We start from the raw sequence: 114882 nt of genomic DNA, 5'->3' as shown, positions 1-114882 counted from the left end.
AAGCTTTCGTTTCCGCGTGCCGCGATGCGATCGGCGCCGATCATGTGCTGACCGACCCGCACGATACCGAACCGTTCCTGACCGACTGGCGCCGCCGTTACAAGGGGGCCGCGTGCGCGGTGCTGAAGCCCGCGAACACGGCCGAAGTCGCCGCGCTCGTCAAGCTGGCCAACGCACACGGCATCGCGCTCGTGCCGCAAGGCGGCAACACCGGCCTCGCCGGCGGCGCCACGCCCGACGCGAGCGGCAGCCAGGCCGTCCTGAGCGTCGCGCGGCTGAACCGCGTGCGCGAACTCGATCCGCACAACAACACGATCACCGTCGAAGCCGGCGTAATCCTCGCCGACGTGCAGGCGCGCGCCCGCGAAGGCGGCCGGCTGTTCGCACTGAGCCTCGCGGCGGAAGGCAGCTGCACGATCGGCGGCAACCTGTCGACCAATGCGGGCGGCACCGCGGTGCTGCGCTACGGCAACGCGCGCGAGCTGTGTCTCGGGCTCGAGGTCGTGACGCCGCAGGGCGAGATCTGGGATGGACTGCGCGGACTGCGCAAGGACAACACCGGCTACGACCTGCGCGACCTGTTCATCGGCGCGGAAGGCACGCTCGGCATCATCACGGCGGCCGTGATGAAGCTGCACCCGCTGCCGGCCGCGCAGGTCACGGCCCTCGCCGCGCTCGAATCGCCGCACGCGGCGCTCGACTTCCTCGCGCTCGCGCAGCGCGCCGCCGGGCCGCTGCTGACCGGCTTCGAGCTGATGTCGGACTTCTGCATGCAGCTCGTCGGCAAGCACTACCCGCAACTACGCTACCCGTTCGCGCAGACGCATGCGCAGACGGTGCTGCTGGAACTGTCCGACAACGAAAGCGAATCGCATGCGCGCGCGCTGTTCGAGAAGCTGATGGAAGAAGCGTTCGAGGCCGGGCTCGTGGTCGACGCGGTGGTCGCGGAGAATCTTGCGCAGTCGCGCGCGTTCTGGGACCTGCGCGAGCACATCCCGCTCGCGCAGGCCGACGAGGGGCTCAACATCAAGCACGACATCGCGGTGCCGATTTCGTCGATCGCACGCTTCATCGACGAGACCGACGCGGCGATCCAGCAGGCCGCGCCGGGCGCGCGGATGGTGACGTTCGGCCACCTCGGCGACGGCAACCTCCACTACAACGTGCAGATGCCCGAAGGCGGCGATCCGAAAGCGTTCCTGGCCGCGTTCCAGGCGCCAATCAACCGGATCGTCTACGACAACGTGCACCGCCACCGCGGCACGATCAGCGCGGAGCACGGGATCGGCCAGTTGAAGATCGACGACGCGCAGCGTTACAAGTCGCCGGTCGAAACGACGCTGATGCGTACGCTGAAGACCGCGCTCGACCCGCGCGGCCTGATGAATCCCGGCAAGGTCCTGCGCTGAAGCCGCCCACTCCGGAGCCAAGCCCGTGAAAATCCGCGTCCTGTCCGACCTGCATCTCGAAAGCAACCTGCCCGACGCGATCCCGCATGCCGATGCGGATCTCGTCGTGCTGGCCGGCGACATCCACAATCACGCGGAAGGCCTGCGCTGGGCCGCCGAAACGTTCGATCCGGGGGTACGCCCAGGCGGCGTGCCGGTGGTCTACGTGCCGGGCAACCACGAGTATTACGACGGGGAATTCGGCGCGCTGGAGACGGCGATGCGCGACGCGGCGCAGGCGCTCGACAACGTGCATTACCTGAACAACGACGTCTACGTCGATCCCGGGCAGCGTTTCCGCGTGCTCGGCACGACGCTCTGGGCCGATTTTTCGCTGTTCGGCGCCGACGAAGCCAGCCTTGCCGGCTCGATCGAGGCCGGGCTGCGCGTGATGCTCGATTTCAAGGGCTTGATCCAGGTGACCTGGCCGCATGACGCGGCGCTGCATGCGGCGCCGGGCACGCCGGAACGGGATTTCTCGCCGGCCGACGCAATCGCGCTGCATCGACGCAGCCGTGCTTGGCTGGAAGCGCAGCTCGCGACGCCATTCGCGGGCCAAACGATCGTCGTCACCCACCATGCGCCGCACCGGCGCTCGCTGGCAGAGCGCTATGCGGAAGATCTGGCGTCGGCGGGATTTGTCACGGATATGGCGGAACTCGTGCGGCCGCCGGTGGATCTGTGGCTCCACGGCCACACGCATACGTCATTCGATTATGTGGCGGACGGCGGCACACGCGTGGTGTGCAATCCGCGCGGCTACATCCACCGGCGCACCGGCGAACTGGAAAATACCGCGTTCGCGTGGGACAAGGTCGTCGAGCTCGGCTGAACGCCGGCCCGCCCGGCCGCATTGCGCGGCCTTGTTTCGACCCGGAGCGTGACCGCGGGTCAGCGGCCCGGGCGACGCGGCTCGCGCACCCGCACCGGCTTCATCTGCGCCTTCGCCTTCATCGCGCGCAGCAGGTCGCGAGTCGCCGCGGCGGCCGCGGCCGCGCCCAGCAGGACTCCAAGGCCGATCATCAGGTGCGTATCCATTGCTGCTCCGGGGTTGCGTATCTCGTTAATTCCCACAGTATCAAACTGTCTGACACGCGTTCGTAAAAAAATGTTGCGTGAAGGACAAATCTCGTCAGATTGCGGTCAACCGCGCCGTCATGTCGCACGCGTGTACTGCTCGAGCGCGGCTTCGTCGGCGGCGAGCGTGGCCGGCAGTTCGTCGCGCAGGAAATCGACCCAGGTGCGAATTTTCGCGTCGAGGTACTGGCGCGACGGATACAGCGCGTAGATGTTCATCACGTGCGACCGGTATTCGGGCATCACGCGCACGATGTGCCCGCTGCGCAACCAGCCGATCGCCGAATAGAGCGGCAACCCGCCAATCCCCATCCCTTCCCGCACGGCCACCGCGAGCGCCTCGGCGACGTTCACGCGAAACGGCGGCGCCGCGATCGGGACGACCTCGTCGCCGTTCGGCCCCGACAGCGCCCATTCGTCGAACTGAAAGCCCGGCGCGGCCATCCCAAGGCAGATGTGCTGGGCGAGATCCGCGGGCCGCTGCGGCACGCCATGCGCATCGACATAGCTGCGCGACGCGCACACCACGCTGTGGCTCTCACCGAGCCGCTGCGACACGAGCCCCGAATCCGGCAGGTCGCGGCCAACGACGATCGCGACGTCATACCCCTCGTCGAGCAGGTCGGGCATCCGCTGCGCGAGTGTCAGCTCGACGTGCACGTCCGGGTAGCGCTCGCGATAGCGCGCGATGGCCGGCACCAGGTAGTGCTGGCCGAGGCTCGTGAAGCAATGAACCTTCAGCTTGCCCGACGGGCGCGCATGCGCGTCGCCCGCCTCGGCTTCGGCCTGGTCGACGTACGCGAGGATCTGCTCGCAGCGTTGCAGGTAGCGCTCGCCGGCTTCGGTCAGCGCGATCCGGCGCGTCGTGCGGTTCAGGAGGCGCGTGCGCAGGTGCGCCTCGAGATCCGAGACCGCGCGCGACGCGTAGGCAGTGGTCGAATTCATCTGCTGGGCCGCTGCGGTAAAGCTTCCCGCATCGACCACGCGGACGAACACCCGCATGTTTTGTAACGTATCCATCCCATTACCCGTTTGAATCCGGACGGATTGTTGCACAGAGGCGAACAAGTATTGTCTCAGGATTCGTAAAAATGACTTGCACCCTTGTCCATTTATTCAGGAATCGCTGAAAAATATAATCGCATCCGACTCATCTATATCCGAAAGGGAGAAAATCGTGCAGTCTCCGGCAAAAAAAGGGACGCTCGCACTGGCGGTTCTTGCAGTCTCATTAATAATGGCCGGATGCGCGAGCATGGGCGACAACAAGCCGCAGTCGGCCCGCATCGAGGCGAACGCGCTCGATGCCGGCGCCGCGATCCGCGCGGCCGACCGTGACGCGGGCTGGCCCGCGGCCGACTGGTGGCGCGCCTACCGCGATCCGCAACTCGACGCCTGGATCGCCAATGCCCAGGCCGGCAACCCGACCCTCGCGGCCGCCGAGGCGCGCGTGCGCGAAGCGCAGGCAATGGCGCGCGTCGCCCGCTCGGCCGAACTGCCGCAAATCAACGGCAACCTGTCGCTGATGCGCGAGCACTGGCCCGACAACGTGTTCTACGGCCCCGGCCCGCTCGCGAACGCCGATACCTGGAACAACACCGGCACGCTCGGCCTGTCGTACCACCTCGATCTGTGGGGCAAGGACAAGAACGCGACCGAGCGCGCGCTCGACACCGCCCACGCGACCGCCGCCGATGCGCGTGCGGCGAAGCTCGAACTCGAAGTCAACGTCGTGCGCGCGTATGTCGGCATGTCGATGAACTACGCACTGCTCGACCTCGCGCACGAAACGTTCGAACGCCAGCGCTCGCTCGCCGATCTCGCACGCAAGCGGCTGCAGGCCGGCCTCGGCACGCAGCTCGAAGTGAGCCAGGCTGAGTCGACGCTGCCCGACTATGAGCGCCAGATCGACAGCTACGAGGAAGCGATCCAGCTCGCGCGGCACCAGCTCGCCGCGCTGGCCGGCAAGGGCCCGGGCGCCGGCGACACGATCAAGCGGCCGCAGCTGGCGCTCGACGCACCGGCCGGCCTGCCGTCGGCGATGCCGGCCGACCTGCTCGGCCGCCGCCCCGACGTCGTCGCGGCGCGCTGGACGGTCGACGCGCAGGCGCGCGGCATCGACGTCGCGAAGGCGTCGTTCTACCCGAACATCGACCTGCTCGCGACGGTCGGCGGCTTCGGCGTGACCGCGCCGTTCACCGACTTCCTGCGCGCGATGAACGGCGGCTGGACGGCCGGCCCCGCGCTGTCGCTGCCGATCTTCGAAGGCGGCCGGCTGCGCGCGCAGCTCGGTGCGGCCAACGCCGGCTACGACCAGGCGGTCGAGCGCTACAACCAGACGATCGTCGGCGCGCTCAAGGACATCGCCGACCAGGTCGTGCGGATCCGTTCGCTCGATACGCAGAAGAAGGACGCCGCACGCTCGGTGGCCGCCAACGACCGCAGCTACCAGCTGTCGCGCGAAGGCTTCCGTCGTGGGCTGACCGACTACGTGAACGTGCTGGTCGCGCAGCAGCAGTTGCTGCGCGCGCAGGAGACGGCCGCCCGCATCGACGCGGAACGCCTCGCCGCGCACGCACAGCTGATGGCCGCGCTCGGCGGCGGCGTCGAGACGGGTACCGATGTGCCTCATGACGAATCCGCCGCGGGCGCAGCCGCGCCTGCCGCCGCGTCGAATGCGAAGCCGGTGGCAGCCGCCGCCCGGCCCGCGCAGGTCGCGGCCGCCGGTGCGTCCGGCGTGCCGGCCGCACGATAACGCGGAGCGACGCCATGTCAGCCTCCTCCCCCGCTTCCACGCACGCCGGCGGCCCGTTCGCGGCCTGGACCGCCGCGTTCGGTGACTGGGCCCGTACCGACGGCGCCGCGTGGCTCTATCTGTTCAAGGCGCTGCTCGCCGCGTTCATCGCGACCGGCGTGTCGATGCGGCTCGACCTGCCCGCGCCGAAGACGGCGATGACCACGGTGTTCATCGTGATGCAGCCGCAAAGCGGCGCGGTGCTCGCGAAGAGCTTCTACCGCGTCGCCGGCACGATCTTCGGGCTGATCGCGACGCTCACGTTCGTCGGGCTGTTCCCGCAGCAGCCGCAGCTGTTCCTGCTGGCCATCGCGCTGTGGATCGCGCTGTGCACGGCCGGCGCCGCACGCAACCGCAACTTTCGCAGCTACGGCTTCCTGCTCGCCGGCTATACGACCGCGCTGATCGGCCTGCCCGCGTCGCAACACCCGGACGGCGCCTTCATGAGCGCGATGACGCGTGTGTCCGAGGTCATCATCGGGATCGTGTCGGCCGGCGTCGTCAGCGCGCTCGTGTTTCCGCAGTACACGGGCGAGCAGATGCGCACGACGGTCCGCAAGCGCTTCGGCAGCTTCGTCGACTATGTCGCGTCGGCGCTGTCGGGCCAGCTCGACCGCGCGCACATCGAGACCATTCATACGCGCTTCGTCGCCGACGTGGTGGGCTTCGAGGCCGCGCGCAGCATGGCGGTGTTCGAGGATCCCGGCACGCGCATGCGCAGCGGCCGGCTCGCGCGGCTGAACAGCGAGTTCATGAGCGCGTCGAGCCGCTTCCACGCGCTGCATCAGCTGATGAACCGGCTGCACGCGGCCGGCGCGCAAGCCGCGATCGACGCGATCGAACCGTATTTCCGTGAAATCGCGCCGCTGCTCACGCGCAACGGCGAACCCGTGCGCACGTCGGTCGACGCCGCGCACGCGGCCGAGCAGCTGCTCGCGTGGCGCGACGCGCTGCCGCGCCGCATCCGCGCGACGCGCGCAGAACTCGAAACGCGCCCGGACTTCCCGCTGCTCGACTTCGATACGGCGGCCGAACTGCTGTACCGCTTCATCACCGACCTGCAGGAATACGCGGCGACCTACGCGTCGCTGTCGAGCGCGACGCACGAGCGTGAACGCTGGATCGAACGCTACGAGCCGCGCACCAACATGACGGCCGCGCTGATCGCGGGCATCCGCACCGCGGTGGTGATCCTCACGCTCGGCTGGTTCTGGATCGAAACGGCCTGGCCGAACGGCGTCACGCTGGTGCTGACGGCGGCGGCAACCTGCGCGCTCGCGTCGTCGACGCCGCGCCCGACCGCGATGTCCGCCCAGATGGGGATGGGCACGGCGCTGGCCGTCTGCACCGGCTTCGTGCTGATGTTCGGCATCTATCCGCGGATCGATGGCTTCGTGCTGCTGTGCGTGGCGCTCGCGCCACTGCTCGCGATCGGCATCTACATGACGCTGAAGCCAAAGCTCGCGGGCTACGGGATGGGCTACCTGATCTTCTTCTGCTTCCTCGCGGGCCCGGACAACATCACGCATTACGATCCGTCGAGCTTCATGAACGACGCGCTCGCACTCGTGCTGTCGATGCTGGTATCGGCGATCGCGTTCGCGGTGCTGTTCCCGCCGACCGCGCCGTGGCTCAAGAAGCGGCTGTTCGCCGACCTGCGCCACCAGGCCGTCGCGGCCGGTCATGCGCGGCTCGCCGGCTTGCGCACGCGCTTCGAGAGCGGCGCGCGCGACCTGATGTACCAGGCGCACACGCTGTCGGCCGATCAGCCCGACGTGCAGCGCGACGCGCTGCGCTGGATGTTCGCGGTGCTCGAGACCGGCAACGCGTCGATCGACCTGCGCCACGAGCTGGCGGCACTGCCGTCCGACCCGCGTTTTGCGCCGACGATGCCGTGGCGACGTGCGATCGAGACGATGCGCACCGCGCTGTCGTCGCTGTTCACCAAGCCCGACGCCGCACGCTTCGACGCGACGCTCGCGGCAGTGAACGACGCGATCGACGCGACCCGGCAGACGCTCGACGCGTTCACGCCGACGCGTGACGAACGCCACCGGCTGCAGCGCATCCTGAGCCACCTGCATTTCGTGCGCACGGCGCTGCTCGATCCCGAATCGCCGCTCGATGCGCTCAACAGAAACCGCGCCACGACCGCGCGCACCCAACCCGGAGCCTCGTCATGATGCCGCGTGAAATCGCCATTCTCGATGCCTACATGCCCACGGTGGTGCTGATGTTCGTCATCGGCGCGCTGGCCACGTGGGCCGTCGATCGCCTGCTCGCCTACACGGGCCTCTACCGTCTCGTCTGGCACCCGTCGCTGTTCCGGGCCTGCCTTCTCGTCTGTATTTGCGGCGGACTGAGTCTTGCCGTTTATCGTTGATCCAGAACAATCATGATGCTCAGAAAACTTTTCGGCTTCGTCGCGACCGCCGTCATTCTCATCGTCGCGATCCTGATCGGGCGCTCGCTGTGGGTGCACTACATGGACGATCCATGGACGCGCGACGGGCGCGTGCGCGCCGAGATCGTCAACGTCGCGCCGGACGTGTCGGGCGCGATCGTCGAGCTGCCCGTGCATGACAACCAGCTCGTCAAGAAAGGCGACCTGATCATGCAGATCGACCCGTCGCACTACCAGATCGCGGTCGAGCAGGCGCAGGCAGCCGTCGCCGCCCGTCGCGCGGAACTGCAGATGCGCCGCGACGACGCGGCCCGCCGCGCGGACCTCGACGCGCTCGTCGTGTCGAAGGAAAACCGCGAGAACGCCGCGCACAGCGCATCGAGCGCCGATGCGCAGTACCAGCAGGCAATCGCCGCGCTCGACGCCGCGAAGCTCAACCTCGAACGCACGCGCGTCGTCGCGCCGGTCGACGGCTACGTCACGAACCTGCAGACCTTCAAGGGCAACTACGCGGTGGCCGGCCAGGCCAAGCTCGCGATCGTCGACAGCCACTCGTTCTGGGTCTACGGCTACTTCGAGGAAACCAAGCTGCCGCGCGTGAAGATCGGCGCGCCGGCCGAGATGCGGCTGATGAGCGGCGGCGTGATGAAGGGCCACGTCGAGAGCATCTCGCGCGGCATCTACGATCGCGACAACCCGCAAAGCCGCGACCTCGTCGCCGACGTGAACCCGACCTTCAACTGGGTGCGCCTCGCGCAGCGCGTGCCGGTGCGCATCAGGATCGACGAAGTCCCGGCCGACGTGGTGCTGTCGGCGGGCACGACCTGCACGGTCATCATCGATCCCGACAAGCAGAAGAAGTCGTAATCCCCGAACGGCCGGGCGCGCTCAGGCCGCGATGCGAAAACGCCCGACCAGCGACTTCAACGCCTGCGCCTGCTCGTCGAGCGCGTTCGCCGCGGCGGCCGCCTGCTCGACGAGTGCCGCGTTCTGCTGGGTGCCGGCGTCCATCTGCGTGACCGCGCGGCCGATCTCGTCGATCCCGGCGCTCTGCTCGTCCGATGCGGCGGAAATCTCGCCGATGATGTCGGTCACGCGCTTGACCGCGCGCACGACGTCACCCATCGTGCGGCCAGCATCGTGCGCGAGCGCCGCACCGTTCGCGACGCGCTCGACCGACGCGCCGATCAGCGCACGAATTTCCTTCGCTGCGGTCGCCGCGCGCTGCGCGAGCAGGCGGACCTCGCCCGCCACCACCGAGAAGCCGCGCCCCTGCTCGCCGGCACGTGCCGCCTCGACCGCCGCGTTCAACGCGAGAATGTTGGTCTGGAACGCGATCCCCTCGATCGTGCCGATGATGTCGCGGATGTTCTTCGCGCTGTCGTCGATCTCGCTCATCGTCGCCACCACACGCCCGACGACTTCCCCACCCGTCTCCGCGACGGCCGACGCATTGGCCGCGAGCGCGCTCGCCTGACGCGCATTCTCGGCGTTCTGCCGTACGGTCGACGTGAGCTGCTCCATGCTGGCCGCGGTGCGCTCGAGCGCGACGGCCTGCTGCTCGGTGCGCTTCGACAGATCGAGGTTGCCGGTGGAGATCTCGCCCGACGCGGCCGCGATCGCCTCGGCGCTGACGGCGATCTCGCCGACGGTCGCCGCGAGCCCCGTCTGCATCTCGGCCAGCGCACGCACCATGCTGTCGCGGTCGTGCCGGCCCAACTTGATCGGTCGCGTCAGGTCGCCGCGCGCGATGTCCGCGGCGATCGCCTTCGCATGCGCGGGCTCGCCGCCGAGCTGCGACGCGAGACGGCGCACCACGCGCTCGGCGATGACGATCGCGAGCACGATCAGCGCAGCCGTCATCGCCGCGATCATCGCGAACGACGACGAGAAAATGGTGGCGGACGCATCGAGCGTGGCCTTCGACTTCGCGCCGCGCGTCTTCACGAGTTCGGCAACGAGTTTCTCGAGCTTGCCGGTTTCGACCAGCAACGACACGTCCTGCGTGCCGACCTGCCAGTTCATCTGCGACAGGTCGAGCGGCTGCGCGCGCACGAGCGCGACGAAATCGCGCAGATGCGTGCTCCACGTGCCGACCGCCGTCGAGAAGGCGCGCAGCCGCGCCGAATCGTCGACGTCGCCCGGATCCGCGTAGCGCTGCAGCGTGCCGAGCGCCTGGCCGATCGACGCGAGCCCCGCGCCGACTTCGGCGCCCAATTCGTCGCGCTCCTTCGCGGTGCTCGCCGTCAGCAGCATCTTCTGGGCACGGCTCGCGCGCAGCACTTCGGCCCGAACCTCCTCGGCCGCGCGGCTCGCGACGTGGCCCTGCTCGTAGACCGACGCGATCGACGCGTTCAGCCGGCTGATCTGCCACAGCGAAAACATGCCGATCGCCAGCGTGCCGGCGAGCAGGATCGCGAATGCGGCGCGCAACGTCGCCTTGACGGTCCACGGCCGGCGCTCGCGACGCGCCGCGCGCAGGCGTCGTGCGGCACGACCGGCGGCAACTTCGGGTGCGGCGGCGGCCGCACCGGGCTGTGGGTGCAAAGATGCTGCTTTCATCGAACTATCCCCGTATTGATCACGCGGCCGGAAAGGTCGGTCCCGGCATTCCCGCGATGGCTGGCCATGCCGCGCGTCCTGCGCCCGCACGGCGGATAGCCGGTGCCGGACGCGGCGCGCCTGTTGTCATTGGGTCGTTCTACGGCCGCCATCACCGTTTCTTGAGTCCGGTAAACCACGCACCGGCCCAGGGCGCGCGCCCCTGCCGACAGGCGGGCGCGCCGCCAGCGTTATACCCGGTCAAAAAAACCGGCATCGGCCGATCCGTCGGATGAATGTCCGATTCACGACAAAACTTGTCCTGACATTCCCAATACGCCACATTACACTTCTTTGACGCAGCAACGATTCAAGACGCGCCGATCCCCAGCAGAGCGCGCCCGCCACCTCAACTCGTTCAGCTCTCACATGGAAACCAGCCTCGACACCGGCTCCGCCGGCGCAGCCGCCACCCAACCGTCCGCGCCACCCGTCGCCCGCACCGTCTACCCGGTGCTCGGCGCGATCAGCTTCTCGCACATGCTCAACGACATGATCCAGTCGTTGATCCTGGCGATCTATCCGATGCTCAAGAGCCAGTTCGCGCTGTCGTTCGCGCAGATCGGCCTGATCACGCTCACCTACCAGATCACCGCATCGCTGCTGCAACCGCTCGTCGGCCTCTATACCGACAAGCGGCCGAAACCGTATTCGCTGCCGGTCGGGATGGGCTTCACGCTCGCGGGGCTGCTGCTGATGTCGACCGCGTCGAATTTCCCGATGCTGCTGGTGGCCGCGGCGCTCGTCGGCTGCGGCTCGTCGGTGTTCCATCCGGAATCGTCGCGGGTCGCGCGGATGGCGTCGGGCGGCCAGCACGGGCTCGCGCAGTCGGTGTTCCAGGTCGGCGGCAATGCGGGTTCCGCGCTTGGGCCGCTGCTCGCCGCGCTCGTGATCATTCCGCACGGCCAGCACAGCATCGCGTGGTTCTCGGCGGCCGCGCTTGTCGCGATGATCGTGCTCACGCAGATCGGCCACTGGTACAAGAAGCATCCGTCGATGAAGAAGAAGGCCGCGGCGGCCGGCCACCCGACGCTGTCGCGCGGCCGCGTACTCGGCGCGATCGGCGTGCTGGTGCTGCTGGTGTTCTCGAAGTACTTCTACCTCGCGAGCATCAACAGCTATTTCACGTTCTACCTGATCGACAAGTTCCACCTGTCGGTGCAGGCCGCGCAGATCCACCTGTTCGTGTTCCTCGCAGCCGTGGCGGCCGGCACGCTGATCGGCGGGCCGGTGGGCGACCGGATCGGCCGCAAGTACGTGATCTGGGTATCGATCCTCGGCGTCGCGCCGTTCACGCTGCTGCTGCCGTACGCGAACCTGCTCTGGACGACCGTGTTGACCGTGATCATCGGCATCGTGCTGGCGTCGGCGTTCGCCGCGATCCTCGTCTACGCGACGGAGCTGATGCCCGGCAAGGTCGGGATGGTCGCGGGGCTGTTCTTCGGCTTCGCGTTCGGCCTCGGCGGGGTCGGCGCGGCCGTGCTCGGCCAGCTCGCCGACGCAACGAACATCACGTTCGTCTACAAGGTGTGCTCGTTCCTGCCGCTGATCGGCGTGCTGACGATCTTCCTGCCGAACCTCGAAAGCAGCCGGCGCAAGAAGGCGTGACGAACGACCGGCCACCGCGTACACGCGGCGGCCGGTCGAACGGCTCGAATGAAGGAATGAAGAGAACGGCGGCGGCTTCAGGCCGCCGTCGTCGCATGCAGCGTCAGGAAACGCTTGAGGATGCCGGACGAATAGCTGCTCGCGATCGCCGACAGGAAGTGCGAGAACGACTGCGTCGCGTGATCGTCGGCCGTATCGGAGATCGTGCGCACGAGTGCGAACGGCACGTCGTGTTCTGCGCACACCTGCGCGATCGCGGCCCCTTCCATTTCGACCGCGAGCGCATCCGGCAGCGCGTCACGCAGCGCGACGACCTCGCGCTCGCTCGACACGAAGCGGTCGCCGCTGATGATGAGCCCCGCGTGCAGCGTCGCACCGGCCAGGCCGAAGCGCGCGGCGAACTGCGCGCCCTCTTCCGCGACGAATTGCGTGCACGCGGCCCGCAAGCGTGCGGTCAGCGCCGCGTCGGTCGCGAAACGCGTGATGCCGAGCAGCGGCACCTCGTAGCGCGGAAAGAGCGGCGAAGCGTCGAGATCATGCTGCAGCAGCGTATCGGCCACGACGACGTCGCCAACGCGCACCGTGCGCGACACGCCGCCTGCCACGCCGGTGAACACGACGCCAGACACGCCGAACACGTGGATCAGCGCGCTGACCGTCGCGGCGGCCGCGACCTTGCCGACCCGTGCGAGCGTCACGACGCAGGCCGCGCCGTGCACGGTGCCGACGTGATAATCGCGGCGGCCGAGCGTGACCGTCTGCATCGCGCCTTCGGCACGCATCGCGGCGATCAGGTCGCCGAGTTCCTCGGGCAGCGCAGCGAGAATGCCGAGCGGACGAGCCGCAGGCGTCACAACCATGTCGATGCCCATCATTCCACCGCCTGCAGTTTCGCGACCGCGAGCGCGAGCCACTTCTCGCCGTGCCGCTTGAATTTCACCTGCGCCTTCGCATCGGTGCCGTTGCCTTCGAGCTTGGTGACCGTGCCTTCGCCGAACTTGGTATGGAACACCTGCTGGCCGACCCGGAAGCCGGCATCGGCCGCGCGCTGCTTGTCCGCGAACGCGGGCAGCGGCGCGGACACGGCCGGGTCGACGATCTGCTCGCGGCTGCCGCCGCCCGGCCGCGCGAACCAGTCGCGCCCGTATCCGGCGTTGTCCGATCGACCGCCCCAGCGCGAACCGGCCTCGACCTTCGGCGTCAGCCACTTGAGCACGTGTTCGGGCAGCTCGTCGAAGAAGCGCGAGCGCACGTTGTAGCGCGTCTGGCCATGCAGCATCCGGCTCTGCGCGAACGACAGGTAGAGCCGCTCCTTCGCGCGCGTGATCGCGACGTACATCAGCCGGCGCTCTTCCTCGAGGCCATCCGATTCGAGCACGCTGTTCTCGTGCGGGAACAATCCTTCCTCGAGGCCCGTGATGAACACGGCCGAGAATTCGAGCCCCTTCGCCGCGTGCACCGTCATCAGCTGCACGGCGTCCTGCCCGGCCTGCGCCTGGTTGTCGCCGGCCTCCAGCGACGCATGCGACAGGAAGCCGGCGAGCGGCGTCATCGTGTCGGGGTTCTGTGCCGGGTCGGCGGGCGATACCGGATCGAGCACGTCGACCGCCGGATCGTCCGTCGCGGTGCCGAGCTCGGGCGCCGCGATCGCGCCCGCGCGCAGCGGGATCGAACGGGCCGGCGTGTCGAGCCCGTAGCCTTCCTCGGCGATGAACGCGGTGGCCGCGTTCACAAGTTCCTGCAAGTTCTCGAGACGGTCCTGGCCTTCGCGCTCGCCCTGGTAGAAATCGGCGAGACCGCTGGCGCGCACGATGTGCTCGACGGTGTCGGGCAGGTTCATCTGCTGCGTATCGGCGCGCATCTTCGCGACCAGGTTCGCGAACCCGCCCAGGCTCGTGCCGGCCTTGCCCGTCACGTACGGAATCGCGGCGGCCATCGAGCAGCCGTACAGGCGCGCGGCGTCGGCGAGCTGCTCGATCGAGCGCGCGCCGATGCCGCGGGTCGGGAAGTTCACGACGCGCACGAATGCGGTGTCGTCGTTCGGGTTGTCGATCAGGCGCAGGTATGCGAGCGCGTGCTTCACTTCCTGGCGTTCGAAGAAGCGCAGGCCGCCGTACACGCGGTACGGAATGCCCGACGACATCAGCGTGTGCTCGATCGAGCGCGACTGCGCGTTGCTGCGGTACAGGACGGCCACTTCGCTGCGCGCCATCCCGGTGTTGATCAGCGAGCGGATCTCCTCGACGATCCAGCCGGCTTCCTGCGAATCGGTGCTCGCCTCGTACACGCGCACGGGTTCGCCATGGCCCGCATCGGTGCGCAGGTTCTTGCCGAGGCGGTGCGCGTTGTTCGAGATCAGCTGGTTCGCCGCGTCGAGGATGTTGCCGTGCGACCGGTAGTTCTGCTCGAGCTTGATCAGGTTGCGCACGCGGAATTCGTCTTCGAAGTCGCGCATGTTGCCGACGTTCGCGCCGCGGAACGCGTAGATCGACTGGTCGTCATCGCCGACCGCGAAAATCGCGTTCTCGCCGCCCGCGAGCATCTTGAGCCACGCGTACTGCAGCTTGTTGGTGTCCTGGAACTCGTCGACCAGGATGTGCTTGAAGCGCGCCTGGTAGTGCGCGCGCAGCGGCGCGTTGTACGCGAGCAGTTCATAGCAGCGCAGCAGCAGCTCGGGGAAGTCGACCACGCCCTCGCGCTGGCACTGCTGGTCGTACGCCTGGTACAGCTCGACGAACTTGCGGTTGAAGTTGTCGGTCGCGTCGACCTTGTCGGGGCGCAGCCCCTGCTCCTTCGCGTTGTTGATGAAGTACTGCACGTTTTTCGGCGGATACTTCTCGTCATCGACGTTCGCCGCCTTCATCAGCCGCTTGATCGCGGACAGCTGGTCGGCGGTATCCAGGATCTGGAAGGTCTGCGGCAGGCCGGCGTCGCGCCAGTGCGTGCGCAGCATCCGGTTGCACAGGCCGTGGAACGTGCCGATCCACATCCCGCGCGTGTCGATCGGCATCATCGCCGACAGGCGCGCCATCATCTCGCGTGCGGCCTTGTTCGTGAAGGTGACGGCGAGCACGGTGGGCGGCGACGCGTAGCCCTGCTGGATCAGCCACGCGATGCGGGTGATCAGCACGCGGGTCTTGCCGCTGCCCGCCCCTGCGAGGATCAGCGCCGGTTCGTTCGGCAACGTGACGGCGGCGAGTTGTTCGGGGTTCAGATTGGCGAGCAGATCGGGCATGGAGGGGCAGCGGACGGGCGAGAAAAATGCGGACCCGACATTATAAGTCGGCCGCGCGATGCCGTTCCCGATCCGTTTGATTACCCGTCACAGGCACGCGGCGATCGCGTCGCGACGGGCCCGTACCGGCAAGGCGATGGCTGGTCGATGTGCATCCATTTATAATTGTCAGATTCGGCATCCAATTCACGCATTTTTCGGCAGATTTCCAACATGAGCGACAACACGCTTGCGAAGAGTTTCGAGCCCCACACCATCGAGTCCCAATGGGGGCCGGAGTGGGAAAAGCGCGGCTACGCGGCCCCGGCATTCGATCCGGCCCGCCCCGATTTCTCGATCCAGTTGCCGCCGCCGAACGTGACGGGCACGCTGCACATGGGCCACGCGTTCAACCAGACGATCATGGACGGCCTCACCCGCTACCACCGGATGCTCGGCGAGAACACCCTGTGGGTGCCCGGCACCGACCACGCGGGGATCGCAACCCAGATCGTCGTCGAGCGCCAGCTCGACGCGCAAGGCGTGTCGCGTCACGACCTCGGCCGCGAGAAGTTCGTCGAGCGCGTATGGGAATGGAAGGAAAAATCGGGTTCGACGATCACCGGCCAGGTGCGTCGCCTCGGCGCGTCGCCCGACTGGTCGCGCGAATATTTCACGATGGACGACAAGATGTCGGCCGCCGTGCGCGACGTGTTCGTCACGCTCCATGAACAGGGCCTGATCTACCGCGGCAAGCGCCTCGTCAACTGGGATCCGGTGCTGCTGACCGCCGTGTCGGACCTCGAAGTCGTGAGCGAAGAAGAAAACGGCCACCTGTGGCACATCCGCTACCCGCTCGTCGACGGCTCGGGCTCGCTGACCGTTGCCACGACGCGTCCGGAAACGATGCTCGGCGACGTCGCGCTGATGGTCCACCCGGAAGACGAGCGCTATGCGCACCTGATCGGCAAGCTCGTCACGCTGCCGCTGACGGGCCGCGAGATCCCGGTGATCGCCGACGACTATGTCGACCGCGAGTTCGGCACGGGCGTCGTGAAGGTCACGCCCGCGCACGACTTCAACGACTACCAGGTCGGCCAGCGCCACAAGCTCGCGCCGATCGAGATCCTGACGCTCGACGCGAAGATCAACGACAACGGCCCCGAGCAGTATCGCGGCCTCGACCGCTTCGACGCGCGCAAGGCGATCGTCGCCGACCTCGACGCAGAAGGCTTCCTCGACTCCGTGAAGCCGCACAAGCTGATGGTGCCGCGCGGCGACCGCACGGGCGTCGTGATCGAGCCGCTCCTGACCGACCAGTGGTTCGTCGCGATGACGAAGCCGGCCCCGGAAGGCACGCTCCATCCGGGCAAGTCGATCACCGAGGTATCGCTCGACGTCGTGCGCGACGGCCAGATCAAGTTCGTCCCGGAAAACTGGACGACCACCTACTACCAGTGGCTCGAGAACATCCAGGACTGGTGCATCTCGCGCCAGCTGTGGTGGGGCCACCAGATCCCCGCGTGGTACGGCGAGAACGGCGAGGTGTTCGTCGCGCGCAGCGAGGAAGACGCGCGCGCGCAGGCTGCCGCGAAGGGTTACACGGGTGCGCTGAAGCGCGACGAAGACGTGCTCGACACGTGGTTCTCGTCGGCGCTCGTGCCGTTCTCGTCGCTCGGCTGGCCGAACGAAACGCCCGAGCTGAAGCACTTCCTGCCGTCGTCGGTGCTCGTCACCGGCTTCGACATCATCTTCTTCTGGGTCGCCCGGATGGTGATGATGACGACGCACTTCACGGGCAAGGTGCCGTTCCACACCGTGTACATGCACGGCCTCGTGCGTGATGCCGAAGGCCAGAAGATGTCGAAGAGCAAGGGCAACACGCTCGATCCGATCGATATCGTCGACGGCGTCGACCTCGAGACGCTGGTCGCGAAGCGCACCACCGGCCTGATGAACCCGAAGCAGGCCGCCACCATCGAGAAGAAGACGCGCAAGGAATTCCCGGACGGCATTCCCGCGTTCGGCGCCGACGCGCTGCGCTTCACGATGGCGTCGATGGCGACGCTCGGCCGCAACGTGAACTTCGACCTCGCGCGCTGCGAAGGCTATCGCAACTTCTGCAACAAGCTGTGGAACGCGACGCGCTTCGTGCTGATGAACTGCGAAGGCCACGACTGCGGCAGCGACAAGCCGGAAGTCTGCGGCGCGGGCGATTGCGGCCCGGGCGGCTACCTCGACTTCTCGGCGGCCGACCGCTGGATCGTGTCGCTTCTGCAGCGCACCGAGGCCGACATCGCAAAGGGCTTCGCCGATTACCGCTTCGACAACATCGCCAGCAGCATCTACAAGTTCGTGTGGGACGAATACTGCGACTGGTATCTCGAACTCGCGAAGGTGCAGATCCAGAACGGCACGCCGGAACAGCAGCGCGCGACGCGCCGCACACTGCTGCGCGTGCTCGAGACGGTGCTGCGCCTCGCGCACCCGATCATCCCGTTCATCACCGAAGCGCTCTGGCAGAAGGTCGCGCCGCTGGCCGGCCGCTACCCGCAAGGCAAGGCCGAAGGCGAAGCGTCGCTGATGACGCAGACGTACCCGATCGCGAACCTGCAGAAGATCGACGAGGCGTCCGAGCAGTGGGCGGCCGACCTGAAGGCGATCGTCGACGCGTGCCGCAACCTGCGCGGCGAGATGAACCTGTCGCCGGCAACCAAGGTGCCGCTGCTTGCAGCCGGCGATGCCGAGCGCCTGCGCTCGTTCGCACCGTACGTTCAGGCGCTTGCACGCCTGTCGGAAGTGCAGATCCTCGCGGATGAAGCAACGCTCGACAAGGAAGCACACGGCGCGCCGATCGCGATCGTCGGGCCGAACAAGCTGGTGCTGAAGGTCGAGATCGACGTCGCAGCCGAACGCGAGCGTCTGTCGAAGGAAATCGCGCGCCTGACGGGCGAGATTGCGAAGTGCAATGCAAAGCTCGGCAACGAGGCATTCGTCGCGAAAGCGCCGCCGGCCGTGGTCGAACAGGAGCAGAAGCGCGTCGCGGAATTCCAGAGCACCCTTGAGAAACTGCGCGCGCAGCTCGATCGGTTGCCTGCGTAACAAACCGTAAGGTCGTTTGCGTTCACTATAATGCGGGCGTGAACATAACCCGTCTGACAAGTCGACTACAGGAATAAAGGTTCGATCATGTTGAAAGTCACCAAGGCGGTATTCCCTGTTGCCGGTCTCGGCACACGCTTCCTCCCGGCAACGAAGGCAAGCCCGAAGGAAATGCTGCCGGTCGTCGACAAGCCGCTGATCCAGTACGCAGTCGAGGAAGCGATTGCCGCCGGCATTACCGAGATGATCTTCGTCACCGGGCGCAGCAAGCGCGCGATCGAGGATCACTTCGACAAGTCGTATGAAATCGAGGCCGAGCTCGAGGCGCGCGGCAAGGAAAAGCTGCTCGAGCTCGTGCGCAGCATCAAGCCGAGCCATGTCGACTGCTTCTACGTACGCCAGCCGGAAGCGCTCGGCCTCGGCCATGCGGTGCTGTGCGCGGAAAAGCTCGTGGCCGACAACCCGTTCGCGGTGATCCTCGCCGACGACCTGCTCGACGGCAACCCGCCTGTGATGAAGCAGATGGTCGACGTGTTCGACCACTATCACAGCTCGGTGATCGGCGTCGAAGAGATCCCGCCGTCGGAAACGAAGTCGTACGGGATCGTCGACGGCAAGGAGTGGGAGGAGTCGATCGTCAAGATGTCGGCGATCGTCGAAAAGCCGGCGCCGGAAGTTGCACCGTCGAACCTCGGCGTGGTCGGCCGCTACATCCTGAAGCCGCGGATCTTCCAGCACCTGCGTGCACTGAAGCCCGGCGCGGGCGGTGAGCTGCAGCTCACCGACGCGATCCAGTCGCTGCTCGCCGATGAGCAAGTGCTGGCCTACAAGTACCAGGGCACGCGCTACGACTGCGGCAGCAAGCTCGGCTACCTGAAGGCGACGGTCGAATTCGCGCTGCGCCACGCGGAAGTCGGTGCGGACTTCGACACGTACCTGCGCACGCGCGACGGCGCACATCACGCCGACTGAACGCGGCAAGGGCACCAGGGCTCACTCCGGCGAGCCCGCCCTCACCTCACCGGCTGCCGCTCAGCGCGCGTTGGCCGGCTTCACCGAGACGACGCCCGGCATCCCGCCCGCGTCGTCTTTTTTCGTCTTGACGAGCCAGCCGCCGCCGTCGCCGAAGGGCACCTTCGCGAGCGCGCTCTTCACGAGCGCCGGCGCGGCCTGCTGCGTGCCGGGATCGCGATCGCGCAGCGCCGCCGATACGCGGTAAACGTCGGCGCCCGATTTCGCGTCGACGAAGCGCAGCGTCAGCACATGGCGATACACGCGGCCCATGAACGGCAGCGCGAACGGCGCCGGCCCGTCGACCGTCACGCATGCACTGCTCGCGGCGCCACACCCGTCGGCGCTCGCCGCGACCGAGGCCGGCTGCGTCGCATACGCGATCGACAGCCGGTAGTGCGCGGCCGCGAGCGGCTTCGCATCGAAACCGCGGTGCGCGAGTTCGTCGCGCACGAGCGTCTCGATCTGCCGGTATTCGGCATCGTCGGCCTGCGCGGCCGTCCGCACGAAATCGTAGCCGTGCGCATCGGCGGCGAACGCGTTCGGCTGCCCGACCGCACTGACGCCGCTCGTCACACCGGCGCAACCCGTCAACAGCGACACCGCCAGCGCGGTCGCTGCCCATTCCTTTCTCATGGCTTTCCCCAAATACCTGCCGTCGCACCCGGCCCTGTCAGGCGGACGGCTCGTCGATTGCAGGCAGCGACACCGTCACCGCGGTGCCGACACCCACCTCGCTGTCGACCGACACGCTGCCCCCATGGCGCGTGACGACCGTCTTCACGAATGCCATGCCGAGCCCGGAACCCGAGATCTCGGGCCGCTCGCCGGCATGGAACCGCTTGAAACGCTCGAACAGATGCCGCTGATCTTCCGGCGCAATGCCGTATCCCTGATCGCGAATCGTACAGAACATCCGTTTCGACGCGTGCTCGACCGCCAGCGTACACGTGATCACGGTATCGGACGGACTGTATTTGACTGCATTGTTCAGCAGGTTCACGAAGGCGCGCGTGATCAGCGAGCGATCCGCGCGCACCCAGCACATGTCGGTGCCGACATCGGTGTCGACGCGGATGTGCTTCGCCTGCGCCTGCGGCCACACCTCGTCGCTTGCATCGATCAGCACGTCGACGAGGCTCGTCACCTCGAGCTGGTACACCTGCGACTCCGCGCGCGCCAGCTGCACGAACTCGTCGGCCAGTGACAGCGCGCGATGCGCATAGCGCTCGATCCGCGCGAGCAGCCCGCGCATCGCGTCGGTCTCGGCGCGGTCGCGCTCGATCTCGACGAGCGCAAGAATCGACGCCTGCGGCGAGCGCATGTCGTGCGACAGCAGATGCAGCGCTTCCTCGCGCTGCCGCTCGGCCGCGTGCAGTTCGGTCACGTCGACGAGGCCGGCGATCCAGCCCGTCACGCGGCCCTGCGCGTTCGTGCAAGCCGCGTAGCGTAGCAGATGGTCGAGCCCGTCGCGATCGCGCACCTCGATGCCGCGCGCCATCGCGTCGTGTTCGGCCTCGAGCGTCGGGTCGAGCACGGCCGGCCAGTGCTCGCGGATCGCCACGTCGTGTTCGACGTTGCCGTCGACGGTCTTCATGAACGTCAGCTCGCCGAGCGCGCTGCGCAGCGGCCGCCCTTCCGGCAGCGGCAGCGCGAGGCGCGACCCGTAGCGCTTGGCCGCATGGTTCGCGATCAGCACGGTGCCGGCCAGGTCGGTCACGAAGATCGGCTCGGGCATGCTGTCGAGGCTGTCCCACACGAAGCGCTTCATGTCCTGCACGCGCTGCGCGGCTTGCGCCATCAGCGTCATCTGCCGCTCGAGCACGTCGCCGCCGACGCTGCGTGTGCGCGGCGCCTCGGGCAGCAGGTGCGGCTCGTCGGCGAGCCGCTGCAGCTCGCGCCGCAAGTACGACATCGTCATTTCGAGCCGCCGCCAGTTCCAGATCGGGTAGACGGCGACCAGCCCGAAGATCGCGGGCGCCGGCGACAGCCAGATGCGCGCCCCGAACAGCAGCGCCATGCTCGCGACGACCGCGAGCGCGGCGAGGCTCAGCGTCAGCAGCAGCGCGCGCCACGGCGACAGCATCAGGAAACCGCCCAGCAGCGCGGCAAGCGGCAGCAGCGACGCGGCGAACAGCCCGGCGCGCGACGCAGGCGAGATCGCGCTGCCGGTTGCCAGCATGTCGAGCACGTTCGCATGGATATACACGCCGGCGAGCGGCCCGAACTCGCCGGACACGGGCGTCGCGAAGCGGTCGTACAGCCCCGACGCCGTCACGCCGACCACGACGATCTTGCCGCGCAGCGCGTCGGGCTTCACGCGCCCTTCGAGCACGTCGTCGAACGACAGCGTCGGATAGGCAGGCGTGTTGCGGCTGAACGGGATCAGGTAGCGGCCCTCGCCGGCCGCGTCGCGCGACAGGTCGTGCGCAGTCGCGCCGGGTACCCCGCCGACCGGGTGCAGCCGGCCACCCTGGATCGCCTGGTACACCGGCACCATCAGCTGCGGCCAGCGCACGCGGCCGTCGCTTTCGAACAGCGCAACGCTGCGTACGATGCCGTCGCGGTCGACTTCAAGATTGATGTGGCCGAGCCCGACCGCGCGCGCCGCGAGCGCGGCCACCGGCGGATCGACCGCACGCGAGCCGTCCGCCTGCTCGGGGCTCAGCAGCACGGGCAGGAAGGTCGGTACGTGGCTCATCGCGTCCGCGAACGCGCGATCCTCCGGCGACGGTTCGGTAAACAGCACGTCGTAGACGACGGCAGCCGGCTGCGCGCGCGCCAGCGTATCGAGCAGCCGCGCATGCACGTCGCGCGGCCACGGCCAGCGGCCGAGCGCGGACACGCTCTGGTTGTCGATGTCGACGACCACCACGTCGGGCGACAGCGGCAGGCTGCGCAGCATCAGCAGCCGGTCGTAGATCAGGCCGTCGACGCTTCCCGACAGGCGGCCGAGCGCGCAGACGAGGATCACCGCGATCCCGAGGCAGCCGATCGCGATCCATTCGATCAGGAAGCGGCGGCCGAGGCCCCGCCGCGGGGAAACGGAGTCGGGTTTCATGCGCCGCGAATCAGCGCGACAGCGTGAACGCGCCGACCGGACTGGTCTTCTCGTAGAACTTGCCGCCTTCGAACTCTTCGACGGTCACGGCCCAGAAATAGTCGCCCGGCGGCAGGTGCGCGACGGTGATCTGGCGCGCATGCAAGCCGACCTGGTCGACGACCGGCGCGCTCAGGTCCTTCGAGCGCGACAGCACGAACCGGTAGCGCGCATCCTTGCTCGAACCGTTCGGCGACCAGCGGAACTCGTAGCCGCCCGCGCCGGGCGATGCGCTCGCGTCGAGCCCCATCACGCGGCGTTCGAACGCGTACGTGCGTGGCCGGCCCTCGAGGCCGTTCGCGTCGATCGCGGCGACCCGCACGAAGTAGTTCCCGTTCGGTACGTCGTGGAAGACTGCACGCGGCGAATCGGTGCGCGTTTCGCTGAACAGGTCGAGCAGCCCCGCGTCGTGCGCGAGCTGCATGCGGTACCCATGCGCCTGTTCGAGCGGGGCGACGTCGAACGCGACGTCGGGCTCGTCCTGCACCTTGTCGGGATGCGCGAGCGCCGGCGCAGGCAGCAGCTCGACGGGCGCGCCGACCGCGCCGGACGACGTCGCGACGCTGCCGAAATTCGCATGCACGAGCGTCGGGCCGGCCGGCTGCCGGTCGCCCGCGACACCGACGGTGCCATCGAGCACTTCGACGCGCGTCGACGCATTGCCGGCCGCGTCGTAATTCACGCGAAAGTGCGTGCCGCGCACGCCGGCCACGACCGACGGCGACCGGATCTGGAAGCGGTCGTCGCGTTTCTTCAGATGGGTGACCTCGCTGTCGACCGAGCCGCGCGTGAGTTCGAACTCACGATCGAGCGTGCCGGTCAGCACCGTGCGGCGCAGCGCCTTCAGGTCGAGCTGGCTGTCGGGCGGCAGGCTCATGTGCGTGCCGTCGGCGAGCTCGAGCGTCACGAAGCCGTTCGGGCCCGTGCGCACGCGGTCGCCCTCGGCGAGGGTCGCATCGTTCGCAAGCGGCACAAAAGCGTCGCCGGACGCGCGTTCGGCCGTGCCCTGCACCGCAATGACGCGCGCGGTCAGCTTTTCCTTGCGCAGGCGTGCGACCGGCAGCTTCAGCGCGACGCCGGGCTGCAGATGCTTCGGTGCGGGCACGCCGTTGATCTGCTGAAGCAGTTGCCAGTCGTCCGCGCCCTGCAGGTAGCGCGCGGCGACGTCGTACAGCGTGTCGCCCCCCTGCGTGCGATAGACGACCATCTTGCCTGCCGCCGCGGGCGGCTGCGCCGCCGCATGCTGCGCGGCAAACGCAAACGCGATCGCACAGGCCGCGTGCAGCGCCACCGTGCGCCGGGTCGCCGTGCGCTGCGAGATTCCCGTGGTCACTCCGGTTCTCCCTGACCGACCCGCTCGAGCCGGTAGCCGTAACCGTAGATCGGCGCGAGGCGATAGCCGTTTTCGGGCCGCAGGCCGAGCTTGGTGCGCAGCATCGAGATGTGCGTATCCATCGTGCGCGACGGGATGTCGGTCGCCTGCTTCCACACGAGATCGAGAATGTGCGCGCGCGACAGCGGCCGGTCGAGATGCTGGAACAGCAGCAGGGCGAGCTCGAATTCCTTCTGCGTGAGGCTCACGGCCTTGTCGCCGACGTAGGCCTGCTTCAGGTTCACGTCGAAACGGAATTGATCGAATTCGCGAACGGTTGCCTCGGCGTTGACCGGATACGCGCGGCGCAGCAGCGAGCCGATGCGCGCACGCAGGATCGGGCCCGACACGGGCTTGACCACGTAATCGTCGGCGCCGGCATTGAGGATCTGCGTGATCCCCGCCTCGTCGTCACGGCTCGTCATGAAGATGATCGGCAGGCTGTGCTCGGTCTGATTGGCACGCACCCACTTCAGCACTTCCTCGCCTGACATGTCGGGCACGTTCCAGTCGAGCACCAGCAGATCGAACGTCTCGCGCTGCAGACGCTTCTTCAGGGCCTTGCCTTCCTTGAACGCATAGCACGTATGGCCAACGGCCGTCAGCGTTTGACTGACGAAATCCGTCTGGGCCGGATCGTCATCCAGTACAGCAATTCTCATAGCACCCCGCAAATCGAAATCGATTCGTCCAGTTCAGCTCCCCGCCCCCATCCAGCCGCGCAGCACGCGCACGGCCCCCGGATACCGGCCGGCGAGCCGTCGTTCGCGCTCGCGCCATCTGCGCAAACCGGCGACCCCGGCTAAATATCTCAAAAACGGGGTACGGACGAACCGGCGATTTCATCATAGTAGTATGAAATTCGCCAATAAATTGCGCGGACTACCGTCTTTTCTTCGAATAATCCTTTCCGCCGCGCAATCGAGCGCCTAGTCGACGCCCGCGATACCGGCCACCTGCTCGGCGACATCGTCGGCCGGCACGCACGGCAACAGCGGTTCCGAACGCGCCGGTTGCACCAGCATCCGCTGCAGTTGGCCGCGCACCCGCTCCCACGCGGTAGCCGCGTAATCCGGTTGGCTCGCCGCCCACGCCTGCGCCAGATCGAACACACGCTCGATCGTCGCACCGCAGTAGGTCAGGCCCGAGCCGTCGTCCTGCGCGGCATCGCGCAGCCGTTCGTCGAGCCACTCGGCCAGCCACGGCATCTCGGCCGCGGCCGAATCCGCGTAGGCCTCCAGCGCGGCACGCGCGTGGCGATCCCGTTGCGGGTCGAGCTCGATACGGCTCAGTCCCGATACGCTGCGTTCCGCTCCGGACGGACTTCGAATGGTCCCTGGTCTGAAGGACATGTCCTCTCCCCGTTGTACGACGGTAGCGTCAGGCATGGCCCCCGTGCCCGCCGTACGACGTACCGTGGCCGGCGCATCCGCTGCGAGCGGACGACCGGCCGGGTCAGTATACGCAGCCGATCACGAAGCGAGGTTTAAGAATTGTCAGAAAGGCGCGGCCGCCGGCACCGTGACGCGGGCCTTCAGCGGCGGCGCATCAGGAACACGAAGGTCTTGTCGTGCGTCGTCGATTCGACGATCTCGTTGCCCGTCTGCTTCGCGAACGCGGCGAAATCGCGCTGCGAGCCCGGATCGGTCGCGAGCACCTTGAGGATCTGCCCGCTTTCCATATCGGCGAGCGCTTTCTTGGCACGCAGGATCGGCAACGGGCAATTGAGCCCGCGCGCGTCCACTTCCTTGTGAATCTGCATCGGCTGTCGACCTTCGAATGACGCGCCATTCAAGGCGCGGAGAGAAGCCGGGATTTTACCGCAGCGCCGCGGTGCCTGCCCGGGCCGCCCGCGGCCCGGCACCCGCGGACACCGGGCTCAGGTGCGTGAAAAGCCGCCCGCGAGCCGTTCGCGCAGGTGCCGCACGAGCGCGCGCACCGCGCTCGGCACGACCGGGCTGTACGGGCGGATCGCGAAGATGTGGTCGCCGAACGCGCCCGATGGCCGCCAGCCGTCGAGCAGCGCGACGAGCCGGCCGGCGTCGAGATCGCGCTGCGCGCTGAAATCCGGCAGCAGCGCGATGCCGAGCCCGCCGAGCGCAGCCTCGCGCATCGCCTCGCTGTTGTTCGCCGCGAAGCTGCCGCGCACCGGCACGCTCACCCGCTCGCGCCGCCGGCCGTGCGGCTCGAAGCTCCATGCGGCCGGCTCGTTGTCGCGCAGGTAGCACAGGCAGCTGTGGTCGACGAGCTCGCTCGGGTGCCGCGGCGCGCCGCGCGCGTCGAGGTAGTCGCGGCTCGCGACGAGCAGCGAGCGCGTGTCGCACAGCTTCCACGCGACGTGGGTCTGCGGCGCGGTGGTCGTATGGCGGATCGCGAGGTCGAAGCCCTCCTGCGTCAGCGAATGCAGCCGGTCCGACAGGTCGAGCTCGATCTGCACGCCCGGATGCTGCCGCAGGAAATCGGGCAGGTGCGGCACGATCTGCTGGCGCCCGAGCGCGACCGGCACCGTCACGCGCAGCAGGCCGCGCGGCTCGCCGGCCAGGTCCTTCACGCGCGCGAAGTGCTGCCCGATCGACTCGAACGCGTCGCGCGTGCTGTCGACGAGCGTCTGGCCCGCGTCGGTGAGCCGCACGCTGCGCGTCGTGCGCCGCACGAGCGGCACGCCGGCCGCCTTTTCGAGATCGGCGATGCGCTGGCTCATCGCGGCCTTGCTGATGCCGAGCCGCTGCGCGGCGGCCGTGAAACTGCCGGCCGCGGCCAGCACCGTCAGCGAATGGATATGCGGCCAGAGCGCCTGGACATTTTGCTGATTCATCCGGTGATTATTCAGAATTCTGAACAGTGAATCAAGCTGCGCGGCCTTCTCCCGCCCTGCTCGTTTGCCTAGACTGGGTGCTGTCCACTCCCACCCGATCCCCAGGAGACACAATGAATCCGGTTCCCGCGTACACGTCCGACGCCGATGTCGGCCACTATGTCGACGGCGCGCCCGTCGCCGGCCGCAGCGGCCGCTTCCAGGACGTTCTCAATCCCGCGCTCGGCCGTGCGGTGCGCCGCGTGGCGCTCGCCGACGACAGCGAAGTGCAACAGGCCGTCGCGTCGGCCCACGCCGCGTTCCCGGCCTGGGCCGCGACGCCGCCGATCCGCCGCGCGCGCGTCATGCACCGCTTCCTGCAACTGATGAACGAGCACCGCGACGCCCTCGCGGCGATCATCACGGCCGAGCACGGCAAGGTGTTCTCCGACGCGCAGGGCGAAGTCGCCCGCGGCATCGACATCATCGAATTCGCCTGCGGCGTGCCGCAGCTCCTGAAGGGCGACTTCACCGACCAGGTCAGCACCGGCATCGACAACTGGACGATGCGCCAGCCGCTCGGCGTCGTCGCGGGCATCACGCCGTTCAACTTCCCGTGCATGGTGCCGTGCTGGATGTTCCCGGTCGCGATCGCGACGGGCAACACGTTCGTGCTGAAGCCGAGCGAGCGCGACCCGTCGGCGGCCTTGTTCATCGCCGACCTGCTCACGCAGGCGGGGCTGCCGGCCGGCGTGTTCAACGTCGTGCAGGGCGACAAGGGCGCGGTCGACGCACTGCTCGACCACCCGGACGTGCAAGCCGTCAGCTTCGTCGGCTCGACGCCGATCGCGGCCTATGTGCAGCAGCGTGCCGTGCAATCCGGCAAGCGCGTGCAGGCACTCGGCGGCGCGAAGAATCACCTCGTCGTGATGCCCGACGCGAACCTCGAGCAGGCCGTCGATGCGCTGATCGGCGCCGCGTACGGTTCGGCCGGCGAACGCTGCATGGCGATCAGCGTCGCGGTGCTGGTCGGCGACATTGCGGACAAGATCGTGCCGCTGGTGGCCGAGCGCGCGCGCAAGCTGGTGATCGGCGACGGCATGTCGCCGGAGGTCGAGATGGGCCCGATCGTCACCGGCGATGCACTCAAGCGCATCGAAGGCTATATCGAGCAAGGCGTGAACGAAGGCGCGCAACTGGTGGTCGACGGCCGCGGGCTGCGCGTGCCGGGCCGCGAGGCAGGCTTCTTCACCGGCGGCACGCTGTTCGACCACGTGACGCCCGATATGCGCATCTACAAGGAAGAAATCTTCGGGCCCGTGCTCGGCTGCGTGCGCGTGAAGGATTTCGGCGAGGCGGTCGACCTGATCAACGCGCATGAATTCGGCAACGGCGTGTCGTGCTTCACGAGCGACGGCGGCATCGCGCGCGAGTTCTCGCGGCGCATCCAGGTCGGCATGGTCGGCATCAACGTGCCGATTCCGGTGCCGATGGCGTGGCATGGTTTCGGCGGCTGGAAGAAGAGCCTGTTCGGCGACATGCACGCATACGGCGAGGAAGGCGTGCGCTTCTATACGCGCCAGAAGTCGGTGATGCAGCGCTGGTCGTCGAGCATCGGCAAGGGCGCCGAATTCGCGATGCCGACCGCCAAGTAAGCGCCTGACGGCACGCCGCCCGCCGATCGGTCGCGCGGGCGGTACGCCGGCAGGATGCGTCAGCCGGCCTGCGTGCCGTGCGCGCCGTCGGCGGTCGGCAAGTACGACAGTTCGAGCCGGTACGCGAGCGCGACGAACAGGCTCTGTGCGAGCCCCATCGTGGCCGTCAGCGCGCGGAAGCCGAACGTCGCGCTGTCCTGCACCATCAGCGTCACCTCGGCCTCCCGCGCCAGCGGGCTCATCCGGCTGTCGGTGATCGCGATCAGCCGCGCGCCGCGCTGCACGGCCTGTTGCGCGACCTGCACGGTTTCCTCCGCGTACGGCATGAACGAGATGACGATCATCACGTCGCCCTCGCGCACCGAGCGGATCTGGCCGAGATGCATGCTGCCGAGCGCGCTGAACAGGCCGATGCGCTTGTCGGTGTGCTGCAGCGCATAGTCGAGGTACACGGCGATCGGAAACGCGCGCCGCGAGCCCGCGATCCAGATCGCCTGCGTGTCGGCGAGCAGGTCGACGGCCTGCGCGAGCGCCTGCGAATCGAGCGTCTGCCGCAGCTGCTGCATCCCGGCAATACTGCCCTTGATGAACTCGTCGGCGATCTGCTCGGGCTGCAGGCTCGACGAGCCCGATTCGATCACATCGCGCAGCCGCAGGTTGTACGCGCGCCCCGGCGCGATCTGTTGCGCGAGCCCCTCGCGGAACAGCTTCTGCATCTCGGAGAAACCGGAAAAGCCGAAATGCTTCGCGAAGCGCACGACGGCCGACGGCTGGACGCCGCACGCTTCCGCGAGCGACTGGATGCCTTCCAGGCCAAGCTGGTCCCGATGCGTTTCCACGTGGCGCGCAATCACCTTCAGGCGATTGCTGAGGCCGTCGTACTCCTGCGTCAGATGCTGCAGGAACTGCTCGACGGTGGCGGGAGGTTTCTCGGATGAACTCATCGGATAGCGCGAAGTTGACGGCCCCGACGTGCGCGCGATACTGGCGGGCGCGGCCCGGGACTCACCTGGATACATGCATGAAGGGCGAATTTAATCACGTTTGCGGCGCGGCCCGCGCCGCGTGCTCGCTCCCACGCGCTCGATCATCACTTGCCTACGCTCCACGGCAATGCTGGAAGCGATTGTCCAACGCTCTCGCGGCGTCGTAAAGATTAGGGTGTCTACCAAGGCCGGCCGTCGGTGCAAAGCCTTGCACGACGGGCGCGCAGCGCGCCGCAGCCGGCCCGTCGCGCGCCGTTCAACGATAGTCGACCCACACGCCGCCCGCATCGGCCGAGCGCACGCAGTTCTCGACCCAGCGCACGCCTTCCACGCCCGCATGAACGTCCGGATAGCGGATGTTCTTCAACGCCGCGGCGTCGCCGCGATCGGCCGCATCCATCGCGAGTGCGAAGCGCGCATAGAGATTCGACCAGGCCTCGAACAACCCCTCCGGATGCCCGGCGCCGATGCGATCCTCGCGCAATGCGTGCGGATGCAGATAGCCCATCCCGCGATCGAGCACCTGCGCGGGCTGCCCCTGCACTTCGTAGCGCAACTGGTTCGGATGCTCGTCCCACCACTCGACGCTCGCCTTCGAGCCGATCACGCGCACCTTCTGGCCGTGCATCGAGCCCGCGTTCACCGCGCTCGACCACACGTAGCCAACCGCGCCCGTGTCGTATTCCATGATCGTGAACGCATTGTCTTCCAGCGGCGCGCGGCTCTTCACGAAGCTCTGCCGCGAACACATCAGCCGCCGGATCTTCAGCTCGGGCGCCATCACTTCCGAGATGTACAGCGGATGCGTGCCGATGTCGCCGAGCACGTAGCTCGGGCCCGCGAACTTCGGGTCGACGCGCCAGCGCGCAGCCGCGCTCGCGGCCTCGACGCCCTCGCTGTGGAACCCGTGCGCGAACTGCATCTGCACGATGCGGATCTCGCCGAGATCGCCGCGCGCGATCATCTCGCGCGCCTGTTCGATCATCTGGTGTCCGGAGTAGCCGTACGCGACGCCGACGATCCGGTTCTTCTCGACCGACAGCCGCTGCAGCGTTTCGGCCTCCTCGGTCGTGAAGCACAGCGGCTTCTCGCAGACCACGTGCAGCCCCGCGTTCAGCGCCGCACGGCAGATCTCGAAGTGCGTGTTGTTCGGCGTCGCGATCGACACCGCGCGAATGCCGTCAGGGCGGCGCGCCTCGGCGTCGAACATCGTCGCGTAGTCGGGATAGCAGCGCTCCGCCGCGACGCCGAGCTTCACGCCGAACTGGCGGCCGCGCTCGGGATCGATGTCGAACGCGCCGGCGACCAGCTGGAAGCTGCCGTCGCGCAACGCGGCCGACCGGTGACTGTAGCCGATCTGGCTGCCGAGCCCGCCGCCGACCATGCCCCAGCGAATCGAATGTCCAAGCAGAATCTGTCCGTCGATCATGATTGTGTCGTTCCTTGTCCGTATTCAGATCATCAAGCGAAACCGGCCGACGCGAGAAACGCGCGGCTCGCGGCCACGTCGCGCAGGCTCGTGCCGGCATTGCGCGGGTCGCGCTCCTGTTCGATCGTGATGTAGCCGGCGTAGCCGATCTCGTCGAGCGCCTGCTTGATCGACCGGTAGTCGAGCATGCCCTTGCCGATCGGGCACATCACGCCGCGCGCGCAAGCCGCGAAGAACGCGATGTGCTCGCCCATCACCGCGTCGTACACGGCCGCGTCGATGTCCTTGAAATGCACGTAGTCGAGACGCGCCGCGTGGCGGCGCAGCCAGGTTTCCGGATCCATGCCCGAGTAGTACAGATGGCCCGTATCGAGACAGAGGCCCGCCGTGTCGGCCGGAATGTCGGCGACGATCCGGTCGATCTCGTCCGCGAACTCGATATAGCCGCCCGCATGCGGATGGATCACCGTGCGCACGCCGAATTCGTCGCGCGCGATCGTCGCGATCTGCCGGATGTGCTCGACCATCGTCGACCAGCTTGCGTCCGACAGCCGTGGCGCGCGATCGGCGTGGCCGGCCGCGTAATCGCGCTCCTCGTGGCCCCAGTCCATCACGACCAGATACGGCGCCGCGTAGCGCTGGCCGTCCTGCGTCGGCAGTTTCGGCAGCCGCGTGATCAGCGCGCAGATCTCGCGCGTCTGGCGTAACAGGTTCGGCAGGTTCTCCGGCGATACGAGATCGTCGAAGATCGTGCCGGCGGTGATGCTCAGGCGCTGCCGCTCGAGCTCCGCGCTCGCCACGTCGAGTTCCAGCGGGATGTAGCCGTATGGCCCAAGCTCGATACCCGAGTAGCCGGCCTCGGCCGCCTCGGCGAGCACCTGCCGCCACGGCGGCAGGTGCGGGTTCTTCACGTCGTCGACGCCCCAGCAGCACGGTGCGCAACCCATCTTCATCGTCATGTCGGTCAGTCCGGCAAGTAGGCGGCTGCGGTTCAGCCGCGATAGAACGCAGGGCGTTCGGCCATCGCGATCGGCTCGACCGCCCCGCTCTTTTGCGCACGCACGCAGGCGTCGGCCGCGACCGCCGCCGCGTAGCCGTCCCAGGCGGACGGCCCGGTCAGCACGCCCTGTCGCACGCCGTCGATGAACGCCTGCAGCTCGACGTCGTACGACGCGATGAAGCGCTCCTTCCAGTCGGTCATGATCTCGACCGACTGCCGCGCCGCATGCTTGAGCCCCACGGCCGGCGGATCGGGCAGCTTCGCGATGCCCTGCTCGCCCACCACCTCGCACTGGATGTCGTAGCCGTACTGGCAGTTCACGAAGATCTCGACGTCGATACGCACGCCGCTCGCGGTTTCCAGCAGCACGATCTGCGGATCGGCGAGATGCGAGGACGCATGGCGCGTCTTCTTCGGATAGACGACCTGCGTACTCACGTAGTCTTCGCCGAGCAGCCAGCGCAGCACGTCGAGTTCGTGGATCAGCGTGTCGGTGATCGCCATGTCGGTCGTGTAGCGCTCGCCGACCGACTGGTTGCGGTGCGCGCAATGCAGCATCAGCGGCGCGCCGATCTCGCCGCTGTCGATCACGCGCTTCAGCGCGCGATAGCCTTCGTCGTACGGACGCATGAAGCCGACCTGCACGAGCCGCTTGCCGTGCGCCGCTTCGGCTTCGACGATCCGCATGCAGCCTTCGGCCGTGACGGCGAGCGGCTTCTCGCAGAACACGGGCTTGCCGTGCGCGATCGCGTCGAGCACGAACGCTTCGTGCGTCGGCCCCCATGACGTGACGAGCACGGCCTGCACGTCGGCGGCCGCGACCACCTCGTGGCCGTCGCCGTAGATCTCGGCGTCGAGCGCGTACTTCGTCACCGCGTCGCGCGCCTGCTGCGGATCGATGTCGTTGACGGCCACGACGCGCGCGCCGGACAGCGTGCGGGTCAGTCTGCGAATATGGTCCTGGCCGATCGCACCGCAGCCGATCACGCCGATTTGCAAGGTCATCTAAGAGTCTCCAGTCGTTCATTGGCGGTGCGGCACGCGCCGCACCGGTCAGTCATTCGTCAGCGCACCGAGCGATCGAAATGACGATCGACGTAGCGCTGGATCGTGTCGCGCATGTAGCGCGACGATGCTTCCGCGCGCTCCTCCCACGCGAACACGCACGACGACATCACGCCGTCGAAGCCTGCCGCGCCGAGCGCCCGGAAGAACACGTCCCAGTCGATCTCGCCCTGCCCGATGTCGAGATGCTGGTGCACGCGAATCTGGTTCGAACCGGGCGGGTTCACGATGTAGCGCAGCTGGCTGCTCTTGCGGTGGTCGAAGGTGTCGGCCACGCGTACGTGCGCGAGGATCGGCGCGGCCTGCGCGATCATCGCGGCCATGTCGTCGCCGTAGTAGAACGTGTGCGGCGCGATGTACGACAGCTTCAGCGACGGCGAGCCGAGGTTCGTGACGATGTCGATCGCGGGCTGCAGCTGCTCGATCCAGTCCTCCGGATGCGGCTCGACCGACAGCACGATGCGTTCGCGTTCGAGGATCGGCAGCAGCTCGTCCATCGAACGGAACCACGCGGCTTCACACAGCTCCTTCGGGTTCGCGCCGGGTCGTTCACCGACCGAGCGCTCCGGCGACGCGCCGCGCCCGAACTCCGACACCATCAGCGCGCACTCCATTTCGACCGCCACCTCGATCGCCTTCTTCCAGCAACGCACGGCCCATTGACGCTCGTCCTCGAACGGGCTCGCCCAGCGGTACATCGGCTGCAGCGACGCAAGGCCGACGCCGCTCGCGCGCATCGCCTGCCGGAACGCGGCCATCCGTTCGCGCGTGGCGCGCGGCATCACCCACCAGTCGAGGAAGTCACCGCGCGGCGACAGCTCGATCTGATCGTAGCCGAGCTCGGCCACCGCGTGCGGCAGGCGGTCGAGCGGCAGGTGGCGAATCATGTAGGGGTCCAGCGCGATCTTCATCGAATGTCCTCGACGGTGGCGGGTACCGGACCCAGGCGGCGGCACGTGCCGCCCGCGTCCGGCGATGCTTGACGGGTCAGCGGCGCTTCTTCTTGTTGCGGTACTGGTCGGCGATCACGGCCGCGACGATGATCGCGCCCTTCACCATCTCCTGGTAATACGCGTCGATGCGGATGAACGTGAAGCCCGACGTCATCACGCCGAGGATCAGCACGCCGATCACGGTGCCCGTCACGCGGCCGAGGCCGCCCGACAGCGACGTGCCGCCGATCACGACGGCCGCGATCGCGTCGAGTTCGTACATCACGCCCATGCCCGACTGGCCCGAGATCGCACGCGCGGCCGTCACGGTGCCGGCGATCCCGCTCAGCAGGCCGGCGATCGCGTAGACGAAGATCAGGTGTCGCGTGACGTTGATACCCGACACGACGGCCGCGTGGCGGTTCGCGCCGATCGCATAGGTGTACTTGCCGAAGCGCGTGTAGCGCAGCACGACGTGGAAGATCGCGGCGATCACGAGAAAGATGATCACCGGATTGGCGCCTGCGCCGATGGCCGCGAACGGGTCGGTCAGCATCGACACCGGCATCCCGTTGGTGAACCACTTCGCGAAGCCGCGCGCGGCCACCATCGTGCCGAGCGTCGCGATGAACGGCGGGATGCCCGTCATCGCGATCAGCGAGCCGTTCAGCAGGCCGACCAGCAGCCCGACGCACACGCCGGCCAGCACCGGCCAGATGATCGGCAGGTCGGTCAGGTGCGGAAACACCGCGCGCGGGAAGTCGGACACCTGCGCGAGACTCGCCGAGACGACCGCCGCGGCGGCCACGACCGAGCCCGACGACAGGTCGATCCCGCTGGTGATGATCACGAGGTTCACGCCGACCGCGATGATGCCGATCACGGCCATCTGCAGCACGATGATCTCGAGCCGTTCGGCATTGAACAGGAAGCTCTGGCCGACGACGATCCAGCCGACGATCTCGAAGAACAGGCTGATGCCGACGAGCACGAGGAAGATGCTCAGTTCGGGCGGCCACTTCGTGTGCCGCGCCTTGAGGGTCATGGTCTGCGCATCCGCGACCGGGTTCAGGTTGCCCATTGCTTTGTCTCCAATCTTGTTTCGGCTCAACGCGACGCGAGATCCATGATGCGGACCTGGTCAGCGTCCTTGCGATCGACGATGCCGGTCATGCGCCCTTCGTGCATCACCATCACGCGATCGCTCATTCCCAGCACTTCCGGCATTTCCGACGAGATCATCAGCACCGCGACGCCCTTGCCGGCGAGCGCGCTGACGAGCCGGTGGATCTCGGCCTTCGCGCCGACGTCGATGCCGCGCGTCGGCTCGTCGAGGATCAGGATGCGCGGCTGCGTGAGCAGCCACCGGCCGATCAGCACCTTCTGCTGGTTGCCGCCCGACAGATTCTGGATTTCCTCGTGCAGCCCGGGCGACTTCACGCGCAGCATCCGGCTCATTTCCTCGCAGTCGCGTTTCAGTTGCGCCTGCTGCACGAAATTGAACTTCACGTAGCGGTTGCTGAGCACCGCTGCTTCCATGTTCGCGAGCAGGTCGAGATTCAGGAAGCAGCCGGTGTCCTTGCGGTCTTCGGTGAGGAAGGCCATCCCGTGCTTCATCGCCTGCGCGGGCGTCGTAATGCGCACCGGCTTGCCGTCGATCCGGATCTCGCCCGTCGTGGCCGGCACGACGCCGAACAGCGCCTCCGCGACGTTCGAGCGCCCCGAGCCGACGAGGCCGGCCACGCCGAGGATCTCGCCCGCGCGCAGCTCGAAGCTCACGTCGCGGAACACGCCGTCGACGCCGAGGTTCTGCACCGACAGCACGACCTCGCCGATCGGCACCTCCTCCTTCGGAAACATCTGCGTGATCTCGCGCCCGACCATCATGCGGATGATGTCGTCGCGCGTGACATCGCTCGACGCATGCGTGCCGATGTACTTGCCGTCGCGGAACACCGAGAACTCGTCGGCAATCTCGAACAGCTCGTTCATCTTGTGCGTGATGTAGACGATGCCCTTGCCCTGCTCGCGCAGCTGGCGAATGATCCGGAACAGGTGCGTGACTTCCTTGTCGGTCAGTGCGGAGGTCGGCTCGTCCATGATCAGCACGTCCGAGTCGAACGACACGGCCTTCGCGATCTCGACCATCTGGCGGCTCGCGACCGTCAGCGTGCGCACGTCGGTTTCCGGATCGATGTCGATCGACAGCCGCTCGAACAACTCGGCCGTCTGGCGGCGCAGCGCCGCGTGATCGATCAGGCCGAAACGGTTCTTCGGTTCGCGGCGGATCCAGATGTTCTCCGCGACCGTCATGTACGGCATCAGGTTGAGTTCCTGGTGGATCATCGCGATGCCGCGATCGAGCGCATCGAGCGGGCCGTTCAGCACGACGGGCTCGCCGTTGATCAGGATCTCGCCCTGGTCCGGTGTGTAGACGCCCGCGATGATCTTCATCAGCGTCGACTTGCCCGCGCCGTTCTCGCCCATCAGCGCATGGACGGTGCCGCGACGCACGCGGAACTGCACGCCGTCGAGCGCGACGACGCCGGGAAAGGACTTGCCGACGCCGCGCACCTCGAGCACGCAGTCGGCCGCGGAAGAAGCCGGCGGGGCCGACGAGCCGGTCGAGCCGGACGAAGCGGCCGGCGCATCGTCGCCGGCCATCGGGCGCGCGATCCTGGCTGTAAACATGGACGTTCCTCGACGAGTCGCGCGCGAACCCGGCCATGCCGGGCCCGCGCAGTTCAACGGTTCACCGGTCAGTGCTTCGCGTACTGGTTCATGTTCTCGGGCGTCACGAGCTCGAACGGCACGTTCACGTAGCGATCGACGGGCTGCTTCTTCGCGAGCTTGAGCGCGGCCGCGACGGCCTGCTGCCCCTGCCCGGCCGCGTTCTGGTAGACCGACACCTTCAGCTCGCCGCTCTTCATCGACGCGAGACCGTCCGGCGTCGCGTCGATGCCGGCGACGATCGTCTTCGGCGTCCACTTGCGCGCAGCCTTCAGCGCGTTGATCGCGCCGATCGCCATCTCGTCGTTGTTGGAGATGATCGCGTCGTACTTCATGCCGGAGCTCAGCCAGTTCATCGTGATGTCCTGACCCTGCGTGCGGCTCCACTTGCCTTCGCGCTTGTCGACGATCTTCATGCCCGCGCAATCCTTCGTCGCGATCACGTCCTCGATGTCCTTGGTGCGGGCGCGCGCCGATTCGTTGGACAGTTCACCCATCAGCACGAGGAGGTCGCCCTTGCCGCCGAGCAGCTTGCACACCTGGCGCGCCTGCAGCGTGCCCGACTGCTTCTCGTCGGACGCGACCACGGCGACGCCGGCCGGCAGCTTGTCGAAATCGACCGGCTTGCGGTTCACGTACACGAGCGGGATCTTCGCGGCCGTCACCATCTTGGTGATCTTCGGCGTCGCGTCGGTATCGACCGCGTTCACGATGATCGCGTCGACCTTCTGCGCAATCATGTTCTGGACCTGGCTCAACTGCTTGCCGACGTCGTTGCCGCCGTCCTCGATCTGTACCGTCGCGCCGTCCTTCTTCGCCGAATCGGCGATGCCGTTGCGCAGGATGGTCAGGAACGTGTCGTCGAACGACGCCATCGTCACGCCGATCTTCTCGGCATGCGCGAGCGGCGCAGCCAGGATCGCGGCGGCCGCGACGGCCATCAGCTTGGTCTTCATGATCAATCTGTCTCCTCATCTCCGGGGGGCGGAAAACGGCGCGTTGCGCGCCGCCGGGCCGAGTCCGATACGGACTGAAGCATCCGGATGAAACTGTAGATCACTTCCTCGAAAATTTGGAAATTTATTTCTACGTGATTTCACCTAGGGAACTAGATTTCCAAAAAGTCTAGACTCCGTTCCGTAGCCCGATTCCTTGCGGCAGGCAGTCCCGCGTCGTGCAGCACACGGTGCGGATCACCGCCAGAGGATCGGTCCCCTAATCCGCCGGCATCGCCGAACGCCGGCCGCGAGCGTGACACGTGATATGAGCCTGCTGAACTTTCCGAGTGACCGCCCCATCGATCTCGCCTGCCTCGGCCGCGTGGCCGTGGATCTCTATGCGCAGCAGTACGGCAGCCGCCTGGAAGACGCGCGCAGTTTCCAGATGTATCTCGGCGGCTCGTCCGGCAACGTCGCGTTCGGCGTGGCCCGGCTCGGGCTGAGGACCGCGATGATCTCGCGCGTCGGCGACGAGCAGATGGGCCGCTTCCTGCGCGAGACGCTCGAGCGCGAAGGCTGCGACACGAGCCAGCTGCAGACCGACCGCGAACGCCTCACCGCGCTGGTGCTGCTCGGGCTGAAGGATCGCGACACGTTCCCGCTGCTGTTCATGCGCGAGAACTGCGCGGACATGGCCGTGCGCGCCGACGAGATCCGCGAGGACTTCATCGCCGGCTGCCGCGCGCTCGCGATCACCGGCACACACCTGTCGACGCCGGGCACGCGCGAAGCGTCGCTGACCGCGCTCGGTTATGCGCGTCGCCATGGTGTCGTGCGAATTCTCGATATCGACTACCGGCCCGTGCTGTGGGGGCTGACCGCGCGCGGCGCGGGCGAAAACCGCTACGTGCCGGATGCGCAGGTGACGCGTCAGTTGCAGCAGGTGCTCGGCGAATTCGACCTGCTGGTCGGCACCGAGGAGGAATTCCTGATCGCGGGCGGCGTGCCGCACGACGTGATCGGCTCGTTGCAGGCGGTGCGCAAGATCACGAACGCGACGCTGGTCGTCAAGCGCGGCGCGCTCGGCTGCTGCGTGATCGAGGGCGACATTCCGGCCCGCCTCGACGATGCGCCGACCTTCCTCGGCGAACGCGTCGAGGTGCTCAACGTGCTCGGCGCGGGTGACGCGTTCCTGTCGGGCCTGCTGTCGGGGCTGCTGCGCGGTCGCGACTGGGCCGAGTCGACACGCATCGCGAACGCGTGCGGCGCGATCGTCGTGTCGCGCCATGCGTGCTCGGCCGCGATGCCGACGCCGGCCGAGCTCGCGCACTGGTTCGACGGCAGCCGCAATCCGGTGGTCGACGCCGACCACACGCTCGCGCACCTGCATCGCGTGACGGTGCCGCGCCGCGAATGGGACGACCTGTGCGTGATGGCGTTCGACCATCGCAGCCAGTTCTACGAACTCGCGGTGCAGGCCGGCGCGGACGAAGCGCGGATCAAGACGCTGAAGCGCCTGCTCGTGCGCGCGGTCGAACAGGTCGAGCGCGATCGTCAAATTGAAGGCCACGTCGGCGTGCTGATCGACGGCGGCGGCTACGGCAGCGACGCGCTTGCGTCGGCCACCGGGCGCGGCTGGTGGGTCGGCCGCCCGGTCGAGCTGCCGGGCTCGCGGCCGCTGCGTTTCGACGAAACGCGCTCGGTCGGCTCGTCGCTCACGCACTGGCCGACCGAGCAGGTCGTGAAGTGCCTCGTTCACTATCACCCCGACGACCAGGTCGACCTGCGCGTCGAACAGGAGCAGCGCGTACTGGAACTGTGGGAAGCCACGCGCGCCAGCGGCAACGAGCTGCTGCTGGAAATGATTCCGCCGCGCGCGGTCACGCCGGCCGGCACCGAGGACGATGCGGTGCTACGCACGATCGCGCGCTTCTACAACCTCGGCGTGATGCCCGAATGGTGGAAGCTCACGCCGCTGAGCGCCGACGGCTGGGCGCGGCTCGAAGCGCTGATCGCCGAGCGCGATCCGCACTGCCGCGGCGCGGTGATCCTCGGGCTGAACCAGCCGCTGGACTATCTCGTCGACAGCTTCCGCTCGGCGACCAACCCGATCGTCAAGGGCTTCATGGTCGGGCGCACGCTGTGGGCCGATGCGTCGCTGAACTGGTTCGCCGGCCGGATCGACGACCAGGCACTGATCGACGAAGTCGCCGGTAATTTCGCGCAGCTCGTGGATGCGTGGCTCGGCCGCCGTGCCGCAGCCGCCCGCGCCGCCGCAGCCTGACGCGACGCCTGCGATGACCCACTCCTCTTCACCGACCGACATGACCTCTACCGTGAGACTGACCGTCAGCCAGGCGCTCGTGCGCTACCTGGCCGCCCTGCGCGCCGAAGTCGTCCAGCCCGACGGCCGCACCGAGATCCTGCCGTACTGCGGCGGCGTGTTCGCGATCTTCGGCCACGGCAACGTGGCCGGGCTCGGCGAGGCGCTGCATGCTGAGAAAGACCGGCTGCCGACCTTCCGCGCCCACAACGAGCAAGGGATGGCCAATGCGGCCGTCGCGTTCGCAAAAGCGAATTTCCGCCAGCGGATGATGGCCGTGACGTCGAGCATCGGCCCCGGCGCGACCAACATGCTGACGTCGGCCGCGCTCGCGCACGTCGGCCGTCTGCCGTTGTTGCTGCTGCCCGGCGACGTGTTCGTGTCGCGGCTGCCCGACCCGGTGCTGCAGCAGGTCGAGGATTTCGAACAGGGCGACGTCAGCGCGAACGACTGCTTCCGGCCGGTGACCCGCTACTTCGACCGGATCACGTCGCCCGAGCAACTGCTCGTCGCGCTGCCGCGCGCGATCCAGGTGATGACCGACCCCGCGCAATGCGGCCCCGTGTGCCTCGCGCTGCCGCAGGACGTGCAGACCTTCGCGTATGACTGGCCCGAGGATTTCTTCGCGCCGCCGGTGATCCGGATGCGCCGGCCGCCGGCCGACGCGCTCGAACTCGCCGATGCGCTCGACGTGCTGAAGGCCGCGAAGAAGCCGCTGATCGTCGCGGGCGGCGGCGTGCTGTACAGCCAGGCATGGGACGCGCTGCGCGCGTTCGCCGACACGCATGGCGTGCCGGTCGCCGAATCGCAGGCCGGCAAGGGCAGCCTCGCGTGGGACCATCCGCTGAATCTCGGCTCGATCGGCGTGACGGGCTCGCCTGCCGCGAACCGCGCGGCCGCGCAGGCCGACGTGGTGTTCGCGGTCGGCACGCGGCTGCAGGACTTCACGACCGGCTCGCATGCGCTCTACGGCAACGCGACGCTATTGAGCCTGAACGTGCAGCCGTTCGACGCGGGCAAGAAACGCGGCCGGCAACTGGTGGCCGATGCGCGCACGGGCCTCGGCCAGCTGTCGGCCGCGCTGGCCGGCTGGCACGCCGATCCCGCGTGGACGGCAGGCAACCGCGACCAGGCCGCCGCGTGGAACGCGCGCGTGACCGAGCTGACGACACGCGTGCCGACCGACACGCTGCCGTACGACGCCGAGGTGATCGGCGCGGTGCGCGATTCCGCAACCGACGCGGGGCGCGACAGCGCGCGCGACGACCTCGTCGTGTGCGCGGCCGGCACGCTGCCGGCCGAACTGCACAAGCTGTGGCGCAGCGGCGTTGCCGGCAACTACCACATGGACTATGCATACTCGTGCATGGGCTACGAGGTCGCGGGCGGCCTCGGCGCGAAGCTCGCGCGGCCGGAGCGCGAAGTGATCGTGATCGTCGGCGACGGCTCGTACATGATGCTTAACGCCGAACTCGCGACGTCGGTGATGCTCGGCCGCAAGATCATCGTCGTGATCCTCGACAACCGCGGCTACGGTTGCATCGAGCGGCTGCAACTGAATTGCGGCGGCGCGAGCTTCAACAACATGCTCGACGACTGCGTGCCGGAGGGCGGCGAGCGCTCGACGATCGATTTCGCGATGCATGCGCGCGCGATGGGCGCCGAAGCCGTGCACGTGCGCGACATCGGCGAGCTGCGCAGCGAAATGAAACGCGCCCGCGCGGCGAAGAAGAGCCAGGTGCTCGTGATCGACACCACGCACCGCCGCACGACCGACGACGGCGGCGCATGGTGGGAAGTCGCCGTGCCGCAAGTATCCGAACGCGCCGGCGTCGAGTCGGCACACCGCGCGTACCTCGATGCGAAGACCCGGCAGCGGCGCTGATGGCGCGCACTGCCCACGAATCCTCCCCCGCGAACAACACATTCGAACCAAGGAAGCACGTCATGAGCTGGAACGTCCGCATCGGTATCAATCCCCTGTCGTGGATGAACGACGACCTGCCGTCGCTCGGCGGCGAGACGCCGCTCGAAACAGCGCTGAAGGAAGGCGCCGAAATCGGCTATGTGGGCTTCGAGCTCGGCAACAAGTTTCCGAAGACGGGCCCCGAGCTGAAAGCGAAGCTCGCCGAGTTCGGCCTCGTGTGCGTGTCGGGCTGGTATTCGGGCTTCCTGGCCGAGGTCGAGCCGGGCATGAGCGACGCCGATGCGGTCGCCGCCGAGATCGAGCGCTGCCGCGCGCACATGACGAAGCTGCAGTACAACGACGTGAAGGTGGTGGTCTACGGCGAATGCGCGGGCACAATCCAGGGCAACATCGACACGCCGGTCGCGAAGCGGCCGCGCTTCGTCGACGATGAAGCCTGGCGGCGCTACGCGGCGCGCCTGGACGCATTCGGCGCGCACCTGCTCGACACGTACGGGATCAAGCTCGCCTACCATCACCACATGGGCGCGTACGTCGAGTCGCCCGACGACGTCGACCGGCTGATGGCGCTGACCGACCCGGCGAAGGTGTTCCTGCTGTTCGATACCGGCCACGCGTATTTCGGCGGCGCGGCCGACCCGGTGACGCTGCTGAAGAAACATGTGTCGCGGGTGGTCCACGTGCATTGCAAGGACGTGCGGCCGCAGGTCGTCACGCAGGCGCGCAACGACGGCTGGAGCTTCCTGAACGGCGTGATCAACGGCACCTTCACGGTGCCGGGCGACGGCGCGCTCGACTACGAGGCAACGCTGCACACGCTGAAGGACGCCGGCTACGAAGGCTGGCTCGTCGTCGAGGCCGAGCAGGATCCGGCCGTCGCACCGAGCTATGCGTATGCAAAGAAGGGTTACGAATCGCTGCGCGCGATCGTCGACCGGTTGAGCACGTGAACGCATGAGCCCTACTCTATTGCGGAGCCCCACCCCATGACGATTTCTCCCCTGCTGGTCAAGGCGTCTGCCGACCGCGAAATCTGCAACGTCACACCCGAGTCGGCCGGCTGGAAGCACGTCGGTTTCCGAGCGCTGCGCCTGAAGCCCGGCGACACCGAAACGCTCGACACCGGCACGCGCGAGCTGTGCGTCGTCGTGCTCACCGGCACGGTGCGCGCGGACGTCGACGGCAACACCTACGATGCGCTCGGCAAGCGCGACAGCGTCTTCGAGGACGTGTCGCCGGACGCGCTGTACGTGCCGGGCGGCAAGACGGTCACGCTGGTCGCGACGCGCGATGCGGAAATCGCGCTGTGCACCGCGCCGTACGCGAGCGGCGACAAGCCCGTGCAACGCCTCGACGGCGAGCGGATGCGCCGCTCGGTACGTGGGCAAGGCACCAACACGCGCTACGTGTGCGACATCCTGATGGGCGACAACCCGGCCGCCGACCGGCTGCTCGTGGTCGAGGTCGTCACGCCGGCCAGCCATTCGAGCAGCTATCCGCCGCACAAGCACGATCGCGACGCGGCGCCCGACGAAACGTCGCTCGAGGAAACCTATTACCACCGGATCGATCCGCCGCAGGGTTTCGCATTCCAGCGCGTGTACACGGACGATCGCAGCCTCGACGAAGCGTGCGCGGTCGAGGACCACGACGTCGTGATGGTGCCGCGCGGCTACCACCCGGTGGTCGCGCCGCACGGCTACAACCTGTACTACCTGAACGTGATGGCCGGGCCGAGCCGCGCGTGGGCGTTCAAGAACGATCCCGCGCACGAATGGATGCTCGACGCACCGAAGCGCTGATGGAAAGACGGGCCCGCGCGCGGCCCGTGACGATGCGACGCCCGGCACGCGCACCCAGAGCCGGCGACGCCACGGAGCCGCCATGGTGACGACCCTCTTTCGCCTCGAACCCCAAGCCTTCGACGACGACGCGTCGAACCCCGCGCTGCCGCGCTTCAATGCGGAGGTCGCTCGTCGGATGGGGGAGATCGCGGTCAACCTTGCATCGCGTCGCGGGCTGCCGATCGCCGTGAGCATCGTCGGCGAGCAGGCGCCGCTGTTCTACTGTGCACTCGACGGCAGCCACGCCGATGACAGCGACGCGATCCGCCGGCGGCAGAACACGGTATTGCGCTTCGGCCTCAGTTCGCTCGCGGTCGGCGAGCGCTTTCGCCGCGCCGGCTGGTCGCTGCAGTCGCAGGGGCTGTCGGACGACGACTATGCGCTCGACGGCGGCGGCGTGCCGTTGCGGATCGCCGGTGCCGGCATCGTCGGCGCGATGACGATCGCGGGACTCGACTCGGAACACAATCACGCGCTCGTCGTCGAGAGCCTGCAGTGGCACGTCGGCCGTTATGCGCTCGCGATGCACGCGTAACGGCACGGGCGGCGCGACCGGCGCGGACGTGCCGATGCTCCGCCCTGCGCGATCAGTTCAACCCGCCGCTCACGACGAGATGCTCGCCGGTCATCCAGCGTGCATCGTCCGATGCGAGGAACACGGCAACCGACGCGATGTCGTCCGGCTCGCCGAGGCGGCCGAGCGGCGTCTCGCTGCGCACCTGCTTGTCGAGATCGGAACCGATGATGCCCGCGCTGTGCGTGCCCTCGGTCACGATCATCCCCGGGTTGATCGCGTTCACGCGAATCTTGCGCGGGCCGAGTTCGAGCGCGAGCACGCCGGTGATCGCGTCGACCGCGCCCTTGGTACCGCTATAGACGGCGCTGGCGGGCGGCGTGATGCTGGTCACCACCGAGCTGATGTTGATGATGCTCGCGCCTTCGCCGAGATGCTTGACGGCTGCCTGCGTCATCAGCAGCACGCCGAACACGTTCGTGTCGAACTGGCGGCGGTAATGTTCTTCCGTGATCGCCTCGATCGCGCCGAATTCGTACACGCCGGAATTGTTGACGAGCACGTCGAGACGGCCGTACGTGTCGATCGCCGTATCGACGATGCGCTGCGCGTCGGCTGCCTTCGACACGTCGCCGCCCACCGCGACCGCGCGGCCGCCGGCTTCGACGATCGCACCGACGACCGCGTCGGCACCCGCCTTGCTGCTCGCATAGTTGACGACGACCGATGCGCCTTCCGCGGCCAGCGCCTTCGCGATCGCCGCGCCGATGCCCTTCGATCCGCCGGTGACGATTGCGACCTTGTTTGCCAGCTTGCTCATGATGTCATTCCTCAGTCCAAGACTTTCGATGGATGGCGCCGGTTGCCGCGCGGGTACCTGGATGCGTGGAGGCGGCGACCGGCATGACTGGCAATTTACTGTGCGGCCGGACGGCGATAAAGCGGCTCGGCACGAATTGACTGGCAGAGTTTGCCGAACAATCGCTCGCGCACCGTCAGCCGGCGCTCAGCCATGCGTTCGCGACCTCGCCGCCCAGGCCGTCGAGCGCGCCGTCGTAGACGATCCGTCCGCGCCCCATCACGGCGACGCGCCGCGCGAGCCGCGGCGCGAACTGCAGCCGCTGTTCGATCAGCACGATCGCGACCCCGTCGGCCTGCAGCGCGGCAAGGCACGCGCCGACTTCGTCGACCGCGAGCGGCGCGAGCCCTTCGGCCGGTTCGTCGACGAGCAGCACGCGCGGGCGGCCGGCCAGCGCCCGCACCAGCGCGAGCACCTGCTGCTCGCCGCCCGATAGCCGCCCCGCTTTCACGTCCGCGCGCGCGGCCAGCAACGGAAAACGGTCGAACAGCCGTTCGAGCGCCGCACGTTCGGCCGCACCGCTGGCGCCGCGCAACCCGAGCCGCAGGTTGTCGCGTACCGTCAGCAGCGGGAACACGTCGCGGCTTTCGGCAACGTAAGCAACGCCGCGCCGCGCGATCTCAAACGTGCGTGCGCCCACGCATTCGGCGCCGGCGATGCGTACCGAGCCGGCCGTGCGCACGAGCCCCATGACCGCCTTCGCAAGCGTCGAGCGCCCCGAGCCGTTGCGGCCGAGCAGCGCGAGCGTCTCGCCCGGCGCCAGCGCGAGATCGACGCCGTCGAGCACCGGTTGCAGCCCGTACCACGCGCGCAGGTCGCGAATCTCGAGCAATGCGCTCATGGATTGCCCTCGCCCAGATAGGCGGCCCGCACGGCCGGATCGGCGCGGATCGCATCCGGCGCGCCGGTCGCGATCACCGTGCCGCGCACGAGCACCGTGATGCGTTCGGCGAAGCCGAACACCGCATCCATGTCGTGCTCGATCAGCAGGACCGTGCGCCCCTGCGTCGTCGCACGAATCAGCGCAATCATCCGCGCCGCCTGCGCACGGCTCATGCCGGCCGTCGGCTCGTCGAGCAGCAGCGTGCGAGCGCCGCTCGCGAGTGCGATCCCGAGATCGAGCGCGCGCTGTTCCGCATAGCCCAGCTCGGCGGCCAGCGTGTCGCGGTGCGCCTCGAGGCCGATGTCGTGCAGCACGCGCGCGGCCGCACGATCGACCGACGCCGATTCGCGCAGCCGGTTCCACCAGCGGCGCCGTTCGGCCGGTGCATGCAGCGCCGCGCAACGCAGGTTGTCGAACACGGTCAACCGCGCGAACGCGCTCGTCTGCTGGAAACTGCGGCCGATGCCGAGCCGGCTCGCGACGACCGGCCCGCGCCCGCGCAGCTCGACGCCGTGCAGCACGACGCGCCCGCGCGTGGGCCGCGTCGCACCCGCGATCACGCCGAACAGCGTCGACTTGCCTGCGCCGTTCGGCCCGATCAGCGCATGGCGCTCGCCGGCCGCGATGCTCAGCTCGACGCCGTCGAGCACCGTCTGCGCGCCGAAACGCTGCACGACGCCGTGAAGCGCGATCGCGTTGCCGTTCATCGTCCGTCCTCCCGCTTGCCGGCCTGCCCGCCCGGCACGAGCCGCGCGCGCCAACCCCACAGCAGCGTGCCGATACCGAACGCGGAGCATGCGACGGCCCACCCGGCCGGCGTGTCGGCGTCGATACCCCACGCGCCGAACGCGAAGCCCGCGCCGTCGTCCTGCGCGAAGCGCCACGCATAGCCGAGTTCGGCCGCGCAGACGATCGCGACGCTCCAGAACAGGCACGCGCCGACCGCGCACAGCATGCGCCACCGCTCGGCCGCCGGCGCGCCGCGCCGCCACGCATGCGCGAGCGCTTGCACGATCCCGGCGATCCCGCGTGGCGCGGCCACGACGATCGCGACGAACAGCACGCCGAGATACAGCGCCCACGCGCGCGATACGCCCGCCACGACGGTGCTCAGCACGGTCAGCACGACGGCCCCGGCCGCCGGCCCGAAGAACGCGCCGGTGCCGCCGATCACCGCGGCGATCAGCACGGTCGCCGAACGCGCCATCGACACGCTGTCGGGCGTCGCGATTTCAACGTCGATCAGCGTCAGCGTGCCGGCGACGCCTGCGAAGAACGATGCGCAGGTGACCATCGCGAGCCGCACGCGGCGCGGATCGGTGCCGAGCGCAGCGACGCGCACGGGGTTGTCGCGCACCGCATTCGCGAGCCGCGCGAGCGGCGTGCGCGTCAGCGCGTGCATGGCCCACGCCGACACGACGCACCATGTCGCGATCACCGCATAAGCCTGGACTGGCGCGCCGAAATGCCAGCCGCCCCACGGCGTGCCGGTCGCGCGGTCGATCGGCACGCCGCCGATCCCGCCGAACCAGGCGGGCACGCTCCACGCGGCGGCCGCAACGCATTCGCCGAGCCCGAGCGTGATCATCGCGAACGCGGTGCCCGAACGGCGCGTCGCGAGCAGCCCGGCGGCGAAGCCGAACCCGGCACCGGCCACGCCGCCGACGAGCGGCAACAGCGGCAGCGGGCCGCCAAAGTGATTGAACCAGTGCGCAGCCGCGAACGCGCCGAGGCCCGCGAACGCGGCGTGCCCGAACGACAGCAGCCCGGTCGTGCCGAGCTGCAGGTTGTACGACAGGGCGAGCACGACGAGCGCGGCCGTCTGCGCGAGATAGCCGAGCACCGCGCCATGCGGCCACAGCCACGCGGGCAGCGCGACGCAGGCGGCAAACAGGGACCAGCGCGCGACGCCGGCGAGCGCGCGGTTACGCATCGGCACGCTCGCCGAACAGCCCGCGCGGCCGCGCGACCAGCACCGCGACGAGCAGCAGGTACGGCACCAGCGGCGCCAGCTGCGCGATCGACACGGCGGCCACGCTGCCAGGCAGCGCGATGCCGGCCCATTCCGTGAGGTCGCGCAGCGACGTATCGCTCGCGGCCGCGAAGGTCTGCGCGAAGCCGACCGCGAGCGACGCCGCGAACGCGCCGCCGAGCGAGCCGAGCCCGCCGATCACGACGACCGCGAACACGACCGACCCGACGGTTTCGGCCAGCGCGGGTTCGATCACCGCGAGCGGCGCGCCGATCACGCCGGCCAGCGCCGCGAGTGCGGTGCCCGCGCCGAACAGCGCCGTCATCATGCGCGGCACGTCGTAGCCGAGCGCCTCGACGGCCGCGCGGTGCGTGAGCGCCGCGCGCACCACGAGCCCGATGCGCGACGCGCGCAGCAGCGCGCCGAGCGCGACGAGCATCGCGGCGGACATCGCCATCATGAACAGCCGGTAGCGCGGCAGCGCGAGGCCGAATACGGACACGGGCGCACCGTCGAACAGCGCCGGCACGGGCGCCGGCAGCGGCGCGAGGCCCCACACGAGTTTCGCGCCCTCGCCGATCAGGTACGCGAGGCCGAAGGTCAGCAGCAGTTCGCTCGCATGGCCGCGCGCCTGCACACGGCGCAGCAGCATGCGTTCGCAGCCGGCGCCGAGCAGCCCGACCGCGAGCGGCGCGAGTAGCAGCGCGGGCCAGAAACCCGCGCGGGCCGCGATGCTGTAGCCGACATACGCGCCGAGCATGTAGAAGCTCGCATGCGCGAAGTTGAGCACGCCCTGCACGCTGAAGATCAGCGTGAGTCCGGCCGACAGCATGAACAGCAGCAAGCCGTAGCTGAGGCCGTTGAAGGCCTGGAGCGCGAACGCGTGCACCGCGCAGTCAGGCGGCGAGCGGCTCGAGCGCGGCGCGCAGCGCGTCGGGCAGCGGCACCGGCCGGCGCGTGCCGCGATCGACGTACACGTGCACGAAGTGCCCCTGTGCGGCAGGCGTGGCATCGCCCTGCGCGAACAGCCCGACCTCGTAGCGCACGCTCGACGTGCCGAGCTTCACGACCCGCAGCCCCGCGTCGACCGACTGCGGAAACACCAGCGGCGCGAAGTAGTTGCACTGCGTCTCGACCACGAGGCCGATCGTCTGCCCGTGCTCGACGTCGAGCACACCGGCGCGGATCAGGTATTCGTTCACGACCGTGTCGAAGTAGCTGTAGTAGACGACGTTGTTCACGTGCCCGTAGACGTCGTTGTCCATCCAGCGGGTCGTGATCGGCAGGAAGTGGCGATAGGCGTCGCGCGGACGCGGTTGCGGCTTGTCGGACATGGCGATGGCGGTCAGGACGAGGGAAGCGAGGTGGGCGAAGCGCGGCGGCCGCATGACGCGGTGCGCCGGCAAGACGCGGAACGCCGCGCCGCGATCGCTCGCGGCACGGCGGATGCAACGCTGCGGGCGGGCCGGCCCGTCACTGCCCCGGCCGATCGACGAACTCGAAATCGAGGCCGCGCGCACGCATCCAGTCGGCGAGCGCGACACCCGTGCCGGCGCGCCACGGGCGCAGCAGCGGCGGATCGACGAGCTTGTATTCGAGCAGTTCCGGCGACAGCGCGACCGTGCCCGACGCACGCACGTGGTACGCGATGATCAGCTCGTTCTTGCGGATGAATTCGTAGACGCCGACGAGCGACACGTGCTCGGCCTTCAGCGCCGTTTCCTCGAACACCTCGCGCGCGATGCCGTCCTCGGGCGTCTCGCCGTTCTCGAGGAAACCGGTGATCAGCGCGAACATCCCTTCGGGCCAGGCCGCGTTGCGCGCAAGCAGGATCTTGCCGTCGAGCTCGACGATCGCGGCGACGACGGGCAGCGGGTTGTTCCAGTGGACATAGCCGCAGTTGTCGTCGGGGCACGCCTGGCGAATGCGGCCGCCTTCATGGTCGGGATCGGCGCGCTCGGTGAGCGGGCTCGCGCAGCGCGGGCAAAAGCGGTAGTCGGCGGTGGTCATCGATGGGGATCTGGCAGGCGCCGGACGGCCGCCAGCCGGCTGCCCGCGCACCCGCTCGGCGCGGGAAAGGCTTTATTCTAGCGAGTTTGCCCGTGCCGCAGACGATCCGTCCCCGTCGATATCAGGGTTGCAGGCGCCCTCGTACGGCGGTCGCCGCGAAGCCGGCGGCGCCCAGCAGCAGCGCGGCCACCGCCACCCACAGCGCGGGAGAAAACGACCCGAAGCGCGCGGCCAGCGGTGCCGCGACGAGTGGCCCGAGAATCTGCCCGACCCCGTACGACGCGGTCGCATAGCCCATCAGCCCGGCTGCCCGCTCGCCGTGCAAACGCCGCGCCTCGCGCATCGCGAACAGCGTGATCGCGGTGAACGGCAGGCCGAGCAGCGCGCTGCCGACCGAGAAGCCGGCCGCGTTCGGCCACACGATCCCGGCGGCAATGCCGAGCGCCTGCGTCGCGCAGCCGGCGGCCAGCAGCAACCGGTTGTCCCAGTGCCCGGGCAGCCGCGCGGCGGTGATCGCGCCGACGATCAGCGCCGCGCCGAACATCGGCCAGAACAGGTCGGGCCACGGCGAACCGGCCGGCAGCGCGGCGCGCGCGATCACGGGCAGGAACGTCGCGGTGATGATGTAGCCGAAGCCCGGCATGCCGTACAGCACGACGAGCCATGCGGCGTCCGCGCGATGGCCGCGCGGTTGGGCCGGCATCGCCGCGGTTGCGGCCGCCGCGTGCGGCGCAGCGCCACCCGGCGCTCCGGCTTGCGCCGGGGCAGCGGCAAACGTGCGCCAGATCGCGACCGACAACACGGCCGACAGCGCCGCGAAACCGAGCCAGCCCGACGCCGCGCGCTGGCCGACCAGTGCGCTGCCGATCAGCCCCGTCACCACGATGCCGACGCCGGGCCCTGCGTAGATCACCCCGCTCCACTCGGGCGCATGCAGTTCGGCCAGCCGCCTCAGCCCCCATTGCGACACGAATACGAACGTCCATGCACTGACGACGCCCGCGACGAAGCGCACCGCGAGCCACACCGGCAACAGATGGCCGACGCCCATCGCGGCGGTGAGCAGCACGGTGGCCACGAGCCCGAAGCGCACCATTCGCGCGGGCGCAATGCGCACCGCCGCGCAACTGACCGCGCCGACGAAGTAGCCCGCGTAGTTCGCCGAGGCGAGCCAGCCGCCGGCCTTCAGGCCGATCGAGCCGTCCGCGAGCATCAGCGGCAATAAGGGCGTGAACGCAAAGCGGCCGACGCCGAGCACGACCGCGAGGCCGACCATGCACGCCAGTGCGGCCGTGCGGGCGCGGCGGTCGGCATCATCGACGGGAGGCGCGCCGGCGGCGGCGGTCGAGGCATCGGAGCGGGACATGGCGGCATGAGCCGGCGTTCAACGCGCCAGCCGGATCGAAAATTGGAATGCTGCCATCCTAGCTTGACCAAACGTTCTCGAAAAATGAATAATTAAGAATCCATTCATCGCTCGGAGAGAATCATGGATCTGGCGGCGCTGGCGATTTTCCGGGCCGTGGTGCGCGAGAACGGCGTGACGCGCGCGGCGGCCAAGCTCAATCGCGTGCAGTCGAACGTCACGACGCGCATCAAGCAGCTCGAGGAAGAACTCGGCGCGGCGCTGTTCGTGCGCGACGGCCGCCGGCTGGTGCTGACGCCGGCCGGGCACACGCTGCTGCCGTATGCGGAGCGCCTGCTCGCGCTCGCCGACGAGGCGCGCGACGCGGTGCGCGAGGACACGCCGCGCGGGCGGCTGCGGCTCGGCACGATGGAGAGCACGGCCGCCAGCCGCCTGCCGACCGTGCTCGCGCGCTACCACCACGCGTGGCCCGACGTGTCGCTCGAACTGCTGACGGGCACGACGGGCTGGCTGATCGACCGCGTGCGCGACTTCGAGATCGACGCCGCGCTGTTCGCCCGCCCGCCCGTGCCGAACATGCTGCCCGACACGTTCGAGACGGTGCCGGTCTTCCGTGAGGACCTGGTGCTGCTCACCCCACGCGGCCATCCGCCGGTGCGCACGCCGCGCGACGTGATCCTGCCGACGCTCATCGCATTCGAGCGCGGCTGCTCGTATCGCAAGTACGTCGAGCAGTGGTACGCAGTGCACGGCGTCAAACCGGCGCGCGTGCTCGAACTCGGGTCGTATCACGCGATCGTCGCGTGCGTCGCGGCGGGTGCCGGCGTCGCGGTCGCGCCGCGTTCGGTGCTCGACCTGCAGCCGGAAACCGGCAACGTCGCCGCGCACGCGATCCCCGAACTGGAGGGCATCGACACGCTGCTCGCGTGGCGTCAGGGTTATGCATCGGCGGCGTTGGCCGCGTTGCGCGACGCGCTCACCGAAGCCGTGCGGCAGCCGGACGGTGCAACGAAGCCGTCGGACACCGTACCGGCCTGAATCGCCGGGCGGCCGGCACGCGTTGTGCCGGCGTACCAACAAAAAGACCCGACCGGCACATGCCGATCGGGTCTTTCTCATTTCAAGCGATGCCGCCACGAGACGGCATCGCATCGGTCGCGACGATCAGAGCCGCTCTTCGACCCAGCCCTTCACGCCAGCCAGCGCGCCCGGCAGGTTCGCCGGCTCGGTGCCGCCAGCCTGCGCCATGTCCGGACGGCCACCGCCCTTGCCGCCGACCTGCTGCGCGACGAAGTTCACGAGCTCGCCGGCCTTGACCTTCTTGCTCGCGTCGGGCGTGACGCCCGCGATCAGGCTGACCTTGCCGCCTTCGACGGCCGCCAGCACGATCGCCGCGCTCTTCAGCTTGTCCTTCAGCTTGTCGACCGTTTCGCGCAACGTCTTCGCGTCGGCGCCATCGAGCGTCGCGGCCAGCACGAACACGCCGCCGATTTCGATGGCCTGCTGCGCGAGCTCGTCGCCCTGGCTCGATGCGAGCTTCGACTTCAGCGCGCCCAGTTCCTTCTCGAGCGACTTCACCTGGTCCTGCACCTGCGCGATACGCTGCGTGAGTTCCGACGGCTGCGCCTTCAGCGCGGCCGCGGCTTCGTTCACGCGGGCATCGAGTTCCTGCACGTAGCGCACCGCGTTGTCGCCGGTGATCGCCTCGACACGGCGGATGCCGGCCGCGACGCCGCCTTCGACGACGATCTTGAAGAAGCCGATGTCGCCGCTGCGGCTCACGTGCGTGCCGCCGCACAGTTCGCGCGAGAAGCCGAGGTCGAGCACGCGCACTTCATCGCCGTACTTCTCGCCGAACAGCGCCATCGCGCCGCCCTTCACCGCTTCGTCGTACGGCATCACGCGCACGATGCCCGGCGCGTTGGCCAGGATCTCGTTGTTGACGATCTGCTCGACGCGACGGATTTCGTCGTCGGTCATCGGTGCGTTGTGCGCGAAGTCGAAGCGGGTCTTTTCCGCGTCGACCAGCGAACCCTTCTGCTGCACGTGCGCGCCGAGCACTTCGCGCAGCGCCTTGTGCATCAGGTGGGTGGCCGAGTGGTTGCGCTGCGTGCGTGCGCGGCGATGCGCGTCGATTTCCGCGCGCATCACGTCGCCGACCTTCAGCGTGCCCTGCTCCAGCGTGCCGTGGTGGCCGATCACGTCGGCCTGCACCTTCAGCGTATCGGCCACCGCGAAGCGCGTCGCGGCGTTCGCGAGCACGCCCTGGTCGCCGACCTGGCCGCCCGATTCCGCGTAGAACGGCGTGTGGTCGAGCACGACGACCGCATCCTGGCCGGTCTTCACTTCGTTGACCGACGAACCGTCGACGTACAGTGCGACGATCTTCGCGTCGTCGAACGCGATTTCTTCATAGCCGTGGAAGGTGGTCTTCGCGCCCGTGTATTCGAGGCCCTGCGTGGCCTTGAACTTGCCGGCCGCACGCGCCTGTTCGCGCTGGCGTGCCATCGCGTCGTCGAACGCCGGTTCGTCGACCGTCATCCCGCGCTCGCGGCACACGTCGGCCGTGAGGTCGAGCGGGAAGCCGTAGGTATCGTGCAGCTTGAACGCGAGCTCGCCGTCGAGCACCTTGCCGCCCTTCGCTTCGACGTCGGCCAGCGCGGCTTCGAGGATCGACATGCCGTGCTCGATCGTCTCGAAGAAACGCTCTTCTTCCTGGCGCAGCACGTCGGTCACGCGCTGTTCGGCTTCCTTCAGCTCCGGATACGCGACGCCCATCTCGGCGACGAGGTCGGCCACCAGCTTGTGGAAGAACGCGCCCTTGCGGCCGAGCTTGTAGCCGTGGCGGATCGCGCGGCGCACGATGCGGCGCAGCACGTAGCCGCGGCCTTCGTTGCCGGGAATCACGCCGTCGACGATCAGGAACGAGCACGCGCGGATGTGATCGGCGATCACCTTCAGCGAGTTGTTCGTGAGGTCGCTGATTTCGGTCACGCGCGCGGCGGCCTTGATCAGGTTCTGGAACAGGTCGATCTCGTAGTTGCTGTGCACGTGCTGCAGCACCGCGGCGAGACGCTCGAGGCCCATGCCGGTGTCGACCGACTGCTTCGGCAGACGCGTCATGTTGCCCTGCGCGTCGCGGTTGAACTGCATGAACACGAGGTTCCAGATCTCGATGTAGCGATCGCCGTCTTCTTCAGGCGATCCCGGCGGGCCGCCCCACACGTCCGGGCCGTGATCGTAGAAGATTTCCGTGCACGGGCCGCACGGGCCCGTGTCGCCCATCGTCCAGAAGTTGTCCGACGCGTAGCGCGCGCCCTTGTTGTCGCCGATGCGGATGATGCGCTCGGTCGGCACGCCGACTTCCTTCGCCCAGATGTCGTACGCTTCGTCGTCTTCCTGGTAGACCGTGACCCACAGCTTTTCCTTCGGCAGCTGGTAGACCGTGGTCAGCAGTTCCCACGCGAACTTGATCGCGTCGTGCTTGAAGTAGTCGCCGAACGAGAAGTTGCCGAGCATCTCGAAGAACGTGTGGTGGCGCGCCGTGTAGCCGACGTTCTCGAGGTCGTTGTGCTTGCCGCCCGCGCGCACGCTGCGCTGCGCCGTCGTGGCGCGCGAGTACGGGCGCGGATCCGTGCCGAGGAACACGTCCTTGAACTGGACCATGCCCGAGTTCGTGAACATCAGCGTGGGGTCGTTACCGGGCACGAGGCTCGACGAGCGGACGATCGTGTGGCCCTTCGATTCGAAGAATTTGAGGAATTTCTCGCGGATTTCGGCAGCTTTCATGGCGTGCGGGGACAGTCTGGCAAAGACGGCTTCAAACGCCGGCGCCCTTGGCGGGACGCGCGGCGGCATGGATTCGGAAACGATCGATTATACGGGATCGGGGCCGGCTTCCGGGCAAAGCGCCGGCAAAGCGGCTCGGCCCTCCCGCCGGCCCGGCTGGGCCACTCGCGCGGCCAATTCGCCTTAAGATGCTCGGCATGCCAACCGGCCTTGCCCGACAAGGCCAGCCATGAAAGGAGACGATTCGACGATGGGTGCCCTGAGCCATATCCGCGTGCTGGACCTCACCCGCGTGCTCGCGGGCCCGTGGTGCGCACAGACGCTTGCCGATTTCGGCGCGGACGTGATCAAGGTCGAGCGCCCCGGCGCCGGCGACGACACGCGCCACTGGGGGCCGCCGTACCTGAAGGACGCGGACGGCGCGGATACCGCCGAGGCCGCGTACTACCTCGCGGCAAACCGCAACAAGCGCTCGGTGACGGTCGACATCGCGACGCCCGAGGGCCAGCAGATCGTGCGCGAACTCGCCGCGCAGAGCGACGTCGTGCTCGAGAACTACAAGGTCGGCCAGTTGAAGAAATACGGGCTCGATTACGAGTCGCTGCGCGCGGTGAAACCCGACCTCGTCTACTGCTCGGTCACCGGCTTCGGCCAGACGGGCCCGTACGCGCACCGCGCAGGCTACGACTTCATCATCCAGGGGATCGGCGGCTTCATGAGCATCACCGGCGAGCGCGACGGCGAGCCGGGCGGCGGCCCGCAGAAGGCCGGTGTCGCGATCGCCGACCTCGCGACCGGCCTCTATTCGACGATCGCGGTGCTCGCCGCCCTCGCGCACCGCGACCGGACCGGCGAAGGTCAGTACATCGACATGGCGCTGCTCGACGTGCAGGTCGCGCTGCTCGCGAACATGAACACCAACTTCCTCGCGAGCGGCAAGCCGCCGGTGCGCTGGGGCAATGCGCATCCGAACATCGTGCCGTACCAGACGTTCCAGACGCGCGACGGGTGGATCATCGTCGCGGTCGGCAACGACGGGCAGTTCCGCAAGTTCGTCGAGGCCGGCGGACAACCCGAGCTGGCCGACGACGAGCGTTTCGCGACGAATCCGTCGCGCGTACGGCACCGCGACACGCTGGTGCCGATCCTCGCGGAGATGGTGAAGGCGCGCGACAAGGCCGACTGGATCGGTGCGCTCGAAGCGGCCGGCGTGCCGTGCGGGCCGATCAACGATCTCGACGAGGTGTTCGACAACGAGCAGGTCGTCGCGCGCGGGATGCAGGTGTCGCTGCCGCACCCGTGCGGCGCGGACGCGAAGCTCGTGCGCAACCCGATCCGGATGAGCGCGACGCCGCCCGACGCACGCACGGCCCCGCCGCTGCTCGGCGCACAGACCGACGACGTGCTGCGCGACATGCTCGGCTACGACGACGCGAAGATCGCCGGATTGCGGGCGAAACAGGCGATCTGAGCGGCGAGCCGGACGGATTGCGCCCGGTTCGTCCGGGCGCAGCGGAGAAGGCGGCTACGGCCGCCCTCCTTCGTGCGCTCGGCTCTCGCGATCGAGCGCGTCGAGCCAGCCGCGCGCGTCGGGCCAGTCGCCGAGCCCGCTGTCCGCATTGATGTGGCCGCGCGGGCCGATCTCGTGGAATGCGCTCCCCCATGCGTTCGCGCAGGTGCGGGCGAACGCGAGCGAGCCGTACGGATCGTCGCTGCTCGCCGCGACGCAGGTCGGAAACGGCAGCCGTTCGTACGGCACGGGCCCGAAGCCATGCGCATCGGCCGGAAACGCGGGGCCGGCCGGATCGGGCAGCGCGACGAGCAGCGCGCCGCGCACCTTCGCGAGCGCGGCCGGGCGCGCATAGCGCGTCGCCCACCACGCGGTGGTCAGCGTGCCGAGGCTGTGCGCGGCGATCAGCACCGGCCCGGGCGCGGCCTCGACCGCGCGGTCGAGTGCAAGACACCAGCCGTTGCGGAACGCACGCTCCCAGTCGGGCATCGCGATGCGCACGAAGCGCGCGTCGGCGCGCTCCCAGCGGCTTTGCCAGTGGAGCGGGCCCGAGTTGGCGTAACCCGGCAGGACGAAAACGGGGGAATGGCTCATGGAAGGCGGCGTCGACGCATGGAGTCGTGATGAAATGTCGACGCAGTGTCGCACACCCGTTCCTCCCTGATGCTGCCTGTCTGAAACCGGAAGGATGTGCGTGGGGTCGGGACGCATTCGGAACCGCGTCGCGACCGGACGGCAAGCCGCCTGGCAGGCGGCTCGCGTCATGTCATTGGTCAGCGCACGTTTGCGCCGACGATACCGCCCGCCGCGGCGCCCGCGACCGTGCCGAGCGGGCCGCCCGTCACCAGGTAGCCGAGCGCGCCGCCCGCGGCCGCGCCGATACCGGCATTGCGCTGCGTATGCGTCATCGCGCATGCGCCGAGTTGCGACAGGGCCGCGACGATCACGGCGGTACGAACGATAAACGTGGTCTTCTTCATCATGATTTTTAGTTTCCTCCCGCCGCGCGGTAACCCGAACGGCGGCATTGAATCGGTGAAGCCATCATAGGCAACGCCAAACGGCCCGAGCAATCCGATTTACGTCGTGTTACAGCCGACACAATATCGAGATAATCGGTCGAAACCCGCGTCTGCCATGCCGCAAGCCGCGCGGGACGGACCCCGGTCAGGTAGAATCACGGGATTAAACCGGCGCGACGCGCCGACACAACCTGACGCCATCCGCATGAGCACCGAACGCAACGACGCCCCCGCGGCTTCCAATTTCATCCGCAACATCATCGACGACGACAACCGCACCGGCAAATGGAGCGGCCGCGTCGAGACGCGCTTCCCGCCCGAGCCGAACGGCTATCTGCACATCGGCCATGCCAAGAGCATCTGCCTGAACTTCAGCGTCGCGCGCGACTACGGCGGCGTGTGCCACCTGCGCTTCGACGACACGAACCCGGAAAAGGAAAGCGTCGAGTACGTCGACTCGATCGTCGACGCGGTGCGCTGGCTCGGCTTCGACTGGCGCAAGGACGCGGTCGATCACCAGTACTTCGCGAGCGACTACTACGACAAGCTGTACGAGTTCGCCGAGCTGCTGATCCAGCGCGGCAAGGCGTATGTCGACAGCCAGAGCGCCGATGAAATGCGCGCGAACCGCGGCTCGCTGACGGAAGGCGGCAAGCCGTCGCCGTTCCGCGAGCGCACGCCGGCAGAAAACCTCGACCTGTTCCGCCGCATGAAGGCCGGCGAGTTCAAGGAAGGCGAGCATGTGCTGCGCGCGAAGATCGACATGGCTTCGCCGAACATGAACATGCGCGACCCGGTGATCTACCGGATCCGCTATGCGCACCACTACCGCACCGGCGACGCGTGGTGCGTGTACCCGATGTACGACTACACGCACTGCATCTCGGACGCGCTCGAAGGCATCACGCATTCGCTGTGCACGCTCGAGTTCGAGGATCACCGCCCGCTGTACGACTGGGTGCTGAACGAACTCGCGGAAGCCGGCATGTTCACGCGCCCGCTGCCGCAACAGATCGAATTCTCGCGACTGAACCTCACGTACGCGATCACCAGCAAGCGCAAGCTGCTGCAGCTCGTCACCGAAGGCCACGTCGACGGCTGGGACGACCCGCGGATGCCGACGATCGTCGGCGTGCGCCGCCGCGGCTTCACGCCGGAGAGCATCCACCTGTTCTGCGAGCGCATCGGCGTGACGAAGATCGACTCGTGGATCGACATGAGCATCTTCGAAGGCGCGCTGCGCGACGACCTCGACGACAAGGCCGCGCGTACCGTCGCGGTGCTCGATCCGCTGAAGCTCGTGATCGACAACTATCCGGAAGATCTCGAAGAGGCGTGCACGGCCCCCGTGCACCCGCATCATCCGGAACGCGGCGTGCGCACGTTCCCGATCTCGCGCGAGCTGTGGATCGAGCGCGAAGACTTCGTCGAAAACCCGCCGAAGGGCTATTTCCGCCTGTTCCCGGGCAACAAGGTGCGCCTGCGCTACGGCTACGTGATCGAATGCACGGGCTTCGACAAGGACGCCGACGGCAACGTGACGGCCGTGCACTGCAACTACTTCCCGGACAGCAAGTCGGGCACCGAAGGCGCGAACACGTACAAGGTCAAGGGCAACATTCACTGGGTCAGCGCGAAGCATGCGCAGCCGGCTGAAGTGCGGATCTACGACCGCCTGTTCAAGGAGCCGCATCCGGACGCGGGCGGCGCGAACTTCCTCGAGGCGCTGAACCCCGATTCGAAGAAGATCGTGCACGCGTACGTCGAGCCGGGCAACGGCGACATCGCACCGGAAACGCGCCTGCAGTTCGAGCGTCACGGCTACTTTGTTGCGGACCGCGTCGATTCGAAGCCGGGCAAGCCGGTGTTCAACCGGATCGTCGGGCTGCGCGACAGCTGGGGCAAGCCGGCGTAACGGCGTGCTTCGCACGCGGCTTCGCAAGCCGCCGTCGCGTGCCCATAAAAAAACCGGCCTCAGGGCCGGTTTTTTTATTGTGTGCTTTGAAGCGAAGCCAGGTCACGTGGCAGCGGAAACCGCCACGCTCGCTCACCCACCGGTCAACCGCCGATGCAACTCCACCAGCGACAGCTTCGTGCGAAACAGCCGCGCGAGGCTGCGGCTCGCATACGCATCGACGTCGGCGGGCGCGGTCCAGCGATACGCATCCATCTCGGGAATCATCGAGCCGTCACGACGGCTTGGAAACAGCGACGTGCACGTACACTGCGCGGGATCGATCTCGCCTTCGGGCACCCGCACCGCGAACAGGTGCAGGTCCTTGTCGTGCCGGTACGCGAAACGGCCGAGATCGAGCAAGCGGGCCGGCGCGAATGCAATGCCGGTTTCCTCGAGCAGTTCACGCAGCGCCGCGTCGGCCGGCGTCTCGCCCGGCTCGCCCTGCCCCTTCGGGATGTCCCAGTGCGTGGTATCCGTCGCGTGCGCGAGGAACACGCGGCCGGCCGCATCGAGGATCACGACGCCGCACGATACCGTGCGCGGCGCACCGCCCCGCTTCATCACGTGCGTACTCAGCGCTTCTGCAACTGCCACTTGCCCGCGTCGGTCTTGCAATAGACGGGCTTGAGCGTCATCGTCTGGCCCTTCGCGGTGATCTCGGTGGCGATTTCACGGCAGGTCTTGCCGTCGGTTTCCGACGTGCTCGGCGTGAGCTTCGCATCGATCTGCGTGCCGCGGCCGCTGCTCTGCCACGTTGTGGTCTCGCCGTCCTTGCCTTCGTCGCGCACCTGCACGACAGCCTTCGAGAGCGACGCACGGTCGGTCTTGCTGAAGTAGCTGAGCGGCGTGTCGTTCAGGAAGTTCAGGTTGTTCTGCGCATGGGCAGGCAGCATCGCGGCTGCGCACGCGGCGCCGGCCAGCACACGCGTGACGACGGAAAGGGATGCACGCATCGACATGTTGTTCTCCTTGGATGTTCGATCGAACGGCGCAGTGTGCATGCCGGCGAACCGGCACGCACACTGCGCCTGTCAGCGAGCGAGGATAGCATGCGTGCCGTCGACGCCGCCTTCTAGTGGCCGGCCGGCGCGGCCGTTTGCTGATATCCGTCAGTCAGCGTACCCAGGAACGCAATCACGTCCTTGATCTCGGCTTCGTTCAGCGCGGGCTGCTCGCCGTGCTTGCGGTCGAACGGCGCCTCGCGATTGATGTTCGGCCAGTAGCGCTTGGGCAGGTCGTCGTAGATCTGCACTTTGCCGTGCACGACCGGATAGAACTTCTCCGGATGGATGTCGCGCTCGACGTAGAAGCGCATCACGTCCTCGAGCGTGTGATACACGCCGTTGTGGAAGAAGGTCTTGCGCAGCGCGACGTTGCGTAGCGACGGCGTACGAAACAGCCCGCAGAATTCGTCGCGACCCTTCAGGTCGGTACGCTCGGGGCCGCACGCGCCGAGATCGTAGAAGCGCGGGTCGCGATTGACGGGCAGCGCGCGGTTGCGCGGCACCGCGACCGCGATCAGCCCGAAATCGCTGAACTGCGGCGGCGTGCCGTCGAGCGCGCGCTGGCTGATGTGGCAGCTCGCGCAATTGCCCTTCTTCTCGTCGTTGAACAACTGCAGCCCGCGCAGTTCAGCCGGCGTGAGCTGCGCATGGCCGGCGAGATACGCGTCGTACTTGCTCGTGTACGGCGAGAACAGTTCGGGTGTCTGCTCGAACGTCTCGAGCGCGCGCAGCACGGCCTTGAACGTGGCCGCGTCGTCGTCGAGCACCTTCACGCCGAACACCGCGCGGAACTCGTCCGCATACGGCGCGGCCTTCACGGCCTGAGCGACCTTCGCGGGCGAGCTGTTCATCTCGAACGGCGACGTGAGCGGAATGCGCGCCTGCTCGGCGCCCGTGTCGACGCGGCCGTCCCACGTGAGGCCGCCCGTCGGGCCCGCATCGACGCTCTCGTCGCCTTCGTCGTCGGAATCGTGGAAGTGTTCGGTGAACTGCGGCACGCCTTGCAGGTACTTGAGCGACGGCACTGCACGAAAGCCCGGACGTTTCATGTCGTCGCCGCCGAATTGCACGGCCAGCGCGTTGGGCGGGCCGAATGCGTGATCGGGGCTGTGGCACGACGCGCACGCGAGCTTGCCGGAACCTGACAGCGTAGGGTCAAAGAAAAGTTGCTTGCCGAGCGCCGTCATCCGGCGCACGCCTTCGTAAACTTGTGCCCGCGTCTGCGGCTGGTTCGTTTCGACCACCGCGCCGCTCGCGGCAACAGTTGCGGACGCAACCACATTGGCGGCGCCCAGTGCACTCGCCGCGCTGGCGGCCTGTACGGTCGGCGCACCCGCCCCCGGCTGTCCGTCACAGCCGGCAAGGGTTGCAAGCGTGGTGGCCAGCGCGAATGCGCCGGTCAGGTGCAGCCACGAACGCGCGAACGCGCCGGCTGTCGGTTGGCGAGGCTTCATCGATTCGTCGGAAAGTGGGTTCAGGAGCGGCCGGAGTTTATGTCAGCCGCATGACCGTTACATGACGACCAATCGACAGCTAATCGAAAGGACGCCTACACCCGGCTGTCAAATCGCACCCTCAAAATGCTTACAGCCGGACATGCCACGGTTACCCTCGCGAACCGGCGGTACACGAATGCTCCGGTTCCCCACGCGACGAGAGAGAGATAGAGAGTACAACGGATGAAAAACCACGCCTGGATTCGCTTTACACCGATCGCCGTTGCCGCGGCCGCCGCCCTCACCGCCTGCGGCGGCGACGACGTGCAGCAGCAAGGCCTGTCGACGGTGAAGAACGTCGTCGTGATCTACGCCGAGAACCGCAGCTTCGATAACCTGTACGGCAACTTCCCGGGCGCGAACGGCCTGCAGAATGTGACTGCGGCAAGCGCGCAGCAGAAGGACCGCAACGGCCAGCCGCTCGCGACGCTGCCGAAGGTCTGGGGCGGCCTGACCGCGAAGGGCGTCACGCCGGCCGTGACCGAAGCGATGACGGCCAACCTGCCGAACGCGCCGTTCGCGATCGACGACCCGAACGGTTTCAATACGTCGATGAGCGTGACGACGCGCGACCTGTATCACCGCTTCTACGAGAACCAGATGCAGATCAACGGCGGCAAGAACGACATGTTCGCCGCCTGGGCCGATTCCGGCGGCCTCGTGATGGGCCACTACACGCCCGACGCGACGAAGCTGCCGCTGTGGAAGATCGCGCAGCAGTTCACGCTGGCCGACAACTTCTTCATGGGCGCGTTCGGCGGCTCGTTCCTGAACCACCAGTACCTGATCTGCGCGTGCGCGCCGTTCTACGCGAACGCGGACAAGAGCCCGGCCGCCGGTTCGATCTCGGCCGTCGCCGCCGACGGCAAGTCGCTGCAGCTCGCGACCAACTCGCCGGCTTCCGCGCTCGACGGCATTCCGAAGTTCGTGAACTCGGGCAACCTGACGCCGGACTTCTACGCGATCAACACGATGCAGCCGCCGTACCAGCCGAGCGGCAACAAGGCGGCTTCGGGCGGCGATCCGAACCTCGCCGACCCGTCGGCCGCATCGACGCTGCCGCCGCAATCGCAGCAGAACATCGGCGACCTGATGACCAACGCCGGCGTGTCGTGGGCCTGGTACAGCGGCGCATGGAACCAGGCGCTGCAGGCGGCGCAAAGCGGCACGGCGAACGTGATCTACGGCCCGAACATGACGGCGCCGAACTTCCAGCCGCACCACCAGCCGTTCAACTACTACGCGGACCAGGCACCGGGCAGCACGAGCCGCGCGCAACACCTGCTCGACGGCGGCACCGACGGCAGCGAGTTCATCAAGGCGATCGACGCGGGCACGCTGCCGCAAGTGGCGTTCTACAAGCCGCAGGGCAACCTGAACGAACACCCGGGCTACACCGACGTCGCCAGCGGCGACCAGCACATCGCGAACGTGCTCGCCCACCTGCAGGCCAGCCCGCAGTGGAAGAACATGGTCGTGGTCGTCACGTACGACGAAAACGGCGGCTTCTGGGATCACGTGTCGCCGCCGAAGGGCGACCGCTGGGGCCCGGGCACGCGGATTCCGGCACTCATCGTGTCGCCGTTCTCGAAGAAGGGCTTCGTCGACCACACGCAGTACGACACCGCGTCGATCCTGCGCTTCATCACGCGCCGCTTCTCGCTGCCGCGCCTCGCGGGCCTGCAACAGCGCGACGACGCGCTGAAGGCCAACGGCGGCCAGCCGATGGGTGACCTGACGAACGCGCTCGCACTGTCGCCGAACCTGTAACGGCGCTGCGGCACGGCAATGCACCGGCCGGCGTCATGCCGGCCGCATACGACAAAGGGCGGCTTCGGCCGCCCTTTGTCGTTGCGCGCGCAAGCACCGCGCGCCGCGTCACCAGCCGTGCTTCAGCCCGGCGCCATCGAGCGCGACCGCCAGAATCATCGCGCGAGCATTCGGCGGCGTCGGCCGTCCGCTCGGGCGGAACACATCGTCGCCGCACGCGATCCGCGCGCCCGACAGCACGCAGAAACCGGCCTGCCGTGCGCGCCCGGGTTTCCAGTGCTGCTCGCCGAAGTGCGCACGCCCCGGTTCGACCCAGCGCACGACCAGCAGCTGCGCCGAGCGCTCGAGCACCTGTACGTGCGGGCGAACCGTCGACGCGCGCGGCCGGTCAAGCGCCGCCGCCAGGATCATGGCTTTCGGTTCGAACGGCGCCCGCCCGCGGGCGCTGAAGACGGCGTCGCCACAGACGATCTTCTCGCCGGACAGCGCGCACTGGCCCGAGCGCAGCGCGCGCCCGGGTGCCCAGCGCTGCTCCGCGCCGCCCGGCGCAAGCCAGCGCACGATCAGCATCTCGTCCGAATACACGAGCACCTGCACGCGCGCATTCATCCAACACCTCGCATCGGGCAACCCATCGCCGGCGAACGCGCCCCGGCACGCGTGCTACCACCCATACTTCAGCTCGACCCCGACATAGTCGGCGTTATGCCCGCCCGCCTGGCGGATCGCATCGCCGACCTGGAAATGCACGGCCTCGACCGCACCGATCAGGTTCGCGGCGATCGTCCAGTCCGCACGCAGCTGCACGTACATCCCCGTCCACAACCCGCCCTTGCCTGCCGTACCCGGCACCACCGCGTTGCCCTGCTGGTAGACCGCATCGCCGGTCGTCTCGCGCCACTGGAACCCGAGCGCCCCGAGCAGCGACAGGTTCGGCGACGGCTTCAACGTCACCGAAGGCTTCACGTGGATCAGGTTCGAATACCCGGTGAAGCCCGCCAGCGTGAAGTAATAGCCGTTCGGGAACAGCGGATTGAAGGTTTCGACGCGGCCGTCGTGCGGATGCCGGTCGCCCGATGCCGCGTCGAGCTGCAGCGCGATGCGCGGCGACCACGGCGCGTCGAGCCGATAGCCGGCAATCGAGCCGACCGCCCACGCGCGGATCGTGCTGCTGCCGACCGTCCCCGTCTGCAGCATCGTTTCGAGATCCCAGTCGAAACGGCCTTGCGTACCGGAGTAACGCAGGTCCCACACGTCACGGCGCTCCGCGCCGCTCGCATCGAGAAAGCGCGCGTTGCTGCGGTTGTAGCGCGACCAGTAGCCCGACAGGTCGCCGGGCCCGACCGCCTTCCGCTCGAAACGCACACCGCTGAACGTGAGGTCGCGGTTCGACACGTCGTCGAACGTGGACGCGCTGCGGTTCTGCACCGGCTGCGTCGCATACCCGATGAAACGCCATTGCTGGTATTCGTAGTCGGCCCACACCGCATCGAACGCCTGCCGCACGTTCGGGCCATCGCGTGCGGCGATGAAGCGCTGCAGGTCGAACGCCATCTCCTGCCGGCCGACGCGGAACTTGAACGTGCCGCCGCCGAGCGCGCCCGTATAGGTCGCGAATGCCTGCTCGAGATCGAGCGGGTTCTTGTCGACCGGCGAGATCGTGTTCTTGCCGTATGCGCGATCGTCCTGCAACTGCACGAAGAACTGCCAGTGCTGACCGAGATGCGCATCGGCATGCACTTCGACGCGCTGGATCAGGTACGTGTCCGATTGCGCGGAACCGATGCCGAACAGCGGCGCGTCGACGGTCTCGAGACGCTCACGCAGGTTCACGCCGAGCGACAGATAGGAAGCCGGATCGTTGCCGAGCGGAATGTACTTGAGGCCGTCGAGCGGTGCGCGCGGCACGCACGGATTCGCGAGCACCGACCAGTCTTCCTGCCAGCGATTGAACAGCACGGTCGGCCGCTTGGCCGTGCACGTCGATGCGGCGCCGTCAGCGGCCGGCGCCGATGCCGGCGACGTTTCCGCGAACGCGGCGCCGCGCCCGGCGAACAGCAGCCCCGCAACGACGGACACGCGCGCGGCACGATCGAAGCGGCGGCCGCGATGCGCCTGTTCCCGATACCCGTTCATGCGCGCTCCTTCGTGATGACGCCCGCCGATTGGGCCGCGCACAGCGCGAGCGCCGCCAGCGCGCAAACGGGCGCCAGCAGCGCCAGAAAGCCGATATAGCGAAACCCGAGCGCCCCGCACGCCGCGCCGAGCGCGAACGCGACGATCGCCGGCAGCATCTTCGCGAAACGCGCGCGTGCCGCCGCGCGCACGCTGTCGGACGTGCCGGCGGACAGCATGTCGACGACGTCGAGGATCGCCTGCGTCACGTTGCCGGTCATCACGGTGTTCGGCACGCCGCCGGCACGCGGGATCACGCGCGGATGCGCGTTCTGCACGCCCATCGCGAATGCGCCGACGATGCCGGCCACGAGCGCCGGCAGGCTGTCGGGCTGCGTGACGGGTGTCGCCCACACGCCGGCCGCGCAAAAGCCGAGCAGCAGCACGGCCTGCACCGCGTGCAGCGCGCGCGTGCCCTGCCATGCGGGCCGTGCGGACATCGAGCGTGCGATCAGGCTGCTCGCGATCACGCCGCACACGAACGCCGGAAACACGCTCAGCTTCAGCACGACGCCCTGGCCGAAGCCCGCGATGCCCGCGCCGATCAACACGAAGTTGCCGGTCACGTGCGCGGTGAACAGCCCGAACAGCGCGACGAAGCTCAGCGTGTCGACGAAGCCGGCCACCGCGGCAAGGATCGTGTCCTCGTGCTTCATCGCGCCGCGCTCGCGTGGATCTCTGCGACGTAGCCGCCCGGGAACTGCACGAGCGCCGCGTCGCGGCCGTCCGACGTGAACGGCGGCACGAGCACCGTCACGCCCGCGGCCTGCGCCTTCTTCAGCGTCGCGGCGAGATCGGGCACTTCGTAGCCGGTCATCTCGCGACCAAACGGGTAAGGCAGGTGGCCGTCGGTCACGAGCACGGTCATCTTGCCGAAGCCCGATTCGATGCGGATGCGACGGTAGGTCTCGTTCGGCCGGCCGATCTCGATGCCCGGTGCCTTGAGGGTGTCGGATACCACCTTGCCGTTCGAGAACTTGACGAAATCGTGGACCAGCTTGCGCACGCTTTCCGGCGATACGTACACGCGGTTCTCGGGCACCGTCTCCAGCGCATCGTAGTGCGGTGCTTCGGTATGCCAATAGAGTTGCATGTTCAGCCCGCCGGTCCAGCGGATGATCGCGTCGCGGCCGATCGGATCGGGGAACGTGTCGACGATCACGTCCGCGCCGTGCGCACGCGCCGTCTTCATCGCGACGTCGAGATCGGTGACGAGGTAGCCGGTGCGCTCCGCGCAGAACGGATACGGGATCGGCGTCTTGAAGCCGAACACCGAGACCGTGCCGACCGGCGTGAGCACGAGCTGCGACATCGTCTGGCTCGGCGTGGGCGTGACCTGGAACACACCCTGCTTCGACTTCTTGCCGCCGAAGGTCGCGACGAAGCTGTCGGTGAAGCGGTCGAAATCGTCCGGCGACACGCACACGTGGGTCGTATCGTACTGCGGCCCGACGGCCAGCACCGGCACCGGCGCAGCGACGACCGGCGGCTTCGCGAACACGACCGGCGCGACGGCAAGACCGCCCGCGATCATCGCGGAGAGCAATACGGAACGAAGGGTTTTCATGACAGGATTTCCTGGTTGTTTCATCGTCATCGAGTAGTGCGGCCGTCGCCGGCCAGGTGCTTCGCATCGGCGAGCATGGTCGCGAGCACGAGTGCGGCGATCAGCCCGAGATGCTCGAAAAAGCTGTTGAGCGCCATGAAATGCTCGGCGCCCGTGCGGTTCCAGAAATCGTTCGCGACCGCCATCGCGACCAGCGTCAGCATGCCGAGGCTGCCGGCGCCGAGCCACGTGAAGCGGCCCAGCACGATGCACAGCGAGCCGGCGATCTCGACCGCGATCGCCAGCGCCGCCCATAACGCCGCCGGCTGCAGCCCGAAATGCGCCTGCTCCGCGACCGCGCCGTCGAAGTCCAGCGCCTTCGCGACCCCGCCGATCAGGTACGCGGACACCAATGCCAGACGCGCAAGCGGCAGGACCCACGGCTGCGCGAGCAGCGCGCGAATCCACGCCGGGTTGCCGACACCGCCTCGATCGGTCGGGGCCGCCATGTCAGACCGCCCAGCACGAACAGCCGAACGCGCCCCAGAAGCCCTTCGCGTCCGACGTCGGCAACGTGCGGCCCCATGCGCCCGCATGCGCGTGCCCGTGCACGTTGCATGCGCTCGCGCAGCCGCACATCGCGGCGGCCGCCGCGCGCTGCAGCGGCGCGCCGTTGCGCTGCGTCGCGCCCCAGCCGCCGTAGCCGCCGTACTCGCGCACGGGCGACCAGTCGGGCATCGCGGGCGGAATCGGCGCATCGTGCGACGCGAACGGCCCCGCGCCCCACACGATGCGGCCGCCGACCACCGTCAGCAACGCCGTCGTATCGACGATATCGTCCTCCGCGCACGTGAAGAAATCGCGATCCGGAACCATCAGGTCGGCAAGCTGGCCCACCGCGATACGCCCCTTCTTCCCCTCCTCGTTCGAGAACCACGTCACGTACTCGGTCCACATGCGCAGCGCGGTCTCGCGATCGAGCAGGTTGCGCTGCGGATACATCCGCAGGCCGCCGACCGTCTTGCCCGTCACGAGCCACGCGAGCGACACCCACGGGTTGTACGACGCCACCCGCGTCGCGTCGGTGCCGGCCGACACCTTGATTCCCTTGTCGAGCATCTTCGCGACGGGCGGCGTCGCCTCGGCCGCGCGCGCGCCGTAGCGCTCGACGAAATATTCACCCTGGTACGCCATCCGGTGCTGCACCGCAATACCGCCGCCCAGCGCGGCAATGCGATCCATCGATTTTTCGGAAACGGTTTCCGCGTGATCGAAGAACCAGTTCAGACCGGCAAGCGGAATGTCCTTGTCGACCTTTTCGAACACGTCGAGCGCGCGGCTGATCGTTTCATCGTAGGTCGCATGCATGCGCCACGGCCAGCGATTCTGGGCGAGCACGCGCACGACGCCTTCGAGATCGTCCTCCATCTGCGCCGGCAGGTCCGGACGCGCGACGCGAAAATCCTCGAAATCGGCCGCCGAGAACACCAGCATCTCGCCCGCGCCGTTGTGGCGGAAATAGTCGGTGCCGTCGTGGTACTTGACGCTCTTCGTCCAGTTCACGAAGTCTTCCTTCTCCGCATTCGGCTTCTGCGTGAACAGGTTGTACGCGATCCGCACCGTCATCTCGTTGGCATCGTGCAGCTTGCGGATCACCTCGTAATCGTCGGGATAATTCTGCGAGCCGCCGCCTGCGTCGATCACGCCCGTCACGCCCAGGCGATTGAGTTCGCGCATGAAGTGGCGGGTCGAGTTGTACTGGTACTCGAACGGCAGCTTCGGGCCTTTCGCGAGCGTTGCATAGAGGATCGTCGCGTTCGGGTTGGCGAGCAGCAGGCCGGTCGGGTTGCCCGCGTCATCGCGCAGGATCGTGCCGCCCGGCGGCTCGGGTGTGTCCTTGGTGTAGCCGACCACCCGCAGCGCGGCCGCGTTCAGCAGCGCGCGGTCGTACAGGTGCAGGATGAATACCGGCGTATCGGGTGCGACCGCATTGAGCTCGTCGATCGTCGGCAGGCGCTTCTCGACGAACTGGTGTTCGGTGAAGCCGCCGACCACACGCACCCATTGCGGCGCAGGCGTGATCGCGACCTGGTGCTTCAGCATTTCCATCGCGACCGCGAGCGAACGCACGCCATCCCAGCGCAGCTCGAGGTTGTAGTTCAGACCGCCGCGAATCACGTGCGTGTGGTTGTCGATCAGCCCCGGCAGCACGGTGCGGCAGTCGAGATCGACGACCTTCGTCGCGCGGCCCGCGAGCGGCATGATGTCCGAGTCGGCACCGACCGCGACGAAGCGGCCGTCCTTGATCGCCACGGCGGTTGCGACAGGGTTCGCACGATCGAGCGTCGTGATGCGCCCGTTGTGCAGGATGAGATCGGGTTGAGTAGCGTTAGCGCTCATGAAGTGTCCTCGATGCGGTCAGAAGCCGAGCCAGTGACGGACCGGCGCGATGGCCTGGGCGCCGATCAGCATGCCGGCCAGGCCGACCAGCGCGATCAGCGGCGGTGCCGGCGAGCGCACCTTGATCACGCTGTACACGACGCCGATCAACACGCCGGCGCCCAACGAAAGTAGATAAGATTCCATAACGATATTTCTCCCGGCCGGATTAGAATCATCGGCATCGCGCGGCCGCCTTCGCGGTGCGCCGCATCCGTTCCGCTTCCCTGCCATTCGTTCCGACCATGCAACACCTTCCTGATCTCGAAGCCTGGGCCATCTTTGCGCGCGTCGCGGAGACCGGTTCGTTCGCGAAAGCCGCCGACCTGCTCGGCGTATCGCAACCGACCGTGTCGAAGGCGATCGCGCGCCTCGAAAAGCGCCTCGGCGCGATGCTGCTGTACCGCACGTCGCGCAAGCTGTCGCTCACGCCGACCGGCGAACTGCTGCGCGACCGTGCGATCCGCCTGCTCGCCGATGCGGACCTGATCGAGAGCGAAGCGTCCGCGCAGGCGCTCGAACCGCACGGCCTCGTGCGCGTGAACGCGCCGATGTCGTTCGGGCTGCGCCATCTGTCGCCGGTGCTGCCCGCGTTTCTCGAACGCTATCCGCGCGTCGACATCGACCTCGTACTCACCGACCACATCGTCGACATCGTGTCCGGCGGCTTCGACGTCGCGATCCGCATCGCCGAGCTGAGCGATTCGTCGCTGCGCTCGCGCCGGCTCTGCGCGGTACGCCGCCCGCTCGTCGCGTCGCCCTCTTACCTCGACCGGCGCGGCCGCCCGACGCATCCGAGCGACATCGAACAGCACGTGTGCCTCACCTACACGAACCTGCCGACGCCGGAGTACTGGCGCTTCCGCCAACCGGCTTCGGGCGACGAGTTCGGCGTATCCGTGCACGGCCGCATTCGCACCAACAACGCGGACGTGATCCTCCCCGCGCTCGTCGCCGGTCACGGCCTCGCCCTTCAGCCCGAGTTCCTGGTGTGGGACGCGATGCAGCGCGGCGAGCTCGAGGAAGTGATGTCCGACTGGAAGATCGCCGACATCAACGTCAACCTCGTCACGCCGCCCGGCATGCTGCGCGCCGCGCGCGTGACGGTGCTGCTCGACTTCCTCGCGGAACGCTTCGTGCACGCACCGTGGGCGCTGCCCGTCAGCTGAACGCGCGACGGCCCCTGGCAGGCGATCGTCGCGACCATCGCGACGATCGCGGCCGGCGGCCCGTTACTTCGCCGGGACCGCCGCGAGCGACTCGTGCGGCGTCGCGGTGCGTTGCGGTGCCTTGTGGACCATCGTGTACGCGTAGTCGACACCCATCCCGTAGGCGCCCGAGTGCTCGCGCACGACGGCCATCACCGCGTCGTACGTATCGCGGCGCGCCCAGTCGCGCTGCCACTCGAGCACGACCTGCTGCCACGTGACGGGCACCGCACCGGCCTGCACCATCCGTTGCATCGCGAAGTCGTGCGCGTCCTTCGACGTACCGCCCGACGCGTCGGCCACCATGTAGATCTCGTATTCGCCTTCAAGCATCGCGCACAGCGCGAACGTCGTATTGCAGACCTCGGTCCACAGGCCCGACACGATCACCTTCTTGCGGCCATTCGCGGCCAGCGCATCGCGCACCTTCTGGTCGTCCCACGAGTTCATCGACGTACGCTCCAGCAGCGGCTGGTTCGGGAACACGTCGAGCAATTCGGGGTACGTGTGGCCGGAGAAACTTTCGGTCTCGACCGTCGTGATCGTGGTCGGGATGTTGAATGCCTTCGCGGCCTTCGCGAGACCGACGACGTTGTTCTTCAGCGTCTGGCGATCGATCGACTGCACGCCGAACGCCATTTGCGGCTGCTGGTCGATGAAGATCAGCTGGCTGTTCTGCGGAGTAAGTACTTCAAGTTTCGGATTGCTCATGGCGCAAGTCGTCCTGTGAACGAAAAAAGGGGGGCCTGCCTCGACCGCGACAGCGGGAGGAGCCTGGGGTGCATCGGTGCCGGGTCTTCTTCCGGCTCTAAATATTTAAGCCGCAAACGCGCGGCACGAACATCCAAGAAACGGAATCGATCCGATTCCGGAATCGACGCCTGTTCGGGGCGATCCGGCCTTTTTTTCTTCACGCAAACCCGATACGCTTTCAAGACCTTGACGGCGCGCACCGCGCCACTCGTCTGCCATCACGGGGCTCGCCATGAAACCGTATTTCCTGTCGCTATGCGCCGGCATCCTCGCCGGCGTCATCTACGGCGCGCTCGGCGTGAATTCGCCGGCTCCGCCGATCATCGCGCTCACCGGCCTGCTCGGCATGCTGGCCGGAGAACAGATCCTGCCCGTCGCGAAACGGATGTTCGCGGGCCATCGCCTGAACACCGCATGGCGCGATGCACAATGCAGCCAGCACATGTTCGGCGCACTGCCGGGCGGCACCGCGAACGACCGCAAGCCGTCGTGATGGCCCTCGTCGCACACGGCCACGCATGACCAACGTCGAGCTGTTTCATTACCTGCTGCTGTTGATTTGCGGTGCGGGCGCGCTCACGTGGCTCGCCGAGCGGATTTCGATTCCGCCGGCCGTCGTGCTGCTGCTCGGCGGCTGCGTGGTCGCGGTCGCCGGCAAGCGCGTGCCCGACATGGACCCGGCGCTGCTGCTCGCGGCCGTGCTGCCGCCGCTGCTGATGTCGAGCGGGTTCTACACCGCGTGGAAGGAATTCCGGCAGGAGCTTGCATCGATCGCGTCGCTCGCGCTCGGCGCGGTGGTGTTCACGACCGTCGCAGTCGCGCTCGCCGTGCATGCCGCGAACCCGGCGTTGCCGTGGGCCGCATGCTTCACGCTCGGCGCGATCGTGTCGCCGCCGGACGCGGTCGCCGCGAAGGCGATCCTGCAGCGCCACCCGCTGCCCGCGCGGCTCGTCGCGGTGCTCGAAGGGGAAAGCCTCGTCAACGATGCATCGGGCCTGCTGCTGTACCAGATGGCCGTGTCGGCCGCGCTTGCCGTGTCGATCACGGCCACGAGCGCCACCGGGCTGTTCTTCTCGCTCACGCTGATCGGCATCGCAGTCGGCCTCGCGTGCGGCCACGCGATGAGCTGGGTGCTGCCGCGCCTGCGCGATCCGATGCTCGGTATCGTCGTGACCTTCGCGATGGCGTGGGGCAGCTACGGGATCGCCGAAGCCGTCGACGGCTCGGGCGTGCTGTCGGTCGTCACCTGCGGCCTCGTGCTCGGCGTGCGCCAGCATCGCGTGTTCGACGCCGACATGCGGATCAAGGCGAAGGCGACCTGGGAAGCGATCGTGTTCGTGCTCGATGCGCTCGTCTTCATCCTGATCGGCCTCGCGTTGCACGCGATCCTCGCGCGCGTGAACCACGAAGGCGCGGTGCTGATGGCCGGCCTGCGCGTCGCGCTGCCCGCCACCGCCGCTGCGATCGCCGCGCGCATCGTCTGGGTGTTCGTCGCGATGTGGCTGCCGGGCCGCCTGCGCGCGCCGCGTGCCGGCCATGCCCCGTGGTCGTGGCGCGAGGCTATCGTGCTAGGCTGGTCGGGCATGCGCGGTGTCGTGAGCCTCGCGGCCGCGATCGCACTGCCCGCCAACTTCCCCGGCCGCGACCTGATCCTGTTCAGCACGTTCCTGCTGATCATCGCCACGCTCGTCGTGCAGGGCGGCACGCTCGCGCCGCTGATCCGCGTGCTGAAACTGCGCCCGGCCGCGCGGCACACAATGTCCGAGCATGCGGTGCGCGCGTATGCGTTCGGCGCGGCGCTCGCCGAACTCGACGCGCTCGAACAACGCGGGTCGAGCCTCGAGCGGCCGTCGCTCGACCGCCTGCTCGACGAATACCGGAACCGCGTTACCTTCAACGAACGCGCGCATCGCCACGGCGCCGAGCCGGCCAATGTGCGCTCGCGCATGCTGCGCGTCGAACTCGAGCTCGTCGGCGTGTCGCGCCGCGCGCTGCTCGACCTGCATCGCGACGGCAAGGTCGACGACACCGTGCTGCACCGGATCGAATCGGAACTCGATTTCGAGGAACTGCGGCTGCAACGGCTGCTCGAACCGTAACGCCCGGCCAAGCCGCCGGCCTCCCCCTTTTCCCATGGAATTGCAATGAGCGAACTGTCCGTCGAAGCGAGCATCGGCTCCGTCGATTACCTCGTCCACTTCAGCGATGGCGTCCACCAGTGGCGCGCCGACGAACCGGCGCCGCTCGGCGGCGGCGATGCCGCGCCGACGCCCGTCGCACTGCTGCTGTCGAGCCTCGGCGCATGCACCGCGATCACGCTGAAGATGTACGCGCAACGCAAGGGCTGGCCGCTCGCCGAAGTGCACGTGAAGCTCGCACACGAATCCGGCAGCGCGGGCAGCACGATCGTGCGCCGCATCACGCTCGACGGCGACCTGTCCGACGAACAGCGCGAACGCCTGCTGCAGATCGCGAACGCGTGCCCGGTGCACAAGATCCTCACGCATCCGATCACCATCGACACGGCGATCGCCTGACGCGTCCCGCCTCGACCACGAGATCCCCACCATGTCCGCCTCGATCAAGACCCTGCTTACGCCGCGCGAAAGCGACATCGGCAACCTCGTCGTGCGCCGCGTGCTGCCCGCGCGTGCCGCGCGCCTCGTCGGCCCGTTCATCTTCTTCGACGAGATGGGGCCGGCCGTATTGCCGGCCGGCCGCGGCATCGACGTGCTGCCGCATCCGCACATCGGCCTCGCGACCGTCACCTACCTGTTCGACGGCTCGCTGATGCATCACGACAGCCTCGGCTTCCGGCAGAAGATCGTGCCGGGCGACGTGAACTGGATGACGGCCGGTCGCGGCATCGTGCATTCGGAGCGCTCGCCCGACGAAGACCGGCCGCGCGAGCAGCCGGTCCACGGGATCCAGACCTGGGTCGCGCTGCCGGTCGAGCATGAAGACACCGCACCCGCGTTCGTCCACCATCCGGCCGACACGCTGCCGTCGTTCACGCGCGACGGTGCGAGCGTGCGCGTGATCGCGGGCACCGCGTTCGGGCTCACGTCGCCGGTCGCCGTGTTCTCACCCACGCTCTATGCGTATGCGGAATTCGCGGCAGGCGGCACGCTGGCGCTCGATGCCGAACATGAGGAACGCGGCGTGTATCTGATCGACGGCGACCTGACCGTCGACGGCACGCCGCTCGCCCCCGCGACGATGGCCGTGCTCGAACCCGGCGCGACCGTGGCGCTCGCCAGCACGAACGGCGCGCGCGTGATGCTGCTCGGCGGGGCGCACCTGCCGGGCGAGCGGTTCATCGAATGGAATTTCGTGTCGAGCGCACGCGCGAAGATCGACGCGGCCCGCGCGGCGTGGGCCGACCAGACCTTCGGCAAGGTGCCGGGCGAAGAAGACGAGTGGACGCGCCAGCCGGAACGTCGCGCGCAGTAACGCGCCGCCGTCAGGACCCGCCGCGGTAGATCGGAGCCGGCCGCGGCGGCGACTGATCGACAAACACCTGTGCGCCCGGCGGCAGTTCGCGCAGGCAGACATAGGCCACGCCGTCCGGATAGAGGCGCCCGCTCGCGAGATGCTTCCCGTCGCGATCGAAGACATGCACCATCGCGTCGTCGGACACGATCCGATCGGGAACCTTCACGGTCAGATACTTGATGCACTGGCGTTTCCTCGCCTGTGCGGCGCCCGGCGCCGCCAGCGCGAGCGCCACGATCGCGAGCGCGGCCACGCGGGCCGCCCCCGCGCACGGCGTCACGGCCCCTCTCACCGCAGCCCCATCAACTTCGCGAGCGTCGGCCAGCGGTCGAGCGACTCGATGAACGCGCGGCGCGCCTGCTCGTCGACATAGCGGTCGGGATCGAGCGCGGGCAGATGCCGCGCGAGGCCGAGCACGTCGTTCGGTTGCGACAGGCGATCGTCGTCGGCGTCGCCGGGCAGAATTACTGTTCGTCGATCCATACGCCATCCGGAGTTTTCACCGAGTAACCGTCGGCCGTCTGCATCGTCACCGTGCCCTCGTTCTCGCCGACCATCCGCGTGCGCGGCAGGTCGGCCGCGTACTGCGCGAGCGTCGCCCCCGGCTTGAACGGGCTGTTCGACACGAGGTTCGACAGCAGTTGCGAGAGCGCGAGGAAGCTGGCCGGCTGATCGATCACGGTCGTCGCGCCGTGGTTGCCGGCAAAACCGACGAGCCGCACGCCGACCGGCCCGTGCACGATGCGCGGCGTCGGGATCTCGCGCAGGCCCGCGACCTGGTTCTTGTCGCCGCGCAACGCGGCGCCGTGCTCGGGCACGAACACGATCACCGCGCGGCGGCCCGATTGCGCGATCAGGTCGGCGAGGCGGTCGAAGTCGTCCATCAGCTTCGTCGCGCGCTGCGGATACGAGTCGATGCTCGTCAGCGAACTGCCGACGATCCGGTTGCCGTCGTGCAGGCTGATCGTGTTGTAGTACAACGCAACCGGGCCCGGCACCGACGCGCGCTGCGCATACCAGTTCGCGAGCGTCGAGTAGTCATCCTTGATCGCCGAGCCGTCGAACGCGTGCATCGCGACGGGCGCGGCCGCGTTCGAGATCATCGGCGCGTCGGCCACCCCGATGTTGTCGTGGATCACCTGCAGGAAATTGTCGAAGTGACCGTCGTGGTTCAGCAGCGACTGCACCGAGTAACCGGCGCTCGCCAGTTGCGAGAACAGGTAGCACTGCTGCGGCGCGGGCTTGTACAGGTCCGCGTGCGCCTCCTGCCCGCAGCTCGCGCGCAGCACGCGGATCGCCGCCGGGCCGCTGTAGCTCGCGGCCGTGCTGAAGTTCGTGAACAGGTAGTCGAAATGGCTCAGCATCGGATGGTTGCGCACCTTCGCGGCATCGAGGTCGTCCCACGACAGCGAGCAGATGTGCAGCACGATCACGTCGAACTGCGCGGCCGGATCGTTGCCGAGATGGCCGAACGCGACCTGCCGCTGCGACTCCTGGGTGCGGAACGTCGCGAGTGCGGCGTTGTGATCCTCGGGCTGGCCGGCGAGCGTCGAGCCTGCCGCGTTCGCCTGCTGCGGAAGCGGTGCGACGACGCGCGCCATCAGCCCGCTGCCGGCCTGCCACAGCGGCATCACGATCAGCACGGCCAGCACGAAGGTCGCGACGCGCAGCCAGCGGTTGACGATGAAATAGACGATCAGCGCGCCGGCCACCGTCAGCAGCAGCACCGGCGGCAACAGGCGCGGCAGCAGCTCCATCCAGTAGTCGAGGCGGAACGTGCTCACTTCGCGCGCGGCCTCGGCGAGACGGGCGAGCGGCGGTGCATGCATCTCGCGGGCGAGCAGCGGCACCGCGATCGCGATCGCGACGAGCTGCCGGACGATGCGCCACGCACGCCGCCGGATCGGTGCGCTCGCCGCGAGCGCCACCGCGAACGCGAGGTTCGCGAGCCAGAACGGCTGCAGGTGCCCGGTCGCGAACAGCGCGAACTTCAGGATGAAATACGGATTCCAGAACGTCATCTAACCCACTCCATGATGAGCGCCGCGTCAGTCGCGCGCCCGATCGAGTTTCGGCGCCAGCATGGCCAGCAGGCCGCGCGCCGCACCCTTCCACATCCGTACGTTGCCGTCCAGGCCGATACGCAGCACTTCCTTCAGCCCGCCGAGCGGCGTATCGAGGCGCTCGCCTTCGTGCCAGTCGAGCCACGCATCCGCGCGGCCGAACGTGCATTGCACGAGCTGGCGTTCCTGTTCGAGCGTGAGCGCATCGAAGCTCACGCCGACATGAGCCGGCGTCACGCGGCTCACGCGCACCGGGAACGGGAACGACCGGTCGCCGCGCGTCACGCACACCGTCAGCGTGTCGCCGACGGCAAGCGAGAGCCCCGGCACCGCTTCGAGGCCGAGACCGCCGGTCGAGTAGTCGCTCGTGAAGCACGCGGCCGTCGAGCCGTCGGCGAGCAGCAGCATGGCCGGCACGCGCATCGCGATCCGGTGCGTGACGCGCACCTGCTTGGTCTCGCGCGCCACGGCCAGCGCCGCGCCGAGCATCGCGAGGTTGTACACGGTCCAGCCGAGCGTGATCAGGATCGTCGACGCCTCGTCGCCCTGGTCGATCACCAGCCGCCACAGGCCGGCGACGATCGCGAGCACGTTCAGCCCGAACAGCACCAGATACGGCTTCGACGTCGACCAGTCGACGTAGCCTTCGTCGATCTTGCCGCCCTTGTCGGTCACGTTGAACTTGCCGTGCTTCGGGCTGAAGAACGCGACGGTGGTCGGCAGCGCGATGTACCACGCGAGCACCGATTCGTAGACCTCGGCCCAGAACGAATGGCGGTAGCGCCCCTGCATCCGCGAGTTCGCGACGTTGGCGAGCACCAGATACGGGATCACGTAACTCGCGAGCGCGAGCGCCGACGCGTTGATGAAGTACAGGTGGAAGAACAGGTACGCGAGCGGGATCGTCAGGAACACCAGCCGCGGAATCCCGTAGAAGAAGTGCAGCATCGCGTTGCCGTAGCAGATCCGCTGGATGAAGCCGAGCCCGCGCCCGAGAAACGGGTTGTCGATGCGGAAGATCTGCGCCATCCCGCGCGCCCAGCGCGTGCGCTGCTTCACGTGGCCCGCGAGGCTTTCGGTCGCGAGGCCGGCCGCCTGCACGGTCGGCAGGTACGCCGACGTATAGCCGCGCCGGTGCAGCTTGAGCGCCGTGTGCGCATCCTCGGTCACGGTCTCGACCGCCACGCCGCCCACCTCTTCCAGCGCGCTGCGCTTGAGCACCGCGCACGAGCCGCAGAAGAACGTCGCGTTCCACAGGTCGTTGCCCGATTGCACGAGCCCGTAGAACAGGTTGCCCTCGTTCGGGATCTCGCGGAACGTGCCGAGGTTGCGCTCGAACGGATCCGGCGAGAAGAAATGGTGCGGCGTCTGCACCAGTGCGCACTTCGGGTCGCGCAGGAACACGCCCATCGTCGTCTGCAGGAACGAGCGAGTCGGCACGTGATCGCAGTCGAAGATCGCGATGTATTCGCCGTGCGTCTTCGGCAGCGCGCGGTTGATGTTGCCGGCCTTCGCGTGGCGGTTGTCGTCGCGCGTCACATAGTCGATGCCGGCCTCGCGCGCGAACGCCTCGAATTCGGGGCGCTTGCCGTCGTCCAGCAGGTACACGCGCAGCTTCGCGCTCGGCCAGTCGATGCTCTGCGCGGCGAATACCGTCGGCTTCACGACCGACAGCGGCTCGTTGTAGGTCGGGATGTAGATGTCGACGGTCGGCCAGGTGTCGGGATCGTCGGGCAGCGGCACGATCGGCCGGTCGAGCGGCCACGCGGTCTGCACGAAGCCGAGCAGCAGGATCATCCACGTATATGCTTCGGCGCCGTACAGCAGGTAGCCGGCAACGGCCTCGACCGGGCTGCGGAAATCGAGCGTCTGCGTGGTGCGCCACCACACGTAGCGCACGGTCGCGAGCAGCGCGAGCGAGGCGAGCGCGAGCGTCGGCAGATGGCCTGGCAGGCGGCGCAGCGTGAGCGCCAGCACCGCGACGATCGCGAAGAACGCGAACTGCGCGCCGGGCATCAGCGGCGACATCCCGGCCGCCGCCCACAGCAGCGCGCCGGCCACCAGCAGCAGCGGCGCGAGCCAGCGGCGCCGGCCGACACCGTGTGCGCGCGCATCGAGCCAGCCGCCCCAGCGGACCCACGGCAGGCGCTCGAGTAGCGCGTTGATGCGCCGGCCGACCGCGCGCCCGGCCACGTAGACGGGCACGACATACTGGTCGAACCATGCGAGCGGATCGCGCGCGGGCCGGCCATCGGCCGCGCGCGGCGCACGCACGATCGCGCGCCACAGCCATTCGCGCAGGCTGAGCGGCTGCAGCACGCCCCACTGTTGCGCGAGCCGCAGGGTCGCGACGCGCACCCAGCGGCGCACGTAATCGGGCCGGCCCGGCGGCGGCGCGTGGAAGAACAATCGCACGAGCCAGTCGACCAGCGTGCGCTCGGCCGGCAGCCCGATGCCGCGTGCGCACCAGTCGGCCGCACGGCGGCCGAGCGTGCGCAGTCGCGGCGCGAACACGGCCTTCATCGCGCCGCTCCGGTGCGGCCGGCGGTGACCGCCGCCAGCCACGCATGAACCCAGTTCGCCACACCGTTCAGGTCGTGCGACGCCTGCGAATACGGCGCATCGTCGAAGATCCAGCTCCCGCGCGCGAGCGCTTCGGGCATGGCCGCATCGACGTGGATGCGCTGCTCGAGCATCGACGCCGGCCCCGCGACCGCGCGCAGCATCGCGAGCGCATCGCGCTGCATGTCGCGCGCCGGATTCAGCCGGTTCACGACGATCTGCAGTTCGCCACCGCCGGTGCGCAGTGCACCGAGCCGCGCAGCCGTCGTCGCGCAGGCGGTCGGCTCGGGCGGCACGACGACGAGCGTCAGGTCCGCGCAGCGAATCGCCTGCTCGGCCTGTGTCGACGGATAGCGTGCGGTGTCGATCAGCACGACGCCGTCGGCCGGCAACGCGATCTCGTCGAGCGCGCGCGACAGCCATGCCGGGTCGGCCGCGAGCCGCGCGTCGCACGCGGCGGCGCCGGCCGCATCGACCTGCCCGTACGGCACGAACAGCACGCCGTCGGCGCTGCGCCAGGTATGCGCATGCCACGGCTCGGCGCCGCCGAGCACGCTCTGCGCGAGGCCGTGCTCGGCCAGCGTGTCGAGGCCGAGCGTCGCGCCCATCAGGTTCTGCGCGTCGAATTCGACGGCGACGACCGGCCGGCCGCGGCGCGCGAGCAGCACCGCGAGTGCGGCCGTGAGTGTCGTGCGGCCCGCGCCGCCGGTCGTCGACGTAATGGCGATCGTCTTCATCGGGCCGCCTCACCACCGCGTTCGCCGCGCTCGGCATCGGGCAGCAGCCGCCCGCGCAACGCGACCGGCACGAGTTCGCAAGGCACCGCGTCGCGCCGGTCGATCCCGCGCGGCGCGTGAAAGCCGCGGCCGATGCCGAGGTGCTGGGCGACGATCCACACGGGCACCGCGATCGCGATGCCGACGATGAAACCGAGGACGAGTTCGGCGATCATGCGACCCCCTGCTTGCGCAGCGGCATCTCGCTGCGGATGGCACCGCGTTTGCGCGCGGCGGGAATGACGGGTTCCGGCCGCGACGCGTCGACGGCCGCGACCGACGGCGTCGCACCGATCGCCTCGAGCGCGACGATCGTATCGATCGTATCGATCGCGTCGCTCACCTCGCCCGCGTCGGGCAACGCGTCGCCCGGAGCAGCGTGCGCCGGCAGTGTGCGCGGCGTGGCCGCGAACAAATCGCTGTAGTCGGCGATCGGCGCGCGCCGGTTCTCGGCCTTCAACGCATTGAGCTCAATGTCGATGCTGCCGTGCCCGAGGCACACGACGCGGTCGGACAGCGTGTCGACCGGCACGTCGAAGATGCGCGCGAGCGCGTCTTCCGCGTCGACCGGTTCGCAGGCGAACAGGAACACGTACAGGTGCGCGGCATCGGCCGTCACGACGTCGCCGGCACGGCGCGGCCGGCAATGCCGCAGCGCGTCGACATGCGACACGCCCGGCAGCAGCGCGATCTTCGCGAGCGTGTGCGGCAGCGCGAGCACGGCACCGCGATCGAGCACCGCGCGAATCCGCAGGCAGAACGCGCCGACCGGCAGGTAGCCGAGCACCGAATCGCCGAGCGCGGCCGCGAGCGCCGCACGATAGTCGGCCGCCACGGGCCGCGCATAGAGCTGGCCGCGCAGCGCGTGCACGGCGGCCTGCATCCGCGACACCGGCAGGTCGCGCGCGACGACGCGGCTCGCGCCGACGCTCAGCACGAGCATCTCGAACTGCTGGCGCAGCACTTCGCCGCGCTCGACGACCGCAATCTTCAGCGCCCCGCCGCATTGCCGGCGCAGCGCGTGCACGTCCGCGCACAGCGCTTCGAGCTGCGCGTGCGAGTGGAACACGAGCACTGCGGTCGCGGCCTGGGCATGCGCGCAGGCCGCGACGACGGCCGCGTTGTCTTCGACGATTTCCCAGCCCTCGGGTACGCGGGTCGTGCCGTCGAGCACCGCGCGGCTGGCGACGACGCGATCCTCGTCGCTCGCGAGCTTCATGCCGCGCGCGGGCTCGGTTGCGCCGCCGTCGACGCTCGCCGACAGCCGGCCGCCCGGCGCAAAGCGCAGCGACCGTACCTCGCCGGCCGCGAGCGTGTCGCCCGCACGCCAGAAATCGACGATCCACAGCAGCTCGCCGTGCGTGCGCTGCAACTGCGCGACGCCCGAGCAGATACCGTGAAAGCCGCTACGCGGCGTGCGATCCGCATCGCGCACGAGCGGAGCATCGTCGGTGCGTGGTTCTTCGCCTGCATGGTCCGCCTCGGGATCGAGCAGCAGCACGAGCGCGATCCGCCGCGTGCGGCACCAGTCGGCGAGTGCGTGCGCCTCGTCGGCGAGCGTGATCGGGTCGTCCCAGCTGAACCAGCGCTGCGCGCCCTCGACGAAATACAGCGAGCGCGCGCGAAAGCCGTAACGCTTCAGCGCGCGCAGGCCACCGGTCAGCCGTGCAAACGGGCCCGGTGCCGCGCGGCGCGGTGCGTCGGCCGCTGCGCCGGCACCGTCGCCGCGGGCCGGCTCGGCCGCCGGCGACATCGCCAGCACGTTCAGGTTGCGCGGCCAGCCGGCCGGCTGCGCGCCGCCCGCGAAGCCGCGCGCCTGCATCTGTCCCGCGACATGCGCCGCCTCGCGCGCGAGCACGACCGTCACGTCGCGCGTGCGCGCCTGTCGCGCGCTCTCCCACACGAGCGCGTCGCAGGCCGGCGTACCGCCGGCCGCGTAGATCGCATACAGGCCGCCGGCTTCCAGTTGCGTCCAGGCATCGGGCAAGCCGTCGATCGCGAGCCGGCTCACCGTGCCGGCGCGACCGCCGGCCGGCCCCGTGCCCAGCAGCGCACGCAGGCGACCCAGCAGGCCGGCGGCGCCGAGCACGGGACGGGTGGCATCGATTTCCGTATTCACGACGGTCCCCTAGTAATCCGAATAAAGCCGAACGGGCGTCGGCGTAACAAGCCAGCTGCGTTGAGCGCGCGCATCGAACGCATAGCGCAGGTACACGAGCGCCGAACTCGGCGCGTAGTCGTGCGACCGGTCGACGTTCAGTTGTGCGCCGACGCTCAGGTGCGGGTTCACACGGTACTCGACGATTCCGTTGATGCCGTACGAGAACGACACGCCGCGCGTCGAACTGCCCGCGTACACGAACCCGGCCGCCACCTGGTCGGCCCGCCGATCCTGGAACGTCGGGTAATACAGCGAATCCTTCTCGTAGCTGTTCGAGATCCCGCCCGTGACGGTCAGGTCCCACGACAGCGCATCGTGCCGCCCCGCCCATTCGATCGGCACGCCGAGCGACAGGTAGCGCTGCGGGCTGTAGTAGCCGCCCTGTCCGTACGTGTAGTAGCGCAGGTTCTGCGCGTAGTGCCACGCATTGCCGACGAGCCCGGTGCTGACCTTCATCGTCGCGCGCTCGTACACGGGCATCGTGAAGCCCGTGCGCAGCGTGACTGCCGCGTTGCGTTCGACGTTGCGGCCGGACAGCACGCCCGCGCCGAGTTCCGCGAACAGGTTCGTACGGCCGACGTCGACCGACGCGCGCAGGTTCACGCCGTCGCGGCGCACGCCGCCCCAGACCGCGCCCGTCCATGGGTCGCGCATCCCCGAGTACGACAGCACGCTGCTCGTTTCCGGCCGCCGCGACGCGTTCACCGAGAAACTGGCCGGGCCTGCGTCGAAGCGATAGCGTACGCCGCCGACGAGGTAATGCACGGGGAAACCGAGCGGCGACGTGCCGAGATCGAAACGCCATGCGTCCGACAGATAGCCGGCGCCGAGCGCGACGCCCGTCATCGATTGATGCAGCGAGCCCGGCGGATTCGCGATCAGCTCGGCGGCCGGCTGATTCAGGTGGAACGGTGGCGGCAGCCCGTTCAGCGCCTTGAGCGCCGCATAGGTGCCGAACGTCTGCACCGAATACCCGTTCGGGTTGCTCGTATCGAGCGTACCCGCGTCGAGATGCACGGTGTCGATCTGCGCGAACACGTGCCCGTCGTAGCGAATCGGCACCTGCACGTAGATCGGCACCTGCTGCGCACGATACGACGAGCTGCCTTCATCGCCCGACTTGTACGCGGGCATCCAGCCGGTCTCGATCTCGGGATTGCGCCGCTGCTCGAGATCCGCGAACGCGGCCTGCGCAGGCGTGAGCCCGTCGCGCCCCGGGCTCACGCCCGTCGCGCGTTCCTGCGACTGCGACAACCGGTACAACGATGCCGCATCGTCATAGCGACCCTGCGCCTCGGCCACGCGCCCGGCCGCGACCGTCACGTCGGCGCGCGCCGGATATGCGGCATGCAGCCGGTCGGTCACCTGCACGGCCTGGTCCGGGCGGCGCAGCGCATTCAGGCGGCGCACGGCCGACAGTTGCGTGTCGACGTCGTCGTCCGGCGTGCGCGCGAGCACCGCCTGCACGCGCGCAAGCGCGGCTGCCCGGTTGCCGCTGTCTTCGTCGATGCGTGCCAGCGCGAGCTGCGTCTCGGCATCGTCCGGCGTGCGCGCGACGACCGGCGCGAGCGCATCGCGCGCCGCGTCGTAATGGCCTTGCGCGCGTTCGAGATCGGCCCGTTCGAGCGCATAGCGCTTGTCCGCACGGCCGGCCGCGCTCGCGCGATCGAGCAGCTTGCGCGCCTGCGCGTAGTCCTGCTGCGCGATCGCCGCGTCCGTCTGACGCAACACGAGCCGCAGCGACTGATCCTCGATCCTCGCCGTCTGCGCGGGCGTCAGCGACGGTGCCCCGCGCAGCGTGTCGAGCCACGCGGCAAGCGCGTCGTCGCGCCCCGCGCTGCCGAGCAGGTCGCCGTAGCGCAGCCGCACGTCCGCATCGGCTTCGCGCGGGTGTGCGTCGATCCAGTCATGCAATGGCGCGAGGCCGCGGTCCGGCTCGCCCGCATCGATCCACTGCGCGCCGATCGCGGCGAGCATGTCGGGATCGTCCGGCGCACTCGCCTGCGCCTGGGCGAGCGACGCGGCGAACGCCGTGCGGTCGCCGCGCGCGAGCGCGCCGCGTGCGTCGGCCAGCGCGCTTTCCGCGTCGAGCTTGCGTGCCAGCGCACGCATCCCGTCCGAACGGTGCGCGTCGTCGACCGGTGCGAGCGCGGCCTGCGCACCCGCGACGTCGTCGAGCGAATTGCGGTACAGCGCGGTCGCGTAGCGCATCTCGGGCGTTGCGCTTTGCGCGAGCCCGTCGTCCATCACCGTGCGGCCGAGCTGCGGCAGCCCCATGTCGCGATAGAGGCGCGCGAGCGCAAAGCGCGTCCACGGCGCGTCGGGCGCCGCGCGCACGGCCGCCTCGTAGCGCTGCGCGGCGGGCCCGCGTTCGCCCTTGTCCGCCAGCGCGCGCGCCTGGTTCGCGAGCAGGTCGGCACGCAGGCCGTCGAGCGCGCGCCGATCGTCGCGGCCCGTCACGCGGCCTTGCAGCGCGTCGAGCAGCGGGCCGATCTGGTCCGCGCGGCCGGTGTTCTCATACAGCGTGGCCGTGTCGCGCACGACCGCGGGGTTCGGTGAGCGCGCGGCCAGCAGCGCGCGCAGCAGCGGCTCCGCGCGCGCCCAGTCGCGCTGCGCGAGCAACGCATCGGCCAGCTGCAACTTCGCGTCCGGGCTGTCCGGCTGCATCGCGAGTGCCGCACGGGCCGCGCGCTCTGCATCCTGTGGTCGCCCCGCAGCGGCCGCCGTGCGGCCTTGCGCGAGCAGCCCCCAGAATTGCGCGGTGCGCGCGAGGCTCTGCCATTTGTCGCGCTGGTCGGTCGCGAGCGTCGCGGCGCGCGTGAACAGCGCACGCGCTTCGTCGTGCCGCCCTTCGCGCAGGCGCAGCAGGCCGAGCCCGCCGACCGCATCGGCGTCGTCCGCGCGCGAGCGCGCGGCACGCGTCAGCAGCGGATCGGCGCCGCTCAGGTCGCCGCGCGCGAGTGCCTGCAGGCCGCGCTGCTGCGCGATGTAGTCGGGATTGCGTTCGAGCTTGCGCTGCGCGTCGCGCTGGCGATCCAGCGCCGCGACGCGGTCGACGAATTCGGTATCGTCCGGCGCGAGCGCGAGATACGCATGCAGCGCATCGAGATACGCCGGATCATTGCCGGCCGGCTGCAGCACGCGCCGCCACAACGCCATCGCCTCCGTATGGTCGGCGTCGGCGCGTTTCGCGAGCGCCCAGGCGATCCGGTTCGCCTCCGGCCGCGTGTCGGCGCGCTGGTTCAGCAGCCGCGCGAGCGCCATCGTCGCGCTCGTGTCCTGCGGATCGGCCGCGACCGCGCGGCGCAGCGCGGCGATCGCCGGCTCGCGCCCGCCCGGCGCATTCGACACGATCTGGTAATACTCGGCGCCGAGCGCGCCCGACGGTGCGCCGTTCGGAAACAGCGCGACGATCCGCGTGGCCGCCTCGTCGGCGCGACCGCTGCGCGCGAGCAGGCGGATCTGCGCCATCTCGCCACGCCCGCTCGTCGCGACGCGGTATTCGTCGGCCACCCGCCGCGTGGCGGGCGCATTCGGCGACTGCGCCTGCAGCCGCGCGAGCGACGCCTGCGCGCCTTGCGCATCGCCGAGCCGCAGCAGCACGCGAACCTGTTCGGCCAGCAGGTCGGGATCGCCCGGCGCGATCAGCAGCCCCTTGCGCAGCGCATCGCGCGCGAGGTCGTCGCGATGCTTGACGCCCCACATCCGCGCGGTGTCGAGCTGGCGCTGCGCATCGGCGGACGCGGAGGTCGCCGGCGTCGCGGGGGCCGCCAGCGTCGCAGCCGACGCGGTACCCGGCGCCGCCGCGCACACCGACGACGCGAGCCACGCGAATCCCGCGACGTGCGGCGCGGCGCGCTTCAGCGGGCGGCGCACGAACGGCCTCCCCAGCGGGCGTCGAGCGTGCCGTCCGCGCCGAACCGGTAGCGTCCGTCGCGCCAGCCGAGCCCGAACAGCGTCAGCACGCTCGTGTAGTAGCCGGGCGCCGACTGGCGCGCGAGCGTATCGACACGCGCCGCCTGCGCATCCGCGAGCGCGCGCTGGCCGCGCGCGTCGAGGAACGGCACGGCCGCCGCCGAGAACCCGCCGTTGCCGTCGTTCGGCCCCGCGACGCCCGTCGTCGTGTCGACCTTCTCCGGCGGTGCGCCATGCGCGGCGATGTGGTCGGCGAACGGCGCAAAGCGCGCGAGCAACGGCGCGGCGAGCGGATCGGCGCGGTCGAGCATGCCGGCCCACAGGTAGACGCGGATCGCGTTGTACGCGCTCTCCGCATGCGTCTGCCGATCGGGCCCGAAACCCGTGCCCGCGCGATACAGCGCCCAGTCGGGCGAAAAGCCTTTCGGTGCGGTGTCGAGCAGCACGCGCCCGGTGCTGGAGACGAGCGCTGCCCAGCGCCGGTCGTCGGGCAGCCGCGCGCCGAGCGCGCGGATCACCTGCGGCGGCGAATAGCTCGGGTTCACGCGCCACTGGCCATCGGCCAGCTTGAACCCCGTCGGCCCCGGCAGCAGCGTGAGGCCGAGGCCCGGCACGCTCGCCGTCTCGTCGTCGAGCACGCGCTTCGCGAGCAGCGTGCCGCGCGCCGTGTAGCTGCGCTCGTGCCACAGCCGCCCGGCCTCGACGAGCGCATACGCGATCCACAGGTCGGCGTCCGACGCCGCGTTCGCGTCGAGCACGCGCCACGCGCCGTCGGGCGCGCGGCCCCACAGCCACGCCGGCAGATGCGCGCTCAGGTCGCCCTGCGCGAGATTGTTCTCGGTCCATGCGAGGATCGTGTCGAACATGCGCCGGTCGTTCGCGACCAGCGCGAAGAAAAGTCCATACGCCTGCCCCTCCGACACCGTGCGTGAATCGGCCGAGCCGACGTCGATCACGCGGCCGTCGGCCGAGATGAAATCGCGCTTGAACGCGTCCCAGCGCGGCCACGTCGCGCCGCATCCCGCGTTGGCCGCATCCGCCGCATCCGCCGCGTCGGTCGCACCGGTTCCCGCGGCCTGCGCACGCGTGGCCATCCCGGCCGCCGCGCACGTCACCGCAACCGCCAGCGCGAGTGTCGCGCCGACGCGCCGCGCCGGCCGCATTGCCCGTCGCTTCGCCATTGCCCGCGCCATCCGTTACATCCCCCGTCGGCGCGCGGCGATTCTCTGCAGCACGCTGAACACGCCGAGCGCGAGCAGCAGCCCCGCGACGACGCCGACCGCGCCGAGCACGACCGGATGCCGCGCCGCTTGCGTCCATACGCGCGCATACCAGGGCACGAAGCCGACCACGTAAGGGTCGCCGACGCGCAGGCTGTCGACCTGCCCCGGCCGCACCAGTGCAAGGTCGCCCTGCAGCTGAGACACGAGCCCGGCGTTCTCGAACACGTCGAGCAGATCGCCGAGGCGCGGCTGGTCGGTCGCCGTGAGCGCGACGACGCTGCGCCCCCGGCTGCCCGGCAGCTCGAACCCGGCGAGCGCCGCGAGCGAGCCTGTCTGTTCGATATGCGCGCCGCCTTCGGCCAGGCCGACGCCGTTGCGCCAGCGCTCCTTCACCGAGAACGCGACGCGCGCGGCGCCTTCGCCCCCCGCGCTGCCCTGTTCGCCGATCACGAGCGGCAGCGCCGAACGCCAGTGCGCGAGCAGCGGCGACGCGGGCGAGCCATCGATCACGAGCAGATCCTTGCTGCCCGACAGCGCGGCGACGTCGCCGGGCCGCGCGACCTGCACGCGCAGCGCCGGGAAGCCGGTCCATTCGCCCATGTGGCCGAGCATCGTCAGGTAGGCCTCGAGTTCCTGCGGCGACGGACGGTCGGGCATCACGACGGCCGTCTGCGACAAATCGGCGAAGCGCGTGAACGGGAAGCCGCTGTTCGCAAAGAACGCGAGGTTCGGCAATTGCGCGTAATGGACGAAGTGCGAGAAGTCGATCGTCGAATCGGGATCGATCGCCGCCCGCTGCGGCTCGGTCGCCGTGCTCGAGCACAGGCCCGTCTTCTGCGTGTCGAGCGTGAAGCGGAACTGCAGCTGGTTGCCGCTGCCGACCCGGAACGCCGGGATGTCGACGTCGCTCGTCACGCGCCCTTCCGGCACCGACAGCAGCGGCAGCTGCATGCGGCCGTGCGCATCCTCGGCATGGGCCGGCCCGAGCCGGTACGACTTCACGAGCTGGTCGTTGATCTCGACGGCGAGCGTCGAGTTGTCCTGCACCGTCGGCGCCGTGTAGCGGTAGCGCAGGATGATCGGCACGCCCGCGCCGTTCCACGAATGCAGATCGGCCGGCACGCGCAGGTTCAGGCGGATGGCATCGGGCGCCGTGCCGCGCACTTCCAGGTCGCGCGTATCGGATACGAGTTCGCGGAACGTAATCGGCCGGTTCACCGGCAGCCAGCGCGGCGCATCGTACGGCTTGCGCGGCGCGCCGAGATCGACGTGCGCGACCGTCGCCGCCGGCCCCGACAGCGCGACGCGGCCCAGCACGAGCGTCGCGACCGCATCGTCGACCTCGGCCGCCGTGCGGCCCGTGACGACAAGCAGCTTGCGCCCCGGCGCGGCCGGGTTGTCGGCCACCGCGAGCAGCGGGCCGGTGATCGACGGCAGCGCGAGGCCGGCCGGCAGCGTCGCGGCCGTGCCGATCACCACCGCCTGGTCGTCGGCCGGCAGCCCGGACGACACCGGGAACCGCGCATGCCGGTAGTCGGCCAGCGCGCCGAACCACGACGCGAGCACGCCCGCGCTGCGCAGCGTCGCCGAATCGGGCGTCGCCGGCAGCACGAACGGCAGCCGCACCCGGCCGTTGTCGCGCCGGTCGAAGAACGGCGCGGGCAGCAGCGCGAGATCGTTCGGCAGGCGGACCGGCGATTCGTCGAGGATCAGCTCGCTCTTCGGGCTCACGTCGGCCCACAGCGCCGAGTTCGACGGATCCTCGCAATGGTCGAGCGTGTAGTGCGCGATCAGGCGCAGGCCGATCTGGTTGAAATCCGAGAAGTAGCGCGGATCGATCGGGATTTCCTGCGTGACCGTGCGGCCCGCCTGCGCGGCGTCGAACGGAACGGTCGCGATGACCTCGCCGTTCACCGACACCTTCAGGTGCGACATCGGGAACACCAGCGACGGCGAATACGCATAGGTCAGGCGCAGCCGCGCGCCGGTGACCACGCGATCGAGCCGCACGCCCGCATTGATCGTACGCGCGTCGTCGGCGCCGCGCAGGCGCAGCGGATCGAACGCCCCGAGCGACGCGAACGGCAGGTGCACCGTCGTCGCCGGCAGGCCGGCGGGCGGCACGCTGGCCGCCGCAGGCGCCGGCACCGGCGCAGTACCGGACGCCGCGCCGGCAGACGGCACGGCCGGCATCGGCGCGGCCGACAGCGCGGCGGCATGAAAAGCGCCGGCCATGGCGGCCGACAGGACGAACAGCGACACGGCCGGCTTCATGCGCCGCTCCGTTTCGTCGAGATCATCCGGTCAACTGTCGCATCAAAACCGACGCGCGCAAAGCAGCAATGCCCGTGAGTGAACATCCCCACTGCTTCCCCTCATATAACGAAGTAACGAAGTGACCTGACTCAGTTATCGAAACGACGCAGCGAATTCTTTAATCGCCTGTCATCGCGTTGTGCGCGCCTGGCACTGGCACACACCCATTCGTCACACTATCTCAAAAATAGGACAAAACTCACCTTGATTCGCAACGATGAGGCGAAAAAAACCTCAATCGGGTCGGAACTGCTGCGTAAGCGGGACGAATGGTAAGAATTGCGCCGTTGTCCCGGGACGAGCTCAACGGCATACTGCCGGCGCGGAGCGGCTGGCCGGCGGCGATCCGTTGCAGACCGCCCGGACGCGCGGCCGCGAGGCGGCGCGTATGCTACCGCAATCCCGCGCCGCCGGACGTGCTTTCTTTCACGGAAAACTGACTTGAATCAAATCGCCGACACCGCCACCCCGTCGCCCGACACGCTGCTGCGCATCATCGCCGCGCAGACCGAGATCGCGAAGCTCGGCCTCGACCTCGGCAGCGTGATGGCCTACGTGGCCGAGCAGGTGCCGCAACTCACCGGCGCGAGCGCCGCCGCGGTCGAATTCGCCGAGGGCGACGACATGGTGTACCGCGCCGCGTCCGGCACCGCGGCCGGGATGCTCGGCCTGCGGCTGCGGCGCTCGGGCAGCCTGTCGGGCCTGTGCGTGCAGCAAGGCGCGTTGCTGCACTGCACCGATTCGGAAATCGACCCGCGCGTCGATCGCGACGCCTGCCGGCGGGTCGGCCTGCGCTCGATGCTCGTGATGCCGCTCACCCATGCCGACACGACGGTCGGCGTGCTGAAGGTGATGTCGCCGGAGGTCGACGGCTTTTCGCAAGCCGACGCCGGCACGCTGCGGCTGACGGCCGACCTGATCGCCGCCGCGATGTTCCACGCGGCGCGCAACGAGGCGAACGAACTGTACCTGCGCGCGACGCACGACGCGCTCACCGGCCTGCCGAACCGCGCGCTGTTCTACGACCGCCTGCGGCAGTCGATGCACACGACGCTGCGCGCGAACGGCCGGCTCGGCATCCTCAACATCGACATGGACGGGCTGAAGCCGATCAACGACGGCTTCGGCCACCGCGCGGGCGACGCGGCACTGCGCGAGATCGCCACGCGGATGCAGGGGGCGGTGCGGCGCTCGGATACGGTCGCGCGCATCGGCGGCGACGAATTCGCGGTGATCCTGCCGAACATCGGCAACCGCGACGACGCGCACGCGCAAAGCACGCGGCTCGCGCGTCAGGTCGGCGAACCGTTCGAATTCGAGGGTCGCCCGATGCGGCTCGGTGTCAGCGTCGGGATTGCGCTGCTGCCCGACGACGGCACCGACATGAACGCGCTGATCGAGCATGCGGATCAGGCGATGTATGAAGTGAAGCGCACGCGGTCGCCGCGGACGGCGCACGCATAACGCGCACGCGCAGGCCGCTGCGTCGACGAACCGGCGGGCGGAACGGCACCCTCAACCGCCCGCGGCGGGCTTGAACCGGCGCTAGCCGATCTGCGGAACGGCGATCGCGAGCCCGACCACGAGCCATTGCACGATCGCGACCAGCACACCGGCGCGGCACAACCCGACCGCGCCGCGCACGCGCGCATCGAGCGCGCGACCGGTCTTCGACGCGTCGATCCAGCCGAGATCGGTGAGCGCGCGGTCGAGTGCCGCGAGCCCGTCGTCGACCGATGCGTCGCCGGCCGCCGCGCGCGCAAGCGCGGCGAACAGCCGGCGGTCGATCTCGATCCGCACCGCGCACCACAGTGCCGCGATCCCCGATCCGGTGCTGACGACGGCCAGCAGCACGCGGGCGATCGTCGCCGGCGCCCAGCCCGATGCGATCCACCAGCCCGCGCCAGCCGCAGCCAGCGCGGCCGCGATCGCCCACGCGCCCGCATCGAGCGCGCCACGCGCGGCGGCAATCCGGAACGGTGCGGACGGGTCGCGCATCACACGCCCCCCGCGCCGCGCCGGCGATCGATCCAGTGCTGCAACACGGCCACGCCCTCGTCCGACCACACCGCATGCGGCCGCACCGCGCGCACCGCGGCCAGCGCGTCGCGCGCATCGCCGAACCCGCGCCGCGCCGCCAGCCACGCGGCCGCGCACAGCACGCTGCGCCCGTAGCCGAGCGCGCAGCAGACCAGCACGTCGCGCCCTTCCCCGTGCAGGCGTTCGAGCGCCGCGACGGCCTGCGCGAGTTGCGCGGCCGTCGGCGCGACGAGGTCGAGCTGCGGCACGGTCGCATAGCCGAGCGACGCATCGAGCGACGCCCAGCGCGGCATTTCGGCGGTCAGGTCGACCAGCCCCGTGAAACCGTGGCGGCGCACGTCGCGTGTCGTCGGCGTCCGGCCGATCGAAACGCGTTCGTCGATCCGCACCGGTGCCGGCTGCCGGAACGTCCACAGCCGCGAATTGACGAATGCGCCGGCGATCGTCGGCGCGAGCAGCCAGCGGATGACGACCGGGAAACGCCCGTGCGCGTCCTTCCGGAACGCGCCGGGTGCGCCGCGCCGGTAGATCCACGCGACACACGCGAGCGCCAGCGCGACCCACCCGGCCACCAGCGCCCAGCCGGGCGCACGCGGCACGCACCAGAGGGCCACGAGTGCGACCGCCGCCGCGCCAAGCGCATAGCGACGCGCGAGCGCGCGGCCGGCCGCGCCTGGCGATGCCTCGGCGCCCGGCAGCCGGCCCGCGGCATCGCGCAGCGGAAACAGGAACAGCGCGAGACAGCCGACGGCCGCGCCGGTCGGTACGTCGATCGCGTGATGCTGGTAGGTCGTCAGCACCGACACGCCGATCGCCGCGAACCACAGGTGCAGCACGACGCGCGCGAGCGTGCCGCGCAGATGCTTCGCATAGACGGCCCACAGCACGACGAGCAGCCCGATGTGCAGCGACGGCGCCTGGTTGAACGGCTTGTCGAACCCCATCAGCAGCGTGAACAGCGCACCGGCCACGCCGCCCGCGTCGGGCCGCTCGAAGCCGAAGCGCAACGGCCACGCGATGAAGCACGCGACCGAGATCAGTTGTACGGTCAGCAGCCGCTTCACGTGATCGAGCAGGTCGGCGCGGCGCGTCCAGAAGAAGAACGACAGCGCATACAGCAGGTCGATCGACCAGTACGGCACGATCGTCCATGGCACGAACGGAATCGCGTGCTCCCAGCCGAACGCGAAGGTCGGCACCGCGGCGCGGCGTGCGGCGAGCCAGTTCGCGAAACCGTAGGTCGAGAAGAACACGGCGCCCATCGCCGCGAGCCAGCCGAGGCGCAGCGCGAACGACGCGTCGCGCGCGCCGGCGGCTGCGGCCGGCTCCGCGAGGCCGCTCGCGCCGCCGTCGAGCGCGCTCATGACGCGTCGACCCGCTGCGCGAGGCTGACCGTGAAGATGCCCATTTCGTCGATCCGCTGGTCGAGCTTGCGGAAGCCCGCGCGCGCGACGAGTTCGTCCATCTCGGCCTGCGAGCGGCGGCGCATCACCCAGGTCGCCTCGCCGCGGTGATTGTTCAGCGCACGCGCGATGAATTCGATCTGCGGATGCCACGGCTGCCCCGTATAGACGAGATAGCCGCCCGGCGGCACGGCCTGCGCGAGCCCGCGCAGCGAGCGCTCGATCAGCGCGTTCTCGCCGAACAGCTCGTAGAGGCCCGACACGATCGCGAGCGTCGGACGCGGCTCGAGCGTCGCGAGCGACGCCTCGTCGAACGCGTCGCCGCGCTCGAAGCGCGCGATCGGCTCGAGGCCGCGCTGCGCGATCAGCACGCGCCCGGCCTCGACGTTCGGCGGGCTGTAATCGCGCAACGTGATGTCGTCGGGCGCCGCGCCGTCGCGCTCGGCGGCCGACGCGATCGCGTCGAGCACGTAGCGCCCGTGCCCGGCCGCGATGTCGACGATCCGCACCGGCGTGCCGCCGCCGCGCAGGCGGCCGATCGCCGCGCCGATCAGCTCCTGCAGATGCACCTTGCGCTGGCGGATGCCGACCCAGCCCGGCGAATCGAGATACGTGCGGTCAATCAGCGCGCCGACGCCGAGGCGCCCCTGCGCGCGGTTGCGGTACACGTAGTCGAGCGTCGAGCCTGAATCGAAGCCGAGCCGCAGCCCGAGCGCGATGCCGTCCGACAGCGCGCCGCCGGCCTTCAGTCCGGCCCGCGTGAGCGCCCAGTACGCACGCGCGAACACGTTCGCCGGCGGCCGGCCGAGCGCCGCGTATTCGTCGTGAAACGCGCCGCGCCGGTCGGCGTCGGCGAGCGACACGCGCGGGCTCGGCGCATCGAATTCACGCAGCACGAACGCACGCAGCGGCGCGAGCGCCTGCGCGCGGTCGCGTTCGCCGAGCGTGTCGTGATAGAAGCCCGGCAGCACGATGCGCTCCTTGCGCGCCGCGCCGAGGCGTTCGAAGAAACGGTCCTGCGGGCCGCGATGCACGACCCAGTCGGCCCCCGAGATCAGCAGTTGCGTCGGCACGGTGATCGCGGCCGCGTCGGCGACGATCCGCTGCGCGGTGTCGTGCAGGTCGAGCAGCATGTTGACCGCGATCGGCCGCGTGATCAGCGGATCGGACGCATAGCTCGCGATCCGCTCGGGATCGTGCGTGAGGAATTTCGGCTTCACGTAGCTGTTCACGTAGAACAGCCCGCGCAGCTTGTGCATCAGCCGCAGGCCCGGCCGCGCGAACGGTACGTAGAGCTTGATGTGGAACGCCGGCGATGCGACGACGAGCGCGCGGATCGGCGGCGCGTAGTCGTGCGCCCAGGTGGCGGCGAGCACCGCGCCGACGCTCTGGCCGACCACGGCCATGTCCTCGATCGCGATGCCGTGCGCGTCGCGGATATGTTCGACGAAGGTCTGCAGGTCGCGCACCGACGCGGCCGCGCTCGGGCTGTAGCCGCGCGCACCGGGCGAGCGGCCGTGGCCGCGCGCATCCCACGCGAAGAACGCAAAATCGGGCAGGTCGAGCTCGTCGACGAGGTGCGCGACGCGCGCCGAGTGTTCGTGGCCGCGATGCAGCAATACGATTGCGCCGCGGCAGCGCGCGCCCGTTGCGGGCCAGTGACGATAGAACAGCGTTTCGCCGTCGTGCGTGATGAAGTCGGCCTCACGGGCCATGCGTGCGCTCATGCGATCTCTCTCGTTTCGTTATTCGAATTTTGGTGCGCCGCCCTCCGGCGCCCGGCCCTGCAACTGCCTGGACTACCCTTTCAAGCACCCTTTTCCGCGATGCCGGCCTGCACGCGCCGCACCACGGTGACCATCGACAGCACGATCAGCAAGCGCCACAGCCACGCGGCGACACCGCCGACCGGAAACCCGAGCCCGATCCACAGCGCGAACGCGCCGAGGGCGAGCGCGCGGTCGCTCTTGCCGAACGGGCCGTCGTAGCGGCGGCTCACGCCGACCAGCGGGCCGATCAGCCCCGCACATTCGACGATCACCGCCGTCAGCGCGAACAGCCAGACGTCTGCCGGAGCGAACGCCGGAATCGCGAGAAACGGCAGCACCAGCGCGATATCGGACACGACGTCGCCCAGTTCGTTCAGGTATGCGCCGAGCGTACTCTTCTGGTTGTGCTCGCGTGCGAGCATCCCGTCGATCGCGTTGAGCGCCATCCGCACGAACAGCCATAGCGGGATCAGCAGGAACAGTGCGCGGGCGAACACGCCGAGCCCGGCCAGCGCGCCGACGACGATCGAGCCGCCGGCCGCGAACAGCGTCACCTGGTTGGCCGTGACACCGCGTTCGGCGAGCGAGTTCGCGAACGGGCGCAGACGATTCTGAAATTTGGGTTTGAGTGCGTAGAGGCTCATCGTTTTATTTGTGCGGCACAGTCGGATACGTTTCCCGTCACCCCGCCCCGGGGTGGCGAAACGGTCTTGGACGGCCTTCCATGGACGGCCCTAATCGTCGCCGAGCGGCCCCGATGCGTCAAGCATGCGCCCGGCCCGCCCGCATGGCGCCAATCTGGCGTTTTTGACGGAAACTCGCGATAATCCGCTGGCCCGATCGCAGCACGATCCATTCGAACTGCAAACGGGCACTCGTGCAACAGCCGATTATCACGCCGCCGACCGGCACATTCGCCGCGACGCAACAGCGTGTGACGGCGAACCGTCCGATTATCGCGGACCTGCGACAGGCAGCCACGAATTTGAAAAAATTTAAACAAGGGCCGTCCGGCGCGCATCCTGCCGCGCCGGCATTCCGGGGTCCCGCCCGCCGCGCACGCGCAGCGGGCCACGCAGGCAGGCAGGAGGCGCAGCGCCGATGAACATCCTCAACGTCTGGCAGCGCGATTTCCTGCTGTCCATCGTTCGGCTCGTCGCCGGCGCGTATCCGGTCTGGCATCAGGCGCCGCCGTCCCCGACGCAGAAGATCTACTTCTCGAACCATACGAGCCACATCGACACGCTTGCGATCCTCGCTGCGCTGCCGCGCAACGTACGCGCGGTCGTGCGGCCGGTCGCCGCGCGCGACTACTGGGACAGCAGCGACATGAAGCGCCACATCGCGCAGAAACTGCTGAACGTCGTGCTGATCGACCGCCATCGCGAATCCGGCGGCGATCCCCTCGACCCGGTGCGCGACGCACTCAAGCAGGGCCATTCGATCATCATCTTCCCGGAAGGCACGCGCGGCGCCGAGATCCTGCCGCAGCCGTTCAAGAGCGGGCTGTTCCACCTCGCGACCGAGTTTCCGAACGTCGCGCTCGCGCCCGTCTATCTCGAGAACCTGCAGCGGATCATGCCGAAGGGCGCGATCTGGCCGGTGCCGCTGATCTGCAAGGTGCACTTCGGCGCGAACGACGCGCTCGGCGCGCAGGAAGACAAGCCGACGTTCCTCGCCCGCATGCGCGACGCGGTCGTCGCGCTCGCGCCGCCGCAGCGGCCGGCCGGCTGAACGCGACGCCCTCTTCTCTCTTTTCCGGATATCAACAATGCGAACAATTTTCTGGGAACTGGTCGCGGGCGTCACGGGCGTGCTCGTCGTCGCGACCGTGATCGGCGCGATCCTCGGCGCACGCAGCGGCGGCACGAGTGCGACCATCGTCAACCTGAACCAGCGCATCCGCGCGTGGTGGGCGATGATCGCGATCATGGCGATCGCGATCGGCCTCGGCAACAACATCACGTATCTGGTGTTCGCGGTGCTGTCCTACCTGACGCTGCGCGAATTCATCACGCTCACGCCAACCACCGCGAGCGACCATACGACGCTGTTCATCGCGTTCTTCGTCGCCATTCCCGTGCAGTACCTGCTGCTCGGGATCAACTGGTACGGGATGTATTCGATCTTCGTGCCCGTGCACCTGTTCTTCGCGATGTCGCTCGTATCGGCGCTCACGCAGGACACGCGCGAATTCCTGAGCCGCAACGCGAAGATCAACTGGGCGCTGATGGTGTGCGTGTACGGGCTGAGCCATGCGCCGGCCGTGCTGATCCTCGACATTCCGCACTACGCGGGGCAGAACGCGCTGCTGCTGTTCTTCTTCCTGTTCGTCGTGCAGATCAGCGACGTGCTGCAGTACGTGGTCGGCAAGCTGTTCGGAAAGCGCAAGATCGCGCCGCAGCTGTCGCCGTCGAAGACGATCGAAGGTTTCGTCGGTGGCGGCTTGCTGGCCACGCTGTGCGGCGCATCGCTGTATCGCGTGACGCCGTTCAGCTTCGGGTCGGCGTTCGGCATCTCGCTCGCGATCGTGATCGCGGGCTTCGTCGGCGGCCTCGTGCTGTCGGCCGTCAAGCGCTCGCTCGGCACCAAGGACTGGGGCTCGATGATCGCGGGCCACGGCGGGATGCTCGATCGCGTCGACTCGATCTGCTTCGCCGCGCCGGTGTTCTTCCACCTCGTCCGGTATCTGTACGTGTGATGCGCGGGCGGCGCCGGCCGGTTCCGGCCCGGCGTGCCCGCATGTGCCCGCGCGACGCGTCGCGCGGCAATCTCCCGGTGAAGCAGATCCGGCCCGGGAGATTCCGGCAGATCAACGCTTGACGTACTGCTCGATCTCGCCCGCGTTGTCCACCCACCCGTTCACCTTCACGACGCCGCCACTGCTGACCCGTGCACCGGCCCGGTTGTCGATACCTCCGTTGATCCCGATCCGGTCATCGCCGCGCAGTGTCCCGGCATTGAACACACCGCCGTTCACGCTGATCGTCTCCGCATGAACCGCGGCGTCGTTCCGCAGGCCGCCGTTGATCGCCAGACGCGTATCCGCAGTCAGTGAGCCACGGTTCGTCGCGCCGCCGTTCACGCTGATCGATTCGGCTTCGACCGTGCCTTCGTTCGTCAGGCCGCCGTTGACGGCCAGCCGGTCGAGCGCCGTCAAGGCGCCCGTGTTGGTCGCACCGCCGTTCACGCTGACCGACTTCGCCCGGACCTCGAGGTCATTTTCCAGCCCCCCGTTGATCGACAGCGTGCCGTCCGTGACTAGATGGCCGGTATTCGTCGTCTTGCCGTTCAGGATCAGCGCGTCGCTCGCGAACAGCCGCTTCGTGTTCGTCGTCTCGCCGTTGACGTTGATCGTCTCCGCCTCGATCGTGCCGCCGTTCGTCAGCCCGCCATTGATGCCGAGCCGGCCTTCGACGCTCAGCGTGCCGGTGTTCGACGCGCCACCGTTCACGCTGGCGAATGCAGTCGTGAGCGTGCCGTCGTTCCTGAGCCCGCCGTTGGTGGCGAACCGGCCGTATGCGGTCAGGCGGCCCGTATTGACCGTCCCGCCGTTCACGCTGACCGATGCCGCCGTGACCGTGCCGCCGCTCTTCAGGCCGCCCAGCACGCTCAACGCATCGCGCGCGGTCACGCTTGCGTCGCGGCCAACTTCGGCGCCGCCGAGCAACTGAACCGATTCGCCGTCGACCGTCCCGCCGATCCGCGAGCCGCCGGCGATCGTCACGTTGCCGTCGAGGCCCGCGCCCGCCGCACGCGTTGCCCGGATTGCCCCATCGATGTTCACGCCGGTATCCGAACCGTTGCCGGTCAGTGTGATGTCGTGGGCATCGATGCTGCCGCGCTTCGACACGTCGATCGCGACCTCCGGCCGGTTCGGCGATTGCGCAAGCCTGAATGCGGAATTGTCACCGTTGTAGGTCACCGTGCCGTCGCCCGCGATCGCAGCAAGCTTCAGCGCACGCAGCGCCGCGTCGACGCGTAACGAGCGTGCCACCAGGTCGAGCCGGCCGGCCTCGCTCGCGTCGAGTCCATCGCCCGCTACGACGATGTCGCCTTTCGTGTCGAATCGGCTCGCGTTGCCGTTCGCGTCGAGCGATGGCGTGCCGGCCACCAGCTTCACCTGCGATGCGTTGATGAAGCGGGCGCCATTCGCGGTGATCCCGTTCGGGTTCGCAATGATCAGTTGCGCTGACTCCCCGGCGATCTCCGTCGCGCCTTTCAACTGCGACTTTCCGCTGCCGGTCACCTCGTTCAGGATGACACGCGCCGTCTTTCCTCCAAGCCGCGCATTGCCGTCGATCCAGCCGGCGAGTTCGGTGTCGACGATCTTCGTGCTGTTGTTCAGGATCAGCCCTTCAGGGCCGACGTTGTAGTCCATGAAGCGGTTGTGCGATACGCCCGAACCATTCGGTTTCGAGATATCGACGACGGGTACGCCGTTTTTCACGTCGACGCCAGGCTGGTTCGCGTGGTTCGTGTCGGCGACGAGCCCCGGGACTGAAGGCTCGGGGTTACCACCGCCAGCGTTACCGCCTCCCGAGTTACCGCCACCCGAGTTACCGCCTTCCGAGTTACCGCCTTCCGAGTTACCGCCTCCTGAGTTACCGCCTCCCGAGTTACCGCCGTCCGGAAACTGCGCGTTTTGCTCGATCTTCCCGTCATTTCGATAGGTGCCGTCGACGATGTCCACCGCCCCGCCGGAACTCACGAGCCCGCCCGCCTCGTTGACGAACGCGTTGCCAGTGAGCGAGACCGACCGATCGCCGCGCAGCGTGCCGCTGTTGCGCGTGCTGCCAACCACCCTCACCTCTCCGGCCCGCACGAATCCGTCGTTCGCAAGCGCCGTACCGGCCGAATTCGGGCCGACGACGAGCAGCTTGTCGCTCGCCGTCACGACCCCGCCCTTGCCGATCTTCGCGTCGCCGAGCATCGTCACCGCGCTGCCGGCAACCGTTCCGTCGATCGTCGCATCACCGACCAGACGGACATCGCCATCGGCGCCACCGTCCTTCACGATCCCGGTCGATCCCATGATCGTGATGCCGCCGCCCGACACGAGGCCGCGCGTCTTCGGCACGACCGGATCGCCGGCGATCGCCTCGATCCTGCCCGCGACGTTCACCCCGACGCTCGAGCCCTTGCCGATCAGCGTGATCGCGTTCGCATGAATGCTGCCGAGCTGCGACACGTCGATCGCGATCTCCGGGCGGCTCGTGCCCTGCGCGAGCGTATAGGTCAGCTTGTCGCCGTCGGTCTTCACGTTGCCGTCGATGGCGGTCGCCACGAGCTGTCGTGCCTGCAGCTTCGCATTGACGCGCAGCGTGCGCGCGATCAGATCGGTACGTGCCACGCCACGTGCGTCGAGGCCGCTGCCTTCGATCGCGATCTCGCCATTCGTGTCGAAGCTGTTCGCATTACCGTTCGCGTCGAACCCCGGCGCGCCCGCAACCAGCTTGACCTGCGACGCGTTGATGAAGCTCGCGCCGTCCGCCGTGATTCCGTTCGGGTTCGCGATGATCAGCTGCGCCGATGAACCTGCGATTTCCGTCGGCCCCGTCAGCTTCGTCCGCCCGCCGCCGATCACTTCGTTGAGGATCACTTTCGCCGCCTGGCCACCGAGTCGCTCGTTGCCGCCGATCTGGCCGGCTAGCTGTGTATTGGATGTCGTGACGCCGTTGTTCAGGATCAACCCTTTCGGCCCGACGTTGTAGTCGAGGAACTGGTTGTGCGACACGCCGGCGTCGTTCGGTTTCACGATCTGGACGATGATGTTGCCGTTCTTGATAGCGATGCCCGGCGCGTGCGGGTTGTCCGCGCCGGGTATGGATATCTGGGCCTGCACGGCCGGCGCGGACAGCGCCGGCAACGCGACGGCCAGCAGCTGCGCAAGCCGTTTCGGGGTCAGAGGCACGTCACGGCGCACCGCACGCTTTCGAGTCGTCTTCATGGTAGTCCTCGCTAGGGTGGAAGAAGGGCGGGACCATCCCGCCCCGGTCCGTGCGACCGGAGCGCGATGTCGTCGCGACGACACGCCCCGCTGCACGAAATGAAGCCATCGGGCCGTTGTCAGAACCGCGCGGCGATCTGCACGTCGAGCGTCGGGCTCGCGCTGTGCAGCGTGGACGGCTTCAGCAGCGGCATGCCGAGCGCGACGTCGAAGCTCACGCGCTTGTAGCCGCCGCGCAGGCCGAGCGCACCGCCGACCAGCGTGTGGCCGCCCGCTTCGTCCGGATTGCCCGACACGCCGCCTGCGTCGAGCGCGGCGTAGACGGCGATGCCCGCGGCCGCCCGCGTCGAGAATTCGTTGCGCAGGATCCAGCCGCTGCGCGCGGCGAGCGTTTCGTTGCCATCGAAGCCGCGCACCGTATAGCGCCCGCCGATCTGCAGGAATTCGGTCGACGGTACCGGCGCCGGCGCGCGCTGCGCGACGAACGTGCCGCGGTAGTTCGCGCGGCGCGCGCCGACCGCGAACTGCGCGTCGACCGACACGCTCGCCGTCGCGATCCCGTAGTGGCCGTTCCAGTCGTTGCGATCCTGCACGTAGCCGGGAAACCCGCTCAGTCCGGGCAGGCTGCCGCGCCACGACGCGCCGGCCTCCACCGACGCTTGCGCGAACCGCTGGAGATGGCTGGCCGAAAACGCGTAGCTCGTGATGTCGTGCTTCTGGACACGCAGTTCGATCCCGTCGAACCACGCGCGGTCCTCCCGCCGCGCCAGCGTCAGGCCGACCCGCGTCCGCGCACTGCCCGATCGGTACGGCACGTAGCCGACTCCGGCTTCGATCCGCCGCGTGCGCCGCGCATAGACGAACGTGTCGACGCCCACAGGTATCGCCTGCCGGGTTGCCCATTCGCTCGCGGATACAGAGAACGACGCATAGCCGACCGGCACATCCCAACTCGCGCTGGCAGAGCGCGACCCGCGCGTCGTACGGCGCGGATACGCATCGTTGCCGGCGGTCAGCAACAGCTGGTCGTAGAGGCCGAGCGGCGAATCGACCGCGACGATCGCACCGACCTGATTGCGCCCCGTCGCGTCCTGGCCGCCGTTGTCCGCGGTCAGCACCGCGCGGATGCGGCGCGCGTCGGCCGGATGTCCAACGCGGATATCGCTGTCGCCCAACGACGAGCCGGGCGCGATCGCGAAAGTCGCGTCCGACTGCCCCGGCAAGCGGCGCATGTTCTCGAGCGCCTGGTCGAGATCGCGCACATTCAGCAGCGCGTCGCGGCCGCGCGGAAACACGCCCCGGGTCGTACCGATGCCGCCCGAGCCGTCTTCGATCTCGCCGATCCGGCCGGGCAGCACCTCCACGATCACGCGCCCGTCCGCATAGTCCTGCTCCGGAATCGCGGCAAGCGACGTGATGTAGCCGCGCGCTGCCAGCTGGCCGGTAACCCAGCTGCGAATCGCCGCGAGCCCGCGCGTGCCGGCGCACTGCCCGACGCCGGGTGCCTGCTTCGACAACCATGGGAAATCGGCCGCGCCGCGCCATTCAATCGAGCGAATCTCGACGCACTGCGTTTCGCGCGGCAGCACCAGCAACGCGCCGTGCCCGCCCGCGCCCGGCGTCAGAACGTCCGCGGACGACAGCGCTTCCCGGCGCACCGCGTCGAGCTGCTGTTCCTGGTGCCGCTGCGCGTCGGACGGCAACGGTGTCGCCGCCGTCCCTGCCGAAAGCGACAGCAGGCCCGACGCCACTGCGACGCCGATCGTGCCGGATACCCTCATGATTATTCGCACTACAGATTATGTGATTGATTCAGACAGGCAACGCAGTGCTCGACGCCGGCGTGTCACGCCGCCGGGTACCCCGGCGCAGCGGCACCGGATCGGCGCGCCATGCGCGACGGCGTTCGCATGCGAACCGTCTCGTGAAGGGTCGGAGATTACCCGGCAGCGGGCGGGAAAATTGTCAAACGAATGTCAAAATCGCGGCTTCGCGACACTTTCGCGCAAATCTAACTTGTCCTATTGCGCGTCCGACCATTCGTAATGAAGCGGGTCCGCGAATGATCGCGCCCCGGTCTGGACGGGGATCAGGACAGCCGGCCGGCGAGCGCCGGCCAGCCTGTGCGGTCACGCACCTCAGTACCCTTCGCGCAGCGCCTTCGGCACGATGTAGCGGCCGCGCGCCGCGTCGAATTTCACCGTATAGCGTGCGTGGATGGCCTTGTCGCCGCGCGAGCCCGTTTCCGTGACCGTCAACGGATAGACGTCGCCGGTGCCGGTCATGTCCGGCACGATCGCGAACGTCCGGCTCTCGCAATGCGATTTCGCGTTGCCGCAATCGAGCGACCCCGTGTTGTCGAGCGCTTCGTCGATGCGCGGCGCGGCCTCGACGAGCGCGTTGCCGACCGGCAGCCAGATCGACCGCATCGCCATCGTGTAGCCCTGCAGCGTGACGCCGTCGCCAATCGTGAAACCGAACAGGTGCGGGCCATACCGCTCGATACGTACGGTGCCCGGCTCGCCGCGCTTGCCGGACGCGATATCCGTCTTCTTCACCACCGGCTCGAGCGTCCTGCCGTCCGCCGCGGGCTTCAGCACGTACAGGTCGATCGTCCCCGTCGTGCCCTCCGAATCCATGCCCGGATTCCCGTTCTGCTCGGCCGCCTCGGTCTCGCCGCACATCGCGAGCAAATAGCGCGGGCCGTCGGCCGTTGCCACGCGCAGCGAGCCGCACGACGCATAGATGAATTCGCCCGGGTCCGACTGCCAGCCCTTGCGATCCGCGCGCCAGTTGCCGTAACTGTCATGAATGAACGTGCGCAGCAGGTGGTCGGTGGCAGCCGGTTCGATCGCATGCGCCGCCATCGGCACCGCACACGCAACGGACAGCACCAGACGTCGCACCAGCGGATGAACGGATGAAATCATGTCGACGTCGATAGGGATGAGAATCGGTGCGGGAAGCAAACGGCCAGCGGCATCACGACCTCAACGCGGTTGCGCGACCGGCTCGGGATCGAACGCCGTCAGCCCCGGCCACGCCGCCTGCCCCCACGCACCGTCACCCGGCGCGAGCCAGCGTTGCAGCGTCGCGTCGTCGAACGCCTTGCCGAACGGATCGGCGCGAAATCCGGCCACCCACTGCTTGCGGCCCGCGACGTAGGCGTGACCGAAATCCGTCCAGCTGCCGAAACAGTCCTGGGCGCGCTGCGCGTTGAGCAACAACACGCGCCAGGCGGTGTCCGGCTCGGTCCAGCCCATCAGCATCGCCACGCGCGCGAGGAACGCCATTCGCGCGCAGGCGAACGCGAGCGCCGCACGCGGGTCGTCGGTCGGCTGCAGCGCATGCAGGTCGGCGCGAAACCATTGCGTCTCGAGCACGCGTGCCAGGTGTGCGCGCGCATCGTCGTCCGTCGCGTCGGTGCGCAACTCCATCTGGTGCAGCATCTGGGCGCGCAGGAACTTGCGCGACGTGTCGTTCAGGTGGCTCGTGTCCGCATCGTCGAAACCCGAGAATCCCGTCGCGTCGACGTACGGATGCGCGAGCAGCAACGCCCAGTGCTTGCGGGACGACAAGGCCGAATAGCGCCCACCGCGCCGGCGGAAGTAGCGCACGATGCGCCACAGCACGAACAGGGCAACGATCAACTTGAATATCATGGTCTTCGCCCCGTCATTCCGCGGCACCGGCGCCACGCGGCACGTCGTAGCCGGGCCAGCGCACGTCCTCGGTGGCAAAGGCGGGCTGCGCGTCGTCCGGGCGAGCGGACGGCACCGCCGGCGCCAGCGTCGCGCGCACCGCGTAACGCACCGAACCGGCACGCGGCGGCCGCGCCTGCAGCAGCTCAGGCTGCCGCGCGGCGACCAGCCACTCGACGGTCGGCGTCGGCTCGGCGAGCCGCCCGAACAATTGCGGATGGCGCGCGACGAGCCGTGCTTGCGACGCGGCATCCGTCACGTCCTCGATCCTGCACCACCCCGACGGCGTATGGACGACGCCGAGCGCGATGCAGTCGGACGGCGTGCGATCCGTCGTCCCCAGCGCATTCAGGCAGGCCAGCACGTCGTCGACATAGCGCTCGACCGGCGGCCGGTTCTGCTTGCCCTTGACCTGATCGACGTCGAGGCCGCCGTCCGCATGCACCGCGACGCTGATCGTGATGTGCGGCTGGCCGCCCGCATCCCGGAAGCTCAGCAACCGCAGCGTGCGCGCCTCGATCGCATCCGCATAGCGTCCGCCGTAGCCGCCCGTCAGCGCTTGCCGGTCGGCGAACTGGCCGAGGCAATGGCGCATCACGTAACTCTCGAACGCCATTTCGGCGCGCAGCAGCGCGCTGTCTGGCAGGAACTCGACAAAGCGCCCGTTGGCCGTTTCGCACCACGTGCGCAGCGCATCGGGCTGGCTCTCGCGCCAGCCGCGCGCGATCCGGTCCGCCATCTCCGCATGCTCACGTTCCCACATCGCGAGCGCCTGCGGGCAATTGACACGATCGAGCTTGCCCTCGAGCCCGGTTCCCTTGCGGGATTCGAGAAATTCGACGAGCGTGGTTTCGAGTGCGAGGAGGTGCGGATCGGCCGGGTCGACCCAGACGACGGGGGCCTGCCTGCCGGCGTCGGCCTCGGCCTTGGCCTTGGCCTCGCCGATCGTCTTCGCGCCGGGACCGAAACGCCGCGCGACCCACGCCGGCGGCGCGGCCTGGCCGAGCGCCTGCCGCGCATCGTCGAGCGACCCGATCGTGCGCGCGGGCTCGAAGTTCGCGACGACATGCCGGTAGAAATGGTTGAGCAGCCACGCGCGCACCGCGTCGGCATCGCCCCGCGCGGTGCTGCGCGCGGCGATCGCCGCGCGCAGCGCATCGGCGTTCAGCGCGTTGCGCGGCGCGTAGCCGGCCCGCCGATCGACGGCCGTCATTGCCAGAACTTCCACCAGCGCTTGTTCGGCGCGGCCGTCGTCGGATCCGGCGCCGCCGGCGCGTCGGCCTCGCGGATTCGCCGCTCGATCACGTCCTCCATCAGGTCGAGCGGCTCGGCGGCGTGCCGGTTGCCGGCGAGCACACGTTCGTAGAAATTCTTCACATCCGGCTGACGGCCCAGATCGTATGCCGCGTCGCCAGCCCGGATCAGCACATCCAGATCGCGCGACGCATCAGCCTGCCCGCGCGCGGCGTCGTACAGCGCCGACGCCTGGTCCGGATGCGACGCCGCCATGTGGGACACGAACACGAAGCGGGCGATCAGCGCCTCGTCGGGCAGACTGCCGTCGACCTGATCGTGCTCGCGCTGCCAGCCGACGAGGCGTTCGAGCCAGATCGGCAGTTCGTTGCAACGATCGAGGCGATACAGCGCGCGCACCACATCGCGCACGTACCAGTTCGGGTCGTGCCGGCTGAAACCGAATTCGGCGGCGTAATGCCATAGCTGCTCGGCGGCCTCGAGCATCTCGGCGTCCTTGTCCTGGCAGGCCAGCACGTAGCGGACGCCTGAGTAATGCTCGGCAAACGAACTCGCCGCAATCCCGCTGCGATGCAGGACCAGCGCCTCGTCATAACGGTCCTCGTCGCGGTAAAGAATCGCGAGGTTGTTGCATAGCATCGAATACAGGTGCGCACACGCGTCGTACGGGTGCCCCTTGCCGGTCTCGAAGAAGCGCTCCATGCACGCGCGGCCCTGCTCATAGGCGGCGATCCGCAGGCGCAGAAGGTCGGCGCGCACCGGCGCCCGTTCCGCTGCCGGCAGCGCCTCGATCGCCTCCTCGACCCGGTCCTCGATCCAGCCCGAGAATGCATAGCTCCACAAGCCGCTGCGCAGCGACGGCAGCGGCAGTTTCAGCGCGGTGGCGACGCCCAGCGCGCGTATGCGCGCCTCGGTCAGCACGAACGCGGTACGGTTGTCGTGCATCTCGCCTTCCTGCGCGGCCGCAAGCAGGCGCGCGGCCTGGGTCGTCGCGTCGATGCGGCCGGTTTCGCCATCGTAGACCGCCGCGAGCCGCGCGATCCACGGATGGCCGGGCGCGCGCCGCAGCGCGACCTCGCGCGCGGCGTCGGCGACCGCGTAGCGCAACGCGTCGCCCTCGAGCGAGCCGAGCGCGGCAAAGATCTCGCCGTGCGTCGGCGAGCGGGCGGCCAGCGCGTCAGGTTGTTCCGCGCCGAGTTCGACGAGCCGTTCGAGCGTCGGCGCGAAACCGGCTGCGCGCATCGCGCACAGCGGCCACCAGACCGATGTGTCGGTCGGCTCGGCGAGGCGTGCGTGGATGATCTGCCCCACCCGGTCGAGCATGCTGCTTTCGATCTGGTACACGTGGAAGAACGCGCGGCGCCCCGCGTCATCGAAGCGGCCCGCCTCGAGCAGCCACGGCAGTTCGTATTCGATGAAGTCGTCGCTCCCGTCCGACTCGAGGCTGTGACTCGCCATCTCGCACCGGGCGAGCGCGCCGTCGAGATCGCCTTGCGCATGTGCCGCCCGCGCGGCAAGCCTTGCCAGCCTCACCTCGGCCTCGCGACGCGGCGGCAGTGCCCAGTCGGCGATGCGCGACTCGACGGCCTGGCGAATCGTGTCGAACTGCAGCGGCGCGATCTCGATCATCGCGCGGCCGATCCGCAGCCAGTCATCTGCATCGATGTCCTGGTCCGCGCCTGCCGACGCGATAGCCGCCACCGCGGCCTCGGCCGCCGTGCGCGCGTCGTCGTCCCGGCCAAGCCGCCGCAGTGCCCACGCACGCAGGCATTGCCGGTTCGCGTCGTCCCACGCGCGAAACGTGGCCCGGTCGGCAAGCGCGCCATTCAACGCATGCCGCAGGTCGATCGCGTCGAGCGCGTGCTCCGCGTGGTCATATTCCAGCGTATCGAGAATGCGTGCGCGGACGAAGCGATCGGCATCGAGCGTCGGCGACGTGCGCACGACGTCGTGCATCTCGCCGATCGCGTGGGTGACGGCGTCGTTCTCGCCCAGGTGCCGGGCGACCTGCAGCCGGTACAGCGCGAGTTGCATGCGGATGTCGGGCCGCGCGTCGGGCGGCGCCGCGTCATGCACGCCCGCGCCGTCGTCGTCGAGCACGGCACGCGCAGCGGCCGGATCGCCGGCGTGCATCCACAGCGTGTGCAGGCGCGCAATCGCGTCGAGCGAATCGGCACGCAACGGCTGGGCCCGCAGTCTTGCCGCAAGGTCGCTCTCGCGGCTCGAGTCGCTTTCTTCGAGATCGGCTTCGAGCCGGTTCATCAACGTGTCGAGCGGCTGGCCCGTCAAAGGCATCGTTGTCATATCGTTATGGGTCTTGGTCTTGGTATTGGCACTGGGAGTCAACGACTGCTCCCTCTCGGAATCGCGATAGCTTATCAGGAGACGGAGGCGGTGCGCGGCCTCGCCATTCGCGTCGTCCGGCGGTACGATCTCGTTCTTCATCCCCGGGTCCGGTCGATGCGCACGGCGCGACGGCGCGATGCGTCCCGACCGGTCCCGCCCGACCCGGAACACCCATGAACCTCACGTTGCAGGATGTCGCCTGGCACCGCTCGGTCGGGCGGCTCATCGAGTCGCTCGACCAGCCGGGCTTCTGGCTGGCGCTGATCCGGCTGATCGAGGAATACGTCGCGGTCGACAGCTGGGTCGCGCTGACGTTCGGCGACGGCCGCCCTCAGGTGTTCGCCGAATGCCCGTACGAAGGCGGCGGTCCCGACCCGCTGTTTCGCGACTACGTGCAGGGCCTGTACCAGCTCGACCCGTTCTACATCGCGAACCGCGATGCGCCGAAAAGCGGCTTGTTCCGGCTGTCCGACGTCGCGCCCGAATGCTTCCGCGATACCGAGTACTACACGCTCTATTTCACGCACAACGTCGTCGAGGACGAGGTGCAGTTCAACGTCGTGCTCGACGATGCGCGCACGCTGTGCCTGTCGCTCGGCAGCAAGCGGCGCTTCAGCCCCGAGCAGGTGGCGCTGCTCGACCTGATCCGGCCGTGGGTGGCCGGGCTGATGCGGCAGCGGCTCGCGTTCGAGCCTGCATCCGCGGAACATGCGCCGCCGCGCCGGCCCGGCGCACACGACGGTTTCGAGCAGGCGATGGCACGGCTCGGCACGCCGCTCACCGCGCGCGAACTCGACGTGATCCGGCTGATCCTCAGCGGCCGTTCGAACAAGGAAGTCGCGAACAAGCTGTCGATTTCCGCCGAAACGGTCAAGGTCCATCGCCGCAACATCTACGGGAAGCTCGCGATCAACTCGCAATCGGAGCTGTTCTCGCTGTTCCTGAACGCGCAGACCGGCTCCTGATACGTATCGCCGGACACGCGTGCCGGCGCTCGCCGCCACGGGCGGCGTCACAGATCAATACCCCCGAAGGGTTAACGCACCGGCGGGATGGGAAATCCGCCGCTTCGGCGCATACTGGGGCCTCCTTACCCACCCTTCCGGCGCCACCGGCGACGGGCCCCTGCTACCGAAATCGCCATGAAACTGAAGCTCGATATCGTCCAGCTCGCCGGTCGCGACGGCGACACGCACTACAACCTGCAGCGCACCCTCGAAGCGATCGCGACCTGCGCGCCGGGCACCGACATCGTGATGTTTCCGGAAGCGCAGCTCACCGGCTTCCTCGATCCGTCGAATCTCGCCGAATGCGCCGAGCCGCTCGACGGCCCGAGCGTCGGCGCGGTCATCGCGGCCGCACGCGCGCGTGACGTTGCCGTCGTCGTCGGGCTGATCGAGAACGACGGCGGCCGCTTCTACAACACCACGGTATTCGTCACGCCGGACGGCATCGCGCTGCGCTATCGCAAGACCCACCTGTGGGTGAGCGAGCACGGCATCGTCCTGCCCGGTGACCGCTACGCGACGATCGAATGGCGCGGCGTGCGGATCGGCCTGCTGATCTGCTACGACAACGAATTCCCCGAAACCGGCCGCGCGCTCGCCGCACTCGGCGCCGAGCTGATCCTCATCACCGACGGCAACATGGAACCGTACCGCTCCGTCCACCGCACGTCGGCCACTGCGCGCGCGATGGAGAACCAGGTGTTCGCGGTGGTCGCCAACCGCGTCGGCGGCAGCACGCACGACGTCGTGTTCGCGGGCGGCAGCCTCGCGGCCGATCCGTTCGGAAACCTGATCTTCGAAGCCGGCAATGCGGAATCGCGTCACGCAGTCGAACTCGATTTCGACCAGCTCGCCGCGTCGCGCGCGGTCTACGACTATCGCCGGGATCAGCGCCTGCACGTCGCCGGCGAACGCATCGAGCACGCAAACGGCCTGCGCGAATTGCTGATTCCGTAAACGCTTGCCCGTCTCCGGCGACGACATCCGTCACGCCGGGGCGGGCACCTCGATCGCCAGCAGCGCCGAACTGACCGGCTTGCCGTGCGCGTCGAGCGCGAGCCCGCACGCGCTGCCACGCGTCGCGCAGGCATTCGCCGCAACCATGCTGATGGAATTGAAAAGGCGCGCGTAAACCGCGCGCCCGGATCGGGACAGCACGCCCGCCCGACGCTTACTTCGCGTCCGGATCGACGTGCAGCGATTCACCGATCGCATAGAAATTGCCGCCCGCGATGTAATGCAGGCTGCGCAGTGCCGGATCGGCCGATTCGAAATACCAGTGGCCGTCGCGGAACACCCGCGTGTCGGACCACGCCGCGACCACCTCGCCGATGAACAGGTCGTAGGCCTGCTGGTTGTGCGGTTCCGGAATCAGCTTGCACGCGAGCCAGCCCGAGCAGCCGGCGACGAACGGCAGGTCGTGACCTTCGACGTCGAACAGCGTGACGCCCGCTTCGCGCAGCTTGTCGGGCCGCTCCGCGAGACTGTGGGTGCCGACCGCATGCGTGAGCTGAATCTGCGCGGCCGTCGGCACCTGGATCACGAACGTGCCGCTGCGCTCGACGAGTTCGCGCGTCTTTGCGGTCTTGTCGAGCACGACCGTCAGCTTCGGCGGCAGGAAGTCCAGTGCGCACGCCCATGCAGCGGCCATCACATTGTCGACGCCGTCGTGGCGGGCCGACACGAGCACGGTCGGGCCATGGTTGAGGAGACGGTAGGCTTTCTTCAGCTCCACCGGAGCGATGTGACTGTCCATACGGGTTCCTTGGAGAACGGCACGCACGGTTGCCGTGCGGCGCGGCGCCGGCCAGTGCGCATGCGCACAACCGGGCCGGAGGCCGCATTCTCGCACCCAATTTCAATCGGCGCTGATCGCGCCGCCGGTCACTTCGCGAACAACTGGCCGATATCGCGGAACGCCTTGAATTCGAGTGCATTGCCGCACGGATCGAACAGGAACATCGTCGCCTGTTCGCCGACCTGCCCCTGGAACCGCACATACGGCTCGATCACGAAGGTCACGCCGAACGATCTCAGCCGCTCGGCCAGCGCCTCCCAGCTCGGCCAGTCGAGCACGATCCCGAAATGCGGCACCGGCACGTCGTGACCGTCCACCGCATTCGTATGCGCGCCTTCCTGCGACACGGTCTTCGGATGCTCGTGGATCACGAGCTGATGCCCGTAGAAGTCGAAGTCGACCCACTGCGCGCTCGAACGCCCCTCTGCCAGCCCGAACACACGGCCGTAGAAATCGCGCGCGGCCGGCAAGTCGTAGACCGGGATCGCCAGGTGAAACGGGGAAAGACTCATGGTTGCCTCGTGAAGGAACGCTCGCGTGGCGCGAGGACGGCACCATGTTAGTCAAGGTCAAGCAGAAATTAAATCAATATATAGTTGCGTCATTCACAAACGGAATTGATGAATGATCCGCGAACTGAAAACCCTCGTCGCCGTCGCCCGTGAAGGCACGTTCGCCGCGGCCGGCAACCGTATCGGGCTGACTCAGGCGGCCGTGAGCGCGCAAATGCAGCGCCTCGAAGCCGAGCTCGGCTTCGCGCTGTTCGACCGGCAAGGCCGGTCAGCACGGCTCAACGAGATGGGCCATCACGTGCTCGACCAGGCGCAGGCGCTGCTCGGCCTGTACGACAACCTGAGCTCGACGGCGCCCGGTTCGCCGGCCGCCGTGCGCGTGACGATCGGCGCGATCGCGTCGGTGCAGAGCGCGCTGCTGCCGGCCGCGCTCGCCGATTTCCATCGCCGGCATCCCGCGTGCCGGACGCGCGTGATACCGGGGCTGTCGATCGAACTGGTCAACCGGGTGGATGCGGGTGAAATCGACATGGCCGCGATCATCCGGCCGCCGTTTTCGCTGCAGAGCGACCTGCACTGGACGACGCTCGCGCAGGAACCGTTCCGGCTGATCGTGCCGCGCAACGTGAAAGGCAAGGACTGGGCGGCACTGCTCGCGAGCGAACCGTTCGTGCGCTACGACCGCGCGTCGTTCGGCGGCCGCCAGGTCGATCGCTTTCTGCGGAAGATGCACATCGCGGTGCGCGACACCTGCGAACTCGACGAGCTCGATGCGATCGTCAAGCTGGTCGAGAACGGCGTCGGCGTCGCGCTCGTCCCGCAGACCGGCGTGTATCGCCGCTGGCCGGCCGGCGTGCGCGCGATCGACCTCGGGCCTCACACGTTTCACCGCGACATCGGGCTCGTGCATCGCGCGCGGCGCACGATGTCGGAGCCGGCGCAGCAACTGGCGCAGCTGATCGAAGCGGCGTCGCTGCAATCGACCTAGCGCCGCTGTTGCCAATCAGCGCCGCCCGGCCGCCCAGTCGACGGCCGCATCGAACAGCGCGACACCGGCCGGCGACAGGTTCACGAACGTGTCGTTGTCGAGGAAGAACATCACGCGGCGCGCCGGCGCGAGCGCTTCGTAGTCCATCGTCGCGCCCTTCTCGTACGCGAAGACCGCAGCCTTGTCCGGTTGACCGTACACGGTCGCGATCGTGATCGCGCCGAGCCCCGGTTTGCCCCAGCTCATCGGCGCCTGCTTGCCGTACACGTTCGTCACGCCGGCCGGCAGCCCGGCCGCGATCGGGTGCGGCGCATTGACGAGCCACAGGTAGCGCTCCTTGCCCGTTTCGCCGAAGTCGGCGTCGTGACGCTTGCCCGTCATCGCGAGATCGTCGAGCAGGTCGTTTTCCCAGGTCACGAGCGGCTTGTCGAGCGTGCGCCAGCCGGGCCGCACGTTCTTCGACGACACCGTCGACGAGATCACGACGAGGTCGGCATCGCGCGCCGCATCGGGCGTCGACGATTCGTCGATCAGGCGCACCGCATAGCCGCGTTCGCCGAGATGCTGGCTAATGCGTTCGTCGACTTTCAGGTTCGGGCCGCGCAGCTGCACGAGCATCGCGACGCGCGTGACGGCCTGCGGTGCGTCGGCTGCCAACGCGGGGGCGGCCACACCTGCGCCGAGACCCAGGCCCGCACTGATCGCGAGCACCGAGCCCGCGATCGCGCGCAATGCGCGACGCCGCGCGCCGCCAGCAACGGCGCGCACGGCGCCGGTCTTCATGTTCCGGTTCATCTGGATCCTCTCCGAAGCCGCGCGCCGCCGTGACGGCCGCGCGGCGATTGCGTGGTCAGAACTGCAGCGTGGTGAGCAGCGACACCTGTCGCGCATCGCCGATCGCGACGAAGTAACGGTTCGCGCTCGACGGGTAGTACGTGCGATTGAAGAGGTTCTTCACGTTGAGCTGGAACGACAGCTTCTGCTTGCCGATCCGCGTGTCGTACGTCGCGAACGCATCGGCAAGCACGTACGACGGCAGCGTGAAGCTGTTCGCCGAATCGCCGGGGCGCGCGCCGACGTAGCGCACGTCCGCGCCGATGCGCAGGTCGTCGCCGCCGATCACCGTGCCGAAGTCGTAGACGCCCGCGAGCGACGCGGTATGGCGCGCGACGTTCCACAGCTGATTGCCCGCGTACAGCGGATCCTCGGTCGTCTTCGCGTCGATGTACGCGTAGCTCGCGATCACGTTCACGCGCTCGCCGAGCTTGCCCGACACGTCGAGTTCGATCCCCCGCGAGCGGGCCTTGCCCGACGTGCGCCAGTCGGTCAGCTTGGTCGCGTCGTTGTACTGCGACACGAGCACGTTCTTCTTGTCGATGTTGAAGAACGCGAGCGTGCCGGTCATCCCGCCCGGCAGGTCGAGCTTGCCGCCCACTTCCCACGCGGTCGCTTCCTCGGGCGGCGTCGCACCGTCGATGATGTAGCCCGTCATCGGCGCGATCGACGACGACGGCTTCAACGATTGCGAATAGCTGCCGTACAGCGAGAACGTGTCGGTCCACTTGTAGACGACGCCCGCGCGCGGCAGCCACTTCGACCCGCTGAGATCGGTGTTCGCGACGAACGGCCGGCCGCGCCCCGCGACCTGGTTGTACGTGATGTAGTGCAACCCGCCCGACACGATCCACTTGTCGGTCAGGTGGATCGTGTCCTGCACGAATGCCGACGCATCGTGCAGCGTGTCGGTCTGGTCGCTGTCGCTCGCGGACACCGTGCTCGACGGCGGCAGCAGCCCGTAGACGGGATTGATGTAGCTGAACGGCGTCTTCACGGCCTGCCGCAGCATGTCCCTGCGGTAGATGCGGCGGTATTCGGTGTCGAAGCCGACCTGCACGTCGTGCCGCATCCCGCCCAGCATCAGCTTGCCGTTCACGTAGCCGATCCCGTAGCTGTCGGTGCTGAGCGAACCGTGCGTC

The 114882-nt window shown here is 68.6% G+C and carries 97 protein-coding genes and 1 pseudogene (2 of these 98 running past the window's edge); 31 read left to right on the top strand and 67 right to left on the bottom strand.

Annotation, left to right across the window (positions count from 1 at the left end; translation table 11 throughout):
* Both QZM67_RS26105 and QZM67_RS26100 read left to right on the top strand, forming a co-directional pair.
* Positions 1 to 1409 carry the 3' portion of an FAD-binding oxidoreductase gene (locus tag QZM67_RS26105; protein WP_301807724.1) on the top strand. Its footprint begins 13 nt before the window's first position, so the window shows 1409 of its 1422 coding nt (coding positions 14-1422); its start codon lies off the left edge, out of view; it ends in the stop codon at positions 1407 to 1409.
* 25 nt (positions 1410 to 1434) lie between these two features.
* The gene (locus QZM67_RS26100; RefSeq protein WP_301807721.1) at positions 1435 to 2280 is read left to right on the top strand and encodes a metallophosphoesterase; all 846 of its coding nucleotides are present in this window, start codon (positions 1435 to 1437) and stop codon (positions 2278 to 2280) included.
* A 59-nt stretch (positions 2281 to 2339) separates the two neighbouring features.
* On the opposite strand, the gene QZM67_RS26095 is transcribed toward QZM67_RS26100, so the two are convergent.
* Complete coding sequence (locus QZM67_RS26095) at positions 2340 to 2486, bottom strand: hypothetical protein (RefSeq protein WP_301807718.1); 147 nt, start codon at positions 2484 to 2486, stop codon at positions 2340 to 2342.
* A gap of 117 nt (positions 2487 to 2603) precedes the next feature.
* Positions 2604 to 3545: a LysR family transcriptional regulator gene (locus QZM67_RS26090; protein WP_175021923.1), complete on the bottom strand. Its 942-nt coding sequence runs from the start codon at positions 3543 to 3545 to the stop codon at positions 2604 to 2606.
* Positions 3546 to 3702: 157 nt separating this feature from the next.
* On the opposite strand from QZM67_RS26090, the gene QZM67_RS26085 reads away from it, so the two are divergent.
* The 4 genes from QZM67_RS26085 to QZM67_RS26070 are packed head-to-tail and all read left to right on the top strand — an operon-like array spanning position 3703 to position 8590.
* Entirely contained in the window at positions 3703 to 5280 is a 1578-nt protein-coding gene (locus QZM67_RS26085) for an efflux transporter outer membrane subunit (RefSeq protein ID WP_301807715.1), read from the top strand.
* A gap of 14 nt (positions 5281 to 5294) precedes the next feature.
* Complete coding sequence (locus QZM67_RS26080) at positions 5295 to 7502, top strand: FUSC family protein (protein ID WP_175021925.1); 2208 nt, start codon at positions 5295 to 5297, stop codon at positions 7500 to 7502.
* Positions 7499 to 7702, top strand: coding sequence for a DUF1656 domain-containing protein (locus tag QZM67_RS26075; protein WP_043182522.1), 204 nt, complete (start codon positions 7499 to 7501; stop codon positions 7700 to 7702). Before QZM67_RS26080 ends, QZM67_RS26075 begins: the two co-directional genes overlap by 4 nt.
* Positions 7703 to 7714: 12 nt before the next feature.
* Positions 7715 to 8590: an HlyD family secretion protein gene (locus tag QZM67_RS26070; RefSeq protein WP_043182521.1), complete on the top strand. Its 876-nt coding sequence runs from the start codon at positions 7715 to 7717 to the stop codon at positions 8588 to 8590.
* Between the two features lie 21 nt (positions 8591 to 8611).
* Here QZM67_RS26070 and QZM67_RS26065 read toward each other — a convergent pair whose 3' ends face one another.
* Positions 8612 to 10285 carry a methyl-accepting chemotaxis protein gene (locus tag QZM67_RS26065; RefSeq protein ID WP_301807710.1) on the bottom strand — a complete coding sequence of 558 codons (1674 nt, stop codon included), beginning with the start codon at positions 10283 to 10285 and terminating at the stop codon, positions 8612 to 8614.
* A gap of 408 nt (positions 10286 to 10693) precedes the next feature.
* On the opposite strand from QZM67_RS26065, the gene QZM67_RS26060 reads away from it, so the two are divergent.
* Complete coding sequence (locus QZM67_RS26060) at positions 10694 to 11932, top strand: MFS transporter (protein WP_301807708.1); 1239 nt, start codon at positions 10694 to 10696, stop codon at positions 11930 to 11932.
* A gap of 77 nt (positions 11933 to 12009) precedes the next feature.
* Here QZM67_RS26060 and QZM67_RS26055 read toward each other — a convergent pair whose 3' ends face one another.
* Positions 12010 to 12807 carry a 5'-methylthioadenosine/adenosylhomocysteine nucleosidase gene (locus QZM67_RS26055; RefSeq protein ID WP_301769459.1) on the bottom strand — a complete coding sequence of 266 codons (798 nt, stop codon included), beginning with the start codon at positions 12805 to 12807 and terminating at the stop codon, positions 12010 to 12012.
* Positions 12804 to 15167: a UvrD-helicase domain-containing protein gene (locus tag QZM67_RS26050; protein ID WP_043182517.1), complete on the bottom strand. Its 2364-nt coding sequence runs from the start codon at positions 15165 to 15167 to the stop codon at positions 12804 to 12806. The genes QZM67_RS26055 and QZM67_RS26050 overlap by 4 nt, the downstream gene beginning before the upstream one ends.
* A gap of 213 nt (positions 15168 to 15380) precedes the next feature.
* On the opposite strand from QZM67_RS26050, the gene QZM67_RS26045 reads away from it, so the two are divergent.
* Both QZM67_RS26045 and galU read left to right on the top strand, forming a co-directional pair.
* A complete protein-coding gene (locus tag QZM67_RS26045) occupies positions 15381 to 18248 on the top strand; it encodes a valine--tRNA ligase (RefSeq protein ID WP_301807703.1) in 2868 nt (955 codons plus the stop codon).
* A gap of 87 nt (positions 18249 to 18335) precedes the next feature.
* Entirely contained in the window at positions 18336 to 19220 is an 885-nt protein-coding gene (gene galU / locus QZM67_RS26040) for a UTP--glucose-1-phosphate uridylyltransferase GalU (RefSeq protein WP_043182512.1), read from the top strand.
* A 60-nt stretch (positions 19221 to 19280) separates the two neighbouring features.
* Here the strand turns inward: galU and QZM67_RS26035 are convergent, their stop codons facing one another.
* The 7 genes from QZM67_RS26035 to QZM67_RS26005 form a co-directional block, all read right to left on the bottom strand.
* Positions 19281 to 19895: a DUF4136 domain-containing protein gene (locus QZM67_RS26035; RefSeq protein WP_043182510.1), complete on the bottom strand. Its 615-nt coding sequence runs from the start codon at positions 19893 to 19895 to the stop codon at positions 19281 to 19283.
* 37 nt (positions 19896 to 19932) lie between these two features.
* Complete coding sequence (locus tag QZM67_RS26030) at positions 19933 to 22320, bottom strand: CHASE2 domain-containing protein (protein WP_301807699.1); 2388 nt, start codon at positions 22318 to 22320, stop codon at positions 19933 to 19935.
* Positions 22321 to 22330: 10 nt separating this feature from the next.
* Positions 22331 to 23692: a FecR domain-containing protein gene (locus tag QZM67_RS26025; RefSeq protein ID WP_301807696.1), complete on the bottom strand. Its 1362-nt coding sequence runs from the start codon at positions 23690 to 23692 to the stop codon at positions 22331 to 22333.
* Positions 23689 to 24393: a response regulator transcription factor gene (locus QZM67_RS26020; RefSeq protein WP_006490421.1), complete on the bottom strand. Its 705-nt coding sequence runs from the start codon at positions 24391 to 24393 to the stop codon at positions 23689 to 23691. The genes QZM67_RS26025 and QZM67_RS26020 overlap by 4 nt, the downstream gene beginning before the upstream one ends.
* A 267-nt stretch (positions 24394 to 24660) precedes the next feature.
* Entirely contained in the window at positions 24661 to 25083 is a 423-nt protein-coding gene (locus QZM67_RS26015) for a peptidase (RefSeq protein WP_175021934.1), read from the bottom strand.
* Positions 25084 to 25265: 182 nt separating this feature from the next.
* Positions 25266 to 25493 (bottom strand): sulfurtransferase TusA family protein, encoded by a 228-nt coding sequence (locus QZM67_RS26010; protein WP_301807692.1) that lies wholly within the window; start codon positions 25491 to 25493, stop codon positions 25266 to 25268.
* Positions 25494 to 25610: 117 nt separating this feature from the next.
* Positions 25611 to 26546 (bottom strand): LysR family transcriptional regulator, encoded by a 936-nt coding sequence (locus tag QZM67_RS26005; RefSeq protein WP_301807689.1) that lies wholly within the window; start codon positions 26544 to 26546, stop codon positions 25611 to 25613.
* Between the two features lie 113 nt (positions 26547 to 26659).
* On the opposite strand from QZM67_RS26005, the gene QZM67_RS26000 reads away from it, so the two are divergent.
* A complete protein-coding gene (locus tag QZM67_RS26000; protein WP_175021936.1) occupies positions 26660 to 28180 on the top strand; it encodes a CoA-acylating methylmalonate-semialdehyde dehydrogenase in 1521 nt (506 codons plus the stop codon).
* A gap of 59 nt (positions 28181 to 28239) precedes the next feature.
* Here the strand turns inward: QZM67_RS26000 and QZM67_RS25995 are convergent, their stop codons facing one another.
* The 8 genes from QZM67_RS25995 to QZM67_RS25960 form a co-directional block, all read right to left on the bottom strand.
* Positions 28240 to 29124, bottom strand: a complete 885-nt coding sequence (locus QZM67_RS25995; protein ID WP_043182499.1) for a MurR/RpiR family transcriptional regulator — start codon at positions 29122 to 29124, stop codon at positions 28240 to 28242.
* Positions 29125 to 29422: 298 nt separating this feature from the next.
* Positions 29423 to 30595 (bottom strand): Gfo/Idh/MocA family protein, encoded by a 1173-nt coding sequence (locus tag QZM67_RS25990; protein WP_043182498.1) that lies wholly within the window; start codon positions 30593 to 30595, stop codon positions 29423 to 29425.
* A 32-nt stretch (positions 30596 to 30627) separates the two neighbouring features.
* Positions 30628 to 31554, bottom strand: coding sequence for a TIM barrel protein (locus QZM67_RS25985; protein ID WP_301807684.1), 927 nt, complete (start codon positions 31552 to 31554; stop codon positions 30628 to 30630).
* Positions 31555 to 31586: 32 nt separating this feature from the next.
* Positions 31587 to 32600 (bottom strand): Gfo/Idh/MocA family protein, encoded by a 1014-nt coding sequence (locus QZM67_RS25980; protein ID WP_043182495.1) that lies wholly within the window; start codon positions 32598 to 32600, stop codon positions 31587 to 31589.
* 59 nt (positions 32601 to 32659) lie between these two features.
* Positions 32660 to 33571: a sugar phosphate isomerase/epimerase family protein gene (locus QZM67_RS25975; RefSeq protein ID WP_301807682.1), complete on the bottom strand. Its 912-nt coding sequence runs from the start codon at positions 33569 to 33571 to the stop codon at positions 32660 to 32662.
* A 76-nt stretch (positions 33572 to 33647) separates the two neighbouring features.
* Positions 33648 to 34673: an ABC transporter permease gene (locus tag QZM67_RS25970; RefSeq protein ID WP_175021941.1), complete on the bottom strand. Its 1026-nt coding sequence runs from the start codon at positions 34671 to 34673 to the stop codon at positions 33648 to 33650.
* A 26-nt stretch (positions 34674 to 34699) separates the two neighbouring features.
* Positions 34700 to 36283, bottom strand: a complete 1584-nt coding sequence (locus QZM67_RS25965) for a sugar ABC transporter ATP-binding protein (protein WP_301807679.1) — start codon at positions 36281 to 36283, stop codon at positions 34700 to 34702.
* A 68-nt stretch (positions 36284 to 36351) separates the two neighbouring features.
* On the bottom strand, positions 36352 to 37278 hold the full coding sequence (locus QZM67_RS25960; protein WP_175021943.1) for a sugar ABC transporter substrate-binding protein: 927 nt from the start codon (positions 37276 to 37278) through the stop codon (positions 36352 to 36354).
* Between the two features lie 307 nt (positions 37279 to 37585).
* Between QZM67_RS25960 and iolC the strand changes: the two genes are divergently transcribed.
* From iolC to QZM67_RS25935, 5 genes are all read left to right on the top strand, one after another.
* On the top strand, positions 37586 to 39544 hold the full coding sequence (gene iolC, locus QZM67_RS25955; RefSeq protein WP_175021944.1) for a 5-dehydro-2-deoxygluconokinase: 1959 nt from the start codon (positions 37586 to 37588) through the stop codon (positions 39542 to 39544).
* 40 nt (positions 39545 to 39584) lie between these two features.
* A complete protein-coding gene (gene iolD, locus QZM67_RS25950; RefSeq protein ID WP_301807754.1) occupies positions 39585 to 41468 on the top strand; it encodes a 3D-(3,5/4)-trihydroxycyclohexane-1,2-dione acylhydrolase (decyclizing) in 1884 nt (627 codons plus the stop codon).
* 62 nt (positions 41469 to 41530) lie between these two features.
* Complete coding sequence (gene iolE, locus QZM67_RS25945; RefSeq protein ID WP_301807676.1) at positions 41531 to 42460, top strand: myo-inosose-2 dehydratase; 930 nt, start codon at positions 41531 to 41533, stop codon at positions 42458 to 42460.
* Positions 42461 to 42496: 36 nt separating this feature from the next.
* Complete coding sequence (gene iolB, locus QZM67_RS25940) at positions 42497 to 43312, top strand: 5-deoxy-glucuronate isomerase (RefSeq protein ID WP_301807673.1); 816 nt, start codon at positions 42497 to 42499, stop codon at positions 43310 to 43312.
* Positions 43313 to 43394: 82 nt separating this feature from the next.
* Positions 43395 to 43889, top strand: a complete 495-nt coding sequence (locus QZM67_RS25935; RefSeq protein WP_175021947.1) for a heme-degrading domain-containing protein — start codon at positions 43395 to 43397, stop codon at positions 43887 to 43889.
* Between the two features lie 52 nt (positions 43890 to 43941).
* Here the strand turns inward: QZM67_RS25935 and QZM67_RS25930 are convergent, their stop codons facing one another.
* From QZM67_RS25930 to QZM67_RS25895, 8 genes are all read right to left on the bottom strand, one after another.
* Positions 43942 to 44688 carry a glucose 1-dehydrogenase gene (locus QZM67_RS25930; RefSeq protein ID WP_043182481.1) on the bottom strand — a complete coding sequence of 249 codons (747 nt, stop codon included), beginning with the start codon at positions 44686 to 44688 and terminating at the stop codon, positions 43942 to 43944.
* 175 nt (positions 44689 to 44863) lie between these two features.
* Positions 44864 to 45568, bottom strand: coding sequence for an ABC transporter ATP-binding protein (locus QZM67_RS25925; protein WP_175021948.1), 705 nt, complete (start codon positions 45566 to 45568; stop codon positions 44864 to 44866).
* A complete protein-coding gene (locus tag QZM67_RS25920) occupies positions 45565 to 46317 on the bottom strand; it encodes an ABC transporter ATP-binding protein (protein ID WP_301807670.1) in 753 nt (250 codons plus the stop codon). The genes QZM67_RS25925 and QZM67_RS25920 overlap by 4 nt, the downstream gene beginning before the upstream one ends.
* A complete protein-coding gene (locus tag QZM67_RS25915) occupies positions 46314 to 47543 on the bottom strand; it encodes a branched-chain amino acid ABC transporter permease (protein ID WP_301807668.1) in 1230 nt (409 codons plus the stop codon). Before QZM67_RS25915 ends, QZM67_RS25920 begins: the two co-directional genes overlap by 4 nt.
* Positions 47536 to 48471: a branched-chain amino acid ABC transporter permease gene (locus QZM67_RS25910; protein WP_301807665.1), complete on the bottom strand. Its 936-nt coding sequence runs from the start codon at positions 48469 to 48471 to the stop codon at positions 47536 to 47538. Before QZM67_RS25910 ends, QZM67_RS25915 begins: the two co-directional genes overlap by 8 nt.
* A gap of 7 nt (positions 48472 to 48478) precedes the next feature.
* Positions 48479 to 48916, bottom strand: coding sequence for a thioesterase family protein (locus QZM67_RS25905; protein WP_089425894.1), 438 nt, complete (start codon positions 48914 to 48916; stop codon positions 48479 to 48481).
* A 139-nt stretch (positions 48917 to 49055) separates the two neighbouring features.
* Positions 49056 to 49592 (bottom strand): NUDIX domain-containing protein, encoded by a 537-nt coding sequence (locus QZM67_RS25900; RefSeq protein WP_175021952.1) that lies wholly within the window; start codon positions 49590 to 49592, stop codon positions 49056 to 49058.
* A gap of 121 nt (positions 49593 to 49713) precedes the next feature.
* Complete coding sequence (locus tag QZM67_RS25895; RefSeq protein WP_301807658.1) at positions 49714 to 50958, bottom strand: YbfB/YjiJ family MFS transporter; 1245 nt, start codon at positions 50956 to 50958, stop codon at positions 49714 to 49716.
* Positions 50959 to 51081: 123 nt separating this feature from the next.
* Here QZM67_RS25895 and QZM67_RS25890 point away from each other — a divergent pair, with 123 nt between their 5' ends.
* Complete coding sequence (locus QZM67_RS25890) at positions 51082 to 51996, top strand: LysR family transcriptional regulator (RefSeq protein WP_301807655.1); 915 nt, start codon at positions 51082 to 51084, stop codon at positions 51994 to 51996.
* 126 nt (positions 51997 to 52122) lie between these two features.
* On the opposite strand, the gene alaS is transcribed toward QZM67_RS25890, so the two are convergent.
* Positions 52123 to 54747: an alanine--tRNA ligase gene (gene alaS, locus QZM67_RS25885; RefSeq protein ID WP_175021955.1), complete on the bottom strand. Its 2625-nt coding sequence runs from the start codon at positions 54745 to 54747 to the stop codon at positions 52123 to 52125.
* Positions 54748 to 54997: 250 nt separating this feature from the next.
* Between alaS and QZM67_RS25880 the strand changes: the two genes are divergently transcribed.
* The gene (locus QZM67_RS25880; RefSeq protein ID WP_175021982.1) at positions 54998 to 56218 is read left to right on the top strand and encodes a CaiB/BaiF CoA-transferase family protein; all 1221 of its coding nucleotides are present in this window, start codon (positions 54998 to 55000) and stop codon (positions 56216 to 56218) included.
* A gap of 54 nt (positions 56219 to 56272) precedes the next feature.
* Here QZM67_RS25880 and QZM67_RS25875 read toward each other — a convergent pair whose 3' ends face one another.
* Positions 56273 to 56851: an alpha/beta hydrolase gene (locus QZM67_RS25875; RefSeq protein ID WP_301807654.1), complete on the bottom strand. Its 579-nt coding sequence runs from the start codon at positions 56849 to 56851 to the stop codon at positions 56273 to 56275.
* 179 nt (positions 56852 to 57030) lie between these two features.
* Entirely contained in the window at positions 57031 to 57240 is a 210-nt protein-coding gene (locus tag QZM67_RS25870) for an ornithine acetyltransferase (RefSeq protein WP_011351716.1), read from the bottom strand.
* Between the two features lie 244 nt (positions 57241 to 57484).
* On the opposite strand from QZM67_RS25870, the gene QZM67_RS25865 reads away from it, so the two are divergent.
* Complete coding sequence (locus tag QZM67_RS25865; RefSeq protein ID WP_043182460.1) at positions 57485 to 59194, top strand: glutamine--tRNA ligase/YqeY domain fusion protein; 1710 nt, start codon at positions 57485 to 57487, stop codon at positions 59192 to 59194.
* A 132-nt stretch (positions 59195 to 59326) separates the two neighbouring features.
* On the opposite strand, the gene QZM67_RS25860 is transcribed toward QZM67_RS25865, so the two are convergent.
* The 3 genes from QZM67_RS25860 to QZM67_RS25850 all read right to left on the bottom strand — a co-directional run bounded on the left by QZM67_RS25860 (position 59327) and on the right by QZM67_RS25850 (position 61694).
* Positions 59327 to 59797 (bottom strand): NUDIX hydrolase, encoded by a 471-nt coding sequence (locus QZM67_RS25860; protein ID WP_301807749.1) that lies wholly within the window; start codon positions 59795 to 59797, stop codon positions 59327 to 59329.
* An 11-nt stretch (positions 59798 to 59808) separates the two neighbouring features.
* Entirely contained in the window at positions 59809 to 60195 is a 387-nt protein-coding gene (locus QZM67_RS25855; RefSeq protein WP_301807652.1) for a hypothetical protein, read from the bottom strand.
* Positions 60196 to 60308: 113 nt separating this feature from the next.
* A complete protein-coding gene (locus QZM67_RS25850) occupies positions 60309 to 61694 on the bottom strand; it encodes a cytochrome-c peroxidase (RefSeq protein WP_301807650.1) in 1386 nt (461 codons plus the stop codon).
* Between the two features lie 225 nt (positions 61695 to 61919).
* Here QZM67_RS25850 and QZM67_RS25845 point away from each other — a divergent pair, with 225 nt between their 5' ends.
* Positions 61920 to 63506 (top strand): acid phosphatase, encoded by a 1587-nt coding sequence (locus QZM67_RS25845; protein WP_301807647.1) that lies wholly within the window; start codon positions 61920 to 61922, stop codon positions 63504 to 63506.
* 108 nt (positions 63507 to 63614) lie between these two features.
* Here QZM67_RS25845 and QZM67_RS25840 read toward each other — a convergent pair whose 3' ends face one another.
* From QZM67_RS25840 to QZM67_RS25805, 8 genes and pseudogenes are all read right to left on the bottom strand, one after another.
* On the bottom strand, positions 63615 to 63917 hold the full coding sequence (locus tag QZM67_RS25840; RefSeq protein ID WP_301807747.1) for a DUF3331 domain-containing protein: 303 nt from the start codon (positions 63915 to 63917) through the stop codon (positions 63615 to 63617).
* Positions 63906 to 64076 (bottom strand): annotated as a pseudogene (locus QZM67_RS25835) (DUF3331 domain-containing protein); the annotation flags it as partial. The gene QZM67_RS25840 and the pseudogene QZM67_RS25835, both read right to left, overlap by 12 nt.
* 93 nt (positions 64077 to 64169) lie before the next feature.
* Complete coding sequence (locus QZM67_RS25830) at positions 64170 to 65642, bottom strand: alginate export family protein (protein WP_301807643.1); 1473 nt, start codon at positions 65640 to 65642, stop codon at positions 64170 to 64172.
* Positions 65639 to 66337 carry a YoaK family protein gene (locus tag QZM67_RS25825; protein ID WP_301807640.1) on the bottom strand — a complete coding sequence of 233 codons (699 nt, stop codon included), beginning with the start codon at positions 66335 to 66337 and terminating at the stop codon, positions 65639 to 65641. Before QZM67_RS25825 ends, QZM67_RS25830 begins: the two co-directional genes overlap by 4 nt.
* Positions 66334 to 67248: a VOC family protein gene (locus QZM67_RS25820; RefSeq protein WP_043182448.1), complete on the bottom strand. Its 915-nt coding sequence runs from the start codon at positions 67246 to 67248 to the stop codon at positions 66334 to 66336. Before QZM67_RS25820 ends, QZM67_RS25825 begins: the two co-directional genes overlap by 4 nt.
* Before the next feature lie 26 nt (positions 67249 to 67274).
* Positions 67275 to 67736, bottom strand: a complete 462-nt coding sequence (locus QZM67_RS25815) for a DoxX family protein (RefSeq protein WP_301807637.1) — start codon at positions 67734 to 67736, stop codon at positions 67275 to 67277.
* Between the two features lies 1 nt (position 67737).
* Positions 67738 to 69627 carry an amidohydrolase gene (locus QZM67_RS25810; protein WP_301807634.1) on the bottom strand — a complete coding sequence of 630 codons (1890 nt, stop codon included), beginning with the start codon at positions 69625 to 69627 and terminating at the stop codon, positions 67738 to 67740.
* A gap of 18 nt (positions 69628 to 69645) precedes the next feature.
* Positions 69646 to 69813 (bottom strand): DUF1427 family protein, encoded by a 168-nt coding sequence (locus QZM67_RS25805; protein ID WP_043182444.1) that lies wholly within the window; start codon positions 69811 to 69813, stop codon positions 69646 to 69648.
* A gap of 98 nt (positions 69814 to 69911) precedes the next feature.
* Between QZM67_RS25805 and QZM67_RS25800 the strand changes: the two genes are divergently transcribed.
* Entirely contained in the window at positions 69912 to 70835 is a 924-nt protein-coding gene (locus tag QZM67_RS25800) for a LysR family transcriptional regulator (protein WP_043182443.1), read from the top strand.
* Between the two features lie 63 nt (positions 70836 to 70898).
* On the opposite strand, the gene QZM67_RS25795 is transcribed toward QZM67_RS25800, so the two are convergent.
* Positions 70899 to 71585 (bottom strand): hydrolase, encoded by a 687-nt coding sequence (locus QZM67_RS25795; RefSeq protein ID WP_175021967.1) that lies wholly within the window; start codon positions 71583 to 71585, stop codon positions 70899 to 70901.
* 274 nt (positions 71586 to 71859) lie between these two features.
* Here QZM67_RS25795 and QZM67_RS25790 point away from each other — a divergent pair, with 274 nt between their 5' ends.
* From QZM67_RS25790 to QZM67_RS25775, 4 genes are read left to right on the top strand one after another with little or no spacing between them, the layout of a single operon-like run.
* Positions 71860 to 72120, top strand: coding sequence for a XapX domain-containing protein (locus tag QZM67_RS25790; protein ID WP_043182440.1), 261 nt, complete (start codon positions 71860 to 71862; stop codon positions 72118 to 72120).
* Between the two features lie 25 nt (positions 72121 to 72145).
* Positions 72146 to 73726, top strand: coding sequence for a sodium:proton antiporter (locus QZM67_RS25785; RefSeq protein ID WP_301807627.1), 1581 nt, complete (start codon positions 72146 to 72148; stop codon positions 73724 to 73726).
* A 45-nt stretch (positions 73727 to 73771) separates the two neighbouring features.
* On the top strand, positions 73772 to 74164 hold the full coding sequence (locus QZM67_RS25780; RefSeq protein WP_043182438.1) for an OsmC family protein: 393 nt from the start codon (positions 73772 to 73774) through the stop codon (positions 74162 to 74164).
* Between the two features lie 31 nt (positions 74165 to 74195).
* On the top strand, positions 74196 to 75080 hold the full coding sequence (locus QZM67_RS25775; RefSeq protein ID WP_301807622.1) for a pirin family protein: 885 nt from the start codon (positions 74196 to 74198) through the stop codon (positions 75078 to 75080).
* Between the two features lie 10 nt (positions 75081 to 75090).
* On the opposite strand, the gene QZM67_RS25770 is transcribed toward QZM67_RS25775, so the two are convergent.
* The 10 genes from QZM67_RS25770 to bcsB are packed head-to-tail and all read right to left on the bottom strand — an operon-like array spanning position 75091 to position 90096.
* Positions 75091 to 75375, bottom strand: a complete 285-nt coding sequence (locus QZM67_RS25770) for a hypothetical protein (protein ID WP_301807620.1) — start codon at positions 75373 to 75375, stop codon at positions 75091 to 75093.
* 35 nt (positions 75376 to 75410) lie between these two features.
* Complete coding sequence (locus tag QZM67_RS25765) at positions 75411 to 75605, bottom strand: hypothetical protein (protein WP_175021971.1); 195 nt, start codon at positions 75603 to 75605, stop codon at positions 75411 to 75413.
* A complete protein-coding gene (gene bcsG / locus QZM67_RS25760; RefSeq protein ID WP_301807617.1) occupies positions 75587 to 77143 on the bottom strand; it encodes a cellulose biosynthesis protein BcsG in 1557 nt (518 codons plus the stop codon). The genes QZM67_RS25765 and bcsG overlap by 19 nt, the downstream gene beginning before the upstream one ends.
* Before the next feature lie 27 nt (positions 77144 to 77170).
* Positions 77171 to 79708: a UDP-forming cellulose synthase catalytic subunit gene (gene bcsA, locus QZM67_RS25755; protein ID WP_301807615.1), complete on the bottom strand. Its 2538-nt coding sequence runs from the start codon at positions 79706 to 79708 to the stop codon at positions 77171 to 77173.
* Entirely contained in the window at positions 79705 to 80484 is a 780-nt protein-coding gene (bcsQ, locus tag QZM67_RS25750; protein WP_301807612.1) for a cellulose biosynthesis protein BcsQ, read from the bottom strand. The genes bcsA and bcsQ overlap by 4 nt, the downstream gene beginning before the upstream one ends.
* Complete coding sequence (locus QZM67_RS25745) at positions 80481 to 80699, bottom strand: hypothetical protein (RefSeq protein ID WP_043182427.1); 219 nt, start codon at positions 80697 to 80699, stop codon at positions 80481 to 80483. Before QZM67_RS25745 ends, bcsQ begins: the two co-directional genes overlap by 4 nt.
* Positions 80696 to 82642, bottom strand: a complete 1947-nt coding sequence (gene bcsE, locus QZM67_RS25740) for a cellulose biosynthesis protein BcsE (RefSeq protein WP_301807609.1) — start codon at positions 82640 to 82642, stop codon at positions 80696 to 80698. Before bcsE ends, QZM67_RS25745 begins: the two co-directional genes overlap by 4 nt.
* 9 nt (positions 82643 to 82651) lie before the next feature.
* Positions 82652 to 86560 (bottom strand): cellulose synthase subunit BcsC-related outer membrane protein, encoded by a 3909-nt coding sequence (locus tag QZM67_RS25735; RefSeq protein ID WP_301807606.1) that lies wholly within the window; start codon positions 86558 to 86560, stop codon positions 82652 to 82654.
* Positions 86545 to 87792 (bottom strand): cellulose synthase complex periplasmic endoglucanase BcsZ, encoded by a 1248-nt coding sequence (gene bcsZ, locus QZM67_RS25730; protein WP_301807603.1) that lies wholly within the window; start codon positions 87790 to 87792, stop codon positions 86545 to 86547. The genes QZM67_RS25735 and bcsZ overlap by 16 nt, the downstream gene beginning before the upstream one ends.
* A 3-nt stretch (positions 87793 to 87795) precedes the next feature.
* Complete coding sequence (bcsB, locus tag QZM67_RS25725) at positions 87796 to 90096, bottom strand: cellulose biosynthesis cyclic di-GMP-binding regulatory protein BcsB (protein WP_301807601.1); 2301 nt, start codon at positions 90094 to 90096, stop codon at positions 87796 to 87798.
* A gap of 483 nt (positions 90097 to 90579) precedes the next feature.
* Here bcsB and QZM67_RS25720 point away from each other — a divergent pair, with 483 nt between their 5' ends.
* Entirely contained in the window at positions 90580 to 91602 is a 1023-nt protein-coding gene (locus QZM67_RS25720; RefSeq protein ID WP_301807599.1) for a sensor domain-containing diguanylate cyclase, read from the top strand.
* Positions 91603 to 91683: 81 nt separating this feature from the next.
* Here QZM67_RS25720 and QZM67_RS25715 read toward each other — a convergent pair whose 3' ends face one another.
* The 4 genes from QZM67_RS25715 to QZM67_RS25700 all read right to left on the bottom strand — a co-directional run bounded on the left by QZM67_RS25715 (position 91684) and on the right by QZM67_RS25700 (position 95994).
* Positions 91684 to 92136, bottom strand: coding sequence for a hypothetical protein (locus tag QZM67_RS25715; protein ID WP_301807596.1), 453 nt, complete (start codon positions 92134 to 92136; stop codon positions 91684 to 91686).
* On the bottom strand, positions 92136 to 93542 hold the full coding sequence (locus QZM67_RS25710; RefSeq protein WP_301807593.1) for a phosphatase PAP2/dual specificity phosphatase family protein: 1407 nt from the start codon (positions 93540 to 93542) through the stop codon (positions 92136 to 92138). The genes QZM67_RS25715 and QZM67_RS25710 overlap by 1 nt, the downstream gene beginning before the upstream one ends.
* Complete coding sequence (locus QZM67_RS25705) at positions 93539 to 95308, bottom strand: bifunctional alpha/beta hydrolase/class I SAM-dependent methyltransferase (protein WP_301807591.1); 1770 nt, start codon at positions 95306 to 95308, stop codon at positions 93539 to 93541. The genes QZM67_RS25710 and QZM67_RS25705 overlap by 4 nt, the downstream gene beginning before the upstream one ends.
* 80 nt (positions 95309 to 95388) lie before the next feature.
* Positions 95389 to 95994, bottom strand: coding sequence for a CDP-alcohol phosphatidyltransferase family protein (locus QZM67_RS25700; protein ID WP_175026380.1), 606 nt, complete (start codon positions 95992 to 95994; stop codon positions 95389 to 95391).
* A gap of 124 nt (positions 95995 to 96118) precedes the next feature.
* Here QZM67_RS25700 and QZM67_RS25695 point away from each other — a divergent pair, with 124 nt between their 5' ends.
* The 3 genes from QZM67_RS25695 (at position 96119) to QZM67_RS25685 (ending at position 98051) form a co-directional block, all read left to right on the top strand.
* Positions 96119 to 96349 (top strand): hypothetical protein, encoded by a 231-nt coding sequence (locus tag QZM67_RS25695; RefSeq protein ID WP_175026381.1) that lies wholly within the window; start codon positions 96119 to 96121, stop codon positions 96347 to 96349.
* Between the two features lie 102 nt (positions 96350 to 96451).
* Complete coding sequence (locus tag QZM67_RS25690; protein ID WP_043182415.1) at positions 96452 to 97084, top strand: lysophospholipid acyltransferase family protein; 633 nt, start codon at positions 96452 to 96454, stop codon at positions 97082 to 97084.
* A 37-nt stretch (positions 97085 to 97121) separates the two neighbouring features.
* Positions 97122 to 98051 carry a phosphatidate cytidylyltransferase gene (locus tag QZM67_RS25685; protein WP_011351683.1) on the top strand — a complete coding sequence of 310 codons (930 nt, stop codon included), beginning with the start codon at positions 97122 to 97124 and terminating at the stop codon, positions 98049 to 98051.
* Between the two features lie 111 nt (positions 98052 to 98162).
* Here the strand turns inward: QZM67_RS25685 and QZM67_RS25680 are convergent, their stop codons facing one another.
* The 6 genes from QZM67_RS25680 to QZM67_RS25655 form a co-directional block, all read right to left on the bottom strand.
* Entirely contained in the window at positions 98163 to 101300 is a 3138-nt protein-coding gene (locus QZM67_RS25680) for a filamentous hemagglutinin N-terminal domain-containing protein (protein ID WP_301807579.1), read from the bottom strand.
* Between the two features lie 119 nt (positions 101301 to 101419).
* On the bottom strand, positions 101420 to 103081 hold the full coding sequence (locus QZM67_RS25675) for a ShlB/FhaC/HecB family hemolysin secretion/activation protein (RefSeq protein WP_301807576.1): 1662 nt from the start codon (positions 103079 to 103081) through the stop codon (positions 101420 to 101422).
* A 357-nt stretch (positions 103082 to 103438) separates the two neighbouring features.
* Positions 103439 to 104230 (bottom strand): topoisomerase IV, encoded by a 792-nt coding sequence (locus tag QZM67_RS25670; RefSeq protein ID WP_301807573.1) that lies wholly within the window; start codon positions 104228 to 104230, stop codon positions 103439 to 103441.
* Between the two features lie 60 nt (positions 104231 to 104290).
* The gene (locus tag QZM67_RS25665; protein WP_301807570.1) at positions 104291 to 104962 is read right to left on the bottom strand and encodes a DUF1266 domain-containing protein; all 672 of its coding nucleotides are present in this window, start codon (positions 104960 to 104962) and stop codon (positions 104291 to 104293) included.
* A gap of 13 nt (positions 104963 to 104975) precedes the next feature.
* Positions 104976 to 106214: a hypothetical protein gene (locus QZM67_RS25660; RefSeq protein WP_301807567.1), complete on the bottom strand. Its 1239-nt coding sequence runs from the start codon at positions 106212 to 106214 to the stop codon at positions 104976 to 104978.
* Positions 106211 to 108550 (bottom strand): hypothetical protein, encoded by a 2340-nt coding sequence (locus QZM67_RS25655; RefSeq protein WP_301807563.1) that lies wholly within the window; start codon positions 108548 to 108550, stop codon positions 106211 to 106213. Before QZM67_RS25655 ends, QZM67_RS25660 begins: the two co-directional genes overlap by 4 nt.
* A gap of 224 nt (positions 108551 to 108774) precedes the next feature.
* Here QZM67_RS25655 and QZM67_RS25650 point away from each other — a divergent pair, with 224 nt between their 5' ends.
* On the top strand, positions 108775 to 109566 hold the full coding sequence (locus tag QZM67_RS25650) for a response regulator transcription factor (RefSeq protein ID WP_043182410.1): 792 nt from the start codon (positions 108775 to 108777) through the stop codon (positions 109564 to 109566).
* A 177-nt stretch (positions 109567 to 109743) separates the two neighbouring features.
* Positions 109744 to 110565, top strand: coding sequence for a carbon-nitrogen hydrolase family protein (locus tag QZM67_RS25645; RefSeq protein ID WP_301807561.1), 822 nt, complete (start codon positions 109744 to 109746; stop codon positions 110563 to 110565).
* Between the two features lie 214 nt (positions 110566 to 110779).
* On the opposite strand, the gene QZM67_RS25640 is transcribed toward QZM67_RS25645, so the two are convergent.
* The gene (locus QZM67_RS25640; protein WP_089450293.1) at positions 110780 to 111364 is read right to left on the bottom strand and encodes a flavin reductase family protein; all 585 of its coding nucleotides are present in this window, start codon (positions 111362 to 111364) and stop codon (positions 110780 to 110782) included.
* 128 nt (positions 111365 to 111492) lie between these two features.
* On the bottom strand, positions 111493 to 111918 hold the full coding sequence (locus QZM67_RS25635; protein WP_175026389.1) for a VOC family protein: 426 nt from the start codon (positions 111916 to 111918) through the stop codon (positions 111493 to 111495).
* Positions 111919 to 112030: 112 nt separating this feature from the next.
* Here QZM67_RS25635 and QZM67_RS25630 point away from each other — a divergent pair, with 112 nt between their 5' ends.
* Positions 112031 to 112906, top strand: a complete 876-nt coding sequence (locus tag QZM67_RS25630; RefSeq protein ID WP_175026390.1) for a LysR family transcriptional regulator — start codon at positions 112031 to 112033, stop codon at positions 112904 to 112906.
* Positions 112907 to 112921: 15 nt separating this feature from the next.
* Here QZM67_RS25630 and QZM67_RS25625 read toward each other — a convergent pair whose 3' ends face one another.
* Both QZM67_RS25625 and QZM67_RS25620 read right to left on the bottom strand, forming a co-directional pair.
* A complete protein-coding gene (locus QZM67_RS25625) occupies positions 112922 to 113701 on the bottom strand; it encodes a hypothetical protein (RefSeq protein ID WP_301807555.1) in 780 nt (259 codons plus the stop codon).
* Positions 113702 to 113756: 55 nt separating this feature from the next.
* Positions 113757 to 114882, bottom strand: partial view of a TonB-dependent receptor gene (locus QZM67_RS25620; protein WP_301807553.1) — the end only. It continues 1451 nt past the right edge of the window; the window shows 1126 of its 2577 coding nt (coding positions 1452-2577); its start codon lies beyond the right edge, outside the window; its stop codon occupies positions 113757 to 113759.

Origin of the sequence: Burkholderia sp. AU45251, assembly GCF_030482905.1 — a bacterium.
GTDB classification, from domain to species: Bacteria; Pseudomonadota; Gammaproteobacteria; order Burkholderiales; family Burkholderiaceae; genus Burkholderia; species Burkholderia aenigmatica.
This window is presented reverse-complemented; position numbering and strand designations above follow the sequence as displayed.

Bases quoted from the DNA above. Each gene is read 5' to 3' on its own strand.
- QZM67_RS26095 (WP_301807718.1), bottom strand. From the start codon at position 2,486: ATGGATACGCACCTGATGATCGGCCTTGGAGTCCTGCTGGGCGCGGCC.
- QZM67_RS26090 (WP_175021923.1), bottom strand. From the start codon at position 3,545: ATGGATACGTTACAAAACATGCGGGTGTTCGTCCGCGTGGTCGATGCG.
- QZM67_RS26080 (WP_175021925.1), top strand. From the start codon at position 5,295: ATGTCAGCCTCCTCCCCCGCTTCCACGCACGCCGGCGGCCCGTTCGCG.
- QZM67_RS26075 (WP_043182522.1), top strand. From the start codon at position 7,499: ATGATGCCGCGTGAAATCGCCATTCTCGATGCCTACATGCCCACGGTG.
- QZM67_RS26070 (WP_043182521.1), top strand. From the start codon at position 7,715: ATGATGCTCAGAAAACTTTTCGGCTTCGTCGCGACCGCCGTCATTCTC.
- QZM67_RS26065 (WP_301807710.1), bottom strand. From the start codon at position 10,285: ATGAAAGCAGCATCTTTGCACCCACAGCCCGGTGCGGCCGCCGCCGCA.
- QZM67_RS26060 (WP_301807708.1), top strand. From the start codon at position 10,694: ATGGAAACCAGCCTCGACACCGGCTCCGCCGGCGCAGCCGCCACCCAA.
- QZM67_RS26055 (WP_301769459.1), bottom strand. From the start codon at position 12,807: ATGATGGGCATCGACATGGTTGTGACGCCTGCGGCTCGTCCGCTCGGC.
- QZM67_RS26050 (WP_043182517.1), bottom strand. From the start codon at position 15,167: ATGCCCGATCTGCTCGCCAATCTGAACCCCGAACAACTCGCCGCCGTC.
- QZM67_RS26045 (WP_301807703.1), top strand. From the start codon at position 15,381: ATGAGCGACAACACGCTTGCGAAGAGTTTCGAGCCCCACACCATCGAG.
- galU (WP_043182512.1), top strand. From the start codon at position 18,336: ATGTTGAAAGTCACCAAGGCGGTATTCCCTGTTGCCGGTCTCGGCACA.
- QZM67_RS26035 (WP_043182510.1), bottom strand. From the start codon at position 19,895: ATGAGAAAGGAATGGGCAGCGACCGCGCTGGCGGTGTCGCTGTTGACG.
- QZM67_RS26030 (WP_301807699.1), bottom strand. From the start codon at position 22,320: ATGAAACCCGACTCCGTTTCCCCGCGGCGGGGCCTCGGCCGCCGCTTC.
- QZM67_RS26020 (WP_006490421.1), bottom strand. From the start codon at position 24,393: ATGAGAATTGCTGTACTGGATGACGATCCGGCCCAGACGGATTTCGTC.
- QZM67_RS26015 (WP_175021934.1), bottom strand. From the start codon at position 25,083: ATGTCCTTCAGACCAGGGACCATTCGAAGTCCGTCCGGAGCGGAACGC.
- QZM67_RS26010 (WP_301807692.1), bottom strand. From the start codon at position 25,493: ATGCAGATTCACAAGGAAGTGGACGCGCGCGGGCTCAATTGCCCGTTG.
- QZM67_RS26005 (WP_301807689.1), bottom strand. From the start codon at position 26,546: ATGAATCAGCAAAATGTCCAGGCGCTCTGGCCGCATATCCATTCGCTG.
- QZM67_RS26000 (WP_175021936.1), top strand. From the start codon at position 26,660: ATGAATCCGGTTCCCGCGTACACGTCCGACGCCGATGTCGGCCACTAT.
- QZM67_RS25995 (WP_043182499.1), bottom strand. From the start codon at position 29,124: ATGAGTTCATCCGAGAAACCTCCCGCCACCGTCGAGCAGTTCCTGCAG.
- QZM67_RS25990 (WP_043182498.1), bottom strand. From the start codon at position 30,595: ATGATCGACGGACAGATTCTGCTTGGACATTCGATTCGCTGGGGCATG.
- QZM67_RS25985 (WP_301807684.1), bottom strand. From the start codon at position 31,554: ATGACGATGAAGATGGGTTGCGCACCGTGCTGCTGGGGCGTCGACGAC.
- QZM67_RS25980 (WP_043182495.1), bottom strand. From the start codon at position 32,600: ATGACCTTGCAAATCGGCGTGATCGGCTGCGGTGCGATCGGCCAGGAC.
- QZM67_RS25975 (WP_301807682.1), bottom strand. From the start codon at position 33,571: ATGAAGATCGCGCTGGACCCCTACATGATTCGCCACCTGCCGCTCGAC.
- QZM67_RS25970 (WP_175021941.1), bottom strand. From the start codon at position 34,673: ATGGGCAACCTGAACCCGGTCGCGGATGCGCAGACCATGACCCTCAAG.
- QZM67_RS25965 (WP_301807679.1), bottom strand. From the start codon at position 36,283: ATGTTTACAGCCAGGATCGCGCGCCCGATGGCCGGCGACGATGCGCCG.
- QZM67_RS25960 (WP_175021943.1), bottom strand. From the start codon at position 37,278: ATGAAGACCAAGCTGATGGCCGTCGCGGCCGCCGCGATCCTGGCTGCG.
- iolC (WP_175021944.1), top strand. From the start codon at position 37,586: ATGAGCCTGCTGAACTTTCCGAGTGACCGCCCCATCGATCTCGCCTGC.
- iolD (WP_301807754.1), top strand. From the start codon at position 39,585: ATGACCTCTACCGTGAGACTGACCGTCAGCCAGGCGCTCGTGCGCTAC.
- iolE (WP_301807676.1), top strand. From the start codon at position 41,531: ATGAGCTGGAACGTCCGCATCGGTATCAATCCCCTGTCGTGGATGAAC.
- iolB (WP_301807673.1), top strand. From the start codon at position 42,497: ATGACGATTTCTCCCCTGCTGGTCAAGGCGTCTGCCGACCGCGAAATC.
- QZM67_RS25935 (WP_175021947.1), top strand. From the start codon at position 43,395: ATGGTGACGACCCTCTTTCGCCTCGAACCCCAAGCCTTCGACGACGAC.
- QZM67_RS25930 (WP_043182481.1), bottom strand. From the start codon at position 44,688: ATGAGCAAGCTGGCAAACAAGGTCGCAATCGTCACCGGCGGATCGAAG.
- QZM67_RS25925 (WP_175021948.1), bottom strand. From the start codon at position 45,568: ATGAGCGCATTGCTCGAGATTCGCGACCTGCGCGCGTGGTACGGGCTG.
- QZM67_RS25920 (WP_301807670.1), bottom strand. From the start codon at position 46,317: ATGAACGGCAACGCGATCGCGCTTCACGGCGTCGTGCAGCGTTTCGGC.
- QZM67_RS25915 (WP_301807668.1), bottom strand. From the start codon at position 47,543: ATGCGTAACCGCGCGCTCGCCGGCGTCGCGCGCTGGTCCCTGTTTGCC.
- QZM67_RS25905 (WP_089425894.1), bottom strand. From the start codon at position 48,916: ATGTCCGACAAGCCGCAACCGCGTCCGCGCGACGCCTATCGCCACTTC.
- QZM67_RS25900 (WP_175021952.1), bottom strand. From the start codon at position 49,592: ATGACCACCGCCGACTACCGCTTTTGCCCGCGCTGCGCGAGCCCGCTC.
- QZM67_RS25895 (WP_301807658.1), bottom strand. From the start codon at position 50,958: ATGTCCCGCTCCGATGCCTCGACCGCCGCCGCCGGCGCGCCTCCCGTC.
- QZM67_RS25890 (WP_301807655.1), top strand. From the start codon at position 51,082: ATGGATCTGGCGGCGCTGGCGATTTTCCGGGCCGTGGTGCGCGAGAAC.
- alaS (WP_175021955.1), bottom strand. From the start codon at position 54,747: ATGAAAGCTGCCGAAATCCGCGAGAAATTCCTCAAATTCTTCGAATCG.
- QZM67_RS25880 (WP_175021982.1), top strand. From the start codon at position 54,998: ATGGGTGCCCTGAGCCATATCCGCGTGCTGGACCTCACCCGCGTGCTC.
- QZM67_RS25875 (WP_301807654.1), bottom strand. From the start codon at position 56,851: ATGAGCCATTCCCCCGTTTTCGTCCTGCCGGGTTACGCCAACTCGGGC.
- QZM67_RS25870 (WP_011351716.1), bottom strand. From the start codon at position 57,240: ATGATGAAGAAGACCACGTTTATCGTTCGTACCGCCGTGATCGTCGCG.
- QZM67_RS25865 (WP_043182460.1), top strand. From the start codon at position 57,485: ATGAGCACCGAACGCAACGACGCCCCCGCGGCTTCCAATTTCATCCGC.
- QZM67_RS25860 (WP_301807749.1), bottom strand. From the start codon at position 59,797: ATGAAGCGGGGCGGTGCGCCGCGCACGGTATCGTGCGGCGTCGTGATC.
- QZM67_RS25855 (WP_301807652.1), bottom strand. From the start codon at position 60,195: ATGTCGATGCGTGCATCCCTTTCCGTCGTCACGCGTGTGCTGGCCGGC.
- QZM67_RS25850 (WP_301807650.1), bottom strand. From the start codon at position 61,694: ATGAAGCCTCGCCAACCGACAGCCGGCGCGTTCGCGCGTTCGTGGCTG.
- QZM67_RS25845 (WP_301807647.1), top strand. From the start codon at position 61,920: ATGAAAAACCACGCCTGGATTCGCTTTACACCGATCGCCGTTGCCGCG.
- QZM67_RS25840 (WP_301807747.1), bottom strand. From the start codon at position 63,917: ATGATCCTGGCGGCGGCGCTTGACCGGCCGCGCGCGTCGACGGTTCGC.
- QZM67_RS25830 (WP_301807643.1), bottom strand. From the start codon at position 65,642: ATGAACGGGTATCGGGAACAGGCGCATCGCGGCCGCCGCTTCGATCGT.
- QZM67_RS25825 (WP_301807640.1), bottom strand. From the start codon at position 66,337: ATGAAGCACGAGGACACGATCCTTGCCGCGGTGGCCGGCTTCGTCGAC.
- QZM67_RS25820 (WP_043182448.1), bottom strand. From the start codon at position 67,248: ATGAAAACCCTTCGTTCCGTATTGCTCTCCGCGATGATCGCGGGCGGT.
- QZM67_RS25815 (WP_301807637.1), bottom strand. From the start codon at position 67,736: ATGGCGGCCCCGACCGATCGAGGCGGTGTCGGCAACCCGGCGTGGATT.
- QZM67_RS25810 (WP_301807634.1), bottom strand. From the start codon at position 69,627: ATGAGCGCTAACGCTACTCAACCCGATCTCATCCTGCACAACGGGCGC.
- QZM67_RS25805 (WP_043182444.1), bottom strand. From the start codon at position 69,813: ATGGAATCTTATCTACTTTCGTTGGGCGCCGGCGTGTTGATCGGCGTC.
- QZM67_RS25800 (WP_043182443.1), top strand. From the start codon at position 69,912: ATGCAACACCTTCCTGATCTCGAAGCCTGGGCCATCTTTGCGCGCGTC.
- QZM67_RS25795 (WP_175021967.1), bottom strand. From the start codon at position 71,585: ATGAGCAATCCGAAACTTGAAGTACTTACTCCGCAGAACAGCCAGCTG.
- QZM67_RS25790 (WP_043182440.1), top strand. From the start codon at position 71,860: ATGAAACCGTATTTCCTGTCGCTATGCGCCGGCATCCTCGCCGGCGTC.
- QZM67_RS25785 (WP_301807627.1), top strand. From the start codon at position 72,146: ATGACCAACGTCGAGCTGTTTCATTACCTGCTGCTGTTGATTTGCGGT.
- QZM67_RS25780 (WP_043182438.1), top strand. From the start codon at position 73,772: ATGAGCGAACTGTCCGTCGAAGCGAGCATCGGCTCCGTCGATTACCTC.
- QZM67_RS25775 (WP_301807622.1), top strand. From the start codon at position 74,196: ATGTCCGCCTCGATCAAGACCCTGCTTACGCCGCGCGAAAGCGACATC.
- QZM67_RS25765 (WP_175021971.1), bottom strand. From the start codon at position 75,605: ATGGATCGACGAACAGTAATTCTGCCCGGCGACGCCGACGACGATCGC.
- bcsG (WP_301807617.1), bottom strand. From the start codon at position 77,143: ATGACGTTCTGGAATCCGTATTTCATCCTGAAGTTCGCGCTGTTCGCG.
- bcsA (WP_301807615.1), bottom strand. From the start codon at position 79,708: ATGAAGGCCGTGTTCGCGCCGCGACTGCGCACGCTCGGCCGCCGTGCG.
- bcsQ (WP_301807612.1), bottom strand. From the start codon at position 80,484: ATGAAGACGATCGCCATTACGTCGACGACCGGCGGCGCGGGCCGCACG.
- QZM67_RS25745 (WP_043182427.1), bottom strand. From the start codon at position 80,699: ATGATCGCCGAACTCGTCCTCGGTTTCATCGTCGGCATCGCGATCGCG.
- bcsZ (WP_301807603.1), bottom strand. From the start codon at position 87,792: ATGGCGCGGGCAATGGCGAAGCGACGGGCAATGCGGCCGGCGCGGCGC.
- bcsB (WP_301807601.1), bottom strand. From the start codon at position 90,096: ATGAAGCCGGCCGTGTCGCTGTTCGTCCTGTCGGCCGCCATGGCCGGC.
- QZM67_RS25715 (WP_301807596.1), bottom strand. From the start codon at position 92,136: ATGCGCGACCCGTCCGCACCGTTCCGGATTGCCGCCGCGCGTGGCGCG.
- QZM67_RS25710 (WP_301807593.1), bottom strand. From the start codon at position 93,542: ATGAGCGCGCTCGACGGCGGCGCGAGCGGCCTCGCGGAGCCGGCCGCA.
- QZM67_RS25705 (WP_301807591.1), bottom strand. From the start codon at position 95,308: ATGAGCGCACGCATGGCCCGTGAGGCCGACTTCATCACGCACGACGGC.
- QZM67_RS25700 (WP_175026380.1), bottom strand. From the start codon at position 95,994: ATGAGCCTCTACGCACTCAAACCCAAATTTCAGAATCGTCTGCGCCCG.
- QZM67_RS25695 (WP_175026381.1), top strand. From the start codon at position 96,119: ATGCGCCCGGCCCGCCCGCATGGCGCCAATCTGGCGTTTTTGACGGAA.
- QZM67_RS25690 (WP_043182415.1), top strand. From the start codon at position 96,452: ATGAACATCCTCAACGTCTGGCAGCGCGATTTCCTGCTGTCCATCGTT.
- QZM67_RS25685 (WP_011351683.1), top strand. From the start codon at position 97,122: ATGCGAACAATTTTCTGGGAACTGGTCGCGGGCGTCACGGGCGTGCTC.
- QZM67_RS25680 (WP_301807579.1), bottom strand. From the start codon at position 101,300: ATGAAGACGACTCGAAAGCGTGCGGTGCGCCGTGACGTGCCTCTGACC.
- QZM67_RS25675 (WP_301807576.1), bottom strand. From the start codon at position 103,081: ATGAGGGTATCCGGCACGATCGGCGTCGCAGTGGCGTCGGGCCTGCTG.
- QZM67_RS25670 (WP_301807573.1), bottom strand. From the start codon at position 104,230: ATGATTTCATCCGTTCATCCGCTGGTGCGACGTCTGGTGCTGTCCGTT.
- QZM67_RS25665 (WP_301807570.1), bottom strand. From the start codon at position 104,962: ATGATATTCAAGTTGATCGTTGCCCTGTTCGTGCTGTGGCGCATCGTG.
- QZM67_RS25660 (WP_301807567.1), bottom strand. From the start codon at position 106,214: ATGACGGCCGTCGATCGGCGGGCCGGCTACGCGCCGCGCAACGCGCTG.
- QZM67_RS25655 (WP_301807563.1), bottom strand. From the start codon at position 108,550: ATGCCTTTGACGGGCCAGCCGCTCGACACGTTGATGAACCGGCTCGAA.
- QZM67_RS25650 (WP_043182410.1), top strand. From the start codon at position 108,775: ATGAACCTCACGTTGCAGGATGTCGCCTGGCACCGCTCGGTCGGGCGG.
- QZM67_RS25645 (WP_301807561.1), top strand. From the start codon at position 109,744: ATGAAACTGAAGCTCGATATCGTCCAGCTCGCCGGTCGCGACGGCGAC.
- QZM67_RS25640 (WP_089450293.1), bottom strand. From the start codon at position 111,364: ATGGACAGTCACATCGCTCCGGTGGAGCTGAAGAAAGCCTACCGTCTC.
- QZM67_RS25635 (WP_175026389.1), bottom strand. From the start codon at position 111,918: ATGAGTCTTTCCCCGTTTCACCTGGCGATCCCGGTCTACGACTTGCCG.
- QZM67_RS25630 (WP_175026390.1), top strand. From the start codon at position 112,031: ATGATCCGCGAACTGAAAACCCTCGTCGCCGTCGCCCGTGAAGGCACG.
- QZM67_RS25625 (WP_301807555.1), bottom strand. From the start codon at position 113,701: ATGAACCGGAACATGAAGACCGGCGCCGTGCGCGCCGTTGCTGGCGGC.